The organism is Brevibacillus fluminis (assembly GCF_003710825.1).
In the GTDB taxonomy this organism is placed as follows: Bacteria; Bacillota; Bacilli; order Brevibacillales; family Brevibacillaceae; genus Brevibacillus_D; species Brevibacillus_D fluminis.
On the sequence record NZ_RHHQ01000015.1, the window covers coordinates 115,344 to 209,298 of the forward strand.

95 protein-coding genes, 1 other RNA gene, 1 pseudogene and 1 riboswitch (1 of these 98 running past the window's edge) are annotated in these 93,955 nt (G+C 51.5%); of the genes and pseudogenes, 70 read left to right on the plus strand and 27 right to left on the minus strand.

From position 1 onward, the window contains the following. Positions 1-1,942, minus strand: the 5' portion of a protein-coding gene (locus tag EDM56_RS19445) for a beta-propeller domain-containing protein (protein WP_122919573.1). It extends 59 nt beyond the left edge of the window; only the first 1,942 of its 2,001 coding nucleotides appear in the window; the start codon lies at positions 1,940-1,942; the stop codon falls past the left edge of the window. Positions 1,943-2,114: 172 nt separating this feature from the next. Between EDM56_RS19445 and EDM56_RS19450 the strand changes: the two genes are divergently transcribed. The 5 genes and pseudogenes from EDM56_RS19450 to EDM56_RS19470 all read left to right on the plus strand — a co-directional run bounded on the left by EDM56_RS19450 (position 2,115) and on the right by EDM56_RS19470 (position 7,329). Next, on the plus strand, positions 2,115-3,647 hold the full coding sequence (locus tag EDM56_RS19450; RefSeq protein WP_122919574.1) for a fumarate hydratase: 1,533 nt from the start codon (positions 2,115-2,117) through the stop codon (positions 3,645-3,647). Between the two features lie 236 nt (positions 3,648-3,883). Then, positions 3,884-4,210: a LysM peptidoglycan-binding domain-containing protein gene (locus tag EDM56_RS19455; RefSeq protein WP_122919575.1), complete on the plus strand. Its 327-nt coding sequence runs from the start codon at positions 3,884-3,886 to the stop codon at positions 4,208-4,210. Positions 4,211-4,361: 151 nt separating this feature from the next. After that, complete coding sequence (locus EDM56_RS19460; RefSeq protein WP_122919576.1) at positions 4,362-4,547, plus strand: hypothetical protein; 186 nt, start codon at positions 4,362-4,364, stop codon at positions 4,545-4,547. A 359-nt stretch (positions 4,548-4,906) separates the two neighbouring features. Continuing rightward, a pseudogene (locus EDM56_RS31920) lies at positions 4,907-5,659 on the plus strand (DUF2087 domain-containing protein); the annotation flags it as partial. Positions 5,660-6,084: 425 nt separating this feature from the next. Further along, a complete protein-coding gene (locus tag EDM56_RS19470; RefSeq protein ID WP_246009450.1) occupies positions 6,085-7,329 on the plus strand; it encodes an MFS transporter in 1,245 nt (414 codons plus the stop codon). Positions 7,330-7,436: 107 nt separating this feature from the next. Here EDM56_RS19470 and yfkAB read toward each other — a convergent pair whose 3' ends face one another. Further along, positions 7,437-8,552 carry a radical SAM/CxCxxxxC motif protein YfkAB gene (gene yfkAB / locus EDM56_RS19475; protein ID WP_122919578.1) on the minus strand — a complete coding sequence of 372 codons (1,116 nt, stop codon included), beginning with the start codon at positions 8,550-8,552 and terminating at the stop codon, positions 7,437-7,439. A gap of 74 nt (positions 8,553-8,626) precedes the next feature. Between yfkAB and EDM56_RS19480 the strand changes: the two genes are divergently transcribed. Then, positions 8,627-9,298 (plus strand): DUF1385 domain-containing protein, encoded by a 672-nt coding sequence (locus tag EDM56_RS19480; protein ID WP_122919579.1) that lies wholly within the window; start codon positions 8,627-8,629, stop codon positions 9,296-9,298. Between the two features lie 37 nt (positions 9,299-9,335). On the opposite strand, the gene EDM56_RS19485 is transcribed toward EDM56_RS19480, so the two are convergent. Together EDM56_RS19485 and EDM56_RS19490 are read right to left on the minus strand one after the other, a co-directional pair. Further along, a complete protein-coding gene (locus tag EDM56_RS19485; protein WP_122919580.1) occupies positions 9,336-9,881 on the minus strand; it encodes a gamma carbonic anhydrase in 546 nt (181 codons plus the stop codon). A gap of 47 nt (positions 9,882-9,928) precedes the next feature. Continuing rightward, positions 9,929-10,234 carry an iron-sulfur cluster biosynthesis family protein gene (locus EDM56_RS19490; protein WP_122919581.1) on the minus strand — a complete coding sequence of 102 codons (306 nt, stop codon included), beginning with the start codon at positions 10,232-10,234 and terminating at the stop codon, positions 9,929-9,931. 181 nt (positions 10,235-10,415) lie between these two features. Here EDM56_RS19490 and rnpB point away from each other — a divergent pair. The 8 genes from rnpB to EDM56_RS19530 all read left to right on the plus strand — a co-directional run bounded on the left by rnpB (position 10,416) and on the right by EDM56_RS19530 (position 17,224). Next, positions 10,416-10,802: RNase P RNA component class B (rnpB, locus tag EDM56_RS19495), an RNA gene on the plus strand. Between the two features lie 159 nt (positions 10,803-10,961). After that, positions 10,962-11,045 (plus strand): YjcZ family sporulation protein, encoded by an 84-nt coding sequence (locus EDM56_RS19500; RefSeq protein WP_122919582.1) that lies wholly within the window; start codon positions 10,962-10,964, stop codon positions 11,043-11,045. Between the two features lie 178 nt (positions 11,046-11,223). Then, positions 11,224-11,820 carry a TetR/AcrR family transcriptional regulator gene (locus EDM56_RS19505; RefSeq protein ID WP_183192526.1) on the plus strand — a complete coding sequence of 199 codons (597 nt, stop codon included), beginning with the start codon at positions 11,224-11,226 and terminating at the stop codon, positions 11,818-11,820. Between the two features lie 256 nt (positions 11,821-12,076). Further along, entirely contained in the window at positions 12,077-13,447 is a 1,371-nt protein-coding gene (locus tag EDM56_RS19510) for an APC family permease (protein ID WP_122919584.1), read from the plus strand. Between the two features lie 17 nt (positions 13,448-13,464). Further along, the gene (locus EDM56_RS19515) at positions 13,465-15,081 is read left to right on the plus strand and encodes an amidohydrolase (protein WP_122919585.1); all 1,617 of its coding nucleotides are present in this window, start codon (positions 13,465-13,467) and stop codon (positions 15,079-15,081) included. A 75-nt stretch (positions 15,082-15,156) separates the two neighbouring features. Next, the gene (locus tag EDM56_RS19520; protein WP_122919586.1) at positions 15,157-15,426 is read left to right on the plus strand and encodes a hypothetical protein; all 270 of its coding nucleotides are present in this window, start codon (positions 15,157-15,159) and stop codon (positions 15,424-15,426) included. Between the two features lie 32 nt (positions 15,427-15,458). Next, a complete protein-coding gene (locus EDM56_RS19525; RefSeq protein WP_122919587.1) occupies positions 15,459-16,712 on the plus strand; it encodes a DUF2157 domain-containing protein in 1,254 nt (417 codons plus the stop codon). Then, on the plus strand, positions 16,709-17,224 hold the full coding sequence (locus EDM56_RS19530; protein ID WP_122919588.1) for a GDYXXLXY domain-containing protein: 516 nt from the start codon (positions 16,709-16,711) through the stop codon (positions 17,222-17,224). The genes EDM56_RS19525 and EDM56_RS19530 overlap by 4 nt, the downstream gene beginning before the upstream one ends. A gap of 43 nt (positions 17,225-17,267) precedes the next feature. On the opposite strand, the gene asnB is transcribed toward EDM56_RS19530, so the two are convergent. Then, positions 17,268-19,115, minus strand: a complete 1,848-nt coding sequence (gene asnB, locus EDM56_RS19535) for an asparagine synthase (glutamine-hydrolyzing) (protein ID WP_122919589.1) — start codon at positions 19,113-19,115, stop codon at positions 17,268-17,270. A 218-nt stretch (positions 19,116-19,333) separates the two neighbouring features. Between asnB and EDM56_RS19540 the strand changes: the two genes are divergently transcribed. From EDM56_RS19540 to EDM56_RS19620, 16 genes are all read left to right on the plus strand, one after another. Continuing rightward, a complete protein-coding gene (locus tag EDM56_RS19540; protein ID WP_122919590.1) occupies positions 19,334-20,176 on the plus strand; it encodes an ABC transporter ATP-binding protein in 843 nt (280 codons plus the stop codon). Beyond that, positions 20,109-20,891, plus strand: a complete 783-nt coding sequence (locus tag EDM56_RS19545) for an ABC transporter permease (protein WP_122919591.1) — start codon at positions 20,109-20,111, stop codon at positions 20,889-20,891. The genes EDM56_RS19540 and EDM56_RS19545 overlap by 68 nt, the downstream gene beginning before the upstream one ends. Positions 20,892-20,916: 25 nt before the next feature. Further along, positions 20,917-21,927 carry an aliphatic sulfonate ABC transporter substrate-binding protein gene (locus EDM56_RS19550; protein ID WP_122919592.1) on the plus strand — a complete coding sequence of 337 codons (1,011 nt, stop codon included), beginning with the start codon at positions 20,917-20,919 and terminating at the stop codon, positions 21,925-21,927. Positions 21,928-22,183: 256 nt separating this feature from the next. Beyond that, positions 22,184-23,926 (plus strand): LytS/YhcK type 5TM receptor domain-containing protein, encoded by a 1,743-nt coding sequence (locus EDM56_RS19555; protein ID WP_122919593.1) that lies wholly within the window; start codon positions 22,184-22,186, stop codon positions 23,924-23,926. A 14-nt stretch (positions 23,927-23,940) separates the two neighbouring features. After that, the gene (locus EDM56_RS19560) at positions 23,941-24,693 is read left to right on the plus strand and encodes a LytR/AlgR family response regulator transcription factor (RefSeq protein WP_122919594.1); all 753 of its coding nucleotides are present in this window, start codon (positions 23,941-23,943) and stop codon (positions 24,691-24,693) included. A gap of 142 nt (positions 24,694-24,835) precedes the next feature. Continuing rightward, positions 24,836-25,198 (plus strand): DUF485 domain-containing protein, encoded by a 363-nt coding sequence (locus EDM56_RS19565; RefSeq protein ID WP_122919595.1) that lies wholly within the window; start codon positions 24,836-24,838, stop codon positions 25,196-25,198. Further along, positions 25,195-26,736: a solute symporter family protein gene (locus EDM56_RS19570; RefSeq protein ID WP_122919596.1), complete on the plus strand. Its 1,542-nt coding sequence runs from the start codon at positions 25,195-25,197 to the stop codon at positions 26,734-26,736. The genes EDM56_RS19565 and EDM56_RS19570 overlap by 4 nt, the downstream gene beginning before the upstream one ends. Before the next feature lie 110 nt (positions 26,737-26,846). Continuing rightward, positions 26,847-28,388, plus strand: coding sequence for a solute symporter family protein (locus EDM56_RS19575; RefSeq protein ID WP_221175995.1), 1,542 nt, complete (start codon positions 26,847-26,849; stop codon positions 28,386-28,388). Positions 28,389-28,702: 314 nt separating this feature from the next. After that, complete coding sequence (locus EDM56_RS31215; RefSeq protein ID WP_148040399.1) at positions 28,703-29,404, plus strand: hypothetical protein; 702 nt, start codon at positions 28,703-28,705, stop codon at positions 29,402-29,404. Positions 29,405-29,483: 79 nt separating this feature from the next. Continuing rightward, a complete protein-coding gene (locus tag EDM56_RS19590; protein ID WP_183192527.1) occupies positions 29,484-30,473 on the plus strand; it encodes a CotS family spore coat protein in 990 nt (329 codons plus the stop codon). 133 nt (positions 30,474-30,606) lie between these two features. Next, the gene (locus EDM56_RS19595; RefSeq protein WP_122919601.1) at positions 30,607-30,927 is read left to right on the plus strand and encodes a hypothetical protein; all 321 of its coding nucleotides are present in this window, start codon (positions 30,607-30,609) and stop codon (positions 30,925-30,927) included. A 57-nt stretch (positions 30,928-30,984) separates the two neighbouring features. Continuing rightward, entirely contained in the window at positions 30,985-31,419 is a 435-nt protein-coding gene (locus EDM56_RS19600) for a hypothetical protein (protein WP_122919602.1), read from the plus strand. A gap of 30 nt (positions 31,420-31,449) precedes the next feature. After that, positions 31,450-31,752, plus strand: coding sequence for a hypothetical protein (locus EDM56_RS19605; protein WP_122919603.1), 303 nt, complete (start codon positions 31,450-31,452; stop codon positions 31,750-31,752). Between the two features lie 3 nt (positions 31,753-31,755). Continuing rightward, positions 31,756-32,337, plus strand: a complete 582-nt coding sequence (locus EDM56_RS19610) for a hypothetical protein (RefSeq protein ID WP_148040400.1) — start codon at positions 31,756-31,758, stop codon at positions 32,335-32,337. A 200-nt stretch (positions 32,338-32,537) separates the two neighbouring features. Beyond that, complete coding sequence (locus EDM56_RS19615; RefSeq protein ID WP_122919605.1) at positions 32,538-32,720, plus strand: Ger(x)C family spore germination C-terminal domain-containing protein; 183 nt, start codon at positions 32,538-32,540, stop codon at positions 32,718-32,720. 115 nt (positions 32,721-32,835) lie between these two features. Next, entirely contained in the window at positions 32,836-33,234 is a 399-nt protein-coding gene (locus tag EDM56_RS19620; protein WP_122919606.1) for a hypothetical protein, read from the plus strand. A 70-nt stretch (positions 33,235-33,304) separates the two neighbouring features. Here EDM56_RS19620 and argS read toward each other — a convergent pair whose 3' ends face one another. From argS to EDM56_RS19635, 3 genes are all read right to left on the minus strand, one after another. Beyond that, positions 33,305-35,020, minus strand: coding sequence for an arginine--tRNA ligase (argS, locus tag EDM56_RS19625; RefSeq protein ID WP_122919607.1), 1,716 nt, complete (start codon positions 35,018-35,020; stop codon positions 33,305-33,307). Positions 35,021-35,413: 393 nt separating this feature from the next. Continuing rightward, positions 35,414-35,887 (minus strand): hypothetical protein, encoded by a 474-nt coding sequence (locus tag EDM56_RS19630; RefSeq protein WP_122919608.1) that lies wholly within the window; start codon positions 35,885-35,887, stop codon positions 35,414-35,416. Positions 35,888-36,069: 182 nt separating this feature from the next. Further along, positions 36,070-36,168, minus strand: a complete 99-nt coding sequence (locus tag EDM56_RS19635) for a YjcZ family sporulation protein (protein ID WP_122919609.1) — start codon at positions 36,166-36,168, stop codon at positions 36,070-36,072. A gap of 227 nt (positions 36,169-36,395) precedes the next feature. After that, positions 36,396-36,501: riboswitch (SAM riboswitch) on the plus strand. Between the two features lie 95 nt (positions 36,502-36,596). On the opposite strand from EDM56_RS19635, the gene metH reads away from it, so the two are divergent. Both metH and EDM56_RS19645 read left to right on the plus strand, forming a co-directional pair. Beyond that, positions 36,597-40,052 (plus strand): methionine synthase, encoded by a 3,456-nt coding sequence (metH, locus tag EDM56_RS19640; RefSeq protein ID WP_122919610.1) that lies wholly within the window; start codon positions 36,597-36,599, stop codon positions 40,050-40,052. Positions 40,053-40,082: 30 nt separating this feature from the next. Then, positions 40,083-41,933, plus strand: coding sequence for a bifunctional homocysteine S-methyltransferase/methylenetetrahydrofolate reductase (locus tag EDM56_RS19645; protein WP_122919611.1), 1,851 nt, complete (start codon positions 40,083-40,085; stop codon positions 41,931-41,933). Between the two features lie 111 nt (positions 41,934-42,044). Here EDM56_RS19645 and EDM56_RS19650 read toward each other — a convergent pair whose 3' ends face one another. After that, entirely contained in the window at positions 42,045-42,584 is a 540-nt protein-coding gene (locus EDM56_RS19650; RefSeq protein WP_122919612.1) for a CGNR zinc finger domain-containing protein, read from the minus strand. Between the two features lie 161 nt (positions 42,585-42,745). Between EDM56_RS19650 and EDM56_RS19655 the strand changes: the two genes are divergently transcribed. Both EDM56_RS19655 and yunB read left to right on the plus strand, forming a co-directional pair. Continuing rightward, positions 42,746-43,240, plus strand: a complete 495-nt coding sequence (locus tag EDM56_RS19655) for a DinB family protein (RefSeq protein ID WP_122919613.1) — start codon at positions 42,746-42,748, stop codon at positions 43,238-43,240. A gap of 79 nt (positions 43,241-43,319) precedes the next feature. Next, complete coding sequence (gene yunB, locus EDM56_RS19660) at positions 43,320-44,033, plus strand: sporulation protein YunB (RefSeq protein ID WP_246009451.1); 714 nt, start codon at positions 43,320-43,322, stop codon at positions 44,031-44,033. 66 nt (positions 44,034-44,099) lie between these two features. Here the strand turns inward: yunB and EDM56_RS19665 are convergent, their stop codons facing one another. Together EDM56_RS19665 and EDM56_RS19670 are read right to left on the minus strand one after the other, a co-directional pair. Beyond that, positions 44,100-44,597: a GNAT family N-acetyltransferase gene (locus tag EDM56_RS19665; protein WP_122919615.1), complete on the minus strand. Its 498-nt coding sequence runs from the start codon at positions 44,595-44,597 to the stop codon at positions 44,100-44,102. A gap of 128 nt (positions 44,598-44,725) precedes the next feature. Continuing rightward, positions 44,726-46,243 (minus strand): carboxypeptidase M32, encoded by a 1,518-nt coding sequence (locus tag EDM56_RS19670; protein ID WP_122919616.1) that lies wholly within the window; start codon positions 46,241-46,243, stop codon positions 44,726-44,728. A 158-nt stretch (positions 46,244-46,401) separates the two neighbouring features. On the opposite strand from EDM56_RS19670, the gene EDM56_RS19675 reads away from it, so the two are divergent. Both EDM56_RS19675 and EDM56_RS19680 read left to right on the plus strand, forming a co-directional pair. After that, the gene (locus EDM56_RS19675) at positions 46,402-48,006 is read left to right on the plus strand and encodes a peptide chain release factor 3 (protein WP_122919617.1); all 1,605 of its coding nucleotides are present in this window, start codon (positions 46,402-46,404) and stop codon (positions 48,004-48,006) included. A 128-nt stretch (positions 48,007-48,134) separates the two neighbouring features. Further along, positions 48,135-49,223 carry a quinone-dependent dihydroorotate dehydrogenase gene (locus tag EDM56_RS19680; protein ID WP_122919618.1) on the plus strand — a complete coding sequence of 363 codons (1,089 nt, stop codon included), beginning with the start codon at positions 48,135-48,137 and terminating at the stop codon, positions 49,221-49,223. Positions 49,224-49,287: 64 nt separating this feature from the next. Here EDM56_RS19680 and pdxR read toward each other — a convergent pair whose 3' ends face one another. Further along, positions 49,288-50,685, minus strand: a complete 1,398-nt coding sequence (gene pdxR / locus EDM56_RS19685) for a MocR-like pyridoxine biosynthesis transcription factor PdxR (protein ID WP_122919619.1) — start codon at positions 50,683-50,685, stop codon at positions 49,288-49,290. A gap of 113 nt (positions 50,686-50,798) precedes the next feature. On the opposite strand from pdxR, the gene EDM56_RS19690 reads away from it, so the two are divergent. The 5 genes from EDM56_RS19690 to EDM56_RS19710 all read left to right on the plus strand — a co-directional run bounded on the left by EDM56_RS19690 (position 50,799) and on the right by EDM56_RS19710 (position 55,030). Beyond that, entirely contained in the window at positions 50,799-51,761 is a 963-nt protein-coding gene (locus EDM56_RS19690; RefSeq protein WP_342772405.1) for a proline dehydrogenase family protein, read from the plus strand. A 218-nt stretch (positions 51,762-51,979) separates the two neighbouring features. Next, entirely contained in the window at positions 51,980-52,543 is a 564-nt protein-coding gene (locus tag EDM56_RS19695) for an RNA polymerase sigma factor (protein ID WP_122919621.1), read from the plus strand. Then, positions 52,540-52,980, plus strand: coding sequence for a hypothetical protein (locus tag EDM56_RS19700; RefSeq protein ID WP_122919622.1), 441 nt, complete (start codon positions 52,540-52,542; stop codon positions 52,978-52,980). Before EDM56_RS19695 ends, EDM56_RS19700 begins: the two co-directional genes overlap by 4 nt. Continuing rightward, complete coding sequence (locus EDM56_RS19705; protein WP_122919623.1) at positions 52,973-54,070, plus strand: hypothetical protein; 1,098 nt, start codon at positions 52,973-52,975, stop codon at positions 54,068-54,070. Before EDM56_RS19700 ends, EDM56_RS19705 begins: the two co-directional genes overlap by 8 nt. A 3-nt stretch (positions 54,071-54,073) precedes the next feature. After that, positions 54,074-55,030: a LiaI-LiaF-like domain-containing protein gene (locus EDM56_RS19710; protein ID WP_122919624.1), complete on the plus strand. Its 957-nt coding sequence runs from the start codon at positions 54,074-54,076 to the stop codon at positions 55,028-55,030. Here the strand turns inward: EDM56_RS19710 and EDM56_RS19715 are convergent. Then, complete coding sequence (locus EDM56_RS19715) at positions 55,017-55,817, minus strand: DUF817 domain-containing protein (protein WP_122919625.1); 801 nt, start codon at positions 55,815-55,817, stop codon at positions 55,017-55,019. The genes EDM56_RS19710 and EDM56_RS19715 overlap by 14 nt on opposite strands. 146 nt (positions 55,818-55,963) lie before the next feature. Between EDM56_RS19715 and EDM56_RS19720 the strand changes: the two genes are divergently transcribed. Then, positions 55,964-56,536 carry a hypothetical protein gene (locus EDM56_RS19720; RefSeq protein WP_148040401.1) on the plus strand — a complete coding sequence of 191 codons (573 nt, stop codon included), beginning with the start codon at positions 55,964-55,966 and terminating at the stop codon, positions 56,534-56,536. 83 nt (positions 56,537-56,619) lie between these two features. Here EDM56_RS19720 and EDM56_RS19725 read toward each other — a convergent pair whose 3' ends face one another. The 3 genes from EDM56_RS19725 to EDM56_RS19735 are packed head-to-tail and all read right to left on the minus strand — an operon-like array spanning position 56,620 to position 58,144. After that, positions 56,620-57,138 carry a hypothetical protein gene (locus tag EDM56_RS19725; protein ID WP_122919627.1) on the minus strand — a complete coding sequence of 173 codons (519 nt, stop codon included), beginning with the start codon at positions 57,136-57,138 and terminating at the stop codon, positions 56,620-56,622. Between the two features lie 51 nt (positions 57,139-57,189). Next, complete coding sequence (locus tag EDM56_RS19730; protein WP_122919628.1) at positions 57,190-57,642, minus strand: hypothetical protein; 453 nt, start codon at positions 57,640-57,642, stop codon at positions 57,190-57,192. Positions 57,643-57,667: 25 nt separating this feature from the next. Next, positions 57,668-58,144: an NUDIX hydrolase gene (locus tag EDM56_RS19735; RefSeq protein ID WP_246009452.1), complete on the minus strand. Its 477-nt coding sequence runs from the start codon at positions 58,142-58,144 to the stop codon at positions 57,668-57,670. Between the two features lie 139 nt (positions 58,145-58,283). On the opposite strand from EDM56_RS19735, the gene EDM56_RS19740 reads away from it, so the two are divergent. From EDM56_RS19740 to EDM56_RS19755, 4 genes are all read left to right on the plus strand, one after another. After that, on the plus strand, positions 58,284-58,685 hold the full coding sequence (locus EDM56_RS19740) for a hypothetical protein (RefSeq protein ID WP_122919629.1): 402 nt from the start codon (positions 58,284-58,286) through the stop codon (positions 58,683-58,685). A 28-nt stretch (positions 58,686-58,713) separates the two neighbouring features. Continuing rightward, the gene (locus EDM56_RS19745) at positions 58,714-59,214 is read left to right on the plus strand and encodes an NUDIX domain-containing protein (RefSeq protein WP_122919630.1); all 501 of its coding nucleotides are present in this window, start codon (positions 58,714-58,716) and stop codon (positions 59,212-59,214) included. Between the two features lie 91 nt (positions 59,215-59,305). After that, positions 59,306-59,758 (plus strand): MarR family winged helix-turn-helix transcriptional regulator, encoded by a 453-nt coding sequence (locus EDM56_RS19750; RefSeq protein WP_122919631.1) that lies wholly within the window; start codon positions 59,306-59,308, stop codon positions 59,756-59,758. Between the two features lie 64 nt (positions 59,759-59,822). Further along, complete coding sequence (locus tag EDM56_RS19755; RefSeq protein ID WP_122919632.1) at positions 59,823-60,635, plus strand: NmrA family NAD(P)-binding protein; 813 nt, start codon at positions 59,823-59,825, stop codon at positions 60,633-60,635. A 2-nt stretch (positions 60,636-60,637) separates the two neighbouring features. Here EDM56_RS19755 and EDM56_RS19760 read toward each other — a convergent pair whose 3' ends face one another. After that, complete coding sequence (locus EDM56_RS19760) at positions 60,638-61,180, minus strand: hypothetical protein (RefSeq protein ID WP_122919633.1); 543 nt, start codon at positions 61,178-61,180, stop codon at positions 60,638-60,640. Between the two features lie 125 nt (positions 61,181-61,305). Between EDM56_RS19760 and EDM56_RS19765 the strand changes: the two genes are divergently transcribed. Beyond that, positions 61,306-61,935, plus strand: a complete 630-nt coding sequence (locus EDM56_RS19765) for a TetR/AcrR family transcriptional regulator (protein ID WP_246009453.1) — start codon at positions 61,306-61,308, stop codon at positions 61,933-61,935. Between the two features lie 74 nt (positions 61,936-62,009). On the opposite strand, the gene EDM56_RS19770 is transcribed toward EDM56_RS19765, so the two are convergent. After that, positions 62,010-63,062 carry a 2,3-butanediol dehydrogenase gene (locus tag EDM56_RS19770; protein WP_122919676.1) on the minus strand — a complete coding sequence of 351 codons (1,053 nt, stop codon included), beginning with the start codon at positions 63,060-63,062 and terminating at the stop codon, positions 62,010-62,012. Positions 63,063-63,392: 330 nt separating this feature from the next. On the opposite strand from EDM56_RS19770, the gene EDM56_RS19775 reads away from it, so the two are divergent. Then, on the plus strand, positions 63,393-64,427 hold the full coding sequence (locus tag EDM56_RS19775) for a LacI family DNA-binding transcriptional regulator (protein WP_122919635.1): 1,035 nt from the start codon (positions 63,393-63,395) through the stop codon (positions 64,425-64,427). Positions 64,428-64,496: 69 nt separating this feature from the next. Here the strand turns inward: EDM56_RS19775 and EDM56_RS19780 are convergent, their stop codons facing one another. From EDM56_RS19780 to EDM56_RS19795, 4 genes are all read right to left on the minus strand, one after another. After that, on the minus strand, positions 64,497-65,048 hold the full coding sequence (locus EDM56_RS19780) for a glutathione peroxidase (RefSeq protein WP_122919636.1): 552 nt from the start codon (positions 65,046-65,048) through the stop codon (positions 64,497-64,499). Positions 65,049-65,257: 209 nt separating this feature from the next. After that, positions 65,258-66,097, minus strand: coding sequence for a sulfurtransferase (locus EDM56_RS19785; RefSeq protein WP_122919637.1), 840 nt, complete (start codon positions 66,095-66,097; stop codon positions 65,258-65,260). A gap of 176 nt (positions 66,098-66,273) precedes the next feature. Then, positions 66,274-66,495 carry a hypothetical protein gene (locus EDM56_RS19790; protein ID WP_122919638.1) on the minus strand — a complete coding sequence of 74 codons (222 nt, stop codon included), beginning with the start codon at positions 66,493-66,495 and terminating at the stop codon, positions 66,274-66,276. A 73-nt stretch (positions 66,496-66,568) separates the two neighbouring features. Next, the gene (locus EDM56_RS19795) at positions 66,569-67,003 is read right to left on the minus strand and encodes a DUF2621 family protein (RefSeq protein WP_122919639.1); all 435 of its coding nucleotides are present in this window, start codon (positions 67,001-67,003) and stop codon (positions 66,569-66,571) included. Positions 67,004-67,181: 178 nt separating this feature from the next. Between EDM56_RS19795 and EDM56_RS19800 the strand changes: the two genes are divergently transcribed. From EDM56_RS19800 to EDM56_RS19840, 9 genes are all read left to right on the plus strand, one after another. Continuing rightward, a complete protein-coding gene (locus tag EDM56_RS19800; RefSeq protein ID WP_122919640.1) occupies positions 67,182-67,559 on the plus strand; it encodes an ATPase in 378 nt (125 codons plus the stop codon). Positions 67,560-67,730: 171 nt separating this feature from the next. Continuing rightward, positions 67,731-68,693 (plus strand): tetratricopeptide repeat protein, encoded by a 963-nt coding sequence (locus EDM56_RS19805; protein ID WP_122919641.1) that lies wholly within the window; start codon positions 67,731-67,733, stop codon positions 68,691-68,693. A gap of 267 nt (positions 68,694-68,960) precedes the next feature. Further along, positions 68,961-69,383, plus strand: coding sequence for a DoxX family protein (locus EDM56_RS19810; protein WP_122919642.1), 423 nt, complete (start codon positions 68,961-68,963; stop codon positions 69,381-69,383). A gap of 320 nt (positions 69,384-69,703) precedes the next feature. Further along, positions 69,704-70,285, plus strand: coding sequence for a TetR/AcrR family transcriptional regulator (locus tag EDM56_RS19815; protein ID WP_148040402.1), 582 nt, complete (start codon positions 69,704-69,706; stop codon positions 70,283-70,285). Positions 70,286-70,287: 2 nt separating this feature from the next. Next, positions 70,288-71,550: an efflux RND transporter periplasmic adaptor subunit gene (locus EDM56_RS19820; RefSeq protein WP_246009457.1), complete on the plus strand. Its 1,263-nt coding sequence runs from the start codon at positions 70,288-70,290 to the stop codon at positions 71,548-71,550. Beyond that, the gene (locus EDM56_RS19825) at positions 71,547-72,200 is read left to right on the plus strand and encodes an HlyD family secretion protein (RefSeq protein ID WP_122919645.1); all 654 of its coding nucleotides are present in this window, start codon (positions 71,547-71,549) and stop codon (positions 72,198-72,200) included. The genes EDM56_RS19820 and EDM56_RS19825 overlap by 4 nt, the downstream gene beginning before the upstream one ends. 4 nt (positions 72,201-72,204) lie before the next feature. Beyond that, complete coding sequence (locus EDM56_RS19830; protein WP_122919646.1) at positions 72,205-72,861, plus strand: efflux RND transporter periplasmic adaptor subunit; 657 nt, start codon at positions 72,205-72,207, stop codon at positions 72,859-72,861. Beyond that, positions 72,848-74,401 (plus strand): DHA2 family efflux MFS transporter permease subunit, encoded by a 1,554-nt coding sequence (locus tag EDM56_RS19835; protein ID WP_122919647.1) that lies wholly within the window; start codon positions 72,848-72,850, stop codon positions 74,399-74,401. Before EDM56_RS19830 ends, EDM56_RS19835 begins: the two co-directional genes overlap by 14 nt. Positions 74,402-74,624: 223 nt before the next feature. Continuing rightward, the gene (locus EDM56_RS19840) at positions 74,625-75,803 is read left to right on the plus strand and encodes a CaiB/BaiF CoA transferase family protein (protein ID WP_122919648.1); all 1,179 of its coding nucleotides are present in this window, start codon (positions 74,625-74,627) and stop codon (positions 75,801-75,803) included. A gap of 88 nt (positions 75,804-75,891) precedes the next feature. Here EDM56_RS19840 and EDM56_RS19845 read toward each other — a convergent pair whose 3' ends face one another. The 3 genes from EDM56_RS19845 to EDM56_RS19855 are packed head-to-tail and all read right to left on the minus strand — an operon-like array spanning position 75,892 to position 78,504. Further along, positions 75,892-76,719 (minus strand): ABC transporter permease, encoded by an 828-nt coding sequence (locus EDM56_RS19845; protein WP_246009454.1) that lies wholly within the window; start codon positions 76,717-76,719, stop codon positions 75,892-75,894. Next, complete coding sequence (locus EDM56_RS19850; protein WP_122919649.1) at positions 76,706-77,503, minus strand: ABC transporter ATP-binding protein; 798 nt, start codon at positions 77,501-77,503, stop codon at positions 76,706-76,708. Before EDM56_RS19850 ends, EDM56_RS19845 begins: the two co-directional genes overlap by 14 nt. Before the next feature lie 5 nt (positions 77,504-77,508). Continuing rightward, positions 77,509-78,504 (minus strand): ABC transporter substrate-binding protein, encoded by a 996-nt coding sequence (locus EDM56_RS19855; RefSeq protein ID WP_122919650.1) that lies wholly within the window; start codon positions 78,502-78,504, stop codon positions 77,509-77,511. A 183-nt stretch (positions 78,505-78,687) separates the two neighbouring features. Here EDM56_RS19855 and EDM56_RS19860 point away from each other — a divergent pair, with 183 nt between their 5' ends. The 6 genes from EDM56_RS19860 (at position 78,688) to kynB (ending at position 83,524) form a co-directional block, all read left to right on the plus strand. Continuing rightward, complete coding sequence (locus EDM56_RS19860) at positions 78,688-78,966, plus strand: autorepressor SdpR family transcription factor (protein ID WP_122919651.1); 279 nt, start codon at positions 78,688-78,690, stop codon at positions 78,964-78,966. After that, complete coding sequence (locus EDM56_RS19865) at positions 78,963-79,604, plus strand: SdpI family protein (protein WP_122919652.1); 642 nt, start codon at positions 78,963-78,965, stop codon at positions 79,602-79,604. The genes EDM56_RS19860 and EDM56_RS19865 overlap by 4 nt, the downstream gene beginning before the upstream one ends. Positions 79,605-79,657: 53 nt before the next feature. After that, a complete protein-coding gene (locus EDM56_RS19870; RefSeq protein WP_122919653.1) occupies positions 79,658-80,437 on the plus strand; it encodes a YhfC family intramembrane metalloprotease in 780 nt (259 codons plus the stop codon). A 265-nt stretch (positions 80,438-80,702) separates the two neighbouring features. Beyond that, complete coding sequence (kynU, locus tag EDM56_RS19875) at positions 80,703-81,989, plus strand: kynureninase (RefSeq protein ID WP_122919654.1); 1,287 nt, start codon at positions 80,703-80,705, stop codon at positions 81,987-81,989. A gap of 30 nt (positions 81,990-82,019) precedes the next feature. Further along, complete coding sequence (kynA, locus tag EDM56_RS19880) at positions 82,020-82,883, plus strand: tryptophan 2,3-dioxygenase (protein WP_122919655.1); 864 nt, start codon at positions 82,020-82,022, stop codon at positions 82,881-82,883. Positions 82,884-82,897: 14 nt separating this feature from the next. Further along, positions 82,898-83,524, plus strand: coding sequence for an arylformamidase (gene kynB / locus EDM56_RS19885; RefSeq protein ID WP_122919656.1), 627 nt, complete (start codon positions 82,898-82,900; stop codon positions 83,522-83,524). A 121-nt stretch (positions 83,525-83,645) separates the two neighbouring features. On the opposite strand, the gene EDM56_RS19890 is transcribed toward kynB, so the two are convergent. Further along, entirely contained in the window at positions 83,646-83,951 is a 306-nt protein-coding gene (locus tag EDM56_RS19890; RefSeq protein WP_148040403.1) for a hypothetical protein, read from the minus strand. 227 nt (positions 83,952-84,178) lie between these two features. On the opposite strand from EDM56_RS19890, the gene EDM56_RS19895 reads away from it, so the two are divergent. From EDM56_RS19895 to EDM56_RS19920, 6 genes are all read left to right on the plus strand, one after another. Further along, entirely contained in the window at positions 84,179-85,888 is a 1,710-nt protein-coding gene (locus EDM56_RS19895) for a PAS domain-containing sensor histidine kinase (protein ID WP_122919658.1), read from the plus strand. Positions 85,889-85,973: 85 nt separating this feature from the next. Further along, positions 85,974-86,516, plus strand: coding sequence for a helix-turn-helix domain-containing protein (locus EDM56_RS19900; RefSeq protein ID WP_122919659.1), 543 nt, complete (start codon positions 85,974-85,976; stop codon positions 86,514-86,516). 94 nt (positions 86,517-86,610) lie between these two features. Continuing rightward, the gene (locus EDM56_RS19905) at positions 86,611-87,168 is read left to right on the plus strand and encodes a DUF2062 domain-containing protein (RefSeq protein WP_122919660.1); all 558 of its coding nucleotides are present in this window, start codon (positions 86,611-86,613) and stop codon (positions 87,166-87,168) included. A gap of 154 nt (positions 87,169-87,322) precedes the next feature. Then, positions 87,323-88,432 (plus strand): GerAB/ArcD/ProY family transporter, encoded by a 1,110-nt coding sequence (locus EDM56_RS19910; protein ID WP_122919661.1) that lies wholly within the window; start codon positions 87,323-87,325, stop codon positions 88,430-88,432. Between the two features lie 143 nt (positions 88,433-88,575). Continuing rightward, positions 88,576-90,276, plus strand: a complete 1,701-nt coding sequence (gene spoIIP, locus EDM56_RS19915) for a stage II sporulation protein P (protein ID WP_122919662.1) — start codon at positions 88,576-88,578, stop codon at positions 90,274-90,276. A gap of 249 nt (positions 90,277-90,525) precedes the next feature. Next, complete coding sequence (locus EDM56_RS19920; protein WP_122919663.1) at positions 90,526-90,789, plus strand: HPr family phosphocarrier protein; 264 nt, start codon at positions 90,526-90,528, stop codon at positions 90,787-90,789. Positions 90,790-90,961: 172 nt separating this feature from the next. Here EDM56_RS19920 and EDM56_RS19925 read toward each other — a convergent pair whose 3' ends face one another. Beyond that, positions 90,962-91,321 carry an ArsR/SmtB family transcription factor gene (locus EDM56_RS19925; RefSeq protein ID WP_148040404.1) on the minus strand — a complete coding sequence of 120 codons (360 nt, stop codon included), beginning with the start codon at positions 91,319-91,321 and terminating at the stop codon, positions 90,962-90,964. A gap of 198 nt (positions 91,322-91,519) precedes the next feature. On the opposite strand from EDM56_RS19925, the gene EDM56_RS19930 reads away from it, so the two are divergent. After that, entirely contained in the window at positions 91,520-93,796 is a 2,277-nt protein-coding gene (locus EDM56_RS19930; protein ID WP_246009458.1) for a heavy metal translocating P-type ATPase, read from the plus strand. Positions 93,797-93,955 lie beyond the last annotated feature (159 nt).

Below are 93,955 nucleotides of genomic sequence, written 5' to 3' on the forward strand. Positions count from 1 at the left end.
TTTTATTTGGGCTGACGGTGTAGAGCGCATCACCGATATACAAGATTCGCTGGATGTTGTCGTTGCTGTCATACCAGTTGGCACCCGCCTTTTGCGCTGCATCGGGGGAAAGGTGCGTAATTTTTTTGCGTAAGTGGAAACCGTTTTTCAGATCGAGTGAATAAACGTAGGCACCTTGGAACGAAAACTCCCCGTAGGCTGGAAAGTCAGTTGATGCCGTGTTTTGCTCCTTATCTTGCGGCTTCAGCGTCATGACCGTGACGGGGAAGGCAAGCAGGTTTTTCTCGCGGGAGAACAGCAATGCGCGATGGTCTTGCAATAGCTCGGAATCGGTGCCGCGGTCACCGATGATCTCTTTAAATTGTTCAACCGGATGAGTGACGTCGGTGACATCGAACAGTGCTATCTTCATTCCTTGGTACCAGGCGAAATTGCGCTTGCTGTCCATCGCCTCAATCGTATCCTTGCCGAAGCCGATGACGTGGTTTTCATCGTACGGATGCAGGTAATCACTATAGCCCGGGATTTTCAGCGCGCCGAGTATTTTGGGGGTTTTCGGCTGTTTTAGATCGATGACAAACAGCGGATCGACTTTTTTGAAGGTGACCATATAGGCGCGGTCCCCCATGAAACGGGCGGAATATATTTTTTCGCCGGGCGCAATTCCTTCGAGCTTTCCGGTAATCGCCAACTTTTCATCGAGCACGTAGATGTTGTTTTTAGACGTATGTTCGTCATTCCGGAACAAGTCGCCATTGGTGGTGGCTATGCGCAGGTAGCCATTATGCTCATCGAGCGAAAACTGGTTCAGGATTGTGCCGGGAACCTCACCCTTCCCTTGATAGGAAACGGCATCGGCTTTCAAAGCAAATTTATAAATGCTGCTTTTCTGATCCGATGGCGGCATCACACGGAAGAACGAATTCCCCGCCATTTTCACCGTCGGCTGGATAGTAGCTTGCATCTCCCATTGGGTCAGGGTGACATAGAGATGGTCAGTGGAGGCGTACACATTTTCGCCGGAGCCTAGATAGGAGGATACCTTCATCTCCTTGTTGGCATCCAGATTGACTGCGCCGATCAGCAAATAACTGGGTTCAACGCGATCAGGAAAATAGCGGGTATCCTTCAGGCTGATCGACTGATACTCTTCCGATTGCTTACTGTCGCGATAGACCGGCATTTCCATCGGCTGATTGCGCTCCGCAAACGGGTAGTAGTTCAAATATTTGCTGCTGACCAGATACAGCGACGAACCGATTTTGCGGGACGAGACATAGCTGCCGTCGAGCTCCAGCTCGCGTACTTTGGCAATGTGGGCCTTGTCGCGGATATCGTACACATACGCATGCACCGTAGGCGAATAGTAGGGCTGGGCGATTTCAGTGGCGGATGCTTTTTTGGATGGAATCGTTCTCGTGGATGAGGTGCCGATGACGACCAAGTGGCTGTCATCCACGTACAGCTCGCTTGGCATAAAATTGCCGCCATCGAAGCGGAGCGTCTTCACAACTTTCATGTCTGTTGCAGGATAAGCGCGCGTGATGACCACTTTTTCGCCGGACGCTTGGTACAGATAGGTTCCGTCCGTTTTGATCACATCGCCCTCGTCTACGCCTTGGACCTGGACATTTGTCGCAGAGTAATCGCGTTGTTCGGCCATTGCGGGTACCGCATTTTTTGCGGTCGGAGCTGGCACCGCCTGCTCAAACACCATGACATCGCGACCGAATGCCTGTTGCTGCTCGTTCGCTTTTTGCAGCAATTGACGCAGTTTTTCTTCTGTCCCGATGACGGGAAGAGGCTCGGTTGAAGGTGGAGATACCGAGTTGCTTGTGTTCGATACATCGGTCGCATATGAATCCGGCGGAAAAATGAGAAAAGCGGCTGCGGTGATCATCAGGGCGCTTAGCGTGCCGGATAGCCAACGTAATTTTTTCATGGATGACCTTCCTTTCCGATTGGCAAGTTTTTCTACTTCTTTGACGGCACATCCTCCTTTTTGTTTCCACCACCCTGTAAAAAAACTTGGCGCTCACCAAGCGCGTAGGTATGCTATAATAATAGACGTTTCGTGAGACTTCACACTTACTAGATTGAAAGAGGCGACATAGATGGAAAAGTTTAGAGAGAGCATGCTTGCGCTGATCACCGAAACGTCTACGTATTTGCCACCTGACGTGCGCGTCGCGATCAACGCTGCCAAACAAAATGAGGATGCAGGCACCCGTTCTGCGCTGTCTTTGGCGACTATCGCTGAAAACATCGTGATGGCGGAAGAAAACGTATCCCCAATCTGCCAAGATACAGGAATGCCGACTTTTGAAATCAAGACGCCAGTAGGCGCAAACCAAATCGAGATGAAAAAAGCGATTCTCGAAGCGGTCGTGGAAGCGACCAAAACAGGTAAATTGCGCCCCAATTCGGTTGATTCGCTCACAGGCGAAAACTCCGGTAACAATCTGGGTGCGGGAACACCAGTCATTCACTTTGAGCAATGGGAAAAAGACTATGCAGAAGTGAAGCTGATTCTCAAAGGCGGCGGTTGTGAAAACAAGAACATTCAATATTCGCTTCCGGCCGAACTGGAAGGCTTGGGCAAAGCGGGCCGCGATCTGGACGGTATTCGTAAATGCATCCTGCATGCGGTTTACCAAGCGCAAGGCCAAGGCTGCAGCGCAGGCTTCATCGGCGTCGGTATCGGCGGCGATCGTACGTCCGGCTACGCGCTCGCGAAGCATCAGCTGTTCCGTCGCGTTGACGATGTGAATCCGAACGAAGATTTGGCTAAGCTGGAAGCATATATTATGGAAAACGCCAACAAGCTTGGTATCGGTACGATGGGCTTCGGCGGTAACACTACGCTGCTCGGCTGTAAAATCGGCGTGGAAAATCGCCTGCCAGCGAGTTTCTTCGTTTCCGTTGCGTACAACTGCTGGGCGTTCCGTCGCCAAGGCGTACAAGTGGATGTCAATACCGGCGAAATCATCAAATATGTTTATAAAGATGAAGTAGTGAAAATGGATCAGGCAGCGCCAGTTGCGGCTACTGAGGATGAAGAGCCCCGCGAAATCGTGCTGCAAGCACCGATCAGCGAAGAGCAAATCCGCAGCCTGAAAGTCGGCGATGTTGTCATCATCAACGGCGAAATGCACACAGGCCGCGACGCGCTTCACAAATATTTGATGGATCACGATTGCCCGGTTGATTTGAACGGTGGCGTCATCTATCACTGCGGACCGGTTATGCTGAAAGACCGTGAAGGCGAGTGGCACGTGAAAGCGGCAGGTCCGACCACGAGCATTCGCGAGGAGCCGTACCAAGGCGATATCATCAAAAAGTTCGGCATCCGCGCGGTGATTGGTAAAGGCGGCATGGGTGCGAAAACGTTGAAAGCACTCGGTGAGCACGGTGCGGTATATTTGAACGCGATCGGTGGCGCAGCGCAGTACTATGCACGATGCATGGAAAAAGTCGAAGGCGTTGACTTCATGGAATTCGGAATTCCGGAAGCGATGTGGCATCTGCGCGTAAAAGGCTTTGCAGCGATCGTGACGATGGATTCGCACGGAAACAGTCTGCATGCCGATGTAGAAAAAACCTCCAAAGAGCGGTTGGCAGATTTTGCTGAACCTGTTTTTAAATAAGGCGAAACGAAAACGAATAGGGGCTGTCCCGCACGTCTGGAAAGACGGGGGACAGCCCCTTTTTTGTACAGATAATGCAACCGCGGCTCCGACAAAAAGCATGGCGTTGCCAGGTTTTCAAATTAGCGATCAGCGAGGCTGTATGATTTTCATGCAAAAATGGGCATGTGACGCATGCCATCAGCCCTTATCCGGGCATACGTTAGTATCGAGTGCTCATATAAGGAGTGGTGGAAGTGAACTATACCGTTCGACCTGGCGATACGCTGAACAGCATCGCCGCCCGTTTCGGGATTCCCGTGCAGGAGCTGATTCGCGCCAATCGAATCGCACCGCCCTATTACATTTATGTCGGGCAAACCCTCTTCATCCCGGTTTCGGGACCAGCACCAGCACCAGGGCCAGGACCAGGACCGGGACCAGGACCAGGACCAGGACCGGGACCAGGACCAGGACCTGGAAGTGTCGATCGCCGCCTCGATCGCTTGGAAAACAGAGTCGACCGTTTGACAAACCGCATGGATCGTCTGGAGCGCCGCGTCACCCGTTTGGAAACCCGATAAGAAAAAAACACGCGATCCGCTCAAACGTGTGGGTGGCGTGTTTTTTTATGGCAGTCATAAAAATGGGCAATCGGCAATTCCATGACGCTTTGCCCACTCCATCCGCTCTTGCATACGCTAAAGCAGAGAGAGAAAGCGAGGAGGTGCAATCATGGCCGGTATTAGCGGAATCATTCGCCATTTCGATGGGATTCGTGGTAAGGTTGTGCAGGTCAGGGAGCTGGTTGAAGTCATTGACCAAATGTTCGATTCCTTCGATCGGGCAGGGAAAATCAGCAAAACGATGCTGAAATCCTCCAAACAGGAAGATAATACCGATTACTTTGAAAGCAAATGAGGGAAAGCGGGTGAGCTGCGTGCACGTGCGTTCCCAACGTAAGTGCTGTCGGTTAGCCGTAGAAACAAGCAGCAGACCAGCCATCATGGCTGGTTTTTTTGTACAGATAAGAATTTATAAAATTCTTATCCAGTATAAGTGCAACCGCGGCTCCGCCAAAAAGCATGGCATAGCCAGGTTTTCTAATGCAACTGCGACGCTTACGCTCCTGCGGTTGCCGCTTATTGGGACAGGCCATATCCAAAATGGTTTACGGGCAAGAAACTCCGGTCGGTACTTTTTCCTCGTCTATTGCAAAATGATAAACGATAATGTAATATGTCTATAAAATAAACAAACGAAAGTTGAGTGGGTCTATTATGGATAATCTGCCCGATCTATTCTGGAGCGCATCGCTCGAAGAGATGAAGCGCGGCTACCGTTTTGACGGTGAGTCAGAGTCATTCATCTGTCTCATTTGCGGGTCCGATTTTGAACAGGGTGTCATATATCCTCATGAAGGCAAGCTGTATGAAGCGGAAAAGTACGTGCGTCTGCATGTGGAACAGGAGCATGAGTCCATGTTCGCCCATTTGCTCGAACTAGACAAAAAAGTCACAGGTTTGACCGACCTGCAAAAGCAGCTGCTCCGCCACTTTTACGCAGGGACGAGCGACAACGATATTGTCAAGGAAACAGGCGGGAGCACATCGACGATCCGCAATCACCGATTTTCATTGCGGGAAAAAGCCAAGCAGGCGAAGGTTTTTCTGGCACTGATGGACTTGCTGGAGCAGCGGCCAGTCAAGCAGACCAAGCTCATTAGCAACCACCGGAATGCGACGATGCTCGATGAACGGTATGCGATTACCGAGGAGGAGAGCGAAGCGATCCTACGCACGTATTTTCCTGACGGATTGGACGGAATGATGACGGAATTTCCGAAAAAGGAGAAGCGCAAAGTTGTCATCATGCGACATGTGATCAAACGCTTCAATCCGAAACAGACTTACACCGAAAATGAAGTCAATGAAATTTTGGGCACCGCATATTCGGATCATGTGACACTACGACGCTATTTAGTCGATTACGGATTCATGAATCGCAAAGCCGACGGCAGCAGCTACTGGGTAAATCAAAACGAGTATGAGGAAAAGGAGTCGGACAAAATGGAACGACAAACACGTAAAGACGCAATACGAGCGTACAAAGAAGAGTTAAAGCCGATGGGAATTTATCAAATCTACAATAAGCGTGACGGCAAAGCAATGATCGCCGGAAGCATGAACTTGCCCGCGATTTTCAATCGGCAGCGTTTTACGCTCAAGCTCGGCAGCCATACCGATAAAGCGCTGCAGCGGGACTGGAATGATGCGGGGGAGGAACAATTCTCCTTCGATATTTTACAGCAGCTCGAACCAAAGGAAAACGAAACCGCTACACCGGATGTATTGAAGCAGTATCAAGAAAAGCTAACTGAGCTAGAACGCATCTGGCGCCTTGAGTTGCAAAATACGGAAGAATCGGGTTACCGCGAAACGAAAGCGAGGAAACAAACGTGACGCCGACAACGGATAAACAAAAACAACCCTCCTTGTTTCGCAATTCGATCTTCCGCACGATCATGCTATCGCAAATCTTGCTTCAGCTGGGTATCTGGGTGCGCAATTTCGCCATTCTCTTGTATGTGATGGAGAAAACGAACAATAATGCATATGCAGTAGGCTTGATTTCCGTTGCGCAATTTGCGCCGATCTTCCTGTTTTCGTTGGTGGGAGGGACGTTTGCGGATCGCTGGAAACCGAAGCGGACGATGGTTTGGTGCGATCTGTTAAGCGCGATTTCCGTCGGAATGGTGTTGGTGGCGATTACGCTGGGGAGCTGGAAGGCGATCTTTTTCGCGACCTTGATCTCTGCGATGCTCTCCCAGTTTTCTCAGCCCGCTGCGCTGAAATTGTTCAAGCGGTACGTTGCAGAAGCGCAGCTGCCAACGGGGATGGCAATGTTTCAAACGACGATGGCGATGTTCATGGTCATTGGGCCGATTTTCGGAGGGTTTATCTATCAACGATACGGGATTGAGCCAGCGATCGGCACGATGGGTATTTGCTTCCTGCTGTCCGCTGTCGTTCTCGCAGGTTTGCCGAAGGATGAAGTGGGCGTAGGAAAGCAAACCACTACTGTGCGGCAAGAGCTTGTCGCAGGCTTGCGCTATGTTTGGTCAAAGCCGGTGTTGCGCTTGCTTGGAGCCATAATGGTCATCGCAGGGGTCGTGTCAGGTGTCCTCCAGCCGCTCGGCGTGTTCCTTGTGGTTGAGCGTTTGGGATTGCCCAAAGAGTATTTGCAATGGCTCTTGACGACGCAAGGGATTGCGATGCTGATCGGTGGCGGGGTGATGATGGGGCTGGCGAAAAAAATTGCACCGCCGAAAATGATGGCGATGGGCATACTCGCTTCAAGCGTCTCGGCGCTTGGCATGGGGATGTCCACCAGCCTGTGGCTAACGCTCGCCATGCAATTTTTAAACGGCTTGTTTTTCCCGTGCATCCACATCGGCATTAATACGATGATTTTGTCCAACAGCGAGCAATCGTTTGTCGGGCGCGTGAATGGCGTTTTGACGCCGCTGTTCATGGGGATGATGGTGATCATGATGAGTCTAGCAGGATGGTTGAAGGATATGGTGGGTATTGTCGCCATTTACGAAACGGCAGGTAGCTTTTTCCTGCTCGCGATCATTGTCCTGGCCCCGCTGCTCAAAGGAAAAGCCATGGTCGCAAACAGTGACGCAAGAAAAGCGTGAGTTGTAAAATAAATCGAAATCGACAGGATAGAAATGAAAACAAAAACATCCCGGTTCGCCTTTGGGCGCGAGTCGGGATGTTTTGCGTTGTTGAGTGAATTGCGACGCTAGATCAATGCACGTCGCTCCAGAAAATTGGTTTCAGGATAATAGGCGTTCGCCACCAAAAGGTTCGGTCCGGCGCATTTGGCGGCAGGGCAATGGCAGCTGATCGTTTTGTTTATCGGGTGTGCCTGCCAGCGAGCAAACATGTCAGACAGGCTGTCGTTGCGAACGTTGCCGAGCGGCTCCACGTCGCCGAAGTCGGTCACGATGCATTCGCCATTGAAGACGTTGATATTCAAGCGATTGCGGCCGTCAGGATCGTTGCGCACGGTCACGTTTTTCGCTTCGCGCAGGCGCAAGATCAGCTCGCGGTCTACCTCGCTTGGGCTGCAAGCGAAAAACGGCAGCGTGCCGAACAGCATCCACATGTTCTCATCGCGGACATCGAGCAGGCGATGGATCGCCGCGCGCACCTGTTCGAGCGAAAGCACCTCCATATCGCGGGCAAAATCGCTCGGATACATCGGATGCACTTCGTGGCGCTGGCAGCCCATTTCGCGGATTTGCCGGTGCAGCACATCGAGCTTGTCGTGCGTGCGGATGTTGATCATTGACTCAGCTGAAACGAAGACGCCGGCATCCGAAAGCTTGCGGGCATTGTCCATCATCGTCTGGAAGAGCATGCCAGCCTGTTTAATTGAAACTTTTTGCTTCGCCTTTGCGTAAACTATGTTATGGAATTCTTCCTCATTTGACCAGTTCCACGAGATGTGCATAACATCCAGATAGGGAAGCAGCAGCTCGTAGCGGGAAAACGGAAGAGAGACGTTCGAATTGATCTGGGTCCGCAAGCCGCGCTCGGTGGCATATTGCAGGAGCGGCAGAATCGTCTTTTTGACGGTTTGCTCGCTGTACATCGGTTCGCCGCCTGTTATACTGATGGTAAGCAGATCTTTCGCTTCATCAAGACGCTTCAAGATCAGCTCCATCGGCAAAATTTCGTCATCGCGCAGCATCAGCGTATCGCCGACTGCGCAATGCTCGCAACGCAGGTTGCACATATTCGTGACGGTGAATTCAACACTGGTCAGTTTATAAGTAGGGGGCGTCGCGTTGAATAGCGGTTCCCACGGATCGTGTTCCGGCGTAAGGGGCGTTGTTGGTACAAGACGTATCAAGATTGTAAACCTCCTAAGTTCTCCATACATTCTTCCTATTATACTCACATTTGGACAGGAGGAGAAGCGTTGAAATGTTAATGGGAATATCCTTCAATCGTGGTGTATTCTTTCATGACCGCACGTATCTGGCTTGCGCGGAGATGAAGCATGGCGTGATCCATGTGTGGTCGGAAAAAATTACGCTGCGGACAATCGGCAAAATGTGGGTGCGCATCGCGTTTACCCTTCCATGGTATTATCAGCTGTTTCATCTCATGCTGTTGTGCGCGATCTTGTTCGGTGTGGCGGAAACGTGGTTCGATCCGCTGTGGATTTTGGTATATGCTGCAGGATTCCATTTCATCTTTCCGCGCCAGTTGAAAAAGTATCATGGTGCCGAACATAAAGTATTTAGCTACAATGGGCCGAAACATCCGGAAGCATGGGAAGCGGTCAAACGGGCCAACATCGTCAATTCTGGCTGTTCGACCAATTCCGTCACCTACTTTTTCCTGTGCTTTCTGGCGAGTCTGCCATTTACAGGCGCTTTGGAATGGAGCGTGCTCATCGGATTTGCCGGCATGGCAGCCGCGATGGTGTTTGACCGATACCTGCGGCGCATCTTCAAGCCGGTATATTGGCTATCCGGGGTGCTGCAAAAATATGTGACCTGCAAGGAACCGGACCGTGCCCATTTGGAAACGGCGATTCGGTCCTATCAGATGCTGATGCATATGCGCGAAAAAAACAACCTCTACCAGTGACGTACTGGCTGAGGTTGTTTTTGCATCCATGACCGGATTATTTCATTTGGGACTCTTGCAGGCGCGCTTCCGTTTCAAGGCGTTTGTAGACTTGCCCTTTTTCCGCATACGACTGACGAATGCGAACCAACTCCTTGAAATCGGCTTCCGTCAAATCGCGCTTTACTTTGGCAGGCGAGCCGATGACGAGCGAGCGTGGCGGCACTTTCATGCCAGGCGGAACCAAGGCGCCTGCGCCGACCATTGCTTCTTCGCCGATCTCGGCGCCATCCAAAACGATCGCACCCATGCCGATCAATGCGCCTCTGCGAACGATGCAGCTGTGCAGGACGGCATTGTGCCCCACGGTTACCTCATCTTCGAGAATCAGCGGTTTGTCCGGGCTTTGGTGCAAGGTGCTGTTATCCTGAACACTGACACGGCGTCCGATAATCGTCGGCGCGATGTCGCCGCGGATCACCGTGTTGTACCAAATATTCGATTCCTCGCCGATGGTGACATCGCCTGAGACAAGCACGCCGTTTGCGAGAAAAACGGAGGGGTGAATCGAGGGGAGTTTGCCGTCAAATGGTAAAACTAACATGGAAATCCTCCTTGCAATAGATAGGCTGGCATAGCATCGAAAGGTTGTTACGGGAGCGAACAGCCGCCTTGCAGCTGTGTGGGATGAAAGATTTGCAGGCGCCCGTTTTCACGATTTCGATCGATGATCAGCCCATCTAAAAAGGACTCTTCACTCTCAGTCGTCAACAAGCGGATGCCATCGATCCACGTGACCCGATCCGTCACGCCCGGTTCTGTCATGGCGATGGAAAACGAATAGCTGCTGCAGCCTGTAGTCGTGACGAGCACTTTGATGCCAAGCGCATCAGAGTCGGGCTCGGAGGCGAGTATGTCGCGCAGCAGGGCGGAAGCGGCCGGGGTTATGGTAATCATGTGTATCCTCCCAAAAATCGTAACAAAAATAACTCCTCTCTATTTTACTACAGGAGCGATAGACTGACCATGCCAGGATGTCGCCTTCCTTCCATCATCCGGTAGTTGACCTCTCTCGCCTGGTGTGATAAAGTATTCTTTGCTGATCGAATCAGCACTGACAAAAAAGAATATACGCAAGGAATGCGGGTAGTCGCTGTCGCAGCCGTTTTTGACGGCGGGCGATAGAGGAAAGTCCAGGCTCGCCCAGGCTGAGATGTCTGGAGTGTTCGTACCTGGTGCAAACCAGGGCAGTGAGGCATTGCGCTTTGCTGACGGCGCGAAAAGGGTTCTCTAGTAGACCCGAGTACGCTGAAAGTGCCACAGAAACGTAGCTTTTCTGGCGACAGAAAAGATGGAACGCGGTAAACCCTGCGAGCGAGAAACCCAAATTTGGTAGGGGAACCGTCCTGAAGGAATCAAACGGAAGGGACGGATGGCAATTTTGCCATAGATAGATGGCTACCGCTCTTTGTGCGAGGGGATGCCCCGATTGCAGCACGGGAGAGACAGAACCTGGCTTATAGCATTTCTTGCGTTTCTTACTTCAAAGTCAACCATCCGAGCGAACGGATGGTTTTTTACTGCGTTAACGGCCTCATTTCCCCAAAAACGGGCGAATGCCCTAACACGGAATCGTGTCCATCCCATAAGATAGATAAGAATTGTATGGGAGGAGGGAATTGAAATGGGTCTCTTTAACAACGATGAGTTTGCATTGGTTTTGGTTCTCTTTGTGTTGCTTGTCATCGTAGGTGCCGCTGTCGTCTAATTCTTCAGGAGCGATACCTCGTATCAGGAGAAAGCGGCGGACCCTATTACATCGTGTAAGGGGAACGCCGCTTTTTCTTGCTTTTCACACTCTATTCATTTGTTTCCAGATTATTAGACAGGCTCTGCGAAATCGGCTATAATCTCACTACAATGACGTGGCAGGTATGGGTGATCATATGACGAAGGATAAAATCAAGCACGAGGCGATGTGCTTATTTGCACAAAATGGCTACAATGGGACAGCCCTCGCAGAAATCGCGAAACAGGTGGGCATCAAGACACCTTCTATTTTTGCACACTTTAAAGGGAAAGAAGATTTGTTTCTCTCGGTTTTTGCCGATCTATCCTGGCAGGAAGTAAGCCATGTGGAGCAAATCATTGAAAATATCGAGGAAGCGACGGTAGAAGAAAAGCTGTCGCTGATTTTCCATGAAACATGCCGGTTTTATTTGCAAAATGAAGTGCGTGCGGAGTTCCTCAAGCGTACCATGTTATTTCCGCCAGACTTTTTGCAAGATAAAATCCGTGAACGGTTCATCACATCGGAAGAGAGCCTCTCGCAAATTTTGCGTGAGATTTTTGTCGCGGGCATTGAAGCGGGAGTCGTGCGCAAAGAAAAAACCGAGTCTCTCATCGCAGCGTATTATTGCACGATTGACGGCGTGTTTTTGCAAATGTCGTACTACGGCAAAGACGCCATGACGCAGCGTTTAGAAGCGGCGTGGAAAAATTTCTGGCTTGGCATCACGAACAAGCAAGCGCAAATTGATTGACAATTTTCGCGCTCTCGCTTTATACTCTACCTAACGAATATTAGTTAGTTGAGAGGTGAAGCCATGCAACAACAATTGTTTCTCCTAGCAGTGTTGCTCTCCATGATTTTGACAGGCTGATGCTCGAAAACGCAACGCAACCATACGATTCAGATGCGATGGGTTGGTGACTGAACCAACCTGCAAGCGTTTTCGCACAGCGACTTCCATCCATCCACGAACAGTTCACGAAAGCACGTTATTGGGGGGCGTATGTATGAAAGAAGGAGAACAAACACAATCATTGAACCGGACGCTGTCGCTGCGGCATGTTGTCTTGTTTGGGTTAGCATTTATGGCACCGGTGACCGTTTTTGCTACATATGGGGTTGCCGGAGAAATTGCGCAAGGGATGATGCCGACCGCGTATGCCATGGCGATGGTCGTCATGCTGTTCACCGCCATCAGCTATGGGATGCTGGTGAAAGCTTTTCCGATCGCAGGTTCCGCGTACACCTTCACACAGCGATCGATCAGCCCGCACCTCGGCTTTTTGGTAGGCTGGACCATTTTGCTTGACTATGTTTTTTCTCCGATGATCAGTTCCCTGCTTGTCGGCATTTTCGTCTCCAACTATTTTCCTGGTGTTCCGATGGCTGTCTGGATTATATCGTTCATCGTCATCGTGACAACGGTTAACATTTTGGGGATTCGCTTGGCTGCGAATGTAAACGCTATCCTAGTGGTCGCTCAGTTGCTCTTGTGTGTGCTCTTTGTCGTTTTTGCGATCCAAGGACTACTTGCTGGTAAAGGCTCCGGCACGCTTGTCTCGCTCACGCCGTTTTACGATCCCAACGTGCAGATGGGGGGATTGATGGCGGTCATTCCGATTCTGTGCTTTACGTTCTTGGGCTTTGATGCTGTCACGACACTTGCTGAAGAAACGAAAAACCCGGTGAAAACATTGCCAACCGCCATTATTTTGATCACGTTGATCGGTGGTCTCCTTTATGTGGCTGACACGTATTTTGCGCAGCTTGTGCATCCTTCGTTTACGTTTCAAGACCCTGAATCCGCTGTGTTCGAAATCTTCGGAGTATTGAAAAATGCCTTTCTCGATGCGCTTTTCCTCGTAGTCTCCATGACGGCTGCTTTTGCATCAGCGATGGCTTCCGGAGCGAGCGCTTCCCGCATCCTGTACGCAATGGGACGGGAAAATGTGCTGCCGCGCAAATTTTTCGGCTATTTGTCGCCAAGGTTCCAGACACCGGTGCTCAATTTGCTGCTGATCGGCTTGATCGCAATGTCGGCGCTGTTCTTCGATCTGATGACAGCGACCGCATTCATCAACTATGGCGCTTTGTTCGCTTTCGTTTTTGTCAATCTGTCTGTGATTTCCCATTTCTTTATCCGCAAGAAGCAGCGCTCCGGCGTCAATGTGTTTCGCTATTTGCTTGTTCCGGCGATCGGCGCCATCATTACCGGCATTTTCTGGGCGAAGCTGGATATGCATTCGCTGATCTTGGGAACGGCCTGGCTCGTCATCGGGATCGGCTATCTGGCCTACATCACCAAGATGTTCCGCCTGCCACCGCCGAACATCCACCTGGATGATCCGGAGCAAAACACCACCTCAGATATTTTTTAATATAGGAGATGAACGTTATGAATACAAAACCATACGCAGATTTGATTTTATCGGGAAATGCGGTGTTTACAGGCTTGTCGGACAAGCCGGAGCCGTCCGCCATCGCGATCGTCGGCAACAAGATCGCAGCGATCGGAAGCAAAGAGGAGATCGCCTCCTATAAAGGGCCGCAAACAAAGGAATATGATGCAGGCGATCAGCTGATTATGCCGGGGATGCATGACTTCCACCTGCATATCATGTTCGGTAGCATCGCGATGGAGGGTGTGCAGCTGTTTCAGGCGCGCTCCCAGCAAGAAGCGATCGAGATGGTGCGCCAGCATGCGCAAAACGTCCCGGCCGACGAATGGGTGCTCGGCTTTGTGTGGGATGCTGCGTATTGGGACAATCAGGAGCTGCCGACACGCCAGTCGCTGGACGAGGTATTCCCGGATCGCCCGGTGCTTTTGTTCCATGCGGAAGGGCACTATGCATGGGTGAACAGCAAAGCGCTGGAGCTGGCTGGAGTGACTCGTGAATCGGAAAATCCGCCGTTTGGCATCATTGCGCGGGATGAAGCAGGCGATGCGACCGGTATCTTGTATGAAAGTGCGATCGGTCTTGTCGCAAACAAGGCATTTGATTTGCCGCGCGAGAAGAAAATGGCGTTGTTCCAAAATTTTTTGAAGGAAGCGAGAACGTGCGGCATTACGTCCGTGTCCGATCTATACGGCACCGACATCAGCAAAAAGCTGGATGATTTCACGTTGTTCCGCGAGGCTGAAGAAAAAGGCGAGCTAACCTCACGCGTTCATCTGTTCCCTGCACTGGACGGGGATTTGGAACGTGCCCGAAGCCAACGGGACATGTACAAATCGGACAAGCTGCGCGTATCGGGTTTAAAGCAGTTCATCGACGGCGTCATTACGGGACGGACCGCCTGGCTAATCGGCTCTTATGCGGATATGGAGGGGCATGAAGGGGAGTCTGCATTCCCGGTGGAGACCATTTTGAAATGGGTGGAGGAAGCGGATAAAGAGGGCTTCAACGTGCGTTTCCACTCCATAGGGGAAGCGGCGATTCGCCTCGCTTTGGATGCGTTCGAGCAGGCGGCCAAAGTAAATGGCCCGCGCGACCGCCGTCACGCAGTAGAGCACGTCGAGGTTATTCATCCGGATGATATCGCCCGTTTTGGTCAATTGGGCGTCATCGCGTCTCAGCAGCCTGACCATATGGCGATGTCGGAGCGAGGTGTCTATACGGACCGGATCGGCGCCGAGCGTGAGCCGTACGTGTTCGTCACCCGTTCCCTCCAGCAGGCTGGGGCACCGCTTGCCTTCAGCAGCGATTTCCCGATCGACGTACTGAACCCGATGATCCAGATTTACCGTGCCGTCACGCGCATCGACAGCAGCGGGAAGAACGTGTGGCATCCAGAGCAGCGTGTCAGCCTCGCAGACGCCCTGCGCGCATACACATGGGGAGGCGCATACGGCACGGAGCGCGAGCACGAGCTCGGTACGCTCGAAGCCGGCAAACTGGCCGACATCGCCATATTGGACCGCAACCTGTTTGACGTACCTGTAGAACAAATTCCAGAAACGAAGGCCGTGCTTACCGTGATGGATGGTAAAATCGTGTTTTCTGCGGAATAATAAGGAATAGCAAGCGAAAAGAATCCTCGGAAAAACGAGGATTCTTTTTTATTACACACAGCAGCCGCGAGATTTTTGCAAGAAAGCGGAGCGAAAGCTTTTACAATGCCCGCCAGGCTTGCGCAAAAAAATGAAAACGCCTTTGCGTCACATATCATCGTGAAGATGCTTCCGCCGCGCAGCGTGTGGCTTTTGGACGCAGTTTTCATTTTTTTGCGCAAGCCGTTCACCCCGAGCCCCAGCAGGCATTGTAATGCCTTTCGCGGAGCTTTCTTGCAAAAATCCCTCGCTACACCACCACAAACCCATTTTCCGAAACAAACCACCGCAAAATACGTCTATTAAAGTAAGAAACCACTTTTTAGGAGGTGAAGGAGATGGACAAAAGGACTCTGATTCAGCAAGAATCGGCGGCTTGGGTAAAAGACGGCGTGATTACCTCCGAGCAGCAGGAGCGAATCATGGAGCGGTATCCGGTGGTAAACCGAGTGAGTGCCCTGCCGATCCTAGCCGCCGTCCTGTTTGGTCTTGGCGTGCTGGCATTTATCGCCTCGAATTGGTCGGGGATTGCGCCCGTTGCCAAGCTGGTAATCATTTTTGCATCGATGGCACTCGCGTATGTAGGGGCAGACCGACTGCGAGCACGCGGCTACGCACGGTTGGGGACGGCTGTTACACTTATCGGGATCGTGATATTCGGCGCGGGATTTTTTCTAATCGGGCAAATGTACCATCTGTCAGCCAATCCGATCAATGCCTTTTATTTATGGTTTGTCGGGGCATTGGCGCTTGTCTGGCATTATAAGGAGCGTGCTCTGTTTGTGGCGCTTCAGCTGATTTTGACCGTTTCAGCCTTTTATGGCGAAATGGACGGCATGCGTGAAGGTGTTTCTGTGGCCGTGTATTATGCACTATTTGCACTGGGAGTCCTGCCGTTATTGCTTCGTTTTCGCGGCACAGGAACGGTAACCTTCTCGTTTGCCAGCTTTCTTTTGTTCGCCCTGATCGATGTGAGCGCATGGGAGCATGTGCTCACATACCCGCTGCTTTTGCTGGCGTTCTATGTCATCGCACAGCTCATAACCGGCAAAGCAGAGCCGTTTGGGCAGGTGATGCGGGTGCTCAGCTATGTGGCGATTTTTGTCTACACCATCTTCCAAATCTTCATCGATGATTTGCTGACACATCCAACCGGCCCGTATCTGGCACCTTGTCTGATTCTGGCAGCCTTGATCGCGGCATCAGCTGTCGTCGCGGTCATGCGTGGGAAAAAAGCCGATCTGGGAGACTTGATTCCGTATGCCGCATTCTTGCTCGTGTTTGCACCGACTGCGCTTTCAAGTGCGGGTGTACTTATGGCAGATTGGAGCGTGCCGCTGATCATTTCCCTGTTTGCCTTCTCCAGCGTGATGATCATGACAGGAGAAAAGCGACGGGAAGTGTACCGGATCAATCTGGGAGCGATATTTTTTGGTATTTCGTGTTTTGTGGCGTACATCAATTTCGCCTGGGACTTTATGGACAAATCCGTTTTCCTTCTGCTAGGCGGCGCGCTGCTGCTTGCGATCAGCTTTCTGCTTGAACGAAAGCGCCGCCATTGGGTAGACGAAGCGAGGAGGGATGGCCAATGAACAAGCGGCTCCTCTTGATTATCGCACTTCAGATTGCGCTCTTGCTCGCAATCGTCGGTAAATACCAGTATGTTGCGCTCACCGGGCAGAGCGTACTGCTCAAAACAGCACCAGTCGATCCGGTAGACCCGTTCTATGGCGATTATGTCGTGCTCAATTATGAAATCGCGCGAATCGATGGCACGTCTGTGCCTCATGATGTGACACAGGAGGATCAGGATCACCAAGTCTATGTCATCTTGCAGCAAAAAACGAACCCGTGGCACGAAGCGGTCGGCGTCTACCGAAGCTTGCCCAAGCTTGCGCAAGGACAGATCGCACTGAAAGGAACACTACGGTACGTGGACAGCGAGGGTACACGAGAGATAAGTATCGGGTACGGAATCGAACGGTATTATGTGCCGGAAAATACCGGACATGAGATCGAGGACCGGCGCGATCAGCTTACCATGGTGGAAGTGAAGGTCAGTGGAAGCGGTGACGCGGTGATCGCGCGGCTCGTGTACAAGTAAAAATACAGAAGCCGTCAGATTGTCTGACGGCTTTTTGCTATCACTACAGCTTCACGGACACACGGTATTCTCTTAGCCAAAAATCAACAGACGCCAAATATGCGAATAGCTGTGGCGTGCTCATCAGCTGGCCGAACCAAGGAATGCCCGATGCTTTGGCATCGAGATCGGCGATCCGGCTGACATGTTCGCGGTCAATCAGCGCAAGGAGCGGGGACGTTGGATCGTGCAGCACCTCTTTCAGCCAGCTGCGCGTCGCTTCGGTATAAGCGGGGTGGTGCGTTTTCGGATACGGGCTTTTTTTGCGGTATAGCACCTCATCCGGCAAAATGCCCTCCATCGCCTTGCGCAAGATGCCTTTTTCCCGCCCTTCATGGAATTTCATGGACCACGGAACATTCCAGACGTACTCGACGATCCGATGGTCGCAAAAAGGCACGCGCGCTTCTAGGCTGGCGGCCATGCTCATCCGGTCTTTACGGTCGAGCAGCGTGTTCATGAACCAGTTCAAATTCAAGTAAAACATTTCGCGTCGTTTCGCCTCCGCAGTGTCCTCGCCTGCGAGTCGTGGCATTTCGTCCAGCGTTTCCCGATAGCGCCGGGCGACGTACTCCTCCGGCTTGATCGCCTCTCGCAGTTCAGCAGAGAGCCAGTTGGCGCGCTCGGCCGTCATCGACGCCCACGGGAATGTGCCAGAGTTCAGCAGCTCTTCACGGTAAAACCACGGGTATCCGCCAAAAATCTCATCCGCACATTCACCGGACAGCACCACGGTTTTTTCCTTTTTGATTTCGCGGCAAAACAGATAGAGAGAAGCATCCACATCGGTCATGCCAGGCAGGTCGCGGGCGATGACAGCGTCTTTGAGCGCAGCGATCAGTTCAGGCGTATCGAACTGGATCGTGTGGTGCTCCGTCTTGGCGAATTCCGAAATCAGCTGGGCATAAGGTGCATCCGAATTGGGCTGGAACGTGTTCGCCTCAAAATGCCGATCATTGTCCTTATAGTCAATGGAATACGTGTGCAAGGTGCCCCGGCCTTGTTTTTCAAACACCTTGGACGCAACCACCGTGATAATGCTGGAATCGAGACCGCCGGAGAGCAGTGTAGCGACAGGCACATCCGCCACCAGCTGACGGTCGATCGAGTCGAGCAGAAGTGTCCGGATCGTCTCCACCGTTGTGGCGAAATCATCCGTATGCAGCTTGCTCTCAAGTGTCCAGTACCGCTCTTGTTTGACGCCATCGCGCGTAACCGTCAGCGAATGGCCAGGCCGCACCTCACGGATATTGCGGAAGACGCCGTGACCGGGGGTGCGTGCAGGGGAGATCGCAAATATTTCGGCAAGCCCCTCTGCGTCGATCTCCGGTTTGATGTCAGGATGCGCAAGCAACGCTTTTAGCTCGGAGCCGAAATAAAACGATCGTTCCCCCTCGGAATAAAACAAAGGCTTGACGCCCATCCGGTCCCGCGCAAGAAACAGCGTTTGCGCGGTCTCGTCCCAGATGGCGAAGGCAAAGATGCCATTCAGCCGCGAAAGGCAGTCACTGCCCCATTCCAAATAGGCGGTGAGCAAGACTTCCGTGTCCGAATGAGCCTGAAATTCATAGCCGCGCGCTTTTAAATCCCGACGTACATCCTCGGTATTATACAGCTCACCATTGTACACCATGGTGAAAGCATGATCGCCCTTGTACCGCGTCATCGGCTGACCGCCGCCAGCCGGATCGACGACGACAAGTCTGCGGTGACCCAAAGCGATAGGGCCCTTCACATGAAACCCTTCCGTATCTGGACCGCGCAGCGCCAGGCACGACGTCATGTTGGCGACGACATGGCGCTGTAATTCAAGATTTTGGTCCCAATCAATCCATCCCGTAATTCCGCACATGTTTCATTCATCCTTCCAAATCCTGCTGTTGGTTCAGTTGTTTCAAATGCATTCAGCTAGGCACAGGGTATGCAAAAGCGGAGTAGCTGTTGTATGTCCCGATTGAATTACTGAAAAAAGCATTGACAGAATCGAGTGAATTGCCAATAATAAAATTCATATAATTCCGAGTGTATAACTAGGTAAAAGAAAGTGGAACGCTGAACGGGGGAACAGGGATGCAGGTCGTACTTCAAGGTGTCAACAAGCTTTTTACCAAATCCAATAATCAGACGCTTCAAGTGCTGCGCGATGTTGATCTGGAGATTGGCGCAGGGGAATTTATTTCACTTTTGGGACCATCAGGCTGTGGAAAATCTACCTTGCTCAACATGGTTGCCGGACTGGAGTTTCCCTCCAATGGAAAAGTGCTAGTAAATGGAAAGCAGGTCAAAGGGCCGGGACGCGACCGCATCGTCGTCTTCCAGGAATCAGGTCTCTTTCCGTGGATGAGCGTGCTGGAAAATGTGATGTATGGGCTTTTGCTCCGCAAGCTCAGTAAAAAAGAGGCGGAAGAAAAGGCGATGGAAGGCCTTCGCATGGTGCATCTGGGCCGTTTCGCCAAATCGTATCCGCATGAATTGTCCGGTGGAATGAAACAGCGGGTGGCCATTGCCAGGGCGCTGGTTCTCGACCCAGAGATATTGCTCATGGACGAGCCATTTGCCGCGCTTGATGAACAGACGCGCATGGTGCTGCATACCGAACTGCAAGAAATATGGCAACGAACAGGGAAGACGATTATTTTCATCACCCATAACATCCGGGAAGCTGTCATGCTTTCGCAGCGGATCGTGCTGCTCGGTACGCGGCCAGGCTGCATAAAAAAAGTGTATCAAGTGCAGGCGTCCTTCCCGCGTGATCCGGGCGATGCGCTGCTTGCCCATCTGGAACAGAAAATATTGCACAGCCTGGAAGAAGAGATGGCAAAAGTGCTGAAGGAGGAAATGGGAGATGAGTACAATTTTAAGAAGGGTCATATTCATCGGGATCCTTTATACAATCTGGGAAGTGATATCTAAATCCGGCATGTTTCCATCGTTTTTATGGCCGCCGATTCTGATCTCGTCGCACGGGGAAGCAACGGTGCTGGGGACCTTGTGGCACGGGCTATTGAGCGGACAAATTTTGGAGGCGACCTTCATCACACTGCGCCGGCTTGTGGTCGGGTTTGCCATCGCGATCACGTTGGGTCTTTTGATGGGCTATGCGATCGCCCGGTACAAATGGGTCGACGATACGCTCGGTTTTTTGATTACGGCACTGCAATCGGTGCCGAGCATCGTATGGCTGCCGCTCGCGATCGTATGGTTCAAGCTGGGCGAGGGTGCGATTTTGTTCATCGTGACGATCGGGGCGACGTGGACGATGACGGTCAATGCGAGCACAGGCTTCAAAAACGTTTCACCGCTTTATTTGAAGGTAGCCAAGACGATGGGATCGAGCGGGCTTCACCTGCTGCGTACAGTCGTGCTGCCAGCGTCGATCCCCCACCTGATCTCCGGCTTGCGCATCGCTTGGGCATTCGCCTGGCGCGCGCTCATGGCTGGCGAGCTGCTCGGTACGGGAGGCGGCTTGGGACAGCTGTTGGAAATGGGTCGGGCGCTCCAGTCGATGGATCTGGTGCTGTCAATTATGATTATCATCGGGGTGGTCGGCACGCTGATGGACAACCAAGTATTCATGCGAATGGAAAAAACCATTTCGCGCAAATGGGGCGTCAGCACGCGGCTGTAGCTGCATGGGAGCGGAGGAGAGAGACATGAAAAAAATACATGGAGTTCGCGCTTGGCTAGCGGGGCTCTTAACCGTACTGACACTCACGGGCTGTGCGAACTACTCACAGGAGCCGAAGCCGACAGACACCGTACGGTTCGGATATTTTCCCAATGTGACGCATATGGCAGCGATTGTCGGATTGGACAAAGGTTATTTTCAGGAGGAGCTTGGCCCGGGTATTAAGCTTGCGCCGAAAACATTTCCAAACGGCGGGCTTTTCATGGAGGCGATCTCCACCGGACAGATCGATTTCGGCTATACTGGACCTGGTCCCGCGCTAATCAACTACTTGAAAAATCCGACGCATCACATTTTAGCGGGAGCGGTTGACGGCGGTGCGGTGTTGGTCGTTCGGCCCGACTCCGGCATTACAAGCGTCAAGGATCTGGATGGTAAGCGCGTCGCGATCCCGGGAATCGGCAACACGCAGGATCTCGCGCTGCGCAAGGTGCTGAAGGAAGCGGGGCTGGGGATCAAAGGGTTCGGCGGAACGGTTGAAGTGCTGGCACAGTCGCCTGCTGACATGGCAACCCTGTTTTTACAGCAAAACGTCGATGCTGCTGCCGTGCCCGAGCCGTGGGGCGTGAATTTGCAAAAAAAGGCGGGAGCCAAAATTTTGCTGGACTGGGACCGGTTCGGCTGGGGCAAGGAGACGACCAATACCGTCGTCCTGGCGACCAAGTCGTTTACGGATGGAAATCCCGAGCTGACGAAAAAGCTGCTCCGCGCGCATGTTCGGGCTGTCCAGTTCATCAAGGAGCATCCGGATGAAGCGGTCGCGATTTTGGTCAAGCAGCTGAAAGCATTGACCGGAAAAGACATGAACGTCGAAGAGATCAAAGCAGCGGTGGCGCGAAGTAACGCGACGTACGACGTTCATGAAAACGTCCTTCGGGAGATGGCCAAAATCAGCGAAGAGGCGGGCTACTCCACCAAAGCGGATATCAGCGGCTTTATCGACCTCTCCTACTTGAAGCAGGTTACGGGAAAATAAATACACGAAGAAACGATAGGAACGGGTTGAAGCTGCAACCTGTTCTTTTTTTGTATACTTAAGCAAAAGCATGGCGTAGCAAGGTTTTCTAATCTTGCGCAGCGCGACTTTACCGTTTGCAGGAATCATGCTGGTTATGTCGTATTTAGAAAAATTAGTTATTTGCAGCAAGCTCCTTGGGTCTCCCGCGGGAGGCTCTTTCTATTGCCGCAAAACGCACCTGTTCGTAAGGCGTGCACGAAAGGGGAGATGACAGGTGGAGACATTGACGCTGGTGCTGCTGGAGCGGATGGGGTTGCTCTTGGCTGTCACCTTCACATTGATTCAGATTCGACAAATTCGGCAGCTGCTCGACCGTCAGTTCAGCATGCTCACCTCGCTTACCTTTTCGTTCATGTTTGGACTGTTTGGCATCGCAGGAACATACGCGGGCGTCGTGGTGACTGAAGACACGTTTTCTCCTTCCTTTTGGATGGTTAGACTCATGGAGCAAGAAGCGATCGCCAATTCCAGCCTCGTCGGTGTCGTCATCGGTGGCTTGCTCGGCGGCCCATTGGTCGGACTTGGCGCAGGAATTGTGACGGGAATCCATCTCTATTCGCTGGGCGGATTCGCCGCTTTGCCGATGGGGCTCTCGGCTCCGCTCACCGGACTTTTGACCGGCTGGGTCGCGCGTTTCTTTTCGGATGAACGGGTCATTTCACCAGCTAAAGCGTTGTTCATCGGGATGTTTGCACCGATTTTGCAGATGGGGCTCATCTTGATTTTTGCCAGCCCCTCGGACACGGCGATCCGGCTGGTCAATACGATCGGGATTCCGATGGTGATCACCAACAGCGTGTTCATCGCGATTTTCACAACAATGATCCGGCTGGCTTTGAAGGAGGAGGAGAGGTCGGCCGCTTTTGAGGCCGAGCGTGCACTCAAAATTGCCGAACTGATCCTGCCTCATCTAAAGCGAGGGTTGACCAAGCAGACAGCGGAACTGACAGCCCAAATCCTGAAGCAGGAAATGCAGGTGACGGCTGTGACCATTACGGACACGCAAACTATTTTGGCCCACAGCGGCGTGGGGTCCGGTCATCATGAGCCGGGTGAGCGGGTACAGACACAGCTTTCGCTTCTCGCACTGGCGACGGGCAAGGTGCAGGTCGCGCACTCCCGCGAGCAGATTCAATGCCCGCATGCTGATTGTCCGCTCCGCGCAGGAATCATCATTCCGTTCAGCGAGGCGGGACAGGTGGTCGGGCTGATTAAGCTGTATTACCAGCGCTCCCAACAAATTCGTAAAATCGAGGAAGTGGTGGCCCAAGGGCTTAGCAATCTGATCTCCAATCAGCTGAACCTCTCCTTTGCAGAAAAAATGACCAGCCTGATGAAGGATGCGGAGCTGCGGCTGCTGCAGGCGCAAATCAATCCACACTTCTTGTTCAATACGCTCAATTCGATTGTCACCTTGATCCGCATCGATCCGACATTGGCTCGCCACATGACGATTCAGCTTTCCGTGTTCATGCGGCTCAATCTGAAAATGACGACGATGCAGCTGGTTCCGATTCATCAAGAGCTTGACCATTTGCAGGCGTTTCTGGAAATCGTGAAAATCCGCTTCGCCGATCAGTTCAGCGTCGTCTATGAGACGCAGGAGGGAATCGAAGAGGCGATGATTCCTCCGCTCACGCTCCAGCCATTGATCGAAAACAGCATTCAGCACGGGCTCAAGGCAAAGCCAATCGGCGGCTTGATTCTCATTTCGCTTCGCCGCGTTGGGGAAGAGGTCCATATCGCGATCGAAGATAACGGAGAGGGGCTGTCCGAGAAGCAAATCGAGCAGCTGGGCGCGGTCAATCTGCCAAGTGCGGAAGGGAACGGCATCGGGGTCTACAACGTGAATCAGCGCCTGATCAGCCTGTTTGATACGGGAAGCCGGCTGCATTATGCCAATCGGGAGGAGGGCGGCACGAGGGTGTTCTTTTCCATACCGATCCACCACCATTAAGGAGATGAATAAGGATGCGCATTCGCGTCATGATTGCAGAGGATGAACGGCTGGCCAGAGAGGAGCTTGCCTATCTCTTGGCACAGGAAGAGGAAATTGAGCTGCTGCCAAACGCGACGAACGGGCGTGAGCTGGTGGAATTGGTGGCTGCGCATGAGCCAGACGTCGTTTTTCTCGATATCAAAATGCCGGAAATGGAAGGCATACAGGCGGCACGAATGCTAGCGGCGCGAAAGCGGCAGCCGCTCCTCGTATTTTGCACCGCCTATGAAAATTATGCACTGGAGGCATTTGGCGTCAATGCCGTCGATTATTTGCTCAAACCGATCGAGCCGCACCGACTGCAGCAAACATTGACTCGCGTGCGCGGCAGGCTGCAGTCTGCGCAGCCCCCACAAGCGCCACAAGGTACTTTGCCGCAGTCAACGCGGGTCGCCAAGCTGTTGCTCGATGACGGGGAGCGCTTCAACGTGATCGACCCAGAAGCGATTCTCTATGCGATGCGTGATGACCGCGTCATCCAAATCTATACGGCCACACAGTGCTACACGTCAAAGATGACGCTGCAGCAGCTGGAGGACAAAATGAAAGCGCACCCTTTTTTCCGCATTCACCGCAGTTACTTGGTCAACATTTTGTATGTTGCAGAAATTGCCCCTTGGTTTAACGGGGCCTATAATCTCACGCTAAAGGACGCCAAACGCACCCAGCTGCCCGTCTCGCGCTCCTATGCGAAAGAGCTGCTCAAGCTGTTGGAAGGCAGCTGAAGCAAAACACTCCCTTTTTTTTGCGATTCACGCAAACAATCGCGCATCATACACGCGAAACCAGCCGGACTTTAGAAAAAAACATATAATCAGATTAAAGCGCTTACAAAATGTAATTTTCTGAAAAAAGGAGCTGGTGTGTATGGCCCAATCGACAGCCGGGAAACAGTCACAGCAGAAGGGGAGCAGTGAACAAAAAGATCGGTACACTGCGATCGTGCAGTCACAAGAGTTCAAACGTTTGCTTGCCGCGAAAAAAGCTTTTATCATTCCTCTTACGCTCTTTTTCTTTATTTTTTACTTCGCATTACCCCTCATGACCGCCTATTCAAAAGTGCTGAACACCCCGTTTTACGGATCGATCACATGGGCATGGGTGTTTGCCTTCGCGCAATTCATCATGACCTGGGCGCTTTGCATGATTTACACCCGCAAGGCAGGGAAGTTCGACCAGATGGTGAATGAAATCAAGCAGAAATGGGCAAAAGGTGGTGACTCGAAATGAATGTGACCGCATTTCTTCTCTTTTTGGCAATCGTGCTCGTAACACTGGTGATCACTTATTTCGCGTCCAAGCGTTCCAAGACGGCAAGCGAGTTTTATACAGCGGGTGGCGGCTTGACCGGCTGGCAAAACGGGCTGGCAATCGCCGGTGACTATATGTCCGCCGCATCGTTTTTGGGTATCGCCGGAACGATTGCGCTCGTCGGCTTCGACGGCTTCTTCTACAGCATCGGGTTCCTTGTCGCCTATCTGGTCGTGCTTTACCTGGTGGCGGAGCCGCTGCGTAACCTTGGCAAATATACGATGGCTGACATGATCGCCGCGCGTTTTGACGATAAAAAGGTTCGCGGCGTCGCGGCGCTCAATACGGTAACCATTTCGATCTTTTACATGATTGCGCAGCTGGTCGGCGCGGGCGCTTTGATCAAGCTGCTGCTGGGCCTCGATTACACGACGTCCGTACTGATCGTCGGCGTGCTGATGACCGTTTACGTCGTGTTCGGCGGGATGACGGCGACGAGCTGGGTTCAGATCGTCAAAGCGGTTCTGCTAATGGCAGGGACCTTCATCATCTCGCTTATCGTGTTTGCCAAATTCGGCTTTAGCATCGATGCGATGTTCGCACATATGAAGACGGCGACACCGCTCGGCGACGTGTTCCTCAATCCCGGCAACAAGTACAAGGATGGCATCGACATGATCTCTCTTAACATGGCACTTGTGCTCGGAACGGCAGGTCTTCCGCACATTTTGATTCGCTTTTTCACGGTAAAGGACGCACAAACGGCAAGAAAATCGGTTGTATATGCAACCTGGATCATCGGTATCTTTTATGTCATGACGCTGTTCCTTGGCTTTGGCGCAGCTGCTTTCGTCGGCATTGACGCAATCAAAGCAGCCGACAAGGCGGGGAATATGGCCGCACCGCTTTTGGCAAAAGTGTTGGGAGGCGACTTCCTGTTCGCGTTCGTTTCTGCCATCGCATTTGCCACCATTCTTGCCGTAGTGGCAGGTTTGGTACTGACCGCCGCATCTGCATTCTCTCACGATTTTTACAGCCATATCGTACGCAAGGGAAAGGCGACGGAGGGCGAGCAGGTTAAGGTCGCGAAATGGGCATCAATCGGCGTTTCCATCATCTCCATCATCCTTGCGCTGTTTGCACAAAAAATGAACGTTGCATTCCTTGTCTCGCTTGCGTTTGCCGTGGCAGCGAGCGCCAATCTCCCGGTCATCATCTTCACGATCTTCTGGAAGCGTTTCAATACGACGGGCGCGGTGACGGGAATGCTGGTCGGGCTGTTCAGCGCCTTGCTGCTGGTGATTCTGGGCCCGAATGTTTGGGCAGTGAAAGAAGGAGCCGCGATCTTGGTCGGAGAACCGCTCTTCCCGCTCGCCAACCCTGGCATTGTCTCCATCCCGTTAGGCTTTTTGGCCGCCTTTCTGGGGACGTTGTTCTCCTCTAAAGCGCCAGCGGATGAGAAAAAATTCGACGAAATTTTGGTTCAAGCAAACACTGGGATCAAAGGAACCGTGTAACACATAGAGGCAAAGCCGGATAACCCGCAGGTTTTCCGGCTTTTTTTCATTCCCATCGTTCTTGCACGCCGTGTATAATAATGGAAAAGCTACAAGAAAAGGAACATGCGATGGATATTACGACCGTTTTCTTTTTTTTGGCCATTATTGTCGGAACATTGGCAATTACGTATTCGGCGGCGAAGCGAACCTCGACCCCACATGATTTTTATGCGGCGGGCAACCGGCTGACCGGCATGCAGAACGGGTTAGCCATCGCCGGCGATTACATGAGCGCGGCTTCCTTTTTAGGAATCACTGGTGCGATCGGTATTTACGGATTCGACGGCTTTTTTTATTCGCTTGGGTTCCTTGTATCTTATCTGGTTATTCTTTTCATGGTGGCAGAGCCGCTGCACAATTTGGGAAAGTATACGTTGGCTGATTCGATCATCCAGCGTTTCGACAGCAAGCGATTGCGCGGTGTCATCGCGATGACCAACATTTTAATCACGATCTTTTACATGATCGCCCAGCTTGTCGGGGCAGGGGCACTGATCCATCTGCTGCTGGATGTCGATTATCGATCAGCTGTCTTTATCGTTGGAAGCTTGATGACGACCTTCGTGCTGTTCGGCGGGATGATTGCCGCTTCCTGGGTGCAGATTATCAAGGCGATCTTGCTTTTGTCCGGAACACTAATCGTTTGCCTGATCGTGCTGTCGCGATTCGATTGGAGCCTCGTGGCCATGTTTGACCATGTGACCAATGCGACGCCATACGGGATTAACATTTTGTACCCCGGCAACCAATTCGAAAATCCATTTGATACCATCTCGCTTCATCTCGCGCTGATTTTGGGCACCGCGGGACTGCCTCACATTTTGGTCCGTTTTTTTACCGTACGTGATGCAATTGAAACGCGGCGCTCGGTGATGAATGCTACCTGGATGATTGGCGCTTTCTATTTAATGACGTTTGTGCTTGGATTCGGCGCGATTTCGTTTGTCGGGTGGGACGCGATCCGCGCAGCGGAGTTTGGCGGCAATTTGACGGTCCCGATGTTGGCTCGCGCGCTTGGCGGCGAATTTTTGATGGCGTACGTCTCTGCTGTCGCCTTCGCAACCATCTTGGCTGTGGTGACCGGGCTTGTCATGTCTGCCTCATCCGCGTTTGCGCACGATTTTTACAGCCATATCGTCCGCGGCGGAAGCTCTTCGGAGAGCGAGCAGTTTTTGGCCGCCAAATGCTCAGCTGTCGCTGTCGGAGCCATATCCATCTTGATAGCTATCGGCGGTCAAAAGATGAACGTGGCGATTTTGGTCGCCCTCACGTTTGCCGTGGCAGCGTCGGCCAATCTTCCGCTGATTTTGTTCACGCTATACTGGCGGCGTTTTACGGCAGGGGGAGCGATCTGCGGCGTGATATGCGGCCTGCTTTCTTCACTGTTTCTCGTGATTGTCAGTCCGAATGTGATGGATCCGGTGCATGGGCTGATCCGGACGGAACCGTGGTTTCCGCTAACCAATCCCGGCATTGTGAGCATTCCGCTCGGTTTTCTCGGTGCGGTGATCGGCACGTACTGCTCACCCCGACAATGTGATGAAAAACGTTTCGATGGGGTGCTGCTTCAGGCTCATACGGGGATTCGCTGGCAGGATCCTGATCAATAATGGTAACCGGCTATCAGTTAGCAGCTAACTACCTTAATTACCCCGTTCCTGCTTGAGTGCTGCAAGTCATATAGGCAATGCTAGAATTGACCCAAGAGAGCGAGACGATCTCCATGATTCACGACGCGTGTACGGTCATGAAAATGGAAGAGTAGGTAAAGGAGACGTTCAACATTTTGCTGTTGAACGTTTTTTTCTAATGAAATCTCCCATTTCCTCAAAAATGGGACAGATTCATCAAGATAGATGCTGTGGCAATAATAGAAAACAAGCAATATCTTGATGATGAGAAAGCAAGTTAGGAGGTGATTTACATGTCGTCTTCTCATCACCAACACTCGAATTCCACTAGCGATCATCATCGTCATCACTCGAATTCCACTAGCGATCATCATCATAAGCATAAGCACCATCACAAAAATCAGAATTGCTTTGCCTTTGATGCTAGACGGAATACGTTTGGCAGTGAAAACATCACATTGGTAGGAACAACGACAGTCACCAACCGCACGGAGCTGGCAAGGGTTTTCGTACCTTGCAATGGTACAGTGAAAATTGACGGTGTCGTTGGCTGGCAGGCAACTGCCGATGCGAGCGGCAACCGGGTACCTGTGTTGTTCGAGATTTTCCGAAACGTGGTAGATAGCAACAACCTGATCTTCAGCACGCTGGATTCTGCTGCCATCATCGACAACACAGATGTGGGTGCACGGTTTGTTACAACTGCATTCACTACGGTAGATGCACGCTTTCCTTTTGCAGGCGGCAGTGCCATGAGTGGAATCGGCAACATTCCTGGATTTCCATTCCAGCCAGGCGCCACGTATATCTTGACGGCACGTGCAGTAGAGCCAGGCGATCGGGCTGTCATTACCGGACCAGTCGTGCTTGAGGCGGAAGTCGAGCGTCGTCGCAATGAAAGCTCTAGTTCTGACCATCGCCGCCGCCGTCGTCGTCGTTGCAAACCTTGCAAATGCGTATGCAAGCGTAAGTGCCGCAAGCGCCGCAAATGCTAATTTGATGGAAAAGAATGGCCCAATGACCTCTTCCACACAGTTGGGAGAGGTCTTTTATCTTCATAGCGGAGTGAGCAGCATGGAAGAAGAGATACTACCTACGGTTGCGAAAAACTACCGATTCAATATTCGCCAGGCAGAATTGCTTCACTATACACCGAGAACGCTCGTATTGCGAATTCAGACCGATGACGGACCATTTGTCGTCAAATCCATCTTTGCGGATCGCGACCGAATGTCCTTCATTTTGGCAGTCGAACATTATTTACGGGGAAAAGGAGTAGCCATTCCACAGACCATCCCGATGGAAAACGGTGAATTTATTTTTTTCTGCAACGGCACCCCTTACACCGTGCAAGAGTACGTAGAGGGAAAACCGTTGCACATCACCTCCAAAAGCGCTTGCACGGAACGAGGCCGGTTACTTGGACACTTTCATGCGTGTTCACTTGGGTTTAACGCAGGGGATGTCAAGCCGTGCCAGGGGATTGCGGAATGGGAGCAAATTTATCAGGAGGAACTTCAAACCATGATTGGCTGGCGCGAACAATATCGGTCCTCAAAAGAAAAAGAGCATCAACTCGTCATGCGATCAATCGATTTCTTTATTCGGGCCGGAAAACAACTTTTGCGCATACTCACCCAAAATCAGTATTTTTCAGAGGTGCGAGCGGAGCCACTGGAACGCCAGTTTTTGTGTCACGGAGACTTCCATACAGGGAATGTGCTATGGAATGAGAAGATGCAGCGATTCACCATCATCGATTGGGAGTTTACCCGCTTTGACTATCCTTCTGTCGATTTGGGGAGGCTGCTCTCTATCATTATGCGCCACAACAACCGTTGGAATGAAGCCAGCTTTTCTGCTCTCTTGTCCGGCTATCTCGAACAAAACCCGCTTAGCGAAAAGCAAATGGAGCTGCTCTATCTTGATCTTGCCTTTCCGCATCAATTTGAAAGATTTTTGCGTAAGAACTGGTTTGAAGAGTTTACAGTAGGCGAGATCCGGCAATTTTTGCAGCGGGAAGAGGAAAAGACTCGCTTTCTATTGCGGGCATTGGAGCGGTAAGGGAAGAGGTTTTGCCTTCTCTCGATTTGCTTCTACCAAAATATGTGATTATCCTCCTGCAAGTGCCGTCACAGCTAGTACCCGAAATTGATATATATAACGTATCACAAGAAGAAAGGATAAGGTGAGATGTATGAATCGAAATGAAATCCAAGAATCCATGCAAGAGTCGATGACCGAATTTCGCAATAATTTAGAGAACAGCATCAGAGAAATGTTGAAAAGCCTTCCAGTAGATGCATTGAAAAATGTGAAGGTAGGGCTTGATGGCGTGCCGGGATTGGGAGAAAACTTCATGAGCAATCTAAATACCAAAATTCAAGACATTATCAATGCTAGCTTGGAACTGGCGAAACAGGCAGTCGAGAACGGTGCTGAGGGTAGCAGCGAACAAGGTGAACCGGAAAGCCTTGTAACAACACACACCGTAATCAATGGGAAAACGATTGAGTAAATAGCTTCTACCATCAATGAAAGAGCAAAAAATCGAGCTTAGTGGGAGGTGAACGAGATGGGGTCCCGTAGAAGAGATGATGAGCTTGAGATTATTAAAGAAATCGAAAACAGTGGGAATGCCCAGGCAGGAAATGGTGGTACTGCGAGCGGTGGTGATGTCACCCCCGTATCTCTTGGAGGAAATGGTGGCTCGGGATCAGGTGGAATAGCAACAGGAGGTTCCGTAACGGCAGTGGGAAACACCGGAGGAGCAGCCACTGCTACAGCAACTTCGTCGGCTACGAGCATTGGAAACGGCAATGTTACGGTCGCGGCTTCGAGTGCTTCGTCAGTTGGGGGAACAGGTGCAATCTCCACAGGAGGAACTGCCGACGCGAATGGTGTGGGCGGAAGCGGCGGCACTGGTGGCGCATCGACCGGTAGCGCGAACGGCGGTCTGGCAAATGGTGGAATCGCCGAGGCAGAAGCTAAGATTAAAGGTGAGTGTTGATAAGCCGGTCATAGAAAAGGGGTGATCACAGTGAGTCAGGAACTAGTGGAAAATGAAGATACTCTCCCGAACGGGCAGCAATCCACGGCCAACGCTACGGCAAATGCCCTCGGAGGCTTAGGTGGTCAAGCGTACAATTTAACGTACGTCGATAATTATTCAACACTGATGCTCGTCTATTCATTTCTGTCCCTTCTAGGTAGCCAAGCGGGTCAAGGTGCCAATCTGAGTCAAGCTGCGAGCGAATTGACGCCGCTGCTCAAGTCGGTCATGGAAGAAGAAAAACGGTATCGGCAAGCCTTCTTGGATGCGGTTGAATCTTTGAAAAAATAAACGGTGTTGATAGGAAAATATGTTCTTGCCTTCCTTCATTGGCCGTTACAAGATGTCCAAGCAAAAAATATAACTATAAAAGGACAAAAGAAGGGAGTGAAAAATATGAGTTGTCGGCGTAAACATTCAAAAACAAAGGTATTTCGCACAAACATTGCGGAAGTCAAAAGAAGCGGTAATGTGGTGGCGGGAGCAGGTGGTACCGCCACTGGCGGTACTGACGGCGTAGCTGTCAGTGTAGGTGGAGAAGGAGAAAATGTCGAGATTGCCACGATTCTCTCGAAAAACAGCTTTGGCGGTTTCGCTGTTGCTGCTCTGAATGCGGGCGGTAATATCATCGTTAACAATCAAAATAATAGCGTCAACGTTGCAAGCCCATTTGCCAATACCACGCAAACGATCAATAGTAACGCTATAACTGGCGGAAATACTGGGATTGCAACCGGAGGAAACGCTTCTTCCAACACAACTGGCGGAATTGGCGGTGCAGGCGGTTCTACTACTCACCAGTCGAATGGCGGCAATGCAGCTGGGGGCAATGCCAAAGCCAAAATCAAAGCCAAAGCCAAAGCAAAAGTCCATTAAAAGTGTTCTGCTGGCAAGGAGATCGAGGCTTTGGGCATGGGAAAGGGGCAGGGATGCCTGCTCCTTTTTTACATAATGGCAAGCGGTGAGAGGATCCTCATTAGCCAAAGGCTAAAGCGGCGTTTGGGACGTACAAAAAACACTCCTAACTAGGATAAATAGGGACACGCTCGAAAGCCCTTTTAGGAGAGTCGGAACCTATGGTGCTGCAGAAGCAGCTGAAAGTGGATGTGCTAGGTTATGAAGGCAAATTCCGAATTGCCGACTATGCCAGTTGGAAAAAGTTGAAGAACAATTGGGATAACGTTTTCAGCAAAAGCGAGATTATTGTCGATGTCAAGGTGTTTATCCGCGATTACGGCTCGGCCGGCCGAAAAGTGTAACAGGTGTGTCGCTGGTAATTGCGCATAAACCATGATACAGTGTAATCGTTCCAATGATGATGAAAAGCAATGAGCCCCTTACATGGGCAAAGAATGAAAGATAGAGGAGAGTCACATGAAGCGCTTAATCAAGGTAACCATCCATGATTTCAGTAAAATTGAACAGCATCTGAATGACGCGAAAGAGATTGAACTGTATCACTCAGCCAATGGCAAACTGTATGAAGCCGTCATCGAGCATGACGATTACGCCGTGATTGATCTAAACGATGAAGAGTATATTGAACTTGCCCCAAACGAATATGAGCTGATGATCCCGGAGTGGAAAGTGGTTGGCAAGACAGGGGATATGATCATTGAAACCATGTCCGATCCTGCAGACGACCGCGCGCTCTTGTACCGCGGAATCGATGGGGTGGGCAATGTGGTAGCAGAGCCGCAATCGATCAATAAGCAGCTGATCATGCAGTTATACAAAGGGTGGTTCGCCAAGGAAAAGGCGAAAGCTGAATAACCTTCGGCTGCGGCCCAATAAAAGAAAAAAACAGCAGAGCGCGATTCTGCTGTTTTTTCTTTTCCCTTTTTTACATTTCTTCCGGCGCTTTCAAGCCGAGCAGGCGCAAGCCTTCCTTCAGAACGATGACAACAGCGGCGACCAACTGCAAGCGCGTTTGCTTGACATCTTCTTCCTCAGCCAAAATGCGGACATTCGCATAAAATTTATTGAACAACTGGGCCAAATCGATAACGAATTTCCCGATAAAGGATGGATCGAAATCGGCAGCGGCACGGTCGACGATGTCTGGGAATTGGCTCAATGCGGTGATGACGGCCCATGCTTCTTTGCTGTCGAGCGCACCCTCTGCCAGCGTCGGCTCGGTCGTTGGTTGGTAGTTGCCCTTGCGCAAAAGCGAGCACGCGCGCGCATGCGTGTATTGCACATACGGACCCGTTTCGCCTTCGAATGTAAGCATCTCTTCCAAGGAGAAGTTGATGTCATTGAGGCGGTAGTTTTTCAGGTCGTGGAACATGACGGCGCCAACACCGACTTGGCGAGCCACTTCATCTTTGTTTGCGAGCGTCGGATTTTTCTCCTCGATGACTTTTTTCACGTCTGCGATCGCTTGTGCCAGCACTTCTTCGAGCAAGACGACTTTACCTTTACGGGTGGACATTTTTTTGCCATCCTTGAGCATCATGCCGAATGGGATGTGGTACATTTCATACGCCCAGTCGAAGCCCATTTTTTGCAGCACTTTGTACAGCTGCTGGAAGTGCAGGCGTTGCTCGCCACCGACGACATATACCGCTTTGGCGAAATCGTACGTCTCGTGGCGATACAAAGCCGCTGCCAGGTCGCGAGTCGCGTACAGCGTCGCGCCATCGGACTTCTTGATCAGGCAAGGCGGCAGGTCGAATTCATCGAGCATAACGACCATCGCACCGTCGGATTCTGTCAGCAGGTTGCGCTCTTCGAGCATCGTGACGACGCGGTCCATTTTGTCATTGTAGAAAGCTTCGCCGTTTGTTGAATCGAATTTGATGTCCATCAGCTCATAAATTTTCATGAACTCCTTCAGCGATTCTTCACGGAACCATTCCCACAGATGCTGCGCCTCTGCGTCGCCATCCTCGAGTTTTTTGAACCACTCACGGCCCTGGTCTTCGAGCGTAGGGTCGTTGGCCACTTCATCATGGAATTGCACGTACAGCTTCAGAAGCTCTTTGATCGGCTCAGCTTTTACTTTCGCTTCGTCACCCCATTTTTGGTAAGCGACGATCAGCTTGCCGAACTGGGTGCCCCAGTCACCGATATGGTTGATACGCACCGGGGTATAGCCTTTCTTTTCCATGATGTTGGCAATCGCGTTCCCGATGCAGGTCGAACGCAGATGGCCCATGGAGAAAGGCTTGGCGATGTTTGGTGAGGAGAGGTCGATCGGAACATTGCGTCCTTGGCCATCCTCCGAGCTGCCGTAAGCGTTGCCTTGGGTGAGGACGGCGGAAATGATATCGGTGCCGACAACATGCTGATCCAAGAACAGGTTGATGTATGGTCCTGCTACTTGTACCTCTTTGAGCGGCGCTCCAGAAATGGCACCAGCCAACTCGGCCGCGATTGCCGGCGGTGCTTTGCGCAATGCTTTTGCCAGTTGGAAACAAGGGAAGGCGATATCGCCCATCGCCGGATTTGGCGGAGTTTCCAGCATGCTGCTCACTTTCTCAAACGGAAAATCTTGAACGCCAAGCCCCGCTAATGCTTCCGTGATTTTGGTTGCTACTTGCAATTTGTGATCCATATCCATTCATCCTTTCAAAAATAGAAAAACCCCTCGTCTCTCCACAATGAATTGGAAAAGAGACGAGAGGTTGTATATACTCCCGCGGTGCCACTCTTACTTGTTTCATTACGAATCAGCTTGGAGTTCCAATGCCGTTCGATTAACGAAACCGCTTGACTGCTGTAACGGGCAGACCCGACGCTCCCTACGCAGCCAACTGTGGCGTTCGGGAGGTTTCTCCAAGGGGCGTTTCATCAAGTGTGCATGCCGGGCTTCCACCGCCCCCGACTCGCTTTGCTGCAGCAAAATGATTACTTTCCTTATCATCGAACCAAATATCGTACTAACCGCCATTATAACGGACTGTCCCGTCAGATGCAACGTCTGGTTGTCAGAACAATGCGGCCCGAGTTATTCCTTATCCGGTTTCAGGTCGTCGAGGTCAGCGAAAAACTTGCGAGTCAGCTCTTCCTTGTCTTTGGCTTCCATCCACTGCTGCTTGTATTGCAGAAGGCGATCGAGCAGGGCGTGCTCTTCTTGTGCCTCTTGCTCCAGGTTGAAGTTTTCCGTCGGGTCAAACCACATCAGACGGTCATCCGTTCCGGTGCGCAGGTACGGCTTTTGCCAGTTGGTCGGGTATACATACGGCTCCTCGCCGAACATGAAGCCGAGCACGTCGTCAGAATCGAGTGGCAGGAAGTGTTCGAACTGGTCGTTTCTGCCCTCGGACAGATTCATATGGAACAGCGAATACCAGAGGTAATGCTGACCGGATGTGCGGTCTTTGGCGATCGCGTACGTTTCCGATTCCGTCGCATGTAGCTCTTTGATTTTGTCCAGCTTGTCGATAAACGCTGATTTGGACAATTGCTCTTTGTCTTCCAAAGACAATCACACCTTTCATTGGGTCGTATCTTTCATTATCTCATCAATGGGGGTATCGCTGCAAAAGAAAAATGACGTGCTCCTCCCCGTTAATCAGGACACGTCATTCTCAAGGTATGTTATGTCATGTTTCTCTCACATGTTTCAGCGCTCTCATGGAGACCCCTGCGTTTGTTACGGGATTAGCATTCAGCTGCGCCAACGATCACAAGCAGAATGAAAAGTACCAGCACCAGAGCGAAGCTGTCACCAAAGAAGTTTCCGCAAAATGATGTACTCACGTATTGTGCCTCCTTCCATGTGGTTGAATCATGTGAATCTGTTCAAGAAGTCTGTTGTTTCATTGCTTCTTGTGCTTACAGTCTATACGGGATAGCCTATCCTGTTGTGGGCGGTTGCCCACGGGAAATGAAATTGGGCGCTTTTGCCTGTCCGGCATTTATCCATTGACGGATGAGAAACAGGAATGGTAATATACAACGTAATACATTGTGAATACTTTAAGGAACTCTTATCAAGAGAGGTAGAGGGACTGGCCCTATGAAACCTCGGCAACCGTACATCTGTACAGGTGCCAATTCCAGCAGAGCGCGCTGCGCTTTGAAAGATGAGAGGAACTTACGTGATATGCGTAGAGAGTCCTCTTCTTTTTTTTCTATAAGAAGGGGACTCTTTTGTATTTTGATGGGGGAAGGGAAGAGGAAACCACATGACAAAACCTACATTTCAAGAGCAATTGGCGAAAAAAATCCTCGTATTGGATGGCGCGATGGGGACGATGCTCCAACAGGCGAACTTAACGGCTGATGATTTCGGCGGGGACGATCTGGAGGGCTGCAATGAGATTTTGAACATCACCAGACCGGATGTGATCCGTCATATCCATGATACGTATTTCGAAGCGGGCGCTGACATTATCGAGACCAACACATTTGGCTCGACCAGCATTGTCCTGGCCGAATACGACATTTCGGAGCGGGACGAGGAGCTAAACATTGCGGCGGCACAGATCGCACGTGCTTCGGCGGATCATTATTCCACGCCGGAATGGCCACGATATGTCGCAGGTGCAATGGGACCGACGACCAAAACGTTGTCGTTGACCGGTGGCGTCACGTTTGATGAGCTGGTGGAAAACTACTATCGCCAAGCCAAAAGCCTGATCATCGGCGGCGTCGATGTGCTTTTGCTTGAAACTTCCCAAGACACGTTGAATGTGAAGGCGGGCGGGATCGGCATTCGCAAAGCGTTTTCAGAATTGGGCCGCGAATTGCCCGTGATGATCTCGGGTACGATCGAGCCGATGGGTACGACGCTGGCTGGCCAAAATATCGAGGCGCTTTACATTTCCATCGAACATTTGCAGCCAATTTCCATCGGGTTGAACTGTGCGACAGGACCTGAGTTCATGAAAGACCATCTGCGTACATTGTCGGAGCTGGCGCAATGCGCGGTCAGCTGTTATCCGAATGCAGGTCTGCCGGATGAGAACGGCCACTACCACGAATCGCCACAGGGGCTGGCTTCCAAGCTGGCAGCATTTGCCGAGGCTGGCTGGCTCAACGTCGCAGGCGGCTGCTGCGGGACGACACCGGAGCACATTCGCGCAATTGCAGAAGCGATGAAACACATCAAGCCGCGTGGCAAGGCTCAGCCCCATCCAGCAGCGGTTTCCGGGATCGAGACGGTGTTCGTCGAAGATGACAATCGCCCGCTCTTGGTCGGGGAGCGTACTAACGTCATCGGTTCCAAAAAATTCAGAGATTTGATCGCGGCGGGATCTTACGAGGAAGCGTCGGACATCGCTCGCGCACAAGTGAAGCGCGGCGCGCACGTCATCGACGTCTGCCTGGCTGACCCGGACCGCGATGAATATCACGATATGGAGCAGTTCCTCTCGTTTGTGGCCAAAAAAGTGAAGGCGCCGCTCATGATTGACTCTACCGACGCCAATGTGCTGGAGCTGGGACTGAAATTTTCTCAAGGGAAAGCGATCATCAACTCGATCAACCTTGAGGACGGACTCGAGCGGTTCGAGCAAGTGGTGCCACTGATTCACAAATACGGGGCGGCTGTCGTTGTTGGTACGATCGACGAGAAAGGAATGGCGGTTACGCGCGAACGGAAGCTGGAAGTTGCGAAACGTTCCTATGATCTGTTGGTCAATGAATTCAAGCTTAACCCGCAGGACATCATTTTCGACCCGCTTGTATTCCCCGTCGGAACAGGGGATGAACAATATATCGGTTCAGCTAAGGAGACTGTGGAAGGGATTCGCCTCATCAAGGAAGCGATGCCCGAGTGCAAAATCGTCCTTGGCGTCAGCAACATTTCGTTCGGCTTGCCTAATGCTGGACGCGAGGTGCTGAATGCGGTCTTTTTATATCATACGACGTTGGCCGGTCTCGATTATGCGATCGTCAACACGGAGAAGCTGGAGCGCTATGCTTCGATTTCTGAGGAAGAACGCAAGCTGTCCGAAGCGCTCTTGTTTGATACCAATGACGAAACATTAGCCAAATTCACGGAGTTTTACCGTCAGAAGAAAAAAGAAGTAAAGGTGGAAGCGTCCAAACTGACGCTCGAGGAACGATTGGCCGCCTATGTGGTGGAAGGCTCAAAAGACGGCTTGATCCCGGATCTGGAGCTGGCGCTGAAAAAATATGCACCGCTCGAGATTATCAACGGTCCGCTGATGCGCGGAATGGAAGAGGTGGGACGCCTCTTCAACGCCAACCAGCTAATCGTTGCGGAAGTGCTGCAGAGCGCGGAAGTGATGAAGGCGTCTGTGTCCTTTTTGGAGCCGTTCATGGAGAAGTCCGAAAGCGCTGCGAAAGGAAAAATATTGCTCGCGACGGTAAAAGGGGATGTGCATGACATCGGGAAAAACCTGGTGGAAATCATCCTGTCGAACAACGGTTACAATGTTGTGAACCTCGGCATCAAAGTGACGCCGGAGCAGCTGATCGCCTCGGCACGCGAGGAAAATCCTGATGCAATCGGATTGTCCGGCCTGCTAGTGAAATCGGCTCAGCAGATGGTCATCACCGCGCAAGATTTGCGCGAAGCTGGCATTCATGTGCCGCTGATGGTAGGGGGAGCTGCGCTGACACGTAAGTTCACTTCGAATCGGATTGCCCCTGAATACAGCGGTATCGTCGTCTATGCGAAAGACGCGATGGACGGCCTTGATTTGGCTAACAAGCTGCAGGACGAAGAGGCACGCAATAAGCTGTGGGCAGAACAGCAGGCTGCTTTGGAGGCAGCGCAGCAGACTGAGGAGCAAAAGCCAGTCGAGGCAGCGGTTTCGCAGAAGCCGAAGCGCTCCGCGATCAGCCGCACGACGCCGATCTATTTGCCGCCAGACACCGAGCGCCACGTGCTCCGCAACTATCCGATTGCACATCTGCAGCCGTACATCAACCAACGGATGCTGCTCGGCAAGCATTTGGGCGTGCGGGGCAACGTCGAGAAGATGATCGCAGAGGGCGATGAAAAAGTATTGCGTCTGGTCGATGTGGTCGACAGCTTGATCGCCGAGGCGAAGACGGACAACACGATTCAGGCGCACGGGATGTATCAATTCTTCCCAGCGCAGGCCGATGGGGATGACATCCTCATCTACGATTCGAACGATCACAGCAAGCTGTTGGAACGTTTCACCTTCCCGCGGCAAGCGGAAGACCCATTCCTTTGCCTGTCGGACTTCTTGCGGCCAGTGGAAAGCGGTGAAATGGATTATGTCGGCTTCCTGACGGTTACGGCCGGCTTTGGCATCCGCGAGCGATCTACCGAGCTCAAAGAACGAGGCGACTACCTCCGTTCCCACGTGATGCAGGCGCTGGCGCTGGAGTGCGCCGAAGCGTTTGCCGAGAGGATCCACCATGTAATGCGCGATAACTGGGGCTTCCCGGACCCGACGGAGATGACCATGCTGGAACGTTTTGGCGCTCGCTATCAAGGGATTCGCGTGTCTTTTGGATATCCGGCTTGCCCAAGCCTAGAAGACCAGGAGAAGCTGTTCCGCTTGCTGAAACCGGAAGATATTGGCATTCAATTGACAGAAGGATTCATGATGGACCCGGAAGCATCCGTTTCCGCGATGGTATTTGCCCATCCAGAAGCGCGTTACTTCAACGCAGGCCCGTCATTGGTGGAAGCATAGAGCGATTTTTGAGGAAGGGAGGGAACCAGATTGGCAAACAAACCGAATTTGAAAGAATATGTAAAAGATCATCTGATAGTCGGCGATGGCGCGATGGCCACACAGCTGTACCAGCTTGGCGTGCCTGTCGGCGTCAGCTACGAGGAATTGTGTTTGTCCAATCCGCAGCTGGTGCAAAGCGTGCACGCGGCCTATTATCGGGCGGGTGCGCGCCTGATCGAAACGAACACATTTAGTGCAAACCGGGACAGCCTGACACGTTTCGGGCTGGAAAGCAAAGTGACGCGGATCAATCGCGCTGCCGTGACGATCGCTCGCAATGCGGTCGGGGAAGATGCGTACGTTATCGGCGGAATCGGCTCCATTATCGCGGGCCGCGTCCGCAGCCAGCAGCTGGATGAATACCGTGACCAATTCGAGGAGCAGGCGACCGCGCTCCTCCATGCAGGCGCGGATGGCATCCTGCTTGAGACGTTTCTCGATTTGGATGAATTGCGACTAGCAGTGGAAGTGATTCGTCCGCTAACCGAGCTGCCGATCATTGCCCAGTTGGCAACACTGGAGGTGGGCCGAACACGGGACGGCTATACGCTCACCGAAGCATTCGCGCAGCTGCAGCAAAGCGGTGCCGACATCGTCGGACTCAACTGTCGCCTAGGTCCGGCAGAAGTCATTCGCTCGTTTGAAACAACTGTCACACCGGACGACATCCTCTTGTCGGCATTCCCCAACGCGGGTCGCCTTGGCCTCTCCGACGGGGAATATGCTTACAAATCGTCACCTGATTATTTCGCCCAAAGCGCTTTGCTGCTGCGCAAACAAGGCGTCAGAATCATCGGCGGCTGTTGCGGTACAACACCGGATCACATCCGGGCAATGGCGGAAGCACTGGCTGAGTTGCCCCCGGTTGAACGGTTCAATCCGAGTCCGGCAACAGAGCCGCGCATCGAGATCGGCACCGTCGCTCCACGCCGTACGCCGCATATCGTTGACAAGGTAAAACAACAGCACACGATCATTGTAGAGTTTGACCCGCCGAAAGATTTGGATGCAGAGGGCTTCTTGCACGGCTGCTGCGAATTGCACAATGCCGGAGCGGATGCAGTTACATTAGCGGACAACTCGCTTGCCAACGTGCGAATGAGCAACATGGCGCTGGGTGCGATGATGAAGAGTCAATACGGCTTGGAGCCGCTTTTGCATTTGGCCTGCCGCGACCGCAATCTGATCGGTCAGCAGTCGCATCTGATGGGCTTGCATGCGCTCGGCATCGACCAAGTGCTGGTCGTCACAGGGGATCCATCTCGCTTCGGCGATCTGCCGGGGGCAAGCTCCGTATTCGATGTCACATCATTCGACCTCATCCGAATGATCAAGCAGCTCAATGAAGGCATATCGTTTTCTGGGCGACCGCTTAAACAAAAAGCCAATTTCTTGGTTGGTGCAGCGTTTAACCCGCATGTACGCCAGATCGAGGCGGCTGTCCAACGTCTGGAGCGGAAGGTGGAGGCGGGCGCCGACTACATCATGACGCAGCCGGTTTACGACGCGGAAACGATTAAATTGATCTATGATGCGACCAAACACATCGACATTCCGATTTTCATTGGCATCATGCCGCTCACAAGCTACCGCAACGCGCAATTTCTGCACAACGAAGTGCCGGGAATCAAGCTTTCCGACATGGCTCTGGAGCGCATGAAAAACGTGGAGGGCGAAGCGGCCCGCCAAGAAGGAATCCAAATGGCCAAGGAGCTTTTGGATGTTGCAATGAGCTATTTCAAAGGCATTTACTTGATCACGCCGTTCAACTATTACCAGATGACCGTCGAGCTGACCCAGTACGTACGTAAGCAAGCACTGCTGCAGCCGACGCGCTGACAATTGAAATCGAGCAAAAAAGCCAACTCCCTAATCGGACTGTTGGCTTTTTTGTGTACACGTACGCGACTAGTCTGGTATCGCAAATAAAGGGCGTTTCGCATAAAGCAGCTACTTGTTTTTTTTACGAAAACGGCGCACCTTCATCAAGTTGCCGCAGCATTTGTCGTCACACCAGCGCGCTGCACGATTGCGACTTTGGTCGTAAAAAATCCAGCGGCAATCCGAATTGTCGCACATTTTCAGCCGGCGCAGATCACCTTTCGCGAGCAATTCGGCCAAATCGAGCGCGATCCGGGCTGTGACGTACGGCCAGCCGTTGAGTGCACTCACTTGTGTAAGCTGCAACCCGTTTTCGGTGCGGGACAGCTGTGGATAAGAAGAGTACGGCTGCAAAGCTTCGTTGAAAAAGGCAATGTCCGCATCGCGCAGTGGCTCTCCGGCGACGGTATATTCGACGATTGTGCGCAAGCTGTCGCGAAACAAGGTCAAGTCACGCACGTCTCTTATCGCCGAGAGATCGGCGGGCAAGTCCCATTTTGCCAAAAACCACTCCAGCCAGTCTGCTTTCTCCAAACGGTTCTCGTGACGTCCAGAGCCGCGCCAATCCCTCCAGTCGCTATTAAGAAAATCCAAGCTTATCAATTCCATAGAAAATCCTCCTGCTTGTGCCTTGAAATCATTTCCAGTCTGTGCTACGTTATATTTGTAACCATCTATTTCTGTTATGATAGTTACGTGATCGGTTGTTCTTTTTTGCCATTATACCGCTGAAAAAAAGAAATGAGTAGACATTGCGAGGAGGATTCGGGATGAATCGGATGGAGCTGCTGTTGCATGAATTGGAGATCACAACGGAGACGGAAGACTGGTATCCGCCGCTGCACGTTGCCTTGGAAGGGGTTACGGCAGCACAAGCGAGCTGGAGACCGCAGGGGGAAGCCGCCAACACGATTTGGGAGACGGCGAATCATCTGCTGTTTTACAAGGAACGCTTGCTCAAACAACTGACGGTAGGCTACACGAACCCGCAGGGCATGACCAACGATGACACGTTTGCCGTCGATGCGGCGCCGGATGATGAAGCTGCCTGGCAAGCGACACGCGAGCGGCTTGTGGCAGTTCATCGCGATCTGCATGCCTTGCTCTCCTCTATGCCTGAGGAGGCCTTCGACCGTCCCCATCCGACCCGTCCGCTCGGCTTGATGGTGACCAGCATTGTTTTGCACGACGCTTGTCATACCGGTCAAATCGTGATGATCCGCAAGCTGCAAGGGTCATGGCCTGCCCGCCGTTTGTTTGAGTAAAACGCGTCCTCGATCCTAACCAAGTGGGTTATTTTTGTCCCTTCCCGCATAGACTTCTTTTGAGATGGGGGGAGGGACGATGGCTCCTTTTCGGTTTCGCCGTCGACGCATGTACGCTCCGATTTCGCGAAAACGGCTGTATTTCTTTTCGTTTTTGATTTTTCTGGTACTAACCGTTCAATCACTTTTTTTTGTGGAGCAAAAATTAGAGCCGACCGTCCTGATCATTGCTAAACAAAAAGCCGAACAGCTGGCCAAAGACGCCATTTCCGATGCGGTGACGAAAAAGATCGCGCAGATGAACATTAACAACAACGATTTCATCAAGATGGAAAAGGATAAGGACAACAAGATTAAGGCGATCAATCTGGATTTTAAAGAATATTCGCGAATTTTGGGGGAGACGACCGAGCGGATCAAAAACACGCTGGATGAGTTTGAGTTCGAGCCGACGAAAAATTACATTCCGATTGGATTGGCGACGGGCAGTAGCTTTTTGGCTGAGATGGGGCCAAGTTTGCCTGTTACGTATGTGCCGATCGGCGCGGTGAAGACCAACCTGGAGACCAAAATGGCGGAAGCTGGAATCAACATGGTACTGGTGACCGTCTACATACGCGTCGAGGTGACGCTGAGGATCGTCATACCGTTCGCGACCGACCAGACTACGGTGGTCACGAGTATCCCGATCACCAACTCACTCGTGATCGGCGATGTGCCGGATTACTGGTACAACAACTCGGAAGGAAAGCCGGATGTGCCGCGGCCGTCGGAAGTGCAATTGAATAACTGATGCTTAAAAGCATGCGAAAAAGCCGTTTGGATGAAAAACGGCTTTTCTCTTTGGCTGTCGCGATTTTCATTTCAAAATCAATTGATAAAACGAAACATCCTGGAACTGGTCGAATTTGTAGCCGACCTCGCGGAAGGTGCCGGCCCATTCGAAGCCGAGGCGCTTATGCAGCTGCACGCTCGCATCGTTGCCTTGCGTAATGCCTGCAATCAGCACGTGAAAATCGTTTTCTCTCGCCAGTGCGATCAGTTCATTCATGAGGAGCTTGCCGAGCCCTTTGCCGTGATGCTCATGGTGGATATAAATAGAGGATTCTCCGGTTTGCTGATACGCTTGTTTTTCGCGAAACATGCTGATCGTTGCATAGCCGATGACCGCGCCATCCTGTTCGGCAACGATGAGCGGATAGCGGCCCGTGAACTTGTGGAACCATTTTTCGCGCTGTTCCAACGTTTGTTCTTCCAAGTCAAAGGTTGCGGCAGACGTACGCACAACGTGATTATAGATCGCAAGCAGAGCGGGGAGATCGGAGAGATGTGCATTTCTTACTGTGATTTCTGACATAAGGTCACCGCCTATAGTAGATACAAACATTTTATGTTAGGTTTCCTCACATCGTCAAGAGTAGAAAAAATCCCCGCTCACACCAGTTCGGCGCAAACGGGGATTTGCATAATCGGTTCAGTTGCTTATTACAGCTGGTAAATCGTTTTGTATTTGCTTTCCAGGTAGTCGACCAAATAGTTGGCGTTGGTCAACTCGCCGGTAATATCTTGCAACAGCTCGTTCGGGCTTTTCATTTTGCCATGACGATGAATTTTTTCCTTCAGCCAGCTGCGAATTGGCGCGAATTGGCCAGAGGCGATCAGCTCGTCGTAGTTGCTGATTTCTTTTTTGAGTGTGTTGGTGATTTGCGCGGCATATACGTTGCCCAAGGAATAGGTTGGGAAGTAGCCGAACAAGCCCTCGGACCAGTGAACGTCCTGCATGCAGCCATTTGCATCGGAATCCGGCGTGACGCCGAGATATTCCTGCATTTTTTCGTTCCACAGGTGTGGCAAATCTTCCACCGCGAGCGATCCTTCGATCAAGCCTTTTTCCAGCTCATAACGGATCATGATGTGCAGGTTGTAGGTGACCTCATCGGCTTCGATACGGATGAGCGATGGTGTCACTTGGTTAACGGCACGGTAGAAGCGCTCTACGTTGACGCCTTCCAGCTGAGTCGGGAATTGCTTGGTCAGATCGCCGTAGAAATGGTTCCAGAACGGCAGGCTGCGTCCGACCATGTTCTCCCAATAGCGGGACTGTGATTCATGGATGCCCATCGAAGTGCCGTCGCACAGCGGCGTGCCGAACAGGTCCATCGAGATGTTTTGCTCATAAATCGCATGCCCAGTCTCGTGGATGCTGCCGAACAGGGCAGTGCGCAGATCGTTTGGAATGAAGCGGGTGGTGATGCGCACATCGGTAGGCGCGAACGTGGTGCAGAACGGATGCGCGCTGACATCGAGGCGACCAGCAGCGAAATCGTAGCCGATCTGCTCGACGATGAAGCGATTGAATTTCTCTTGCTCACTTGGCTCGTAATGCTTAGTCAGGAAGCTCGTGTCAGGCTGGTTGGGTGAAGCTGCGATGGCTGCGACGAGATCGACCGTTTTGGCGCGCAGTGTCGCAAACATTGGATCGAGCTGGCCGACCGTCATACCTGGTTCATACATATCGAGCAGAGCGTTGTATTTGTGGCCGTTGTAGCCCCAATAGCCGATGAATTCTTGCTGGAAGGCAACGATTTTTTCCAGGTATGGGCGGAAAGCAGCGAAATCGTTTTTCGGACGAGCTTCCTCCCAAACCGAGCCAGATGTTGCTGTCAGTACGACATACTCTTGGTAGCGGTCCGCAGGCAGCTTTTTCGAACGGTCAAACTCTTTGCGGCATTCCTGAACGGTTTTCGCCAAAATTGGATCGAGGGTCGAAAATACCGCCGGCTCTTCAAGTGCAAGCAAGTATTCCTCCATCTGTGGAGATGTCGCCAGCTTGAAGTGCTCGCCGGACAGCATGCCGATGACGTTGGAGCGGGCTTCGGTTCCTTTGCGGGGAGCCTTGGTGCGCAGGTCCCAGCTCAAGACAGCGATGGCTTGCGAGTACGTCACAAGCTTGTTGACATATTCACGAAACGATTTGACCAATGTTTCCTGGGTCGTAGACATAGCGGGAAATACCTCCTTGCGGTTATGTAGTAAAAAAAATTTTATTAATTCCAATTATACCATAACCTACATCTTTTTCTACCTACTTTCATGCTGCCCCATTTGTCTGTATAATCGTACTGATGGAAGAACCACTTTTGAGCTTAGGAGAAATGTAAATGAGCCAGATGAATCCCAAATGGGCAGAGGAAATTGCCAAACGACGCACGTTTGCAATTATTTCCCACCCGGACGCAGGGAAAACAACGATGACCGAAAAACTGCTCTATTTCGGCGGAGCCATCCGGGAAGCGGGCGTGGTCAAAGGACGGAAAAACTCGAAGCATGCGACATCTGACTGGATGGAGATCGAGAAAAAGCGCGGAATCTCCGTAACCTCCAGTGCAATGGACTTCGAATATGAGGGTCACCATATCAACATTCTGGATACGCCGGGTCACCAGGACTTCAGTGAAGATACATACCGGACGCTGACCGCGGCGGACGCGGCCGTGATGATCATCGACGTGGCGAAAGGTGTGGAGGCGCAGACGATCAAGCTGTTTAAAGTGTGTCGTATGCGCGGGATTCCGATTTTTACGTTCGTCAACAAGCTCGACCGTCACGGGAAAGATCCGTTTGAGCTGTTGGAGGAAATCGAACGCGTGCTGGGTATCCGCTCGTATCCGATGAACTGGCCGATCGGGATGGGCAGCCATTTCTGTGGCGTCTATGACCGGCACAAATCGCGCGTTGAGCTCTATGAGCAAGGCAGCGAGCATAGCGAAATCAAGTTCGTGGAAGTAACGGGTGCTGAAGATCCGCTGATCGGCGATCGTGCAGGTGCGGACTTGTGGCAGCAGCTGCAAGACGAGGTCTCGTTGCTCGACGTGGCAGGCGATGATTTCAACGAAGAGCTGATTGCCACTGGCCAGTTGACACCGGTCTTCTTCGGCAGTGCGATCAACAACTTCGGCGTGCAGACCTTCCTGGACAATTTCCTGGAGATGGCACCGGCGCCAACAGCGAAAAAGAGCTCGATCGGGGAAATCGATCCGTATACGCGCCCGTTCTCCGGTTTTGTTTTCAAAATCCAGGCGAACATGAACCCGGCGCACCGTGACCGCGTGGCATTCCTGCGGATTTGCTCCGGACGCTTCGAGCGCGGGATGGCGGTCAAGCATGTCCGTCTGAACAAGGAAGTCAAACTGGCACAGCCTTTGCAGTTCATGGCGCAGGACCGTGCAATCGTCGACGAGTCGTTCGCGGGGGATGTCATCGGGCTGTTCGATCCAGGCATTTTCCAAATTGGCGACACACTCTGTCTGGGTGAATCGTTTGAGTACGAGGAAATGCCACACTTCTCGCCGGAGTTTTTCTCCAAGGTGACGGTGAAAGACGCCATGAAGCACAAGCAGTTCCAAAAAGGGATCATGCAGCTCACGGAGGAAGGGACGGTTCAGTTGTTCCGCACCTTCCCGATGGACGATCTGATCCTCGGCGTGGTCGGCGTGCTGCAATTCGAGGTGCTGGAATACCGCCTGAAAGCAGAATACGGTGTCGACATCATGCTGCAGCGCTTGCCATATCAAATCGCTCGCTGGGTCGACGGCGACAAGGCGACTATCGACCAAATGCGTTCCCGCAGTCAAATCGTGCGCGACCGTTACGATCGTCCGGTTATGCTGTTCGAAAGCGAATATCAGCTCCGCATGGCAGTCGACAAATATCCAAAACTTACTTTCCACGAAAGCTCGCTCGGCTTGCGACAGACAATCGTCTAGACACAAACGGCAGCAATCGAGTCAAGGTCCCTCTATTTGGAGGGGCCTTTTTTCTGTCATATCACTACCCATTCTATGAAAGTATGGTATCCTACTATGAGAAAAACGGAGTAAGGAGGGCAACCAAGATGTATCAACTTATACGAAAGTATCTGTTTCAGCAGGAACCTGAAGAGATTCATGAGAAGACAATTCATTCCCTGAGACTAGTAGAAGATTCTGCTCCGGGTAAAGCCATATTGAAAATGATCTATCAAACTCGCGACGAACGTCTGGAGACAAAACAGTGGGGTATCACCTTCCCGAATCCAGTCGGGTTGGCGGCGGGTTTTGACAAAAATGCAGAAGTGTACCACTCCTTAGGGGCACTGGGTTTCGGGTTTGTCGAGGTCGGGACGCTCACCCCGCAAGGACAGCCGGGCAATCCGAAGCCGCGCGTATTTCGGCTGCCCGAGCACCAAGCCTTGATTAACCGAATGGGCTTCAATAATCAGGGGGCCTATCTCGCTTCTCAACGACTGGTGGGCTATGCGTATTCCGATGTGCCGATCGGTATCAACATCGGGAAAAACAAAATGACACCAAATGAGGAAGCCGTCAGCGACTACATCAAATGCATGGACATGCTGTATGCGTACGGCCATTATTTCGTCATCAATATCAGCTCGCCGAACACACCAAACCTGCGCGATCTGCAGGAAACGGAAAACCTACGCACGCTCATTCGTGCGGTGCGCGAGAAAGCGGCGGAGTTGGAAGGGCGCGGCATGAAGAAAAAGCCGATTCTTTTGAAAGTGGCGCCGGACATGTCAGACGAGCAGATGCATGACGTCGTCCATGCCGCTGTCGAGGAAGGGATTTCGGGCCTGATTGCGACCAATACAACGGTGTCACGCGAAGTGGTCGGGAACCACCCGAAAGCCGGTGAGGCAGGAGGTTTGAGCGGAAGACCGCTTACGGACTGTTCAACAGAATGGATCAAGGAGATTTATCAGGAAGTGGGCGGTCAAGTGCCGATTGTTGGCGTCGGAGGCATTTTTACCGGAGCAGATGCCTATAGTAAAATTCGCGCTGGCGCGAGTTTGGTTCAAGTTTATACCGGAATGATTTATCAGGGACCGGGGATTGCCAAACAAATCAACAAGGAGCTTGTAAAGCTGCTGGCAAAAGACGGTTTTCAACATATCAGCGAAGCGGTTGGTGTAGACGCAACCTAATGGAAAACCGATGATTTCGTGTAGACGGGAATCATCGGTTTTTTGCGTTCGTATCGCCTTGTTTTTAATGACCACCAAGAGAGATTGCTTCCGCCAGCCTTATAATTCCCTCCGCGATCTGATCTTCCTGTAAATGACCATAGCCCAAAATCAGTCGGTCATCATGCCGTCCAGAAACGATAGCATGGGCCTCCACAGGATAAACCAACACACCGGTACGTGCAGCCCGCTCGAAAAAAGACGGGGTGAAGCAGTGTCCGGCAAACGTGGCAATCAAGTGCATGCCTGTCGATTCTCCGCTAATCGCCACGCGATCCCCGAATTGATTGCGCAGGGCGCCGATGAGAAAATCACGCCGCTTTCGGTACAGCTTTTTCATCCGATTGATATGGCGTGCAAGATCCCCCTCTGCGAGGAAGCGGGCCAAAGCCAGCTGCATAAACGAGGCGGTGTGCAGATCGGCAAACCATTTCAGCTCGCGGCACCGCTCGACCAAGGCGGTCGGTAGCACGAGGTAGCCGATTCGCAGGGCGGGCGAGAGAATTTTGCTGAAGGTGCCGACATAAATCACACGTTCTGGGGCCAATCCTTGCAAGGAGCTGATCGGCGGTCCCACATGGCGAAATTCGCTGTCATAATCGTCCTCCACCACATATGCCCCCGTTTGTCGCGCGTATTGAAGCAGCTGAATGCGACGCTGGATGGGGAGTGTACTGCCGAGTGGAAACTGGTGAGACGGCGTAACGAACACCAGCTTGGGTCGAATCGCATCCGACAGCAAATCGGTGCGCATCCCTTGTAAATCAACTGGAACAGGATGCAGCACGCAGCCGGTTGCGCTGATGATTGCCTGGATGTCACGTGTGATCGGGTCCTCGATAGCCGCCACATCGCCTGGTTGCAAGAGCAAACGGGCAGCGAGCGAGAGTGCCTGTGTTGTACCGGACGTAATCACGATCTCTTCCGGACTGCACGATACACCGCGCACTCTGCCGAGGTAGCGGGCCAACTCCTCCCGCAGCTCCGGGCGCCCCTCCGGCTTGCCATAACCAAACGAGTCCGCATCTGCCGTGAGCGACACCTCTTGCAAAAGGCGGCCCCAACGACGTCGGGGAAAAAGCGTGAGATCCGGGATGCCAGAACGAAAGTCGATCGCTGGCTGTATTAGCGCTGCAGTAGGAGATGAAGCATGTGGGAGCGGGGATTCGTAATGAGGCAAACAAGCCCCCTCGCTAACATACGTTCCGGAGCCGTGATGCCCGTGGATAAACCCTTCTGCAAAAAGCAGCTCATACGCTTCCGTCACCACGTTGCGCGACACCTGCAACGATTTGGACAGCTCCCGCGTTGAAGGCAGCTTTTCACCGGCTTTCCATGCTCCGCTTAAAATGTTACCCCGAATTTGTTCGAAAATTTGCCGGATAAGCGGAAGCTCCGAAGTCCTGTCGACGGTTAGAAACAAAAATTCATCGCTCCTTTATGAGTGGCACCATCAAATTACATGAACAGTGGATCTACTTATGGCCACTATCTTCCTGTATTGTACAAACAAACAATAGAAAAAAGGAAGTGTACATGATGATGAAAGATGGAGTACAGGCGGCGGCAGCTTTAAAGGAGATCGCACGCAATCCGCAGCTGAAAGCGTATGTCCAGCAGTCCGAATGGTTCCCGCTGCTGAGGCGGGCTGCCAAGCGATACGTTCCGGCCGAGACGATCGAGGACGCACTCAACGTAGCCGCGTCAATCATCGCACATGAATACGCGGTCTCGCTCGAGTTCATCGGGGAAAATACGGATTCGCGGGAAGCTTGCACGGCTGCAAAAGAGGAGTTCCTGCAGCTGATCCGTCGGGGGGAGAAGCTGTCAAAAGAAACGACCGTTTCGTTTGATCTATCACATATCGGGCTTAGCATTGATCGGGGGCTGGCTGCCGAGCACCTCCATGAATTGGCGGAAGAAGCGAGCAAGCGAGGCATCGTCTTGATGGTCAGCATGGAGGAGGCGGAGAAAACCGGGGCGATTTTGGAGCTCTATACGGAAGCGGCGTTTGCCTATCCGGATATGTTGGGGATCACGATCCAAGCCCATCAGCACCGAAGCGCAGACGATTTGCATAAGCTGCTGGCGGTTCCCGGGCGTATCCGGCTTGTCAAAGGCGCGTTTCTCGAGCCTGCGGAGGTGGCGCTGCCGCGTTCGGAAGCGTTGCTTGATCGGTACAGCGATTTCGCGGAACGACTCATTCGGGCAGGGAAGCCGGTCTCGATCGCAACGCATGACCAGCGTGCGCTTGATCGCCTGCATGCGGCAAACCTGCTGCAAGAGTCGCATGTCGAGCTGGAGATGCTCTACGGGATCGCGGCAGAGCGGTTATTGGCGCAAAAGCGCAACGGATGCAAGACTCGTGTATATCTGCCGTATGGTGTGGAATGGTACCTGTACCTATGCCATCGGTTGGCGGAATATCCGCCGAATTTGTATGACGCAGTCGCCGATCTGGTACATCCCGAGCGAACCGATCGGCTGCCATATGCGTAGAAAAAAGAAGTAAGTACAACAAACCCCGTCAGGATGCGATGCCTGACGGGGTTGCTTTCGTTGCAGGGAATGCTAGAAATATCCCTGATTCGGACGGGCTCAATGAAAGAATGTGACGTTTCGCGAGGGAAAACAGTCCTTACCAAGGCGAGCGAATCGGATAAAAAAATTTTTTAGCACAGCATGCAGGGTTTTTTGCAGGGCGTGCGTCTATTGAAATGAGAGAGGAGGGGAGACCGATTTTTGCTGATCAGCACATCGAAAAAATGATCGAAGGCGATGAAGCGGCTTTTCGGCTGTTTGTCGAAACGTACCGTACTTATTTGTACCAGGTTGTCTACTCCGTGCTTCATCACGCCAAAGATGCGGAAGATGTGACACAAGAGGTTTTCATCCAAATCTATCTGTCTCTCTCTCACTATCGGTCACAAGGGTTTAAAACATGGATCACCCGTATCGCCGTCAACAAGGCGATCGATGCAAAACGAAAGCAGCGGCGCAGAAAAGAAGAGCTGGAGGAACGGATGGAAGAGGTCGTGTCCAGCGATACAGTCTCCGAAGATGCCGAGGCCCCTCTCTTACAGAAGGAAAAACAGCTCCAGCTGCACGATAGCTTGCAGGAGTTGTCGCCCAGCCATCGTCGCGCCGTCTATGCCTATTATTTTGAGGGGAAATCGTACAAGGAAATTGCGGCGGAGACGGGTGTCGCAACCAAAACCGTCGAGTCAGCCTTATATCGCGCCAAGCAGCTGATGCGCAAGAACTGGAGGGAGGAACCATGACGCAAACCAACCATATGACGCAAAGCCAGTGGCAGCAGTTCATTTTGAATCAGCTTTCGGATCATGAGAGGGAGCGTTATGAAGACCATCTCTATTCGTGTGACGAATGTCTTGAAGTGTACATGGCGTGCCTGGATGAGAATGTCCAGCCAGCTGCACCGATTGTACCGGAAGTGGCAGAATCGATTCCTGCACACAAACCGGCGGCCAAGCCGTTTTATCGGCAGACACTATTCCATTACGGTCTGGCGGCGTGTATCACACTCTTACTCATGACGACAGGCCTATTTTCCCAGCTACTCACCCATTCGAACCAGTGGAACAACATCGCGGGTGCGAAGCAGCATCGTTCCGTGACCGATCAATTGATGCAGAAGACGACAGCTTTTCTTGACCAACTACATCCCATAACTAAAGGAGGCAAAACGGGTGAATAAAAATGGGATTATCGCCTTTTTCCTGTCCGCAATTCCGGGGGCAGCCCATCTCTATTTACAGCGCAATGTGCGTGCGATTGTCTACGCGCTTTGCTTTTTTGGACCATTGTTTCTCGGCATCATGCTCGCTTTTGCAATGAACGACGGAAAGCCTATGGTACTCGGGATCGTCTCGATCGTGACATGGATCATCAATGTCATCGATGTGCTCGTGTTTTTGGCAAGGCGGCCAGCGGTTGCAACAGCACAGCCGAGCGTGATTGGGGAGGAGGAGCATGGGTATACCAGCAGACAACCAGGGGAGGGCGCAGCCGAGCAACGCGAACGCTTTTACACAATCCTGCTGTCACCGATCCCAGGACTCGCTCATTTTCAGATGGGCCTGATGAATCGAGGAGTCACATTCCTCGTCGGCTTTTTCGGCACCTTAGTGATGATTTTGTTCGTGACGGCGCTCACACACCAATCCGGTTTCTTGGTCTTTCTGGGCGTATTGCCGGTGATCTGGTTGTATGCGCTGTTCGATGCGGTGCAGCTGGTGAATCGGAAGCATCGTGGGGAGGTGCTGGTTGACCGGACTGTTTTCGAGGATTTCGAGCAAAATCGGGGGGAAGGCAAAAAAAGCCGTGTCCTAGCAATTTTTCTCTCCGCTTTCCCTGGCGCAGGCCATATGTATTTGGGCTTGCAAAAGCGTGGCTTCCAGCTGATGGTCGGCTTTCTGTTGTCCATTTATGTATTGGATGTGTTGCGGCTTTCCCTGTTTCTCTTTTTGATTCCGCTGATTTGGTTTTACAGCTTCTTTGACGCGTTGCAGCAGCTTGCCCGTTACAACCGGGGGGAAGCACAGGACGTGCCTGTGGTCAGATGGCTGCCCAACCATCAGCGTTGGATGGGGATCGTCTTGCTGATTCTTGGTGGCTACTATTTGTTGGATCAGGTGTTGTTTGACATTTTGGGGCAATTTTATCCGGAAGCATCCCGTCTTGCACAGTGGATCGAGACGTATTTCCAAACGTTCATCGTCTCCACCCTGCTTATTGGTGGAGGGATCAAACTACTGCTCGGTTCAAAGCCGAAAAAAGGAGTGTAGCAAATGACAAAGTGGCGTGTCGGGTCCGTCTCGATGGGGGTCTCCCTCATCTTGCTAGGCTTGCTGTTTTTCTTTTCACGTACGGATGCCAAAATCATGACCAACCTGCTGATGAGCTGGTGGCCGGTTGTGTTCATTTTGCTCGGCATTGAAATCTTGCTGTATGTGATTTTGTCCAAAAGTGAAAAAGTCACGGTGCACTATGACGTATTCAGCATATTGTTCGTGGGCTTTATCGGCACCATGTGCATTGGCGCAACCTTGTTCGCGTCCGTCGGGCTGCTTAGAGAGGTACAGGAGTCGATCGGTTCGGTGGAAATGACCAAGCCGCTGCCGACGATCCAGCAAACGGTACCGCAAAATGTGAGCAAAATTGTAGTACAGACGGCAGAGAGACCGATTAAGGTGGAAGGGAATGCAGAGCGGAATGTACGTTTGTTCGGCGAGTACCGGGAGAGGACGAATGTACCAGCGGAAGTGAGCAAACAGGGGGCGGTGGAGTATGCGACAGTGCAGACAATCGGGGAGGTCATGTATGTGAACCTCCACGATTTGCCGCGCAAAACCGGAATCAATGGGACATACCCAAATGAAGAGGTGACCATCGTGCTGCCACAGTCCATCGATGTGGAAATTCGGGGCGCGCACAATGACATTGAGGTGGCGACCGGGCTATTGCAAAGCAATTGGGCGATTAACACCGATAGTTCCGTAAAGGTTCAAGTTGCACAACAAGCCGATGTGCGGATCACAGCGATATCAGCGCTGCAGCCAGAAGCAGGCAATCTGAAATGGGCCAGCATCACGCAGGACCCGCCGGCAAAACCAGTAGTGCCTGGTCAAGAAAACGCCAATGAACAAGATGAGCCGCGTGCGTACGTGAGCGAGGCGATCCTCGGGAAAGGAACACATCGCTTGCAGGTGATCCATGCCAACGTGGTCACCGTCAATCAGTTGTAATGCCGTGCCCCTTCGTTTCTTGAGAAAGCTTGCCTTTCACATGCTTGAGCTGGGCAACGATGATGAAGCTGACGATGATTAACAGGAACCAGGAGCTGATTTTGCTCAGTGACACCAGCTGCCAGCCTTCATGCTGGTTGGGATACGTCCAGGCGCCGAACAGCGTCGCGATATTTTCGGCGATCCAGATGAAAAAGCCGATCAAAAAGAAGGACAACGCGAGCGGCATACGGAACGGTTCGCCGCGTACGATAAAATGTACGCGAGTGCGCAGAAAAATGACAAACATCAGCGCTGTCAAAATCCAGCGAAAATCGCCAATAAAGTGATGCGTGAAAAAATTCAAGTAAATCGCCGCTCCCAGCGGAACGGTGAACCAGGCGCGTGGCCATCCGGTAATCGACACGTCGAGACGGCGCCATGCCTGACACAGGTAGCTGGCCACGCTTGCATACATAAAGCCGCTGTAGAGCGGGACGCCGGCGATTTTGCTGTAGCCCGCATCTGGATAGCTCCACGAGCCCATGTGCGTCTTGAACAGTTCCAACAGCAAGCCAATCAAGTGAAACAGTGTGATCACTTTCAGCTCGTCTTTCGTTTCCAGACCGCTTTTCACCATGAAAATTTGCATGGCGAGACACCAGAGCAAAAGCAAATCGTACCGGGGAATGATAGGGTTATCAATTAGATGCGTCAGAGCCAGCGCAAGGAAAATGCTGACCGGAAACAAACAAGACATCGCTTCCTGGTAACCAAAATGGAGCAATAGCACAAATGCTCGCTTCATAGAATCCTCCTGCAGAAAATGTCTTTGCCATTTTCATACAAGACTGTTCCGATGTCAATTGAAAAAGGATATTGACTCTAGTTGTGTGAAAAATTACCATTTTCTTAAATGGTCTCTGACGACAACGGAAAGGAACGGTACCAGCGATGAATGGGAGAATGATGTGGGCCTTTTGGTTGGCAGGAGCACTGATGGTAGCAGGCGGATGTTCATCCGTCAGCATTCCGACTGGCGACGGTGGCAAGGTGGAGGTAGCGAATGACGGCAGCAGCGTGAATGTGACCACAGCGGATGGCGGGCAAGGCACTGTGACAGTAAATGGCGATCAGAAAGGCGTCTCGTTCCAGGGGACGGACGCGCAGGGGAATAAATCCAGCTTGCAGATCGGGGAGGCTGGCTCGCTTCCGGACGGTTTGCCGAAAGAAATCCCGTTTCCCGACAACGCGGTGATCACCGCTTCCATGGCAGCGGACAACAACGGGCAAAAGAGCTATACGGTGACGTTTGAAGTGGAACAGTCCATCGAGGATGTCACCAAGCTGTATCAAGGCTATCTCCAGTCCAACGGGTATGCCAATACCACCGAAACGAAAATGGCCGACCTGTCGATGCTGTCCGGCGATAAAGATGGTTATTCGCTCAGTGTGACGATTACAGCGGATGCAGAGAAAAAAGGCAGTGTGTCCGGGATGGTGGTCTACGGGGCGCTGAAGCAATAATACGGGGCTTTATTTCGAGCCGCATGTGTGAAGCGAGGGTGCTTGCACATGCGGCTTTTTGCGTTGGCAGCAGAAGACGAGCGCTATCGTTTAGCAAAACTTTCGTTCAACAATGAAAGTTTTTGGCGGATCAACTCGGTGTCCATCGACTTTAGGTCTGTATAAGTGAGAGTGGAAGAGATTGTTTGCAGTGTCGCGATGTGTTTTCGCACTTTTTGTTCATATTGAGCTGTATCAACACCTACAGAAGATTGTTGGATATAGGTGCTTATGTCGGCAGCAGCTAACGAGAATTCATAGGAAATCGGGCCGAGAAGCGGTTCATCGAGAGCAAGCAAGGAAGTGAGATTGCGAAAAGCAGCGCCTGCAATTTCAACGGTCCGTACCAAATACAGAGCGCCTTTGATCGCATCCCCTTTCCGCTCATGGTAAAAAATCTCGTCCGTATAGGCGTTTACTGAACTTTGGAGCAAGGCGTAATCACTTGCCAAAAGCTCGATAAATTGCTGCCGGGCTTGCTCGCTTTTTTGAAAAAAGTAGCCATAGCTAAGAGAAGCGGAGAGAATCATGAGGAAAACGGATAACAGGAGTTTTTTGTTCAAAAAAAATCCCCTCCTATTCAGTGATTGCAGCGCGCACTCTACCCGATCAACTCACTCGCCTATCACGGCGCGATTCCCACCGCCGATCGCCTTCGCAGTGGCGATGGTCACAAATACAGAAAGCAGGAATGTCAGCAGGTAGGGTACGGTGAAATACGGGATCGCCTCGGCGCTGACAAACATGAGGATGTTGGTCAAGGTTACAGGGCTGCCACCGAGGATGACGAACCAGGATCCGATTAGGAGAACCAGCACTTTTTCCATGACGGCCGGTATGAGACTGATCCATAGTGCGGCTTTTGACTTGCGGCTGCGAACGGTTTTCCTGACGTAAATCCCGCCTATCACGTAAGGGACGACGACCATCACGATGCCCAGAGCGAGGCCGGAGACATCCCGGTGCACGTCAGTAGGCCAGCCGGTGACCAACGTATAAAGCCATGAAGCCAAAAATAGCGTGACGAAATAACAGCTTGTCACGACACACCAACCCGCAACGATCATCGCGAGCCCCTCCTTCTCTGGCTTGTTAGTGAACGCTTTCCTGCTCCTGCGATTTTCCGAATCGTTTGACCACTTCCTGCACGATCGGCCTTACGGGAGGGCTGATTTCATCCGGAAGGCGATCGATCTCGAAAAAGGCATAATTTATGCTCTCGTCATTGAGCTGGACCGTTCCCTCATAACGGTTGCATGTGAAAATCGCATCCACGACATACACCTCATCGCCGTGCGGATACACGTAGTGCATCCCCTTGCCTGAAAAAACACCGAACAAGGTCATTTCTTGCACCGTCAAACCGGTTTCTTCCAACGCTTCGCGCCGTGCGGTTTGTTCGAGCTGTTCGCCCAAATCCATCGTGCCGCCAGGGAAACACCAGCAATGATTATCGCTTCTTTGCAGCATCAGCACGCGTCCTGCTTCATCGAAAAAGAGTACGCCTGCACCGCAGATCAAAAGCGGCTTCGTTCCAATGAGCTTACGCATTTCTTTTACATATTCCAATCGATTTTCACCACCGATAACGGATTGTTTTACAGTAAAACTTACTATACCATAATTTACTAGAAGGAACAGAGAATGGCTTTTGATGGGGCACAAATTTCCCAAGACGATTGGAAAAAAATCCAAGGAGTGAACAGATATGTGGATTCCTTATGAAACAATACGAAAGCATCCAGCAGATTTCCGTATAACATACACGTTTTTCACCGAAGCGGAAGGAGGGCGAAAGAACCCAGTGTTTCAAGGGCTGCGCTGTGACTTTTCTTACGCTGGGGATGACGTACAAAAAGACGGGCTATTTGCGATTCACCCTGAATTTGAGGACAAAAATGGCGAGGTCATCATGGACAATACCATACCAGTCTCGGGAAAGGGTACAGCCCGTATGTGGATTCTATTTCCGGAAATGAGAAGGGAGGTTCATCTGGAGCGCATAAAGGTGGGCGTGAGAGGTTTTTTCATGGAAGGCCCAAGGAAAATCGCCAGCATCGAGGTCATTGAACTCGTTGGGCTGAGGGAAAATGCCCATTTGATTAAGTAAAATTGATAAGTCGAAGGAGCTGTTGAACATGTCCATGTCGCCATATTATCGTGACCTCCGCCAAAAGCTTGGGAACCAATTGATTTTCGTGCCCGCCGTCGTTGCCGTCATCCGCAATGAAAATGATGAAATTCTATTTGGCCGCAAGCACAACGAGGAACAGTGGGGCATAATCGCCGGGGCGATCGAGATCGGGGAGACACCGGCCGAAGCTTTGTGTAGAGAGGTTGGGGAGGAAACCGGCTTGCAGGTGATACCGGAAACCATCATCGGAGTTTTTGGCGGGGAAGAGCAACGTTTTACTTATCCGAACGGACACCAAGTCGAGTACCTCACCATCGTCTTTTCCTGTACCGTCAAGGGGGGCGCTTTGCTGACGCAGTCCGAGGAGATGGGGGAGCTGCGCTATTTCTCCGAAAGGGAGCTTCCACCAATCGCTAACAAGTACCCACCCGATATTTTCAAAAAGGCGACAATGCTTGCCCAAAAGGCGCTGTTTGAAAAAGTGGATTCTCAAAATGGCAGTTGACCAATTTTGTCTGGTTTTTCTTTACAAAATCAAAAGTGATCCGTTACAGTATAACTAGTTAAACATTTAATTACTTGAGGTCGAAAACAAGATGACAACGATTCAACAGTATGTGACCAACCTACCGCTAGAAACTGAAACGTTTTTTGCACTTGTCGATACGACGGCTCGCCTTGTCGGTGTATCCGAAAAATATTGGCACCAGCAGGGGATAAACGGTGCGCGCATCCGGCTGCTTGTGGAGATCGCCAAGGAAGGGGGGACGATGTTGCCTTCTGTACTAGCCGAGCGAATCGGGGTGACACGAGCGAATATCAGCGTGCTGTTACATCCGTTGGAACAGGGGGGGTACATTCGCAGTTCCGACCATCCGGAAGATGGGAGGAAGCGGCGCGTCGAATTAACAGAAGCGGGGGAAAAACTGTTATGGGACGTCCTGCCGGAAAATCGCAAAGTGGTTGCAGCGCAGATGACGGGGCTGGATGCTGCGGAGATGCACGAGCTGTTGCGTTTGTTTCGCAAATTGCAGCAAGGGATGGAGTGAAAGCTGCTCCATCCGATGGACGAATAGTTAAATGTTTAACTAAAAAGGAGAAAGGATTGGTAGCATGCGGATTGCGATGACAGGAGCAACAGGGAAATTGGGAGGACTGATTGCGAAGGAACTGCTTGAGCGGATTCCGGCATCTGATTTGATCGTAAGCGCACGCCAACCAAATGCTGCGGCTGCCTTAGCGGAACGCGGTGTGGAAGTCAGGAAAGGCGATTTTGATGAACCTGTAACACTCGCCGATTCATTCACCGGGGCGACCAAACTTCTTTTGATCTCATCCTCCCACCGAGATGATGCGGTCCGGTTTCGGCAGCATCAGGCTGCGATTGCGGCAGCTCATCAGGCGGGAGTGAAAGAGATCGTCTATACCAGCATCGCGTTTCCTGAGAAGGGCAGGCTGCCGCTCCACCGCCTTCATTTGGCGACAGAGGAAGCGATTCGCGCATCCGGCATTGCGTATACGTTTTTGAGGAACGCCTACTACACGGAGCTGCTTCACTCCCTTAGGCTTCAGGAAGCTGTAGACAGCGGCATATTGACCAGTCCACCGGGGGAGTGGACGCTCACGATCGCAAGCCGGATTGATCTTGCCCAAGCGGCAGCAACGGTACTGACGGAAGACGGACATGTCAATCAAACGTATGAGCTGACAGCACCGCATGCGTGGGACTTAACTGACCTCGCAAAAGCGCTAAGCGAGGTGACGGGAATACAGATCGTCCATCAAGTGGATGCTGCGGAAAAAAACGAAATCTACGGACTGCTCGCGTATTCGGACACGCGTACGGTTTCCCCAGATTTGGCACGATTGGCCAAAAGGCCGCTGCGTACGCTCGTCGATGAAGTGAGGGGTATTTTGGGTGAATGACCTTACGCATGCTCCTTTTCCTTACGCGGCCAGATGGTATAGCTGAAGCTGATCAAGAAGTCGATGCCCAGCAGTGTTGACCACCAACGCATGACATTGGATAGCTCTACGGTGCGGTCTACATCGTTGACGATAACAATCATCCCCACCAAAAAAACGCAGCCGATAGCCCAAGCGAGCAGGTGAAGAAGCCAGCCGATGCGCTCCCGGCGCGCGTGCGCCCGCCCGTGTTTCACTTTCGGTACGGGCGCAGGACCTCCGGCGAAACGGTGGGCAAAACGCATATCCGCCCAACGAATCATGCGATGGCCATAGACGATGGAAAAGCCGAGATACACGGCGGCGAGTCCATGGGCGAAGCTGGCGGTACCGCCTCGCAGCAGGTCGATGACAACCGTGATCAACAAGAGCAAATCAACTACGGGTGTCAAATACAGCAGGAAACGACCGGTCTTTTTCAAGTGGAGCATATAGCGGAAAACCAAACCGGCCAAAATCAAGACCCAAAAGCCGACCTCGCAGCCAACGATGAGTGCAGGGATCATGAGTAGATTCGCCACCTTTGAAGGAAATTGGATGGTTGCTGCTCGTCGCACAAGGTTACGATTGAGCGGAACAAAGTCGTTTTTAAATAATACAATTGTGCCAAAAAGTATTATAGCACGTTTGTATGAAAAAACAATTGTGCTACAATGGAGACATGCCAAAAATTGTCGATCACCAGAAACGTAAAGAAGAACTAGCAGAAGCAGCTTGGCGCGTCATCCGCCGGGAAGGGATTGATGGCGTGTCGGTGAGGCGTGTCGCAGAAGAAGCGGGTATGTCACTCGGCTCATTGCGGCACTATTTTGAGACGCAGTCACAGCTGCTTACTTTTTCCATGCGCATGGTGTCCGAGCGGGTGAACCAACGCATGACACAGCTCCCGCTGACTAATGATCTGCGAACCGATATTGAACTGGTGATTGCCCAGCTTTTGCCGCTTGATGAGGAACGATGCGCGGAGGCGGAAGTGTGGCTCGCTTTTGCGGGCAAGGCGATCGTAGACCCGGAGATACATCGGTTGAGCCTAGACGTACATGACGAGCTGTTTGCGTCTTTTCGCAGGATGATTGGAATGCTCAAGCAACAAAAGCTGATCTCCGAGGTCATGGATCTTGATCTCGAAAGCAAGCGGCTTCATGCACTGATCGATGGCCTCGTTGTCCACCATGCTTCCTTTCCTGAGCGGCTCAGTAAGGAAGAAATGATCGGAATCGTTTCCAATCATCTTGACAGCCTTCTCCAGTGCAAAAATTGAAAAACGCATCAGCGAGCCCGATGGCAGGAGCTGATGCGTTTTTTGCGTTGAAGGGGTGGAGTGGATGATGCTCGCTATTGTTTCGGACTGACGAGGATTTTCACTTGGTTTTTTTCTTTCAGCAATGCTTCAAAACCATGTTCCACGACGTCATCCAGCTTGATCCGTTGCGTCACCAGCTTGTCGGCAGGGAAGAAGCCTTTTTCCATCAGGCTGATGACTGCAGGGAACACATCGCGGTATCCGATGATACCGGTCATGCTCCGTTCCTTCATGACGATATGGTTTGGTTTGATCGGCGCTTCCCGTTCGAAAATACTGACGATCATGATTTGTCCGGCGATCTTGGTCGATTCGATCGCTTGGGTGAGAACAGGCGGTACGCCAGTTACCTCGAACGCGATGTCTGCGCCACCGTTTGTGCGACGATGAATCTCCTGTACGACGTCAAATTCTTTCGGGTCGAGGACGATTGCGCCAAGCTCCTCGGCTTTTTGTTTGCGCTCCGGTGACAGCTCTACAGCGTAAATTTCTGCTGCACCGGATGCTTTCAAGGCTTCGATGACCAGGAGGCCGATCGGTCCGGCACCGAACACGACTGCCTTGTCACCGACTTTCAGCTTGCTCGAACGCACAGCATAAAGCGCGACAGCCGACGGTTCCACGAGCGCGCCTTGCTCAAAGGAGACGCTGTCCGGGATTTTGTGGACCATGTGTTCATCGCAAGCGACATATTCCGAGAAGCCGCCACCGCCACCTGCAAGACCGAGGAAGCCCATTTTTTCGCAAAGGTTGTATTTGCCTTGGCTGCAAGCCGGGCATGTCCCGCATGCAAAGACAGGTTCAACAACGACGCGGTCGCCCACCTTGATGGATGTAACGCCTTCGCCGATTTCCACTACTTGACCGGAAAATTCATGCCCCATCACGATCGGGGCTTTTTCGCCTGTGAGCGGATGTGAAGTGCCCTCCGGAATGAAAATTGGCCCTGCTACATATTCGTGCAGGTCACTTCCGCAAATGCCGCACCATTCCACTTTGATCTTGACTTGGCCTTTGCCTGCTTGTGGTTCCGTAATCGTTTCCAAACGCAGGTCTTTTAAACCATGCCATCGCAATGCTTTCATATTTGCCATCTCCTTGTTGGTTTCGGATAAAAAGAGGAATTCAGCAAGAAAAATAGGAAACGTTTCCGGAAAATAATATGTCATAAGTTTGATATCTTGTCAAACTGATTCATAAGTGTGAAAAATGAAAAAATCGGAAGCGTTTGGAAAAACGTTGGTTTCCTTAACGAACAAGAAGAAGTTCCTTGTGCCGAGTGTGGATCGATCTATTGAAACGACTGCCGAGTGGTCGTTTTCTATGAGACGGGATATGGTATAATAGCGGGAGAAAAAAGGAAAACGGTTCGGAAGGCAGGAAACGATTCCATTAGAGAAAGGACATTTAAAGCATTGGTCACGAACAAAAAAGTAACGATTGAAGATGTAGCGAAAATGGCAGGGGTCGGCATTGCCACCGTATCTCGTGCTATCAACGACAGCGGTGGAATTAGTCCGAAGACAAAGGCGCACATTTTACAGGTGATCGAGGAGCTGGGCTTCACGCCAAACACGTCTGCACAAAGCTTGAAAGTCCGCCAAACGTATCAAATAGCCTTGGCCGTGCCGGACATCCGCAATGCGATCATTCCTGAAATCGCCTGGTCTGTCGAGCAGGCTGCCAAACAGCACGGGTACCGCGTCGTGCAAATCAATACCGCCGGCAATGCCCGAACAGAGCTAGAAACGGTTCGAGAGGTTAAAAAGCTGCATGTGGATGGCCTGATCATTATGCCGCTTGCCTACCCCAAAACGTTGGTCGAATTAATCAACAAATCGAGCGTGCCGGTCTCCATTATCAACTATGGGAAAAAGCTCAGCGAGAACGTGAAGGCCGATATAGTCAGCATGGCCAGGCAGGAAGGCAGGCTCGTGATGGAGCATCTGATCAAGATCGGCCGCACGCGGATTGCATATGCAGGGGCGCCAAAGGATAAGATCGAGGAGCGATACTTTGCCTACGAGCAGTCCTTGCCGCATGTCGATCCATCCCTAGTGTATTTTGGCGAGGATTTTTCGTTTGAGACCGGCTTGCGTGCCGCCGATTATTTCTGCAGCCTTAAGCATATGCCGGACGCCATCTATGCGGTCAATGACATGGTGGCCATTGGAATCGTAAACCGCTTCAAGGAATTCGGCGTCCGCGTGCCGGAAGATGTTGCTGTGGTGGGGATCGACAATAATGTGTGGACGATGATCACGTCCCCGCAAATCAGTTCGGTTTCGATCATGGGGGATGAGGTGGCGCGGCTTGCGACCGAATTGCTGCTGAAGCGGGTTCGCGAAGGTGGACAAGGGGAGTATGAGCGTGTGCAGTTTGAGCCCCGCCTCATTGTTCGGGAGTCGAGCGTCGCTGTCATTCGCCAGACGCCCCGCGAGCTAGAATAACAACGCAAAAAAGCCGCAGCTCGCGCGGCTTTTTTTACTGCCAAAAACCATAATCACGCTTGCGAACTATCATAGCAAGGCTTCAATATGAGGCGCAATGGCCTCAGGCTCTACAGTCGTCTCAAAACGGGCCTTCACCATTCCGTTTCGGTCAAGCAAAAACTTGCTGAAATTCCATTTGACCCCGTCGTCGGCATAAATGTCCGGATGCTTCGTCTCTAAAAATTCCTGCATCCATTGGGCGTTCGGTGTCACTGGGTCAAAGCCTTGGAACGGTGCCTGTGCAGTAAGCTCGCGGAAAAGCGGATGCGCCTTTGGCCCTCTTACTTCTGTTTTGGCAAAAAACGGGAACGTCAGGCCGAAATTGCTTTCACAGTACTGCCGAATGCCCACGTCACTGCCCGGTTCCTTTTCATTGAACTGGTTGCAAGGGAAGGCGAGCAGCTTGAATCCTTGGGCGCGGTAGGAATCGTAGAGCCGTTGCAAACCGGCGAATTGGCGGGAATAGCTGCATCGGCTCGCCGTGTTGACGATGAGCAGCACGCTACCGCGATAGTCAGACATATCAACTGGGGTGCCGTCAGACATGTGCAACTTATACTGAAAATCATAGATGGACATGGGCAACACACCTTTCCGTTTGAGCTGGTTGTGCTTGTGTCTGTTTGTGGGTTGATCTCAGCTTACAGCAGAGATGTGGTATTGGTAAAATATATAATTACGATACAGTTGATAACATTTGCCTATATCATTTCCGCGCATAACCAAAACGGACAGTCGTCCCATCAGCCTATGAAAGCTGGGGGTGACTGTCCGTTTGTATCGTCTATTTATTCTTCTCCCGTCGCGACCGGATTGTCCGCATAGCTCGTCCAATCGCTCCAGCTGCCCGCATAAAGCTTGGCATCCGTCCGGCCAGCTTGGTAAAGGGCTAGCACATTGACGCAACCCGTTACGCCGGAGCCGCAGTAGGCGATGATTTCGTCTTTGCCGCTGACGGCACGGAAGCGTTCCTGCAGCGCGTCATTCGGCAGCAGTTCACCGTCGGGAGCAAAATTATGCTTGTAAAAATAATTGGCCGCGCCTGGAATATGGCCTGCCTTTGGATCGAGAGGCTCCACCTCGCCGCGGTAGCGCTCAGGGGCGCGTGAATCGAGGAGAGCGGCTTTTTCGTCACGCTGCTTGACATCTTCCATCCCGACCAGCATATGTAGCTGAACGTTCGGGATGAACGTTTTGGCATCAGGAGCGGGTTTTACCTCTGCAGTAGTCGGCAAGCCAGCTTGGCGCCATCCTGCAAAGCCCCCATTCAACACAGCCACTTTTTCGTGGCCGAGGTAGCGCAAGAGCCACCACAGTCGGGAAGCATGGGCCAAATCCTGCTCATCATAGGCCACGACAAACGTATCTTGATCGATGCCCGCGTTGGAAAACAGCGTTTGCAGCTGCCCGACGGAAGGCAGCGGGTGACGTCCGCCGTGTGCGGCTTTCGGTCCGGACAAATCATGCTCCAAATCAAAATACAGGGCACCTGGAATATGCGCTTCCACATACTCATTCAGGCCGACGCCTGGCTTGCCCAAAGTAAAGCGGCAGTCGACCAATACTAGGTTGGCGTCACCAAGGTGCGACTGTAGCCATTCGCGAGAGACGAGATGCTGTTGGGACATCGGGAAATTCCTCCTTTGGAATCTGTGCGGAAATTCAACCTTTTTCATCATAGCAGAAAATGGACAAAATGCGGTACACCAAGAGGAAAAAGTGTAAGGAACAAAGAGCTGGCGGCGTTTCCGGCAGGTAGGGCATAGAAAAAAGGGTGTGATCATCACACCCTTTTGTACTACAGTCAGCTGCTGAAAAAACTGCGGCTGGAATGCTTATGTCGATAATGGCCGTGCCCATAAGAGCCGTGTCCGCCGCGATACTTGTAGTCACTGGAGCTAAACTTGCGATTACCGCCGTGCGTGATGTGGCGAGCTCCTTTTTTCACGACATAAATGACGACCGCGATGATGCCGAGCAGTAGAAGCAGGACGACAACCATCACGATAAGCAACAATTTTAACATGTGCGTAATGCCCCTTTCAGGCAACGAAAAAATGGTACTATGTAGTACGAGGCATGCCGGACAAAGTTTCAGATTATGCTTTCAAATATTTTTGGAACGGCTCGTAATTGATTTGCTTTTCTTCCAGTCGCTTGATCAAGAACTTGTGGTCGCGTTTCGGCGTTGCCATAATGTAACCTTTGACCAACAGCTCGGTCGTGATCGCGTGTGCCTTTTCCTCGATTGCGAGCTGACCGATCTTGCCTGCGATCGTACGGCGAGCCGCATCTCGGAAAATCTGCGGTACCGGCTCGATTAACTCCTCCAGAAGGTTTCGCGTCTCATCCGTCCACATACCGTGTGTCTGTTCAATGAAATGATCCTGCCAGTCGAGGTCGGATTTGCCGTCTTGCTTCGGCATTGATTTCAAAAACTTGCGGAACATGAAAAAGCCGCCGATGGCAAGCAAGCCCACCAAGAGCACTGACCAGCCCAAAACAAACCAAGAAAAAGTGGTAGACGTCCCCACTGCTAGCACCTCATTTGTTTTCCAATAATATGCTTCTTGTAAGAAGTTTAGCCTATTTCCGGCTTGTCAACAAGCTGTGAAACATTTTCCTTTCCACCGGTCGCCACAATGAGTATAGTAGAAGTAATCTGAACTTCTAGGCAATACAGAACGGTTGAAACAAGAGGAGTTGACAAGAATGTTCAAACTTGGTCAGAGAGTGATAATCGTGGCTGACAGCTTTGAGCAATCTCTCCCCATAGGCGAACATGCATATATCATCGCACGCGATCGAAACCCGGACAGTGCTTTTGAGTGGGTCATCCGCGTGCCGAAAGTCGATAAACATTATGCGATTGTCGAGTCAGACATCGCGTTGGAGGAGACGTTGCTTGCGCAGGAGGCCGATCGCATCTCGCGCGAGGCGCTGCTAGAGCATGCGTTGGCGACGCGCAATGAAGCGCTGTTTCGCCAGGTGATGGGAATTGAGGAGCCAGCCGAAGAGGAGGATGAGGCTTCGCGCAAAGAATCGCCGGAGGAGTTTATCCGCAAAGTGAATATGAAAGCGTGGATCTGATGGCAAATGCAGACCTGCCTGAAAAAGTCTGTTGAATATAAGCTGCCGATCAGATATTTTTGATACAAGTAAACATTTTGATTGGCATAAAAGGCTCCGCCATATCGCTTGGCGTTGCTGGTGGGTTTTGTTGGGGATAGAGGAAAAGGTCGAAGAGAGTGAGGCTATCGCATGTCTGATTTTATCGAGTTTACCAATGAACATGGACAGCGTGTGCAAATTGCGCGCGAAGAGTATGAGAAAAAGATCATCCCGCAAAACCTGGAGATGTACTGGGATAATCCAGAGATGCTGCGTCAGTTTGCGATGGAATTAGTGCGCGATGGCTTTGGCCTGCAAGGAGGAAAAGCGGCGGACCGCCTGCTGGAGCTGTATGGACGGATCGAGCCTGCGCTGAACTTCCGCGCGGTTGCCCACATGCAGACCGGCGAGCTGGATGAGGCGAAAAAAGTTCTCATCGAATGCATTGAGAAATTTCCGGAATCGGGAGCTGCGTTCACCAACATCGCCAAAATCCTCGCCTATGAAGGGGAAGGTAACAAGGCGTTTGAGGCGCTGCAGCAAGGGCTTGTGTACGACCCGAATCAGGAATCTGCGATGGATTTGTACGTCCACAGCTTTTTGGAGCTGGAGCAACGAGAGCTGCTGCTGGAGCGGTTGAAGGAACTCGGGGAAATTGAGGGTGCGTGGCGACCGCATATGGTGCTGGGCCGCTTGACCTTGGAGGACGGCAATTTGCTTGTCGCTCTGCAAGCCTACCGTGAAGCGATCAAAAAAGCGGACGATAGTGAAGAAGTCATCATGAATGTAACGGGTGAACTGGGACAAGCAGGCTACGTGTACCAGTTGATCCAGATTGCGGAGCAATTCTGGAAGCCGACGTTCGCCCATCCGTTTACCGGGTTCAACTACGCCAACGCCCTCATTGCAACCGAACAGGGGGATAAGGCGATCGCCGTTTTGCTCGAGATGAAGGAGTCGATTGCGGAGCCGTACAAGCATACGGTGGAGCAGTTCATGGAACGCCTGCCGCAGGAGCTTTTAGCTAAAGCTTCAAGTCAGCCGCAACCGGGACAGGCAGCGGAAGAAGCGGACAACAATCAGAAAAAAAGCCGTTGGAAGTTCTGGAAGTAAAAATAGCAGTAGAGTCGCACCAAGTACAGGAGCGGCAGATTGTCGAGAAACCCCACAAATGCGTGAGGTTTCTCTTTTTGTTTTATAGATTTGTACAAGACAAGCAACGAAGGGAGTAATCATTTATTTAAAATATTCCTTGACTGGAATATTCCTTTCGAGGTATATTCAATTCATGAAATCCACATCGAGTGCTCTGGATGAGCCAAATCGGCGCTTGACCGTCTAGAAGTACGATTGATAACAATTTAAGGAGGCTGAAGATCAATGAAAAAAATTATGATTCCCTACTGGATTTTTACCGGGCTGATGGTGGCATTAATGGGTCTGGGTGCAATTCCCGATATCATCTCTTCGCCTGATGCGATTGCCCTTTTCAAGCATTTGGGTTACCCTGCTTACCTTCTTCCCTTTCTCGGAGTTGCCAAGTTATTAGGGATCGTTGCGATCCTTGTTCCAGGCTTTCCACGAATTAAGGAATGGGCGTATGCCGGATTCGTCTTCGATTTGTCGGGGGCTATGTATGGAAGCATCGCTGTGGACGGTCTTTCGAGCGTGTTGTTTTTCTTAATTGGCTATCTTTTGATCGCGGGTTCCTATGTTTATTATCACATAAGACAAAAATCGGGCTTGTTAAAGCAAACGAAACAGCAAGCGGACAGCGTACTTCACGCGATTAAAAACCAATGAATGTACCGCGAATTTTCTGCACCTGAGAAAATGGTGTATGCCCATTTATTTTCCGACGCGGAGTGAAACCAAGAGTGTTAGAACATAGCTATTTATGAAAACCGGATTCCCTTGTGTAAGGGGCCGGTTTTTTCATGCAAACGAATTGTATTAGTTAATTAATTAATAAATTATAATGTTCACTTAGTAAAATAATAACAAAGATTTTATAACATTGACAATATTTACCCGCTGTGACAATATTACTCCGTCTAACTAAACGTTCATTTAGGCGGAAGGGGAATGCAGGAAGGGGTGGCATATTGTCAGAAGGCCAGGTGGTGAATCGGCGTCAGATGCTGAAAGATGCGGCCATCGAACTCATCAGCCAGCATGGCTACGACAGAACGAGCATAAAGGAGATTGCGAAGCGATGCGATGTGACTGTCGGTGTCATTTATCATTATTTTTCCAGTAAGGAAGAGCTTTTTGACGAGGCGTTGCGCGGCTATTGCTCGGAATGGGAGTCGATCATACCGATGGTTAAGCAGCTCCCGCTTGAGGATGGGCTTGTCTTCATCGCGTCCCGCCTGATTGACAAGTGGCGGAAACAGCAAAACTTCATGGTGATTCTCGTCGGGGAATGTGTGAAAAACCCCGCGGTCCATGAGATTTTTTCCCGGATGCTGGTCGAAGCAAGAGAAGCGTTGGGCAAATACGTCGAAATGAAGATGGAAACTAAGGAACTGAGCCGGGCAAACACCCAAATCATCCTGAACATTTTTGTCAGCCATTTTTTGACGAGTTTTATTCACAAGGAACAATTGCAAATTCCGATCGTGCCTGAGCTGAACGAAGAGTTCATTCGCTCAAGCGTTCGGACAATGCTAGATGGTTGGAGAGGACAGGTGGAAACAGAGTGATCATGCATAAAAAGCGAAAAACGGTCGCAACCGCGCTGGCGGTAACCGCGGCATCTCTCTGCGCGGCGATTTCGCTATCAGGCTGTGCTAGCCAGGAAGCGAGCGCGAAACCGGGTGTGCAGCGCGTTGTCGTGGAAACGATCGGGCAAGACACGTTGAAAAAAGCCAAAATGGCTGTCGGTCGCGTCATAGGCGACACGGAATCCGCGGTCATGTCCAAAATCCCGGGGCGTGTCTTGCGCGCTGTCGGCGAAGTGGGGCAGGAGGTAAAAGCAGGCGAACCGCTCGTATATTTAGATGACAGCGACTTCAAGGTGGTGCTGGCGCAGGCGCAGGCATCTTTGCAAGGTGCACAGGCACGGCTGGCAGACTCACGGAACGGCACCCGCACACAGTTGAAGGTGCAGCTGCAGGAAAAAATTCAGTCGGCAAAAGCAACCCTGGATAATGCAAAAATCAATCTGGACCGGACCGTTTCGTTGAAGGCTTCCGGGGCAGTATCGCAATCACAGCTCGATGCGGCGAATTTGGCCTATACGCAGGCGCAGACCGCGTACCAGGCGGCATTGCAGGACCAAAGCCTGGCGAATGAAGGTGCGACGAAAGAAACGATCGCGAACCTGCAGGCAGCGGTGGCGGCTGCGAAAGCGACGGTAGACAGCGCCCGTTTAAGTATTTCTAATGCAATCATTGTCAGTCCTTTGACGGGAAAAATTGCTGCCAAAAACATTCAGTCCGGTGAAACAGTATCGACCAGCTCCACGCTGCTGACGATCGTGAGCCGACAGCCTGCGGTTGAAGCGTCGATTCCGGAGGAGCAAATCAATTCGATTAAAGTAGGCCAGACGCTCAAGGTACGTATCGAGCAAGTGTCCTCGCAGCCGTTTGATGCCAAAGTGCTGACGATTTCGCCAATCGCCAATCCCGCGAGCAAGGAATATCCGGTGAAATTGAGTCTGCCGGGCGATCCGAATCAATGGAAATCCGGCATGTATGCAGAGATCACACTGCCCGATGCGGCGGATGCAACCATTGCAGTTCCGCGCGACGCGATCGTCAAGCGGGGCAGCGAACGGATCGTCATGGTGACGGATGGCACCAAAGCGATTGCACATCCGGTCATTACCGGCACGTCTGACGGGGCGAACGTCCAGATTCTTGAAGGGTTGAAAGCAGGCGAAAAGCTGATCGTCGTTGGCCAGGATCAAGTGAAGGATGGCGACCCGGTTGAAGTCCTCTGGGAGAAGAAGGAGGGCGGCAAATGAAGAAGAAGATCGGCTTGTTGGTCCTACTCCTCGTCGTTCTCGGAGGCGGAGGCTATGGCGTAAAAGCCTATGTCGAATCGATGAACCACATTACAACCGATGATGCACGCATCGACGGTGCCCTGGTCAAAGTCAGTCCGGAAATCGCCGGGCGTGTCACCGAGGTCCGCATCAAGGAAGGCGATACGGTGGAAGCAGGCGAAACGCTGGCAAGGCTGGATGAGAAAAACACCTCTCTTACCTCGCGTGACTCTGCATTGGTTAAAGCACCGGCTGCCGGCATGATTCTTAAGGAGTTCGTTACAGTGGGGGAAAACGTAGCCCCAGGTCAACGCGTCTTTTTGCTGGCCAACATGGATGAACTGTACGTGTCTGCACGCATAGATGAGACCAAGATCGAGCGCGTTGTAGTCGGCGATACCGTATCGCTGCATGTCGATGCGTTCCCGAACGTAGAGCTGAAGGGCGTGGTTGAGCAGATCGGACTTGCGGCGGACAGCACGTATTCGCTCTTGCCGACTTCTAATGCATCCGGTAACTTCATCAAGGTGACACAGCGAATTCCGATCAAAATTAAAATTTTGGATAACCAAGGGCTGCGGCTGCTGCCGGGGATGAATACCACGGTTGATATCACCACAAGGGGTTGACGCTATGAAAGCCAAGCGGCTGATCACCATGCTGATCGCTTTCTATTTGGTCGGGAGCGCGCTCATCTCCTGGTATTACCGGTACCAGCAGCAAAACTATATCGTGACGGATGATTCACGGACGATGGTCGATCTGGCTGTCATCAAAGCCCCGGGCACCGGGCGGCTGCTTTCGTTTGACATTCGCGAAAATCAGGAAGTGAAGGCAAATGAGGTCGTAGGCTTCGTGCAGTCTACACAAGGAAATGGCGCGCGGCTCCCGTTGGTGTCGCCTGTCAGCGGGCATGTGCTGCGAATCGGCGCCAACGAAGGTGAAGTCGTGACAAACGGACAAAATTTGCTGGCGATCGCCGATCTCGGCACCGCGTACGTGCAGGCGAGGCTGACGGAGAAGGAATCGACGCGCATTCGCGTTGGCCAGACCGTTGCTGTTACACTCGACAGTGCAGGTGGCAACGTGTACCCAGGTGTCGTTTCCATGATCGAACATGTGACGCAAAATGAAGTGTGGCCGATTATCTCGCTTACGCCGCCACGCCAGACACCGCGTGAGGATCAGCTTGTGCCGATCCGCATCCAGGTGCAGGGGGCACGTCTCATACCCGGCACGCACACCTCAGTCAAAATCAAAGTAGGGGGGGATTCCGATGGGCTCTTCTGAGGAAAAAAAGCTCCCCGGCGTCATGACCATTACACTGATCATCGTAATGGGAACCTTTATGGCATTGCTCGATTCATCCATCTTAAACGTCGCCTTGCCTAAGCTGATGGTATTGTTTAGCGTCGATACGAAGCAGATCGAATGGGTGTTGACCGCCTACATGCTCGTGTCAGGGGCGATCATCCCGATCACCTCCTACCTTGGCGATCGATTCGGCTACCGGACCACCTATGTATGGGCGATGGCCAGCTTCACGGTCGGCTCGCTTTTGTGCGGGCTCGCCTGGAACAATCCGTCGCTGATCGTATTCCGCGTCATTCAAGGCATTGGCGGGGGACTGATCATGCCAGTCGGGATGGCGATGATGTTTCGCTTTATTCCGAAAGAAAAAATGGGTGCGGCGATGGGACTGTTCGGCCTCTCCATGGCGGTTGCCCCGTCGATTGGCCCGACGCTCGGCGGCTTGATCGTCGAGCATTACAGCTGGCGCTGGCTGTTTATGATCAATGTGCCGATCGGGATTATCAGTGTCTTTCTCACCCATTTTGTCCTGCCGGAAACGCCAACGCGGAAAATGGGCAAATTCGATCTGTGGGGCTTCCTCCTCGGATCTGGCAGCGCCTTTTTGTTTCTTTTGGCGTTGGCGGAAGGGGAGAGCTGGGGGTGGACATCGTATGAGATCGTCATGCTGCTGTTCTCGGCCACCATCGCACTTGCACTGTTGATCATAGTGGAGTTGAATCATCCCGAGCCGCTCCTCGACATGCGCATCTTTTTGCACAAGGAGTTTTCCTACAGCGTGCTGCTTGGCTGCGGGCTGTTCATTTCAATGATCGCCGCGGTCATTTTGCTGCCGATCTATCTGCAATCACTGCGCGGCTATTCCGCGATTCAGACTGGTCTGGTCATGATGCCGCAGGCGCTGGCGATGGGCTTTTCGATGGCACTATCCGGCCGTTTATTTGACAAAGTTGGCGCACGTCCGCTGATTTTGATCGGGATTCCACTGATCTTATTCAGTACGTACCAGCTGCATACGTTGTCAACGGATACGCCGGACAGCTTGATCAGCTTTTACATGGTCATTCGCGGGCTCGGCATGGGCCTGTCCTTCATGCCGATCAATACAGCAGGGGTGGCAGCGGTGCCGCCGATGAAAGCGGGCGCCGCGTCCACGATGAGCACGCTGGTGAGAAACGTAGCCGGCTCCATCGGCATCGCGCTGACGACCGTTTTGCTGGAGAACCGCCAATTTTTCCATTTGCACCGGATGGCGGAAGACTTGAACCTGTTTTCTCCAAGCTGGGGAGCCATGCAGCAATCATCGACAGGACTGCTCGCGACAGTTGGGGACACGAGCGCCGCACCTGCTGCCACGCTCAGTATGATGAACGGCCAAGTGTTGGCACAAGCGGCTGCCTGGTCATTCGGTGACGTCTTCCTCATCTTCGCGACCTTCATTCTCTGCATCTTCCCGCTCGCTCTCCTGTTCAAGAAAAAGGAGAAGCGCGAGGGTGAGCAGCCCGTGTTTGCGGAGTAAACGCGAGAGGCTAGCAAAAAAGAAAGAAACGAAAAACAGCCTGGGAAACATGTGCCAGGCTGTTTTTCGTGTTACAGATGTTCGAAAACCAAACACCGCGCACGACAATCCGTCCCAAAAGCAAACAATCCCTCCAAAAACACCAAGCAGTAATCCTGCCTCCATTACTGGTATACAAGTTGCAAAAACCAAATAAGCATGTCAGGAAAGGAGATGTACCCGAATGGCACTGCTTACCGGACTCAAAATCCTTGATTTTTCCTGTCTGCTCCCCGGCCCATACGCTTCGATGATGCTGGCGGACTTAGGGGCGGACATTTTGCGTGTAGAATCCCATGTGAGAACCGACGAGATACGCTATTTCCCGCCAATGGATGGCGAAACCTCTGCCGTACACGGGCACTTGAACCGCTCCAAACGCTCGCTCTCCCTTGACCTAAAAAAACAGCAGGCAGTCGAGCTGGTCAAGCGCCTCGTTCAGGAGTACGACATTGTCTTGGAGCAATTCCGCCCGGGCGTGATGGATCGATTGGGAGTCGGCTACGAGCAGTTGAAACGGGAAAATCCTCGGCTCATTTATTGCTCGCTAACTGGATTCGGTCAAACGGGGCCGTATCGCGACAGGCCCGGGCATGACATCAATTTTTTGGCGATGAGTGGAATGATGGGGTATTCGGGACGAAAAGAAAGCGGCCCCAGCTTGCTTGGGATCCAGGTTGGCGATTTGGCAGGAGGCGCTATGCAAGCGGCGGTCGCGATGCTGGCAGCCGTGATTTATCGAGACCGGACTGGCGAGGGCCAGCATTTAGACATCAGCATGACTGACGGTTGTTTTGCCTTGAATGCGATGTTTGGTCCCGGCGCGCTGACCTGTGGGGTCGAGCCGTTGCCTGCGGGGACGATGCTCAACGGAGGCAGCTTTTATGATTTTTACCAAACGAAAGACGGTCGTTACTTTTCGGTTGGCAGCTTCGAACCGTCGTTTCGCAAGGTGCTGTGCGAGGGGCTTGGCAGGTTGGATTTGCTGACAGTGGCTCTCGATGACTCGCCGGACGGCAGTCGGTTATTTGCTGCAGCACTGAGGGACATTTTCCGCAGCAAAAATTTTGCGGAATGGCAGGAGGTGTTTGCTGCCGTTCCGGCATGCGTGGAGCCCGTGCTCTCGTTTTCAGAAGCGTGCGAGCACCCGCAGCTGGTGGCACGGGGAATGATTGCCGATGTGCCCATGCCGGACGGACGTCTGCAAAAACAGATCGCAAGCCCGATCAAATCATCGGTCCATACACCACAGTATCGGCATACCGGCGCGAGGCTGGGGGAGCATACCGACGAGGTGCTGCATGAGCTTGGACTGAATGAGAGCGAGGTGGCTCGTTTGCGGGAGGAAGGGGTTATCGCCTAGGTACGGCAATGAATGGCCAGTAAGCAGCGGCAAATAAACGCGAAGAAACCAGCCCTACGACAGGCTGGTTTCTTTCTGTCTTGCTCCTCTATTTAAACGGGCCGGTTAATTTTTTTTCCAAATAGGCAACCGCCTGGTACATCAACGTGGCGACGATGGCGATGACACCCAGGCTCATCAGGACGAGAGTGAAATTGAACACCTGGAAGCCGTAAATGATCAAATAGCCCAAGCCTTTCTGCGAGACGAGAAACTCTCCGACGATGACCCCGACCCACGAAAGCCCTACGTTCACCTTCAGCGTTGAGACGATGGTGGGAATCGTGGCGGGTAGGATCGCCATGCGGAAAATTTGCTTCTTTTCGGCGCCCAACGTCTGCATCACCTTAACGTAGTTGGGATTGACCTCGCGAAAGCTGGTGTAGATCACAATCGTCGTGATGACCACGGAAATCGTCGCGCCCATTGCGATGATCGATAGGTAGCCCGGGCCAAAGCCGACGATAAAGAGCGGGCCGATTGCGACCTTGGGCATGCTGTTGGCAACGACTAAATACGGATCAAGCACACGGGATAAAAACGGTGACCACCAGATTAATGTCGCGAGCAGGGTGCCGAGCAGCGTCCCGAGCAAAAAGCCGATGACCGTCTCGATCACGGTTGTTGTGACGTGCGGCATAAGGGTGCCATCGGTCAGTTGATCAACGAACAGCTGCCATATTTTGGACGGTGCGCTAAAAATCAACACATTGATGCGATTGGTCCGAGAAAGCCATTCCCATCCTCCGAGGAAGAGGACGAGGATCACCAGCTGGGTGAACAAGACCAGCCAACGCTGCATGCGCTTTTGGCGCAAATAGTCAGCGTGCAGCTTTCCGGCATCAACCTGTTTGCTGTCAGTGTCATTCATGGACATGGTTGATCGCCTCCATCTCTTTCCAGACCTGGTGAAACAGTGCGGAAAAGCTTTCATGGTTGCGCGCCTCAAACGGTAGGGCCAATCGCAATTCCTCGGGAACCACAAACTCTTTGTGAATCCGGCCCGGATTTTTTGCCAAAATGAAAATGCGATCTGCCATGGCGACAGCCTCTGTCAAGTCATGGGTCACCAAAATGGCGGTCTTTTGCTGCCGGCGAAGCGTCGAGACTACCAGATCCTCCAGCTTTAATTTGGTCTGGTGGTCGAGCGCCGAAAACGGTTCATCCAAAAGCAATATCTCCGGCTTGCAGGCGAGCGTGCGGACCAAAGCGACCCGTTGCCGCATTCCTCCCGACAGCTGCGCAGGGTAGGAATGGCGAAAATCAGCTAGCTCCATTTCCTCAAGAAGATGAAGCGTGTATTCTTCTGACTCTTTGGTGCGAATGCCTTGGATCTCCAGCCCGAGCATGACGTTTTGTTCAATCGTCCGCCAGCCGAACAGGTAATCCTGCTGCAGCATGTAGCCGACGCGCGGGCTAGTTCCGGTGATAGTGGTGCCGTCAATTTTGATGCTGCCTGCCGATGGCCGCTCCAATCCGGCAATCAGTGACAAAAGCGTCGTCTTGCCACAGCCGCTCGGACCGACCAGACAGACGAATTCCCCCTCCGCTACCCGCAAGTCGATCTCTTTGACAGCCAGGAAACTAGCTTTGTCAGACAGATAGAGGTGGGTCAGTTGGCAAAGCTCGATCTTGGATGGTGACGGGCGGTGGTTTGCCAAAGCGGTTATCTCCCTTCTGTCGCCGCCTTGGCAAATGAGGTATCAACCAATTTGGCGTAATCGGCGCGCTGTTTCAGCTCACCTGCAGACTCCATGATGGCTTGCAGATTGTTCCACGAGTCCTCCTTCAAAATCGGGTCGGCTGCAAAGGAGCCTTGCTCCAGATAACGCTTCACCGAACTTTCTAGGATAGCGGCATCGATATTAGGGAAGAAAGGAGTGATCGCTTCTGCCGTTTCCTTTGGCGTATGGGTGGCGACCCATTGCTGTGCCTTGTAAATAGCACTGGTGAACTTTTGGATCGACTCTTTGTTTTTCTCAAGGTAGCTTTTCTTCGTCATGTAATCAGTGTACGGAACGCTGCCGCTCTCTTTGCCAAACGAGGCGATCACGTGGCCGATTCCTTCTTTCTCCATCTGCGACGCGGTTGGTTCAAACAGCTGCACATATTCGCCTGTGCCGGAAGCGAATGCCGTCGCAATGTTTTGGAATTCGATGTTTTGGATCAGGTTCAAATCTTTATGTGGGTCAATACTGTGTTTTTTCAAGACGAATTCTCCAGCCATTTGCGGCATCCCGCCTTTGCGCTGACCGAGAAAGACTTTGCCCTTCAGTTGATCCCAGGAGAAGTTGTCGACTTTGTTCCGCGAGACAAGAAAGGTGCCGTCTGTGTTGGTGAGCTGGGCAAAATTGATGACGGGATCCTGCGCTCCCTGCTGATTGACGTAAATGCTCGTTTCCGCTCCGACCAATGCCACATCGATACCGTCGGACAGCAGAGCGGTCATTGTTTTGTCGCCGCCGGACGTTGTGGTCAGCTCGACATCCAAGCCTGCGTCCTTGAAAAAGCCCTTGGACAGCGCGACATATTGCGGCGCATAAAAGAGCGAGCGCGTAACTTCTCCGATCCGGATCTTGGCGGGCGTCTGTGATGCACATCCGGAGAGAAGCGCCATGGTACCGAGGCCGATGGCGAGCGAAAGCGAGAGCCATCTTTTCATGCTGTTTCCTCCTCGACTAGATTTTGATGCAGGATATGCGCCCATGGGCGAAATGGTGAATGGGGGAGTTAGGTGAAAGCCGAGATGAAAAACGATTGACAGGAGGAAAGAACTAGAGGTACATTTTAGTTAGATATTTAGATGATTTTCTAAATGTCTAATAGGTGAACGGAGGGGAGTCAAGTGAATGACGCGTTCAAAGCGCTCGCCGATCCAACACGTCGACAAATCATAAGACTACTGCGTGATCAGAATTTGACTGCCGGTGAAATTGCAGAACATTTTCAAATCAGTAAGCCAAGTATTTCACACCATTTGAATTTGCTAAAACAAGCTGGGCTGGTTAGTGATGAACGAAAGGGACAAAACATCGTTTATTCGTTACATACAACGGTGATGGAAGATGTTTTAGGTTGGATGTTTAGCATAGTAGGCAAACAAGATCAGGAGGAAAACAAATGAGGGCTTTGGTCAGGGAAATACTCTTGTTTATGATTGTTGTTTCATCGATCGTTGGTGCGGTCGTGTTCTACAATGAGTTACCCGATACGATGGCTACACATTTTGGCATCGAGAATGAAGTGAATGGTACCTCGAGCAAACAAACAACCATTCTCATTTTCGCCCTGCTTGGGTTTGTACCATTTTTACTTCCATTTGCCAAAAGGATGGGCGGGCAAAAAAGTAACGATGCGAAGTTTGCTTTCTCGATTCAAGTAAGCAGGTTTTGTATCGCTCTCATACTGGCGATAGCGGAATGGACCATTTTACTTTACAACCTTGGGTATACAATGGATATTCGTCGAATTGTGTTCATTGCGATAGGAATCCTGTTTCTTGTTACAGGAAATTACCTCGGCATTAGTAAACCGAATTATTTTATGGGGTTTCGAACACCTTGGGCTCTACTTGATGAAGAAAACTGGCGAAAAACGCATCGAATGGGTGGTCCTTTGATGATGGTCGGAGGTTTGGTCATTCTCGTTTCCACATTTTTGCCAACTTACTTATCCATCATCATTTTTTTCGCAACTCTGGTATGTATTGTTTTGGTACCTTTCATTTACTCCTACATGATATTCAAGCGCAGGAGATCATGAATGTTGATTGAACACCCTTTTACCATCAATCAAAGAGAAGGAGATATGACGATATGATTGCCAGTGTTACGATGGTCAGTATTGTGATTCAAGGGTTGATCTCTCTCTTGTTTCCAATTGGTTTGTTTTTGTATATGCGCAAAAGAGTAAGGTTTACCATGCGACCTGTATGGATTGGTGCTGCAATCTTTTTGATTTTCACACAGATTTTTGAAAAAGTATTGCATCTTGTCGTTCTTCAAGGTATTCCTGACATTCAAAATAACCCGGTTGTATTCGCGGTATATGGGGCATTGGCTGCTGGAATCTTTGAGGAAGTGGGACGATATATCGGTTTCAGCTGGTTGCTGAAATCATATCGAGAGCGAAAGGACGGCTTGGCTTATGGACTTGGCCACGGTGGGTTCGAAGCCATTTTCATCGGTGCGATCTCTTCCATTCAAGCATTTGTATTCGCGATTTTGATTAATGAAGGTAGGTTCTTGTCGACGATCGGCTCAAGTATACCTGCGGACATGGCTGCTGCTCTCCAAGATCAGATGCTTTCGATGTCATCTTTTGAATTTATTTTGGGCGGCTTCGAACGAATTCCAGCGATTTTCATCCAAATCGCGTTGTCCCTTATTGTATTACATGCAGTGAATACGCGGCGAAAAGGGCTAGTTCTCATTGCCATATTATTGCATGCCGTAATCGATTTTGTTCCAGGACTTTACCAAGGTTATAAAGGTGAGCTCAGCATTTGGGTTGCGGAAGCGGTTATCTTGTTGTTTGGCATTGCGGCAGTGTGGTACATCCGCTCTTCCCGGTTTTGGAGCGGTTCGGAAAAATGAATAAGCAGTTCCATTCTTACTAGATGATGCGGCTCAAGCCAAGGCAATCCCCGATCGACAAACGCGAACGGGGGTTGCCTTTTTCACGTCAGTTCACAAAAAAACAAAAAAAATACGACGTAATGTCATATTTTTTTCGAAGAAGCATTAACAAGAAAGCGTTTTCCTATTAGAATGAAAGAAGCAGTCCGCTTTGCCCAGCAAATGACAGTTGCCCAGCAGTTGTAATTTGTCTAATACATCAATTCACAATGCAGGAGGTCGTATGAATACGTATTCCTTTTCACCTGGGCGCTCGCTCGCCGTACAGTTAGATGAGCAAGATGAGCTTGGGGTTTACCGCAAGGAGTTTTATGTAAACCCGTCGACGATTTATATGGATGGAAATTCACTCGGCCTTTTGTCCAAACGAGCCGAGCTGGCTGTGCTCGAATCGCTCCAAGATTGGCGTGAGCACGCTATCGATGGCTGGACTGCGGGGCAGCATCCGTGGTATACGCTGTCGGAGCGATTGGGAGCGCTTGTCGCACCTCTGGTCGGCGCAGAGCCGGATCAGGTGATCGTAACCGGTTCGACAACCGTCAACCTGCATCAGCTGGTGGCGACCTTTTACCAGCCTGAAGGAAAACGGACCAAAATCGTAGCGGACGAACTGAACTTCCCGTCCGACATTTATGCGCTGCAAAGCCAGCTGCGGATTCATGGATTTTCACCTGAGGAGAATCTGATCCGTGTGGCAAGCCGTGATGGCCGATTCCTCGACGAGGAGGATATCATCGCCGCCATGACGGATGAAGTCGCGATGGTGGTGTTGCCGACGATTCTGTATCGCAGCGGCCAAATTCTCGATATGGAGCGGCTGACGGCAGAAGCTCATGCTCGCGATATCCTCATCGGTTTTGACGGATGCCATTCCGTCGGGGCGATTCCGCACGCGTTCGATAAGTGGGATGTCGATTTTGCGTACTGGTGCAATTATAAGCATCTTAACGGCGGGCCGGGCGCAGTCGGTGGGTTGTATGTGAATCGGAAGTATTTCGGTAAGCTTCCCGGCTTGGCGGGCTGGTTCGGATCAGACAAAATGAAGCAATTCGATATGGAGCATCAGATGACGCCAGCCGAGACCGCGGGGGCATACCAGATTGGCACTCCGCACGTGCTAAGCGCAGCGCCGCTTCTCGGTTCGCTTTCGATCTTTGCAGAGGTGGGAATCGAGCGAATTCGCCGCAAATCGTTGCTGCTTACAACCTATTTCATGGATCTGATCGCTCACGAGCTTGACGGCTTCGGCTTTACGATCGGCAATCCGACAGACGAAAAACGTCGTGGCGGACACGTCAGTTTGGAGCATCCGGAAGCGGCACGCATTTGCAAAGCGCTAAAGGAAAACAAGGTGATTCCGGATTTCCGTGCGCCCAATATGATCCGATTGGCGCCCGTCGCCCTGTACTCCAGCTTCACCGACGTGTGGGAAGTAGTACAGCGGCTAAAAGCGATCATGGCGGAAAAGCAGTACGAAAAATTTGAAAATCAGCGCAATGTCGTTGCATAAGCGCCGAACATCGAAGGGAGCACGGACAAAATGACGAATCCATCCGATCAACAAAAGCAGGGAAGCGGCCACGGCCAGCTTGAACAAACGATTCATACCGATTTCAAGCAGGACATGACATACGGCGATTATTTGCAGTTGGACAAAGTGCTGTCCAGCCAGACCCGATTGTCGGACCATCATGATGAGATGCTGTTCATCATCATCCACCAAGTGAGTGAGCTGTGGATGAAACAAATTTTGCATGAGCTGTCCGCCGCGATGACTTCTATTCAAGAGGGACAGCTGGAGCCAGCCTTCAAAATGTTTTCCCGCGTATCGCGGATTCAGCAGCAATTGATCAAATCGTGGGACGTGCTTTCCACGCTGACGCCAGCGGAATACATGCAGTTCCGCGACAAACTGGGCCATTCCTCCGGCTTTCAATCGTATCAAAACCGGCTCATCGAATTTACGCTCGGATATAAAAACAGCCACGTGCTGGCCGTGTATGAGCATCAGCCTGAATTGCACGGGCTGCTCAAGCAGACTCTGGAGGCGCCGAGCATTTACGACGCCGCGATCAAAGCGATGGCCGAGCGCGGGCTTCCTGTAGATGAAGCGTGCCTCGAGCGGGATTGGTCACAGTCATATGTGGCGAATGAAAGTGTCGAGCGCGCATGGTTGACGGTGTATCGCGATGTGAACCAATATTGGGACTTGTACGAATTGGCGGAAAAGCTGGTTGATATCGCGAGCCAGCAGCAGCAGTGGCGCTTTAACCATATGACCACGGTAGAGCGAATCATCGGGCAAAAGCCAGGTACAGGCGGCTCGTCTGGCGTCGGCTATTTGCGCCGGGCTCTGGATCATCGCTTTTTCCCAGAGCTGTGGAGCCTGCGGACACAATTGTAAGGGGGACTTTCTCAATGGGACGTTTGCTTGACATCTCCCAGCGTCTGGACCACCAGACAGCAGGATGGCCGGGAGATACGCCATTTACCTATTCCCTAGCGTGGACCAAAGCCGAGAGCGGCTCGGTCAACGTAGGGAAGTTCACCATGAGCACGCATATCGGAACACATATCGATGCGCCCTATCATTTTGACAACGAGGGGAAACGGGTGATCGACCTCGACCCGCAGCTGTACGTCGGAGTAGCACGTGTCATTCATTTACATGACTGCCGAACAATCGGTATCGGATCGTTTGCAGGTGTCGATCTGGAAGGAGTCACACGGTTGCTCGTGCGTACGGGCGCTTGGCCGGACAGGTCAGCTTTTCCTAAGCAAATCCCGCCTGTGGAGCCAGAGCTTGCAGCGTACTTGGCGGCAAAAGGGGTGCGGCTTCTGGGCCTCGATCTGCCATCGGTTGATCCACTCGATAGCAAGGAATTGCTCGCACACCACGCTTTGACCGAGCATGGCGTTCACATTTTGGAAGGGATCGTGCTCGACCACATTGATGCCGGAGATTATGAGCTGATCGCGCTGCCGCTTCCATTGACAGAGGCAGACGGAAGCCCTGTTCGGGCGGTTTTGCGTGAATTGACCTAAATAAGAAGAACGGAAGGGTGAATGACAAGTCATTCACCCTTACCGTGATGCTACAATCAGCCAGGCGTTTTCTGGCTGATTTTTTTGCTGCCGTAAATGGGCAACTTGCTTACTGTCCGTACTACTGCCGGGACAGCACTTGCACATCAGTATGGCAAAGCGCTGGCGGCCGAAGCAGTCGCTGTTCGATCAGCGCCACGATTTCATTCAGCCCCTCCAATTTGCTGGCGGCAAAACCGCTTGGTAGTGAAAACGTTTCCCCAGTTTCCGATATTGTGGCTTGGATGCCGTAATGTCGTTCATCCCCGGTACAGTCGAAGATCTCGATCACGGCTTTTCGCTGCCCATCGTGCCAGTAGATGAGCTCCTCACGTTTTCCTAAAATAGCCCCCTGTATACTTCTTTTCACTTTATTTAGATCCATCATGAACGCCCCCTGTACGCTTCTAATCTTCCGGTGTTTCGTCGCAGTTACTACTATACTTCTTTCGCATTGACCTGAACATGGAAACGGCGCTTTCGTCACAATTGGAAACGTTTCCTGTCCGTTTTTACAGAAGTGGGAATATACGCAACATTTAAACGGATTTAACAGGAGTTCAAAAGTTTACTGAGAATATGTAGGACTATATTCTTTTATACTGGGGGCAGTTTATGAAGATAAAGACATACATCGTACCTTTGCTTGTTCTGCTCGCATATGTTGCTTCCATTCATTCCGTTAGCTTTTTTATTTCATCCGTAGATGGAGTGGAGAACAAGGCAATCGCGTATGTCATCGAGTTTCTGGTCATGCTTCTCTTCACATTTCTGGTCATCGGGCTGATCGGGTGGGGAAAAAAAAGATATCCCCGCTTTTTTGAGAATCAAGCGTCCGCCTGCCCGTTTATGAACGCAGAGCAGTCATTGGCTTACCTGAGGACGAAGGCCGTGCTGGAAATAACGAAAGAAGACTATACCAATATCCTACGACAGCAGCAAGGAATGACATTCAAGTTCGTGAAAGTGGACGGGCGGTTCATTCATACGCTCTGTGATGGCAGATTGCTGCATAAGCTGGGGCTGACTCCGGAAGAGGTCGTGGGAAAAGAGCTGCGTGATTTTTATCCCGAGGACATGGCGAAAAATAAAGAAACGTACTATCAGCGCGCATGGGACGGCGAGGAGGATGTCGTTTATGAAGGCTGCGCCAATGATGTCGTCTATTTGGCCACGCTGCGTCCGGTCATTAAAAACGGTGAGGTCGTGGAAGTCATTTCGTCGTGCGTCGATATCACCATTTTAAAAAAGACGATGCAGGCGCTAAACGAGAGTGAAGAGCGGTTTCGCCAAATCGCGGAGCATATTGAGGAAGTGTTCTGGATCGTAGACCCGAACACAAGGAAATTCCTCTACTTGAGTCCAGCCTATGAGCGGGTATGGGGCTTTTCTCGCAAAGAATTTTTTCGTGATCCGGCCAAAATGTTCAGGGTGATCCACCCCGATGACCGCGAACGCATCATCCAGGCGCAGGATGATATGCAGACCGGTTATTTTGACCATGAATACCGGATCGTCCGGACAGATGGTACGGTTCGCTGGATTAAGGACCGCGGTTTTCCTGTTTATGTGGATGGAGTCTTGCACAGAATCGTGGGCATCGCAGAGGACATCACCGATTTGCGCCTAAACGAAGAGCTTTTGATCAAGTCCGAAAAGCTCGCGGTACTGGGGGAATTGGCGGCAGGGATCGCCCATGAGATCCGCAATCCGCTAACCTCTCTACGCGGCTTCGTTCAGCTCATGCAAAAGCAGCAGGGACAAGAAAATCGCATTTACATGGACATCATGCTATCGGAAATCAATCGGATCAACGCGATTGTCGGCGAGTTTTTGGTCTTGGCCAAGCCCACTGTCGCTAGCTTTGTCAGCAAAGATATTCACGGAATCTTGCAGCAGATCGTCCTGTTGCTGGAACCGGATTGCCTGCTTCACAATATCACCGTTGAGGATGCACTCGAAACGGAAGGCATGCTGATCATGTGCGAGGAAAACAGTCTGAAGCAAGTGTTCATCAACATTTTGAAAAACGCCATCGATTCCATGCCGCAGGGAGGAGAAATCCGGATTGAGTCGCAGGAGTGGGAGGAAGGGATGTTGCAGATTACCATTATCGACAACGGATGCGGCATTTCGGAAGAGAGACTACGTAATATTGGCGAGCCATTTTATACCACGAAGGAAAAAGGAACAGGGCTTGGACTCATGGTCAGTTATAAAATTATCCAAAACCATCAAGGGCGGATCGAAATTAAAAGCGAAGTAGGAAAAGGGACCGCGGTCGCGATATTTTTGCCATTTCAACGCGTTCAGGCGATCGCCTGATTTGTGCCCCCACTTGCCGATTTTATGTCATCATATTCCATGATAGAATGGCGGTACGATGATGAGAGAAGATGGAGTGAACGTAATGGAAGAAGTAAGCAACAAAATACGCAGCTACCGCCTTCAGCAAAATATCACATTAAAAGAACTGAGCCAAAAAACGGGAATGTCCATCAGCTTCCTTTCACAAGTGGAGCGGGGAGCATCTTCATTGGCAATCACCTCGCTCAAAAAGATTGCCGATGCCCTGCAAGTACCGATCACCAGCTTTTTTGAGAGCCCGCAAAATGACAATTTCCATGTGAAAAAGGAAGACCACAAGTCATTTCAATTCGAACGGTCCAGCATGATTTATACCCGGCTGGCTGGCGAGTTTGCCGGTCGCACCTTGGAGCCGGTGCTTGTGGTTATGCCGCCACATGCCAAGCAGGAGCACGTTTTTTCCCATCCCGGCGAGGAATTTTTTTATGTGCTGGAAGGCGTAGTCATTTTCACGGTGAACGAGCGCGAGTACTTGGTAAAACCAGGGGATTCCATCCATTATCCATCCCAGCAGCCACATTTCTGGTCCAACCCGCTCGACATCGAAGCCAAAATTTTGTGTATTTCCACGCCGGCTATCTTTTAACGGGTTATCGGATGCTGTAATTTTATTCATTTGTACCATTTTTCGCGTAAGATCAGCTATAATCAAGGTATGTTTGCTAAGAAGAGGTGACGGCATGGGGAACAATAAGAAAAAATACAATTTCTATCAAAGAATCGTTCGCGCTTTCCGCTTGAATTTTATCAAGCTATTCCGTTCTCCTGGCGGGGCAAAGAAGGTTTCACTAGGGTTTGCCCTCGGATTTGGATTAGAGATGATTGTGATCTCGACCGCGTCCCTGATTTACGTGTTATTTTATCCGATCGTCCGTTTATGCCGCGGCTCGCTTCCCGCTGCCATTATCGGGAATGTAATCGGTAAGCTGACATTTTTGCCAGTTCTCTTATTACCCGTTGCCCACAGGCTAGGTAGATTCATTTACCCTGTCCAAATAGAAGGAGGCCGAATGCCTCATCATGCGTTCAAAGCGCTGTTGTCCGGAAATTTTCAGGTCATTAGCGATATTCTTTATGGAGGTCTTCACGTGTTAATTGGCATGTCAGTCATTGGCGCGGTGTTGGGGTTTGTGTCCTATTTTGTGATTTACAAGCTGTATGAAAAGCGAAGAGAGCACCGACTCCTCAAGAGACAGCAACGAAAGAAAGCGATCAATCTCGAAATTTCTCGCGTATAGCGATCTTACGAAGCCCCAAACGAGTTCTTATTCTCGTTTGGGGCTTTTATTTTGCTCACGATCAATCAGGCGAATCAATAAATTCAGCTACGATAGGAAACAATAGGAAGACTTTACAGCGAACGGTAACGTCGCTGGTGCCAGGAGACCTCCTATGCTCGATAATGAAAAGATCACGGCAGGCCAATTTCGCGATTTGGTCATCTTGTATACAGTGGGCACATCGATTCTTGTCATCCCGTCTTTTCTCGCTTTCTACTCGCAGCAGGATGCGTGGCTTACAGCCATCTTCGGTGTCATTTTATGCCAGGGGATCATCTTTGTCCAAGCGCGATTGGGCTTGTCCATGCCAACGATGACGTTTGTGCAGATGAATGAATATTTGCTTGGCAAATGGCTCGGCAAGTGCACATCCTCGATCTTTCTGATTTTGCCATTTCTGTATTCGGGAGCTGTTCTGTATTACATCGGCAAGTTCATTTCGACACAGTTTTTCGCCTATACGCCCCCGGCGTTCATTCATCTTCTGATCGCATCCGTTCTCTTCCTTGCCGTTTATTTGGGGGTGGAGACGTTTACAAGAGCGGCAGGAATCTTTCTAACGTTCTTCTATTTGCTATTTATCATCCTCGTCGTCCTCATTTCACCCCAAATCCATAGCGACAACCTGTTCCCGATTTTTGGGACAGGCATCAAGCCGATGATCAACGCGACGCTCACGTTTGCCGTGTACAGCTCGGTCGACGCGGTCGTACTGCTGATGATTTATCCGGTGCATGTGCGCAACCAGAGGCAGGCGTACAAGTCGTATTTCGTCGGCAATGCCATCGGTGGCTTCATCATTCTCGTGATTACGATATTGTGCGTGCTGGTTTTAGGCGGAACCTATACGGCCAACCAGATGTTTCCCAGTTACTTGCTTGCGCAAAAGGTCAACATCGGTAATTTCATTCAACGGATTGAAGCTATTCTCGCGTTGATGTGGTTTGTTAGCACGTATTATAAGCTTGTGCTTTATTTTTTTGGCACGTGTCTAGGTGTTTCGCAAGTGCTCGGTCTCCGCGATTATAAGCCGCTCGTGCTTCCAATCGGGATTTTGGTCATTTATTTTTCGCTTACCATGTATCCCAATGTCGTTTATCAGCAGGAGTGGGATACGAAAACCTCGGTTCCCTTATCGTTTTCGATCGATTTCTGTCTGCCGGTGCTGCTCTTGATCCTTTATGCGGTGCGGAAGAGGAAATTGAAACCAGAAAAAGGATGAAGTTCGTGGCTTCATCCTTTTTTGTTGTTTTCGTATTGTAGCAAAAGATGTCGCACGGTGAAGGATAATGTAGATGAATCGAGAAGTTGTTAATAGGCTGGATTTTCCAGTCATGACTTTTCGAACAGGGGGGAACGAGGTTCTTGCTTTTTCGCGTAAATACGATCGTGGTAGCTGTATGTTTCCTGCTTTTGTTGATGCCCCAATCATTTGCCGAGGCAGCAACGCACGTCGAAGTATCGGTTGATCAATTGAACATTCGCAGTGCACCTGGCACCACCTCTCAGATCGTGGGGACAATTACCAAATCCACGCGGCTGGCGATTATCGCACAGCAGAAAGAGTGGACACAGGTGAAACTCGCGAACGGGAAAACGGGCTGGGTGTTAAATAAGTACGTCAAAATGTTGGACATTCCACAGATCAAATACGTCAAGAGCAATGTGGACATGCTGAATGTTCGGGCAGAACCGAACACAACTGCCCAAATTTTGCAGATTATCGATAAAAATGGCGTATTCTTGCAAGTGAAAAAACAAGGCGAGTGGGTGCAGCTCAAGCTGTCAGACAAAGCAAATGGCTGGGTGAATGCGCGATACGTGACGGAAACCGCGGCTCCTGCGCCGAAACCAACGGCAACACCGACCCCGACAGTGCCGGTTACACCAAAACCGCCTGTTACAGGTAACGGACAACCGCTTGGCACCATCGTGCTTCCGGAAGGCTATGAGGTCTATGTTGAGCCAAATATTTTGAGCAACGCCATCGGCCAACTGAACGGCGGCACGACAATCAATCATTATGGCTATGCAAACGGATGGTATAAAGTCAGCTTTAACGGTTCATACGCCTATATTTTCAAGCCTGTCGTGCAAGCTGAACCGGGACAAGAGCTGCCAACCGATTTGCCAAGTACGCAGAACCCGGGCGCGGGCCAAGCTGAGGCGTCGATCCGCATCCTCAATGCGGACACGAATCTGCGCGTCGGACCCGGGACGGATTATAATGTGGTCGGCACCGTTCAGCCGGGACAAGTGTATCCGATTGTACAGACCGTCGGGGATTGGTATGTGATCAGGCTGGCCGATCAATCGACTGCCTATATCGCAAGCTGGGTTGTGGAGAGCGTGCAACCAGCAGGTCATCCGACACCAGGATCCAACAGCTCAGGAGTCGGGTACAACAGCGGCATGGTCGGCAATGAAAAAGTGTACATTTACCATACGCACAACCGTGAGTCATGGCGAAATGTCGCAAGCAACACCAAGGGCACATCAGTTGACGATCCGGTCACTAATATCACATTGGTAGGAAAACGGTTAGGTGAGCTTCTGCAAACGAGTGGAATCCAGACGATGGTCAACCGGGACGATTTCGCCCAAAAGCTGGCGGAGCAAAAGAAAAGCTTCTCCATGTCTTATACCGAATCCTACAAGGCGGTTAGTGCGGCGGCATCTACAAGCCCGAATCTACAGTACTTTTTCGACATCCACCGCGACAGTGACGAACCGCGCAGCACCGTGGCACTGACCATCAATGGGAAGACCTATTCGCGCATCTTGTTCGTCATCGGCACGGCCAATCCGTCCTATTTGGAAAACAAAAAGCTGGCGGAAAACTTGCACGCAAGGCTGGAGGCGTTGTATCCAGGTTTGTCACGCGGGATTATTCTGAAAGGCACAAACGAAGGCAATGGCGTGTATAATCAGTCGATTTCGGACGGAGCTTTGCTGCTGGAGTTCGGCGGAACCAACAACACGCTTGATGAATGCTACAATACAGCAGAGGCGTTCGCGAACGTCTTCATCAATTACATGCTGGAATCACAGATCGCGATCAAGTGAGAGCTCGATTCTTTTCGCAAAACATGCGGAGAGAGTCGGGCGTTTTTTATGTAAGACTGAAGTGCCAAAGAACCTTTGCAGCAAGGATGGTGCGCAATTGTTATGAGCGGTCAATCATGCTACAGTGGAAGGAAGCAAATTGATATCCGACATGCTTAAGCTCAGCTGTGCGGGTCGTATCCGAATGGCTGTACCTGGGCAACATGATGGTAATTCAAGCAACATCAGTTCGTGTAGGAGGGAACAAGCATGACAGAGAAAAAAGTGATCGTTCAATTGGCCCATGGCTTGCACGCGAGACCGGCAGCGAATTTTGTCAAAGTCGCCACATCGTTCACCAGTGAAATCCAACTGGTGAAGAACGAAAAAACGTTCAACGGGAAAAGCATCATGGGCATCATGTCCGCCGCCATCGGCAAAGGGGAAGAAGTGACCCTGACCGCAGACGGTCTGGACGAAAAGGAAGCAATCTCCGCATTGGAAAAGCTGCTTACCGATCCGGAAGAATCCTAAGCACGAAAGAAAAAATCCTCGAAATGAGGGTTTTTTTATTTGTCGTCAGGGGAGTCGTGCGTCGCTCATAAATTTCTCCAGATCGAAAAGAATACGGAAGGGAAGGGCTCGAATCAGTAACCCAAGTAAAAAAGAAAAACCTCGATTCCTTCCGAGCGAAGGTTTTAAGGTTTCATTTCTGTTCATTCGCATGCTCGACACCTGTCATGATCAGATGGCGGACGTGATTATCATCCAGTGAGTAAAAGACGAGCTTTCCTTCTTTGCGGTATTTGGCCAGACCCATGTTGCGCAGTAGGCGCAAATGATGGGAGGCGTTCGCAATGGTGGTACCGATCACATTAGCGACATCACAGACGCACAGTTCATTTTCGAGGGCAAGCGCGTAAATGATTTTGGCGCGGGTATCGTCAGCCAGTGCCTTGAAAATTTTTGCTACACCGTCTGCTTCATTTACGCGCGGGCGCAGCCGTGTTACCTTTTCTTCGTCAAAACATTGTATTTCACAGATGTCAAGATGCTCTTCTGCCAACAAACTCACCTCTCCCACACAGTACGTCTCTACCGTAAATTATAAACAGATCAATGCAAAAACAAAAGCTGGAAACAATTCGTTATTGTTTGCTATACTGTTATTATATTCAAAAGAGTATTTGATTGTTTGAATGATCTCATTCGTATCCATATCGGCTTCATGGTTACTGTTGGGAATGAAAGGGTTGATTACTTGATGTCTCATCAGCATAAGCAACATCACCACGATTCGTGCTGCACAGACGAGGACCATTCGACAACCAGGCACCAGCACTCGCATACAGAAGGAGAACTTCATCATTCAGGCGAGGGTGATTGCTGCCATGACGGGCATTGTCACGACGATGCCGTGCCGCAAGCTGACGTAAAGCTCCAGGCGGACCGGGTTTTGGTTTATCGCGTCGAGGGAATGGACTGCAGCTCGTGTGCGTTGACGCTTGAAAAGCATATGAGAGCACTACCTTTTGTCCAACAGATCAGCGTCAATTTTTCGACGGGAAAAATGCAGCTCGTCGCAGATGGGGTGACGGACGGGGAAATCGTGAAGGAAGTGTCCAAAGCTGGGTATCAGGCAAGCCCCATCACAAAAAGGGCGCAACAGCAGGACGCTGCCAAACCTGCCACTTCCCAGACAACCACGATCATCTCGGGTGTCTTTTTGGCGCTTGGGTATCTTCTTTCTTATACGAGTGTGACTCCGATGGTCAGCACGCTGCTCTATGCGGTATCGCTTCTGATCGCGGGGGTGAAGCCAGGGCGCAGCGCTTTTTACGGGATTCGGAGCAAATCGCTCGACATGAACGTCCTGATGACAGTGGCTGCGATTGGTGCCGTTTGCATCGGTGAATGGCTTGAGGCGGCGACGGTCGTCTGGCTGTTTGCGTTGGGCAACACGCTCCAGACCCGTTCCATTGAAAAAACGCGCGAGTCAATCCGCAACCTGATGAATTTGACACCGACGGAGGCACAAGTTAAACAAAACGGGCAGATCGTCGCCAAGTCCGTTGAAGAAGTGGGCATCGGTGCGATCATCGTCGTTCGACCGGGTGACAAGGTGCCACTCGATGGGGAAATTATCGAGGGCATCTCTAGCATTAACCAGGCGCCGATTACAGGAGAGTCGATTCCAGTAGACAAAAAGGCGGGGGATGCGGTTTTTGCCGGCACGATCAACGAAAGCGGGACGCTGGACATCCGTGTGACCAAGCTGGTGGAAGATACTGCGATCGCCCGGATCATCCAGCTGGTCGAGGAGGCACAGGAGAAAAAGGCGCCGACGCAGGCGTTCGTCGACCGCTTCGCGCACGTGTATACACCAGTCGTGTTTGTGCTGGCCGCAGCCGTTATGATCGTGCCGCCTCTAATTGGGGTTGGCGCATGGCTGGACTGGTTCTATAAAGGCCTTGAATTGCTTGTCGTCGCATGTCCATGCGCACTGGTGATCTCCACGCCGGTGGCGATCGTATCGGCAATTGGTAACGCAGCGAAAAACGGCGTGCTGATCAAAGGTGGGACGTTCCTCGAGACAGCAGGCAAGCTGACGGCAATCGCCTTTGACAAAACGGGTACGCTCACGGAAGGGAAGCCGAGTGTCACGCATGTAATAGCCTTAGACATCACGGAGGTTGAAGTTCTTTCCATCGCGGCAGCGATCGAACGGTATTCCACTCATCCGGTAGCTGTCGCGATCAATGCGTATGCAGCGGCGAACAACATCGCACCCGCACATGGGCGAGAGGCGCAGGCCATTGCCGGAAAAGGTGCGATGGCTGCGATCGATGGGGAAGTCTATTATGCGGGCAAACCCGCTCTCTTTACGGAAATGGGTATCTCGACAGCTGGCGTCGAGGCACAGATCGGCAGACTGCAAGAAGAGGGCAATACGATCATTCTCATCGGTACCGCGACTAAACTAGAAGGCGTCATCGCTGTCGCCGATACGGTACGCGAAATCACCGTCGAGGCGCTCCGCAAGCTAAAGGAAGTCGGCATCGAGCAAACGGTCATGCTGACTGGCGACAATCAGGGAACCGCACAAAAAGTCGCATCGCAAACCGGTGTCACACGCTATATGGCGGAGCTTTTGCCGCAAGACAAGGTGAATGCAGTCAAGTCGCTACAACGCGAAGGAAGCGTCGTCGCGATGGTGGGCGACGGCATCAACGACGCACCGGCGCTGGCAACGGCGGACATCGGCATCGCAATGGGCGGAGCGGGTACCGACACCGCGATGGAAACCGCTGATATCGTGCTGATGGCAGACAATCTCGAGCGACTGCCGCACACGATCAAGCTAAGCCGCAAAGCGATCCGCATCATCAAGGAAAACATCTGGTTCTCCATCATCATCAAGCTCCTCGCGCTGATCCTGATTTTCCCCGGCTATCTAACCCTCTGGATCGCCGTCTTAAGTGACACGGGCGCAGCTTTGATCGTCATCCTAAACAGCATGCGGCTTTTAAAAATGAAATGATAAAAAAGAGGGCAGACCCCTCTTTTTTTGATTATTATTCAAGTTTTTATATTTCTTCTCTCCCAAAATTGTCTGTGGCAGGGCAGCCAGGGATTTGGGAAAAAAGATCGCAGCGCAGCCTTGAACATGCCCGCCCAGGCCCCGCGAAAAAAAGGGAAA

Coding starts and splice junctions, on each gene's coding strand:
- EDM56_RS19780 (WP_122919636.1), bottom strand. CDS start 65,048: ATGTCCATCTATGATTTTCAGTATAAGTTGCACATGTCTGACGGCACC.
- EDM56_RS19450 (WP_122919574.1), top strand. CDS start 2,115: ATGGAAAAGTTTAGAGAGAGCATGCTTGCGCTGATCACCGAAACGTCT.
- EDM56_RS19895 (WP_122919658.1), top strand. CDS start 84,179: ATGAAGATAAAGACATACATCGTACCTTTGCTTGTTCTGCTCGCATAT.
- EDM56_RS19590 (WP_183192527.1), top strand. CDS start 29,484: ATGGAAGAAGAGATACTACCTACGGTTGCGAAAAACTACCGATTCAAT.
- EDM56_RS19485 (WP_122919580.1), bottom strand. CDS start 9,881: ATGTTAGTTTTACCATTTGACGGCAAACTCCCCTCGATTCACCCCTCC.
- EDM56_RS19655 (WP_122919613.1), top strand. CDS start 42,746: ATGAATCGGATGGAGCTGCTGTTGCATGAATTGGAGATCACAACGGAG.
- EDM56_RS19785 (WP_122919637.1), bottom strand. CDS start 66,097: ATGTCCCAACAGCATCTCGTCTCTCGCGAATGGCTACAGTCGCACCTT.
- EDM56_RS19840 (WP_122919648.1), top strand. CDS start 74,625: ATGGCACTGCTTACCGGACTCAAAATCCTTGATTTTTCCTGTCTGCTC.
- EDM56_RS19720 (WP_148040401.1), top strand. CDS start 55,964: ATGAATGGGAGAATGATGTGGGCCTTTTGGTTGGCAGGAGCACTGATG.
- EDM56_RS19510 (WP_122919584.1), top strand. CDS start 12,077: ATGAAAGAAGGAGAACAAACACAATCATTGAACCGGACGCTGTCGCTG.
- EDM56_RS19750 (WP_122919631.1), top strand. CDS start 59,306: ATGACAACGATTCAACAGTATGTGACCAACCTACCGCTAGAAACTGAA.
- EDM56_RS19890 (WP_148040403.1), bottom strand. CDS start 83,951: ATGATGGATCTAAATAAAGTGAAAAGAAGTATACAGGGGGCTATTTTA.
- EDM56_RS19680 (WP_122919618.1), top strand. CDS start 48,135: ATGTATCAACTTATACGAAAGTATCTGTTTCAGCAGGAACCTGAAGAG.
- kynB (WP_122919656.1), top strand. CDS start 82,898: ATGGGACGTTTGCTTGACATCTCCCAGCGTCTGGACCACCAGACAGCA.
- EDM56_RS19870 (WP_122919653.1), top strand. CDS start 79,658: ATGATTGCCAGTGTTACGATGGTCAGTATTGTGATTCAAGGGTTGATC.
- argS (WP_122919607.1), bottom strand. CDS start 35,020: ATGGATCACAAATTGCAAGTAGCAACCAAAATCACGGAAGCATTAGCG.
- EDM56_RS19595 (WP_122919601.1), top strand. CDS start 30,607: ATGAATCGAAATGAAATCCAAGAATCCATGCAAGAGTCGATGACCGAA.
- EDM56_RS19675 (WP_122919617.1), top strand. CDS start 46,402: ATGAGCCAGATGAATCCCAAATGGGCAGAGGAAATTGCCAAACGACGC.
- metH (WP_122919610.1), top strand. CDS start 36,597: ATGACAAAACCTACATTTCAAGAGCAATTGGCGAAAAAAATCCTCGTA.
- EDM56_RS19570 (WP_122919596.1), top strand. CDS start 25,195: ATGAATGTGACCGCATTTCTTCTCTTTTTGGCAATCGTGCTCGTAACA.
- EDM56_RS19800 (WP_122919640.1), top strand. CDS start 67,182: ATGTTCAAACTTGGTCAGAGAGTGATAATCGTGGCTGACAGCTTTGAG.
- EDM56_RS19740 (WP_122919629.1), top strand. CDS start 58,284: ATGTGGATTCCTTATGAAACAATACGAAAGCATCCAGCAGATTTCCGT.
- EDM56_RS19690 (WP_342772405.1), top strand. CDS start 50,799: ATGATGATGAAAGATGGAGTACAGGCGGCGGCAGCTTTAAAGGAGATC.
- EDM56_RS19900 (WP_122919659.1), top strand. CDS start 85,974: ATGGAAGAAGTAAGCAACAAAATACGCAGCTACCGCCTTCAGCAAAAT.
- EDM56_RS19460 (WP_122919576.1), top strand. CDS start 4,362: ATGGCCGGTATTAGCGGAATCATTCGCCATTTCGATGGGATTCGTGGT.
- EDM56_RS19805 (WP_122919641.1), top strand. CDS start 67,731: ATGTCTGATTTTATCGAGTTTACCAATGAACATGGACAGCGTGTGCAA.
- EDM56_RS19480 (WP_122919579.1), top strand. CDS start 8,627: ATGTTAATGGGAATATCCTTCAATCGTGGTGTATTCTTTCATGACCGC.
- EDM56_RS19650 (WP_122919612.1), bottom strand. CDS start 42,584: ATGGAATTGATAAGCTTGGATTTTCTTAATAGCGACTGGAGGGATTGG.
- EDM56_RS19505 (WP_183192526.1), top strand. CDS start 11,224: ATGACGAAGGATAAAATCAAGCACGAGGCGATGTGCTTATTTGCACAA.
- EDM56_RS19715 (WP_122919625.1), bottom strand. CDS start 55,817: ATGAAGCGAGCATTTGTGCTATTGCTCCATTTTGGTTACCAGGAAGCG.
- EDM56_RS19730 (WP_122919628.1), bottom strand. CDS start 57,642: ATGATCGTTGCGGGTTGGTGTGTCGTGACAAGCTGTTATTTCGTCACG.
- EDM56_RS19540 (WP_122919590.1), top strand. CDS start 19,334: ATGCAGGTCGTACTTCAAGGTGTCAACAAGCTTTTTACCAAATCCAAT.
- EDM56_RS19490 (WP_122919581.1), bottom strand. CDS start 10,234: ATGATTACCATAACCCCGGCCGCTTCCGCCCTGCTGCGCGACATACTC.
- yunB (WP_246009451.1), top strand. CDS start 43,320: ATGGCTCCTTTTCGGTTTCGCCGTCGACGCATGTACGCTCCGATTTCG.
- EDM56_RS19670 (WP_122919616.1), bottom strand. CDS start 46,243: ATGTCTACGACCCAGGAAACATTGGTCAAATCGTTTCGTGAATATGTC.
- EDM56_RS19525 (WP_122919587.1), top strand. CDS start 15,459: ATGGACAAAAGGACTCTGATTCAGCAAGAATCGGCGGCTTGGGTAAAA.
- EDM56_RS19550 (WP_122919592.1), top strand. CDS start 20,917: ATGAAAAAAATACATGGAGTTCGCGCTTGGCTAGCGGGGCTCTTAACC.
- EDM56_RS19530 (WP_122919588.1), top strand. CDS start 16,709: ATGAACAAGCGGCTCCTCTTGATTATCGCACTTCAGATTGCGCTCTTG.
- EDM56_RS19760 (WP_122919633.1), bottom strand. CDS start 61,180: ATGATCCCTGCACTCATCGTTGGCTGCGAGGTCGGCTTTTGGGTCTTG.
- EDM56_RS19835 (WP_122919647.1), top strand. CDS start 72,848: ATGGGCTCTTCTGAGGAAAAAAAGCTCCCCGGCGTCATGACCATTACA.
- EDM56_RS19910 (WP_122919661.1), top strand. CDS start 87,323: ATGCTCGATAATGAAAAGATCACGGCAGGCCAATTTCGCGATTTGGTC.
- EDM56_RS19710 (WP_122919624.1), top strand. CDS start 54,074: ATGACAAAGTGGCGTGTCGGGTCCGTCTCGATGGGGGTCTCCCTCATC.
- EDM56_RS19930 (WP_246009458.1), top strand. CDS start 91,520: ATGTCTCATCAGCATAAGCAACATCACCACGATTCGTGCTGCACAGAC.
- EDM56_RS19545 (WP_122919591.1), top strand. CDS start 20,109: ATGAGTACAATTTTAAGAAGGGTCATATTCATCGGGATCCTTTATACA.
- kynU (WP_122919654.1), top strand. CDS start 80,703: ATGAATACGTATTCCTTTTCACCTGGGCGCTCGCTCGCCGTACAGTTA.
- EDM56_RS19845 (WP_246009454.1), bottom strand. CDS start 76,719: ATGTCCATGAATGACACTGACAGCAAACAGGTTGATGCCGGAAAGCTG.
- EDM56_RS31215 (WP_148040399.1), top strand. CDS start 28,703: ATGTCGTCTTCTCATCACCAACACTCGAATTCCACTAGCGATCATCAT.
- EDM56_RS19515 (WP_122919585.1), top strand. CDS start 13,465: ATGAATACAAAACCATACGCAGATTTGATTTTATCGGGAAATGCGGTG.
- EDM56_RS19765 (WP_246009453.1), top strand. CDS start 61,306: ATGAAAAAACAATTGTGCTACAATGGAGACATGCCAAAAATTGTCGAT.
- asnB (WP_122919589.1), bottom strand. CDS start 19,115: ATGTGCGGAATTACGGGATGGATTGATTGGGACCAAAATCTTGAATTA.
- EDM56_RS19615 (WP_122919605.1), top strand. CDS start 32,538: ATGGTGCTGCAGAAGCAGCTGAAAGTGGATGTGCTAGGTTATGAAGGC.
- EDM56_RS19865 (WP_122919652.1), top strand. CDS start 78,963: ATGAGGGCTTTGGTCAGGGAAATACTCTTGTTTATGATTGTTGTTTCA.
- EDM56_RS19620 (WP_122919606.1), top strand. CDS start 32,836: ATGAAGCGCTTAATCAAGGTAACCATCCATGATTTCAGTAAAATTGAA.
- EDM56_RS19825 (WP_122919645.1), top strand. CDS start 71,547: ATGAAGAAGAAGATCGGCTTGTTGGTCCTACTCCTCGTCGTTCTCGGA.
- EDM56_RS19830 (WP_122919646.1), top strand. CDS start 72,205: ATGAAAGCCAAGCGGCTGATCACCATGCTGATCGCTTTCTATTTGGTC.
- EDM56_RS19575 (WP_221175995.1), top strand. CDS start 26,847: ATGGATATTACGACCGTTTTCTTTTTTTTGGCCATTATTGTCGGAACA.
- EDM56_RS19920 (WP_122919663.1), top strand. CDS start 90,526: ATGACAGAGAAAAAAGTGATCGTTCAATTGGCCCATGGCTTGCACGCG.
- EDM56_RS19770 (WP_122919676.1), bottom strand. CDS start 63,062: ATGAAAGCATTGCGATGGCATGGTTTAAAAGACCTGCGTTTGGAAACG.
- EDM56_RS19820 (WP_246009457.1), top strand. CDS start 70,288: ATGCATAAAAAGCGAAAAACGGTCGCAACCGCGCTGGCGGTAACCGCG.
- EDM56_RS19755 (WP_122919632.1), top strand. CDS start 59,823: ATGCGGATTGCGATGACAGGAGCAACAGGGAAATTGGGAGGACTGATT.
- EDM56_RS19745 (WP_122919630.1), top strand. CDS start 58,714: ATGTCCATGTCGCCATATTATCGTGACCTCCGCCAAAAGCTTGGGAAC.
- EDM56_RS19695 (WP_122919621.1), top strand. CDS start 51,980: ATGAGAGAGGAGGGGAGACCGATTTTTGCTGATCAGCACATCGAAAAA.
- EDM56_RS19560 (WP_122919594.1), top strand. CDS start 23,941: ATGCGCATTCGCGTCATGATTGCAGAGGATGAACGGCTGGCCAGAGAG.
- EDM56_RS19810 (WP_122919642.1), top strand. CDS start 68,961: ATGAAAAAAATTATGATTCCCTACTGGATTTTTACCGGGCTGATGGTG.
- EDM56_RS19500 (WP_122919582.1), top strand. CDS start 10,962: ATGGGTCTCTTTAACAACGATGAGTTTGCATTGGTTTTGGTTCTCTTT.
- EDM56_RS19905 (WP_122919660.1), top strand. CDS start 86,611: ATGGGGAACAATAAGAAAAAATACAATTTCTATCAAAGAATCGTTCGC.
- EDM56_RS19700 (WP_122919622.1), top strand. CDS start 52,540: ATGACGCAAACCAACCATATGACGCAAAGCCAGTGGCAGCAGTTCATT.
- EDM56_RS19790 (WP_122919638.1), bottom strand. CDS start 66,495: ATGTTAAAATTGTTGCTTATCGTGATGGTTGTCGTCCTGCTTCTACTG.
- EDM56_RS19565 (WP_122919595.1), top strand. CDS start 24,836: ATGGCCCAATCGACAGCCGGGAAACAGTCACAGCAGAAGGGGAGCAGT.
- kynA (WP_122919655.1), top strand. CDS start 82,020: ATGACGAATCCATCCGATCAACAAAAGCAGGGAAGCGGCCACGGCCAG.
- EDM56_RS19855 (WP_122919650.1), bottom strand. CDS start 78,504: ATGAAAAGATGGCTCTCGCTTTCGCTCGCCATCGGCCTCGGTACCATG.
- EDM56_RS19665 (WP_122919615.1), bottom strand. CDS start 44,597: ATGTCAGAAATCACAGTAAGAAATGCACATCTCTCCGATCTCCCCGCT.
- EDM56_RS19600 (WP_122919602.1), top strand. CDS start 30,985: ATGGGGTCCCGTAGAAGAGATGATGAGCTTGAGATTATTAAAGAAATC.